General features: G+C 65.5%; 106 protein-coding genes (1 of these 106 only partly in view). 47 read left to right on the forward strand and 59 right to left on the reverse strand.

Annotated features, from left to right (window positions below; translation table 11 throughout):
* Together ruvB and CFE35_RS16065 are read left to right on the forward strand one after the other, a co-directional pair.
* A partial coding sequence (ruvB, locus tag CFE35_RS16060) for a Holliday junction branch migration DNA helicase RuvB (RefSeq protein ID WP_292932035.1) occupies positions 1-1,035 on the forward strand: 1,035 nt, incomplete at its 5' end.
* Between the two features lie 226 nt (positions 1,036-1,261).
* Positions 1,262-2,263 (forward strand): PEP-CTERM sorting domain-containing protein, encoded by a 1,002-nt coding sequence (locus CFE35_RS16065; protein ID WP_292932036.1) that lies wholly within the window; start codon positions 1,262-1,264, stop codon positions 2,261-2,263.
* A gap of 147 nt (positions 2,264-2,410) precedes the next feature.
* On the opposite strand, the gene acnA is transcribed toward CFE35_RS16065, so the two are convergent.
* Positions 2,411-5,080 (reverse strand): aconitate hydratase AcnA, encoded by a 2,670-nt coding sequence (gene acnA / locus CFE35_RS16070; RefSeq protein ID WP_292932037.1) that lies wholly within the window; start codon positions 5,078-5,080, stop codon positions 2,411-2,413.
* A gap of 258 nt (positions 5,081-5,338) precedes the next feature.
* Here acnA and CFE35_RS16075 point away from each other — a divergent pair, with 258 nt between their 5' ends.
* Positions 5,339-5,536 (forward strand): hypothetical protein, encoded by a 198-nt coding sequence (locus tag CFE35_RS16075; RefSeq protein WP_292932038.1) that lies wholly within the window; start codon positions 5,339-5,341, stop codon positions 5,534-5,536.
* Between the two features lie 2 nt (positions 5,537-5,538).
* Here the strand turns inward: CFE35_RS16075 and CFE35_RS16080 are convergent, their stop codons facing one another.
* Positions 5,539-6,444: a DMT family transporter gene (locus CFE35_RS16080; protein ID WP_292932039.1), complete on the reverse strand. Its 906-nt coding sequence runs from the start codon at positions 6,442-6,444 to the stop codon at positions 5,539-5,541.
* Between the two features lie 148 nt (positions 6,445-6,592).
* Between CFE35_RS16080 and CFE35_RS16085 the strand changes: the two genes are divergently transcribed.
* A complete protein-coding gene (locus CFE35_RS16085) occupies positions 6,593-8,002 on the forward strand; it encodes a L,D-transpeptidase family protein (RefSeq protein WP_292932041.1) in 1,410 nt (469 codons plus the stop codon).
* A gap of 242 nt (positions 8,003-8,244) precedes the next feature.
* On the opposite strand, the gene CFE35_RS16095 is transcribed toward CFE35_RS16085, so the two are convergent.
* From CFE35_RS16095 to CFE35_RS16130, 8 genes are all read right to left on the reverse strand, one after another.
* Positions 8,245-8,868 (reverse strand): murein L,D-transpeptidase catalytic domain-containing protein, encoded by a 624-nt coding sequence (locus CFE35_RS16095; protein WP_292932043.1) that lies wholly within the window; start codon positions 8,866-8,868, stop codon positions 8,245-8,247.
* 20 nt (positions 8,869-8,888) lie between these two features.
* A complete protein-coding gene (locus CFE35_RS16100) occupies positions 8,889-9,407 on the reverse strand; it encodes a GNAT family N-acetyltransferase (RefSeq protein ID WP_292932045.1) in 519 nt (172 codons plus the stop codon).
* Between the two features lie 10 nt (positions 9,408-9,417).
* Positions 9,418-9,942 carry a TIGR02281 family clan AA aspartic protease gene (locus CFE35_RS16105; RefSeq protein WP_292932046.1) on the reverse strand — a complete coding sequence of 175 codons (525 nt, stop codon included), beginning with the start codon at positions 9,940-9,942 and terminating at the stop codon, positions 9,418-9,420.
* A gap of 52 nt (positions 9,943-9,994) precedes the next feature.
* On the reverse strand, positions 9,995-11,128 hold the full coding sequence (gene ispG / locus CFE35_RS16110; RefSeq protein WP_292932048.1) for a flavodoxin-dependent (E)-4-hydroxy-3-methylbut-2-enyl-diphosphate synthase: 1,134 nt from the start codon (positions 11,126-11,128) through the stop codon (positions 9,995-9,997).
* 8 nt (positions 11,129-11,136) lie between these two features.
* On the reverse strand, positions 11,137-11,709 hold the full coding sequence (locus CFE35_RS16115; protein WP_292932049.1) for a GNAT family N-acetyltransferase: 573 nt from the start codon (positions 11,707-11,709) through the stop codon (positions 11,137-11,139).
* 32 nt (positions 11,710-11,741) lie between these two features.
* Positions 11,742-12,182: a hypothetical protein gene (locus CFE35_RS16120; RefSeq protein ID WP_292932051.1), complete on the reverse strand. Its 441-nt coding sequence runs from the start codon at positions 12,180-12,182 to the stop codon at positions 11,742-11,744.
* Positions 12,183-12,348: 166 nt separating this feature from the next.
* Entirely contained in the window at positions 12,349-13,776 is a 1,428-nt protein-coding gene (gene tldD, locus CFE35_RS16125) for a metalloprotease TldD (RefSeq protein ID WP_292932052.1), read from the reverse strand.
* Between the two features lie 42 nt (positions 13,777-13,818).
* On the reverse strand, positions 13,819-14,010 hold the full coding sequence (locus CFE35_RS16130) for a zinc-finger domain-containing protein (RefSeq protein ID WP_292932327.1): 192 nt from the start codon (positions 14,008-14,010) through the stop codon (positions 13,819-13,821).
* A gap of 124 nt (positions 14,011-14,134) precedes the next feature.
* Between CFE35_RS16130 and CFE35_RS16135 the strand changes: the two genes are divergently transcribed.
* A complete protein-coding gene (locus CFE35_RS16135) occupies positions 14,135-15,082 on the forward strand; it encodes an ABC transporter ATP-binding protein (RefSeq protein ID WP_292932054.1) in 948 nt (315 codons plus the stop codon).
* 401 nt (positions 15,083-15,483) lie between these two features.
* Positions 15,484-17,103 carry an L-aspartate oxidase gene (gene nadB, locus CFE35_RS16140; RefSeq protein WP_292932056.1) on the forward strand — a complete coding sequence of 540 codons (1,620 nt, stop codon included), beginning with the start codon at positions 15,484-15,486 and terminating at the stop codon, positions 17,101-17,103.
* 137 nt (positions 17,104-17,240) lie between these two features.
* On the opposite strand, the gene CFE35_RS16145 is transcribed toward nadB, so the two are convergent.
* Positions 17,241-17,480, reverse strand: a complete 240-nt coding sequence (locus CFE35_RS16145) for a GlsB/YeaQ/YmgE family stress response membrane protein (protein ID WP_292932058.1) — start codon at positions 17,478-17,480, stop codon at positions 17,241-17,243.
* A gap of 559 nt (positions 17,481-18,039) precedes the next feature.
* Between CFE35_RS16145 and CFE35_RS16150 the strand changes: the two genes are divergently transcribed.
* The 4 genes from CFE35_RS16150 to CFE35_RS16165 all read left to right on the forward strand — a co-directional run bounded on the left by CFE35_RS16150 (position 18,040) and on the right by CFE35_RS16165 (position 22,516).
* Positions 18,040-20,055 carry a ribonucleoside-diphosphate reductase subunit alpha gene (locus CFE35_RS16150; RefSeq protein WP_292932060.1) on the forward strand — a complete coding sequence of 672 codons (2,016 nt, stop codon included), beginning with the start codon at positions 18,040-18,042 and terminating at the stop codon, positions 20,053-20,055.
* 220 nt (positions 20,056-20,275) lie between these two features.
* Positions 20,276-20,662 carry a PepSY domain-containing protein gene (locus CFE35_RS16155; RefSeq protein WP_292932061.1) on the forward strand — a complete coding sequence of 129 codons (387 nt, stop codon included), beginning with the start codon at positions 20,276-20,278 and terminating at the stop codon, positions 20,660-20,662.
* Positions 20,663-20,788: 126 nt separating this feature from the next.
* Positions 20,789-21,847 (forward strand): ribonucleotide-diphosphate reductase subunit beta, encoded by a 1,059-nt coding sequence (locus tag CFE35_RS16160; protein ID WP_292932062.1) that lies wholly within the window; start codon positions 20,789-20,791, stop codon positions 21,845-21,847.
* A gap of 129 nt (positions 21,848-21,976) precedes the next feature.
* The gene (locus CFE35_RS16165; RefSeq protein ID WP_292932063.1) at positions 21,977-22,516 is read left to right on the forward strand and encodes a DUF4145 domain-containing protein; all 540 of its coding nucleotides are present in this window, start codon (positions 21,977-21,979) and stop codon (positions 22,514-22,516) included.
* A 519-nt stretch (positions 22,517-23,035) separates the two neighbouring features.
* Here CFE35_RS16165 and CFE35_RS16170 read toward each other — a convergent pair.
* From CFE35_RS16170 to gyrB, 3 genes are all read right to left on the reverse strand, one after another.
* Entirely contained in the window at positions 23,036-23,425 is a 390-nt protein-coding gene (locus CFE35_RS16170) for a DUF3592 domain-containing protein (RefSeq protein WP_292932065.1), read from the reverse strand.
* Between the two features lie 68 nt (positions 23,426-23,493).
* Positions 23,494-23,748, reverse strand: coding sequence for a hypothetical protein (locus CFE35_RS16175; RefSeq protein WP_292932067.1), 255 nt, complete (start codon positions 23,746-23,748; stop codon positions 23,494-23,496).
* A complete protein-coding gene (gene gyrB, locus CFE35_RS16180) occupies positions 23,748-26,297 on the reverse strand; it encodes a DNA topoisomerase (ATP-hydrolyzing) subunit B (RefSeq protein WP_292932068.1) in 2,550 nt (849 codons plus the stop codon). Before gyrB ends, CFE35_RS16175 begins: the two co-directional genes overlap by 1 nt.
* 162 nt (positions 26,298-26,459) lie before the next feature.
* Here gyrB and CFE35_RS16185 point away from each other — a divergent pair, with 162 nt between their 5' ends.
* The gene (locus CFE35_RS16185; RefSeq protein ID WP_292932069.1) at positions 26,460-27,917 is read left to right on the forward strand and encodes a M20/M25/M40 family metallo-hydrolase; all 1,458 of its coding nucleotides are present in this window, start codon (positions 26,460-26,462) and stop codon (positions 27,915-27,917) included.
* A 236-nt stretch (positions 27,918-28,153) separates the two neighbouring features.
* Positions 28,154-28,792: an HNH endonuclease gene (locus CFE35_RS16190; RefSeq protein WP_292932070.1), complete on the forward strand. Its 639-nt coding sequence runs from the start codon at positions 28,154-28,156 to the stop codon at positions 28,790-28,792.
* Positions 28,793-28,799: 7 nt separating this feature from the next.
* On the opposite strand, the gene CFE35_RS16195 is transcribed toward CFE35_RS16190, so the two are convergent.
* The 3 genes from CFE35_RS16195 to CFE35_RS16205 all read right to left on the reverse strand — a co-directional run bounded on the left by CFE35_RS16195 (position 28,800) and on the right by CFE35_RS16205 (position 32,970).
* A complete protein-coding gene (locus tag CFE35_RS16195) occupies positions 28,800-30,536 on the reverse strand; it encodes a M64 family metallopeptidase (RefSeq protein WP_292932071.1) in 1,737 nt (578 codons plus the stop codon).
* Positions 30,537-30,619: 83 nt separating this feature from the next.
* Complete coding sequence (locus CFE35_RS16200; RefSeq protein WP_292932072.1) at positions 30,620-31,630, reverse strand: nitronate monooxygenase; 1,011 nt, start codon at positions 31,628-31,630, stop codon at positions 30,620-30,622.
* Positions 31,631-31,704: 74 nt separating this feature from the next.
* Positions 31,705-32,970, reverse strand: a complete 1,266-nt coding sequence (locus CFE35_RS16205) for an aspartate kinase (RefSeq protein WP_292932073.1) — start codon at positions 32,968-32,970, stop codon at positions 31,705-31,707.
* 95 nt (positions 32,971-33,065) lie between these two features.
* Here CFE35_RS16205 and ubiG point away from each other — a divergent pair, with 95 nt between their 5' ends.
* Together ubiG and CFE35_RS16215 are read left to right on the forward strand one after the other, a co-directional pair.
* Positions 33,066-33,830, forward strand: a complete 765-nt coding sequence (gene ubiG / locus CFE35_RS16210) for a bifunctional 2-polyprenyl-6-hydroxyphenol methylase/3-demethylubiquinol 3-O-methyltransferase UbiG (RefSeq protein WP_292932074.1) — start codon at positions 33,066-33,068, stop codon at positions 33,828-33,830.
* Positions 33,830-34,015: a hypothetical protein gene (locus CFE35_RS16215; protein ID WP_292932076.1), complete on the forward strand. Its 186-nt coding sequence runs from the start codon at positions 33,830-33,832 to the stop codon at positions 34,013-34,015. The genes ubiG and CFE35_RS16215 overlap by 1 nt, the downstream gene beginning before the upstream one ends.
* Position 34,016: 1 nt before the next feature.
* Here CFE35_RS16215 and CFE35_RS16220 read toward each other — a convergent pair whose 3' ends face one another.
* From CFE35_RS16220 to CFE35_RS16230, 3 genes are read right to left on the reverse strand one after another with little or no spacing between them, the layout of a single operon-like run.
* On the reverse strand, positions 34,017-34,427 hold the full coding sequence (locus CFE35_RS16220; RefSeq protein ID WP_292932078.1) for a thioesterase family protein: 411 nt from the start codon (positions 34,425-34,427) through the stop codon (positions 34,017-34,019).
* 48 nt (positions 34,428-34,475) lie between these two features.
* Positions 34,476-34,823, reverse strand: a complete 348-nt coding sequence (locus CFE35_RS16225) for an arsenate reductase (RefSeq protein ID WP_292932080.1) — start codon at positions 34,821-34,823, stop codon at positions 34,476-34,478.
* A complete protein-coding gene (locus tag CFE35_RS16230) occupies positions 34,820-35,131 on the reverse strand; it encodes an antibiotic biosynthesis monooxygenase (RefSeq protein ID WP_292932081.1) in 312 nt (103 codons plus the stop codon). Before CFE35_RS16230 ends, CFE35_RS16225 begins: the two co-directional genes overlap by 4 nt.
* Before the next feature lie 159 nt (positions 35,132-35,290).
* On the opposite strand from CFE35_RS16230, the gene aroC reads away from it, so the two are divergent.
* On the forward strand, positions 35,291-36,376 hold the full coding sequence (gene aroC / locus CFE35_RS16235) for a chorismate synthase (RefSeq protein ID WP_292932083.1): 1,086 nt from the start codon (positions 35,291-35,293) through the stop codon (positions 36,374-36,376).
* A gap of 76 nt (positions 36,377-36,452) precedes the next feature.
* Positions 36,453-37,763, forward strand: a complete 1,311-nt coding sequence (locus tag CFE35_RS16240) for a dicarboxylate/amino acid:cation symporter (protein WP_292932085.1) — start codon at positions 36,453-36,455, stop codon at positions 37,761-37,763.
* Positions 37,764-37,775: 12 nt separating this feature from the next.
* Here the strand turns inward: CFE35_RS16240 and CFE35_RS16245 are convergent, their stop codons facing one another.
* The 3 genes from CFE35_RS16245 to dapB are packed head-to-tail and all read right to left on the reverse strand — an operon-like array spanning position 37,776 to position 39,636.
* The gene (locus CFE35_RS16245; protein ID WP_292932087.1) at positions 37,776-38,204 is read right to left on the reverse strand and encodes a hypothetical protein; all 429 of its coding nucleotides are present in this window, start codon (positions 38,202-38,204) and stop codon (positions 37,776-37,778) included.
* Complete coding sequence (nth, locus tag CFE35_RS16250) at positions 38,201-38,902, reverse strand: endonuclease III (RefSeq protein ID WP_292932089.1); 702 nt, start codon at positions 38,900-38,902, stop codon at positions 38,201-38,203. Before nth ends, CFE35_RS16245 begins: the two co-directional genes overlap by 4 nt.
* The gene (dapB, locus tag CFE35_RS16255) at positions 38,899-39,636 is read right to left on the reverse strand and encodes a 4-hydroxy-tetrahydrodipicolinate reductase (protein ID WP_292932091.1); all 738 of its coding nucleotides are present in this window, start codon (positions 39,634-39,636) and stop codon (positions 38,899-38,901) included. Before dapB ends, nth begins: the two co-directional genes overlap by 4 nt.
* A 38-nt stretch (positions 39,637-39,674) precedes the next feature.
* Between dapB and CFE35_RS16260 the strand changes: the two genes are divergently transcribed.
* The gene (locus tag CFE35_RS16260; protein WP_292932093.1) at positions 39,675-40,391 is read left to right on the forward strand and encodes an NAD-dependent deacylase; all 717 of its coding nucleotides are present in this window, start codon (positions 39,675-39,677) and stop codon (positions 40,389-40,391) included.
* On the opposite strand, the gene CFE35_RS16265 is transcribed toward CFE35_RS16260, so the two are convergent.
* From CFE35_RS16265 to CFE35_RS16295, 7 genes are all read right to left on the reverse strand, one after another.
* The gene (locus tag CFE35_RS16265) at positions 40,380-41,147 is read right to left on the reverse strand and encodes a HesA/MoeB/ThiF family protein (RefSeq protein ID WP_292932095.1); all 768 of its coding nucleotides are present in this window, start codon (positions 41,145-41,147) and stop codon (positions 40,380-40,382) included. The genes CFE35_RS16260 and CFE35_RS16265 overlap by 12 nt on opposite strands.
* 201 nt (positions 41,148-41,348) lie before the next feature.
* The gene (gene dnaA / locus CFE35_RS16270) at positions 41,349-42,752 is read right to left on the reverse strand and encodes a chromosomal replication initiator protein DnaA (protein WP_292932329.1); all 1,404 of its coding nucleotides are present in this window, start codon (positions 42,750-42,752) and stop codon (positions 41,349-41,351) included.
* A gap of 556 nt (positions 42,753-43,308) precedes the next feature.
* The gene (gene rpsT, locus CFE35_RS16275; RefSeq protein WP_292932097.1) at positions 43,309-43,569 is read right to left on the reverse strand and encodes a 30S ribosomal protein S20; all 261 of its coding nucleotides are present in this window, start codon (positions 43,567-43,569) and stop codon (positions 43,309-43,311) included.
* Between the two features lie 148 nt (positions 43,570-43,717).
* Positions 43,718-45,172, reverse strand: coding sequence for a cytochrome P450 (locus CFE35_RS16280; protein WP_292932099.1), 1,455 nt, complete (start codon positions 45,170-45,172; stop codon positions 43,718-43,720).
* A gap of 80 nt (positions 45,173-45,252) precedes the next feature.
* Positions 45,253-46,266 carry a ferrochelatase gene (gene hemH / locus CFE35_RS16285; protein WP_292932101.1) on the reverse strand — a complete coding sequence of 338 codons (1,014 nt, stop codon included), beginning with the start codon at positions 46,264-46,266 and terminating at the stop codon, positions 45,253-45,255.
* Positions 46,267-46,274: 8 nt separating this feature from the next.
* Positions 46,275-48,563 (reverse strand): molybdopterin cofactor-binding domain-containing protein, encoded by a 2,289-nt coding sequence (locus CFE35_RS16290; RefSeq protein WP_292932103.1) that lies wholly within the window; start codon positions 48,561-48,563, stop codon positions 46,275-46,277.
* Positions 48,560-49,489, reverse strand: a complete 930-nt coding sequence (locus CFE35_RS16295; protein ID WP_292932331.1) for an Mrp/NBP35 family ATP-binding protein — start codon at positions 49,487-49,489, stop codon at positions 48,560-48,562. The genes CFE35_RS16290 and CFE35_RS16295 overlap by 4 nt, the downstream gene beginning before the upstream one ends.
* Before the next feature lie 193 nt (positions 49,490-49,682).
* Here CFE35_RS16295 and CFE35_RS16300 point away from each other — a divergent pair, with 193 nt between their 5' ends.
* The 3 genes from CFE35_RS16300 to CFE35_RS16310 all read left to right on the forward strand — a co-directional run bounded on the left by CFE35_RS16300 (position 49,683) and on the right by CFE35_RS16310 (position 53,345).
* Positions 49,683-50,783, forward strand: coding sequence for a protease modulator HflK (locus CFE35_RS16300; RefSeq protein WP_292932105.1), 1,101 nt, complete (start codon positions 49,683-49,685; stop codon positions 50,781-50,783).
* A gap of 1 nt (position 50,784) precedes the next feature.
* Positions 50,785-51,642 carry a protease modulator HflC gene (locus tag CFE35_RS16305; protein WP_292932106.1) on the forward strand — a complete coding sequence of 286 codons (858 nt, stop codon included), beginning with the start codon at positions 50,785-50,787 and terminating at the stop codon, positions 51,640-51,642.
* Between the two features lie 122 nt (positions 51,643-51,764).
* Positions 51,765-53,345 (forward strand): Do family serine endopeptidase, encoded by a 1,581-nt coding sequence (locus CFE35_RS16310; RefSeq protein WP_292932107.1) that lies wholly within the window; start codon positions 51,765-51,767, stop codon positions 53,343-53,345.
* Positions 53,346-53,426: 81 nt separating this feature from the next.
* Here the strand turns inward: CFE35_RS16310 and CFE35_RS16315 are convergent, their stop codons facing one another.
* The 6 genes from CFE35_RS16315 to CFE35_RS16340 form a co-directional block, all read right to left on the reverse strand.
* Entirely contained in the window at positions 53,427-55,568 is a 2,142-nt protein-coding gene (locus tag CFE35_RS16315; RefSeq protein ID WP_292932108.1) for a transglycosylase domain-containing protein, read from the reverse strand.
* Between the two features lie 170 nt (positions 55,569-55,738).
* Entirely contained in the window at positions 55,739-56,137 is a 399-nt protein-coding gene (gene msrB / locus CFE35_RS16320) for a peptide-methionine (R)-S-oxide reductase MsrB (RefSeq protein ID WP_292932109.1), read from the reverse strand.
* Between the two features lie 83 nt (positions 56,138-56,220).
* A complete protein-coding gene (locus tag CFE35_RS16325; protein WP_292932110.1) occupies positions 56,221-56,670 on the reverse strand; it encodes an NfeD family protein in 450 nt (149 codons plus the stop codon).
* Positions 56,671-56,674: 4 nt separating this feature from the next.
* Entirely contained in the window at positions 56,675-57,673 is a 999-nt protein-coding gene (locus tag CFE35_RS16330) for an SPFH domain-containing protein (protein ID WP_292932111.1), read from the reverse strand.
* A 54-nt stretch (positions 57,674-57,727) separates the two neighbouring features.
* Positions 57,728-58,444: a hypothetical protein gene (locus CFE35_RS16335; RefSeq protein ID WP_292932113.1), complete on the reverse strand. Its 717-nt coding sequence runs from the start codon at positions 58,442-58,444 to the stop codon at positions 57,728-57,730.
* Between the two features lie 165 nt (positions 58,445-58,609).
* Positions 58,610-58,960, reverse strand: coding sequence for a hypothetical protein (locus tag CFE35_RS16340; RefSeq protein WP_292932114.1), 351 nt, complete (start codon positions 58,958-58,960; stop codon positions 58,610-58,612).
* A 205-nt stretch (positions 58,961-59,165) separates the two neighbouring features.
* Between CFE35_RS16340 and CFE35_RS16345 the strand changes: the two genes are divergently transcribed.
* A complete protein-coding gene (locus CFE35_RS16345) occupies positions 59,166-59,666 on the forward strand; it encodes a helix-turn-helix domain-containing protein (protein ID WP_292932116.1) in 501 nt (166 codons plus the stop codon).
* Between the two features lie 156 nt (positions 59,667-59,822).
* Here CFE35_RS16345 and CFE35_RS16350 read toward each other — a convergent pair whose 3' ends face one another.
* Positions 59,823-60,170: a UrcA family protein gene (locus CFE35_RS16350; protein WP_292932118.1), complete on the reverse strand. Its 348-nt coding sequence runs from the start codon at positions 60,168-60,170 to the stop codon at positions 59,823-59,825.
* 301 nt (positions 60,171-60,471) lie between these two features.
* Here CFE35_RS16350 and CFE35_RS16355 point away from each other — a divergent pair, with 301 nt between their 5' ends.
* The 5 genes from CFE35_RS16355 (at position 60,472) to CFE35_RS16375 (ending at position 63,385) form a co-directional block, all read left to right on the forward strand.
* Positions 60,472-60,738: a hypothetical protein gene (locus CFE35_RS16355; protein ID WP_292932120.1), complete on the forward strand. Its 267-nt coding sequence runs from the start codon at positions 60,472-60,474 to the stop codon at positions 60,736-60,738.
* 10 nt (positions 60,739-60,748) lie between these two features.
* Entirely contained in the window at positions 60,749-61,489 is a 741-nt protein-coding gene (locus CFE35_RS16360) for a metallophosphoesterase (protein ID WP_292932122.1), read from the forward strand.
* Positions 61,490-61,887: 398 nt separating this feature from the next.
* Positions 61,888-62,571, forward strand: a complete 684-nt coding sequence (locus CFE35_RS16365; RefSeq protein ID WP_292932124.1) for a helix-turn-helix domain-containing protein — start codon at positions 61,888-61,890, stop codon at positions 62,569-62,571.
* Between the two features lie 241 nt (positions 62,572-62,812).
* Complete coding sequence (gene infA, locus CFE35_RS16370) at positions 62,813-63,073, forward strand: translation initiation factor IF-1 (RefSeq protein WP_067906582.1); 261 nt, start codon at positions 62,813-62,815, stop codon at positions 63,071-63,073.
* Positions 63,074-63,205: 132 nt separating this feature from the next.
* Positions 63,206-63,385, forward strand: a complete 180-nt coding sequence (locus CFE35_RS16375; RefSeq protein ID WP_292932127.1) for a hypothetical protein — start codon at positions 63,206-63,208, stop codon at positions 63,383-63,385.
* An 85-nt stretch (positions 63,386-63,470) separates the two neighbouring features.
* On the opposite strand, the gene CFE35_RS16380 is transcribed toward CFE35_RS16375, so the two are convergent.
* Positions 63,471-64,085 (reverse strand): cytochrome c family protein, encoded by a 615-nt coding sequence (locus CFE35_RS16380; RefSeq protein WP_292932129.1) that lies wholly within the window; start codon positions 64,083-64,085, stop codon positions 63,471-63,473.
* A gap of 189 nt (positions 64,086-64,274) precedes the next feature.
* Between CFE35_RS16380 and CFE35_RS16385 the strand changes: the two genes are divergently transcribed.
* The 7 genes from CFE35_RS16385 (at position 64,275) to CFE35_RS16415 (ending at position 71,466) form a co-directional block, all read left to right on the forward strand.
* Positions 64,275-65,165: a prephenate dehydratase gene (locus tag CFE35_RS16385; RefSeq protein ID WP_292932131.1), complete on the forward strand. Its 891-nt coding sequence runs from the start codon at positions 64,275-64,277 to the stop codon at positions 65,163-65,165.
* 67 nt (positions 65,166-65,232) lie between these two features.
* Positions 65,233-65,886 carry a hypothetical protein gene (locus tag CFE35_RS16390; RefSeq protein WP_292932133.1) on the forward strand — a complete coding sequence of 218 codons (654 nt, stop codon included), beginning with the start codon at positions 65,233-65,235 and terminating at the stop codon, positions 65,884-65,886.
* Positions 65,883-67,199 carry a DUF4350 domain-containing protein gene (locus CFE35_RS16395; RefSeq protein WP_292932135.1) on the forward strand — a complete coding sequence of 439 codons (1,317 nt, stop codon included), beginning with the start codon at positions 65,883-65,885 and terminating at the stop codon, positions 67,197-67,199. The genes CFE35_RS16390 and CFE35_RS16395 overlap by 4 nt, the downstream gene beginning before the upstream one ends.
* Positions 67,196-68,152, forward strand: coding sequence for a MoxR family ATPase (locus CFE35_RS16400; protein WP_292932137.1), 957 nt, complete (start codon positions 67,196-67,198; stop codon positions 68,150-68,152). The genes CFE35_RS16395 and CFE35_RS16400 overlap by 4 nt, the downstream gene beginning before the upstream one ends.
* 4 nt (positions 68,153-68,156) lie before the next feature.
* On the forward strand, positions 68,157-69,494 hold the full coding sequence (locus CFE35_RS16405; RefSeq protein ID WP_292932139.1) for a DUF58 domain-containing protein: 1,338 nt from the start codon (positions 68,157-68,159) through the stop codon (positions 69,492-69,494).
* Positions 69,491-70,570 (forward strand): stage II sporulation protein M, encoded by a 1,080-nt coding sequence (locus CFE35_RS16410; protein WP_292932141.1) that lies wholly within the window; start codon positions 69,491-69,493, stop codon positions 70,568-70,570. The genes CFE35_RS16405 and CFE35_RS16410 overlap by 4 nt, the downstream gene beginning before the upstream one ends.
* Positions 70,570-71,466: an RDD family protein gene (locus CFE35_RS16415; RefSeq protein ID WP_292932142.1), complete on the forward strand. Its 897-nt coding sequence runs from the start codon at positions 70,570-70,572 to the stop codon at positions 71,464-71,466. Before CFE35_RS16410 ends, CFE35_RS16415 begins: the two co-directional genes overlap by 1 nt.
* Positions 71,467-71,514: 48 nt before the next feature.
* Here CFE35_RS16415 and CFE35_RS16420 read toward each other — a convergent pair whose 3' ends face one another.
* Together CFE35_RS16420 and CFE35_RS16425 are read right to left on the reverse strand one after the other, a co-directional pair.
* The gene (locus tag CFE35_RS16420) at positions 71,515-71,961 is read right to left on the reverse strand and encodes a hypothetical protein (RefSeq protein WP_292932143.1); all 447 of its coding nucleotides are present in this window, start codon (positions 71,959-71,961) and stop codon (positions 71,515-71,517) included.
* 117 nt (positions 71,962-72,078) lie between these two features.
* Positions 72,079-73,017, reverse strand: coding sequence for an isoaspartyl peptidase/L-asparaginase family protein (locus tag CFE35_RS16425; protein ID WP_292932144.1), 939 nt, complete (start codon positions 73,015-73,017; stop codon positions 72,079-72,081).
* Between CFE35_RS16425 and CFE35_RS16430 the strand changes: the two genes are divergently transcribed.
* From CFE35_RS16430 to CFE35_RS16445, 4 genes are all read left to right on the forward strand, one after another.
* Positions 73,016-73,540, forward strand: coding sequence for a GNAT family N-acetyltransferase (locus CFE35_RS16430; RefSeq protein WP_292932146.1), 525 nt, complete (start codon positions 73,016-73,018; stop codon positions 73,538-73,540). The genes CFE35_RS16425 and CFE35_RS16430 overlap by 2 nt on opposite strands.
* Positions 73,541-73,683: 143 nt before the next feature.
* Positions 73,684-75,402, forward strand: coding sequence for a M10 family metallopeptidase C-terminal domain-containing protein (locus CFE35_RS16435; protein WP_292932148.1), 1,719 nt, complete (start codon positions 73,684-73,686; stop codon positions 75,400-75,402).
* A gap of 191 nt (positions 75,403-75,593) precedes the next feature.
* Positions 75,594-76,760, forward strand: coding sequence for a M10 family metallopeptidase C-terminal domain-containing protein (locus CFE35_RS16440; RefSeq protein WP_292932149.1), 1,167 nt, complete (start codon positions 75,594-75,596; stop codon positions 76,758-76,760).
* Between the two features lie 214 nt (positions 76,761-76,974).
* Positions 76,975-77,160 carry a hypothetical protein gene (locus CFE35_RS16445; RefSeq protein WP_292932150.1) on the forward strand — a complete coding sequence of 62 codons (186 nt, stop codon included), beginning with the start codon at positions 76,975-76,977 and terminating at the stop codon, positions 77,158-77,160.
* Positions 77,161-77,163: 3 nt separating this feature from the next.
* Here CFE35_RS16445 and CFE35_RS16450 read toward each other — a convergent pair whose 3' ends face one another.
* From CFE35_RS16450 to CFE35_RS16505, 12 genes are all read right to left on the reverse strand, one after another.
* Positions 77,164-78,051 (reverse strand): hypothetical protein, encoded by an 888-nt coding sequence (locus CFE35_RS16450; RefSeq protein ID WP_292932151.1) that lies wholly within the window; start codon positions 78,049-78,051, stop codon positions 77,164-77,166.
* A 92-nt stretch (positions 78,052-78,143) separates the two neighbouring features.
* Positions 78,144-79,076 carry an electron transfer flavoprotein subunit alpha/FixB family protein gene (locus CFE35_RS16455; protein ID WP_292932153.1) on the reverse strand — a complete coding sequence of 311 codons (933 nt, stop codon included), beginning with the start codon at positions 79,074-79,076 and terminating at the stop codon, positions 78,144-78,146.
* Complete coding sequence (locus CFE35_RS16460) at positions 79,076-79,822, reverse strand: electron transfer flavoprotein subunit beta/FixA family protein (protein WP_292932155.1); 747 nt, start codon at positions 79,820-79,822, stop codon at positions 79,076-79,078. Before CFE35_RS16460 ends, CFE35_RS16455 begins: the two co-directional genes overlap by 1 nt.
* A 112-nt stretch (positions 79,823-79,934) precedes the next feature.
* Entirely contained in the window at positions 79,935-81,956 is a 2,022-nt protein-coding gene (locus tag CFE35_RS16465) for an acetyl/propionyl/methylcrotonyl-CoA carboxylase subunit alpha (RefSeq protein WP_292932157.1), read from the reverse strand.
* Positions 81,957-81,961: 5 nt separating this feature from the next.
* Positions 81,962-84,100: a methylmalonyl-CoA mutase gene (gene scpA, locus CFE35_RS16470; protein ID WP_292932159.1), complete on the reverse strand. Its 2,139-nt coding sequence runs from the start codon at positions 84,098-84,100 to the stop codon at positions 81,962-81,964.
* A gap of 151 nt (positions 84,101-84,251) precedes the next feature.
* Complete coding sequence (gene mce, locus CFE35_RS16475) at positions 84,252-84,692, reverse strand: methylmalonyl-CoA epimerase (protein ID WP_292932160.1); 441 nt, start codon at positions 84,690-84,692, stop codon at positions 84,252-84,254.
* A gap of 2 nt (positions 84,693-84,694) precedes the next feature.
* A complete protein-coding gene (locus tag CFE35_RS16480; protein ID WP_292932162.1) occupies positions 84,695-85,873 on the reverse strand; it encodes an acetyl-CoA C-acyltransferase family protein in 1,179 nt (392 codons plus the stop codon).
* 24 nt (positions 85,874-85,897) lie between these two features.
* A complete protein-coding gene (locus CFE35_RS16485) occupies positions 85,898-87,424 on the reverse strand; it encodes an acyl-CoA carboxylase subunit beta (RefSeq protein WP_292932164.1) in 1,527 nt (508 codons plus the stop codon).
* Between the two features lie 85 nt (positions 87,425-87,509).
* Positions 87,510-88,199, reverse strand: coding sequence for an ATP12 family protein (locus CFE35_RS16490; RefSeq protein ID WP_292932166.1), 690 nt, complete (start codon positions 88,197-88,199; stop codon positions 87,510-87,512).
* A gap of 48 nt (positions 88,200-88,247) precedes the next feature.
* Entirely contained in the window at positions 88,248-88,469 is a 222-nt protein-coding gene (locus tag CFE35_RS16495) for a hypothetical protein (protein WP_292932168.1), read from the reverse strand.
* On the reverse strand, positions 88,466-89,125 hold the full coding sequence (locus CFE35_RS16500; protein ID WP_292932169.1) for an HAD-IA family hydrolase: 660 nt from the start codon (positions 89,123-89,125) through the stop codon (positions 88,466-88,468). The genes CFE35_RS16495 and CFE35_RS16500 overlap by 4 nt, the downstream gene beginning before the upstream one ends.
* Positions 89,119-89,712 carry an FMN-binding negative transcriptional regulator gene (locus CFE35_RS16505; protein ID WP_292932171.1) on the reverse strand — a complete coding sequence of 198 codons (594 nt, stop codon included), beginning with the start codon at positions 89,710-89,712 and terminating at the stop codon, positions 89,119-89,121. The genes CFE35_RS16500 and CFE35_RS16505 overlap by 7 nt, the downstream gene beginning before the upstream one ends.
* Before the next feature lie 78 nt (positions 89,713-89,790).
* Here CFE35_RS16505 and CFE35_RS16510 point away from each other — a divergent pair, with 78 nt between their 5' ends.
* Positions 89,791-90,909 (forward strand): MBL fold metallo-hydrolase, encoded by a 1,119-nt coding sequence (locus CFE35_RS16510; protein ID WP_292932173.1) that lies wholly within the window; start codon positions 89,791-89,793, stop codon positions 90,907-90,909.
* A gap of 146 nt (positions 90,910-91,055) precedes the next feature.
* Here the strand turns inward: CFE35_RS16510 and CFE35_RS16515 are convergent, their stop codons facing one another.
* The gene (locus CFE35_RS16515; protein ID WP_292932175.1) at positions 91,056-92,150 is read right to left on the reverse strand and encodes a bifunctional transcriptional activator/DNA repair enzyme AdaA; all 1,095 of its coding nucleotides are present in this window, start codon (positions 92,148-92,150) and stop codon (positions 91,056-91,058) included.
* A 252-nt stretch (positions 92,151-92,402) separates the two neighbouring features.
* Here CFE35_RS16515 and CFE35_RS16520 point away from each other — a divergent pair, with 252 nt between their 5' ends.
* The 4 genes from CFE35_RS16520 to CFE35_RS16535 all read left to right on the forward strand — a co-directional run bounded on the left by CFE35_RS16520 (position 92,403) and on the right by CFE35_RS16535 (position 96,488).
* Positions 92,403-92,723 (forward strand): UrcA family protein, encoded by a 321-nt coding sequence (locus CFE35_RS16520; protein WP_292932177.1) that lies wholly within the window; start codon positions 92,403-92,405, stop codon positions 92,721-92,723.
* A gap of 192 nt (positions 92,724-92,915) precedes the next feature.
* Positions 92,916-93,584 carry a PEP-CTERM sorting domain-containing protein gene (locus CFE35_RS16525; RefSeq protein WP_292932179.1) on the forward strand — a complete coding sequence of 223 codons (669 nt, stop codon included), beginning with the start codon at positions 92,916-92,918 and terminating at the stop codon, positions 93,582-93,584.
* A gap of 47 nt (positions 93,585-93,631) precedes the next feature.
* Positions 93,632-95,644, forward strand: coding sequence for an acetyl/propionyl/methylcrotonyl-CoA carboxylase subunit alpha (locus CFE35_RS16530; protein ID WP_292932181.1), 2,013 nt, complete (start codon positions 93,632-93,634; stop codon positions 95,642-95,644).
* A 157-nt stretch (positions 95,645-95,801) separates the two neighbouring features.
* On the forward strand, positions 95,802-96,488 hold the full coding sequence (locus CFE35_RS16535; RefSeq protein WP_292932183.1) for a PEPxxWA-CTERM sorting domain-containing protein: 687 nt from the start codon (positions 95,802-95,804) through the stop codon (positions 96,486-96,488).
* Positions 96,489-96,567: 79 nt separating this feature from the next.
* Here the strand turns inward: CFE35_RS16535 and CFE35_RS16540 are convergent, their stop codons facing one another.
* Together CFE35_RS16540 and CFE35_RS16545 are read right to left on the reverse strand one after the other, a co-directional pair.
* Entirely contained in the window at positions 96,568-96,774 is a 207-nt protein-coding gene (locus tag CFE35_RS16540; protein ID WP_292932184.1) for a helix-turn-helix transcriptional regulator, read from the reverse strand.
* Between the two features lie 3 nt (positions 96,775-96,777).
* Positions 96,778-97,275 (reverse strand): hypothetical protein, encoded by a 498-nt coding sequence (locus CFE35_RS16545; protein WP_292932185.1) that lies wholly within the window; start codon positions 97,273-97,275, stop codon positions 96,778-96,780.
* A gap of 127 nt (positions 97,276-97,402) precedes the next feature.
* On the opposite strand from CFE35_RS16545, the gene CFE35_RS16550 reads away from it, so the two are divergent.
* Positions 97,403-98,059 (forward strand): Pr6Pr family membrane protein, encoded by a 657-nt coding sequence (locus CFE35_RS16550; RefSeq protein ID WP_292932186.1) that lies wholly within the window; start codon positions 97,403-97,405, stop codon positions 98,057-98,059.
* On the opposite strand, the gene CFE35_RS16555 is transcribed toward CFE35_RS16550, so the two are convergent.
* Positions 98,016-98,630: a TetR/AcrR family transcriptional regulator gene (locus tag CFE35_RS16555; RefSeq protein WP_292932187.1), complete on the reverse strand. Its 615-nt coding sequence runs from the start codon at positions 98,628-98,630 to the stop codon at positions 98,016-98,018. The two genes, CFE35_RS16550 and CFE35_RS16555, sit on opposite strands and share 44 nt — an antisense overlap.
* A 99-nt stretch (positions 98,631-98,729) precedes the next feature.
* Between CFE35_RS16555 and CFE35_RS16560 the strand changes: the two genes are divergently transcribed.
* Genes CFE35_RS16560 through CFE35_RS16570 form a run of 3 tightly spaced genes read left to right on the forward strand, consistent with a single transcriptional unit; the run spans position 98,730 to position 101,999 of the window.
* Positions 98,730-99,572 (forward strand): sterol desaturase family protein, encoded by an 843-nt coding sequence (locus tag CFE35_RS16560; RefSeq protein ID WP_292932188.1) that lies wholly within the window; start codon positions 98,730-98,732, stop codon positions 99,570-99,572.
* Between the two features lie 52 nt (positions 99,573-99,624).
* Entirely contained in the window at positions 99,625-101,145 is a 1,521-nt protein-coding gene (locus CFE35_RS16565) for an acyl-CoA synthetase (protein ID WP_292932189.1), read from the forward strand.
* Between the two features lie 2 nt (positions 101,146-101,147).
* A complete protein-coding gene (locus CFE35_RS16570; protein ID WP_292932190.1) occupies positions 101,148-101,999 on the forward strand; it encodes a TraB/GumN family protein in 852 nt (283 codons plus the stop codon).
* Positions 102,000-102,027: 28 nt separating this feature from the next.
* On the opposite strand, the gene CFE35_RS16575 is transcribed toward CFE35_RS16570, so the two are convergent.
* Together CFE35_RS16575 and CFE35_RS16580 are read right to left on the reverse strand one after the other, a co-directional pair.
* Positions 102,028-102,369 carry a hypothetical protein gene (locus tag CFE35_RS16575; RefSeq protein ID WP_292932192.1) on the reverse strand — a complete coding sequence of 114 codons (342 nt, stop codon included), beginning with the start codon at positions 102,367-102,369 and terminating at the stop codon, positions 102,028-102,030.
* Positions 102,369-103,622 carry an MFS transporter gene (locus CFE35_RS16580; RefSeq protein ID WP_292932194.1) on the reverse strand — a complete coding sequence of 418 codons (1,254 nt, stop codon included), beginning with the start codon at positions 103,620-103,622 and terminating at the stop codon, positions 102,369-102,371. The genes CFE35_RS16575 and CFE35_RS16580 overlap by 1 nt, the downstream gene beginning before the upstream one ends.
* 192 nt (positions 103,623-103,814) lie before the next feature.
* On the opposite strand from CFE35_RS16580, the gene CFE35_RS16585 reads away from it, so the two are divergent.
* Positions 103,815-106,205 carry a TonB-dependent receptor gene (locus CFE35_RS16585; RefSeq protein ID WP_292932196.1) on the forward strand — a complete coding sequence of 797 codons (2,391 nt, stop codon included), beginning with the start codon at positions 103,815-103,817 and terminating at the stop codon, positions 106,203-106,205.
* A 405-nt stretch (positions 106,206-106,610) separates the two neighbouring features.
* On the opposite strand, the gene CFE35_RS16590 is transcribed toward CFE35_RS16585, so the two are convergent.
* Positions 106,611-113,016 carry the 3' portion of an autotransporter-associated beta strand repeat-containing protein gene (locus tag CFE35_RS16590; RefSeq protein WP_292932198.1) on the reverse strand. 137 nt of this gene lie beyond the right edge of the window, so only the last 6,406 of its 6,543 coding nucleotides appear in the window; its start codon lies beyond the right edge, outside the window; it ends in the stop codon at positions 106,611-106,613.

Consider the following 113,016-nt stretch of genomic DNA (forward strand, 5'->3'; position numbering starts at 1 on the left):
ATGACCGACAACCCCATCCTCACCCCCCGCCGCCAGACCGAAGATCCGGACGCGGCGCTGCGTCCCAAGACGCTCGCCGAATTCGTCGGGCAGGAAGCTGCGCGCGAAAACCTCCATGTGTTCATCGAAAGCGCCAAGCAGCGCGCCGAGGCGATGGACCATGTGCTGTTCTATGGCCCGCCCGGTCTCGGCAAGACCACGCTGGCGGCGATCATCGCGCGCGAGATGGGGGTGAACTTTCGCGCCACCTCCGGCCCGGTCATCGCCAAGGCGGGTGATCTGGCCGCGCTGCTCACCAATCTGGAGAACGGCGACGTCCTGTTCATCGACGAGATCCACCGCCTCAATCCCGTGGTGGAAGAAGTGCTCTATCCGGCGATGGAAGACCGCGCGCTCGATCTCATCATCGGCGAAGGGCCTTCGGCGCGCTCGGTGCGGATCGATCTGCCGCCTTTCACCCTGATCGGCGCGACCACGCGCGCAGGCCTGCTGGCCACGCCGCTGCGTGACCGCTTCGGCATCCCGGTGCGCCTCCAGTTCTACACGGTGGCGGAGCTTGAACGCGTCGTCACGCGCGGTGCGGGCCTGCTCGGCATCGGTGTCGACAGCGGGGGCGCGGGCGAGATTGCCCGCCGGTCGCGCGGCACTCCGCGCGTGGCCGGCCGGCTGCTGCGGCGGGTACGCGATTTTGCGCAAGTAGCAGGCGCAGCGGTCATCACCCGCGAGGTCGCGGACAATGCGCTCACCAGGCTCGAAGTCGATTCGCTCGGGCTCGATCTGCAGGACCGGCGCTACCTCTCGATGATCGCCGATATCTACAAGGGCGGGCCGGTCGGCGTGGAAACGCTGGCCGCCGGGCTTTCCGAACCGCGCGACACGATCGAGGACGTGATCGAGCCCTATCTCATCCAGCTCGGTCTGGTGGCCCGCACCGCGCGCGGGCGCTGCCTCAACGATCGCGGGTGGCGCCATCTCGGGCTCACACCCCCCTCGGCAGACCTGCCCGGCCTGTTTGGCGGAGACGACAGCGAATAGTGGTAAACGCTGATGGCGTAACCGCTGCGCGCAATTCGGTTCCAGTTTGGCACAGACTTGGCCAATCGCCCCGGAATGACCCAATTCGGTGCTCCGGGAGGGGGTGAAATGCGGTTAACAGCATTGCCGCAGCGGGTGCGATCTGCGTTGTTCGATCTGTCAGGAGAGGGTTTGTCCACCAATCGGGGATAGACGCGGGCTCCCACGGAAACAGAGAGCAACGATCATGTCGGTTCGGATGGCATTGGCAAAACTGGCGGCCTGCGCAGCGGGCGGTGCGGTGCTGGGCGGCGGTGCAGTGCACGTTTCGGAAGCGCCCTCGGCGGCCGAGATCCACCACGTGAAGCCGATCAAGGTCAAGCAGGTCAAGCGGCACTACGCGAAGGTCGTCGCGCCGCGGCCGGTTCACCGCATGCGCCGCGTGGTCAAGACGACCGTCACCAAGTCCTGCGCCATGCCCCAGCAGCAGATGGCCTATGCGCCGGTGCCCTACATGGCACCGATGCCGCCCCAGCAGGCGGGCGGCGGCGGTGGCGGCGCGGTGCCGGTCGTGGTTGGCGGCGGCGGGATCGGCGGCTTCGGCGGCGGGTTCTTCGGCGGGTTCTTCGGGGGCGGCGGCAGCGGCGGCGGCGGCAGCGTGGTCGTCTCCTCGACCAGCACCGGCTCGACCTCGACGTCGGGCGGCTCCAGCTCGACGTCGGGCGGCTCCAGCTCGACCTCGGGCGGTTCGACGTCGACGTCCAGCGGCAACATCTCGACCTCGACTTCGAGCGGCAACGTCTCGACCAGCTCGGGCGCGGTGACGAGCACGACCTCGACCTCCTCAGGCAACGTGTCCACGTCCTCGGGGAACGTGTCGACTTCGTCGGGCAATGTCTCGACCAGCTCGGGCAACGTCAGCACGTCGTCAGGCAACGTCTCGACCAGTTCGTCTACCTCGACCAGCTCGGGCAACGTTTCCACAAGCTCTTCGACCTCGACCTCGTCTTCCACATCCTCGTCAACGTCGAGCAGCACCAGCAGCTCGACCTCGTCGTCAACCTCGTCTTCGAACGGCGGCACCACCAATGGTGGCACGACCAATGGCGGAACCACGAATGGCGGCACCACCAACGGCGGAACCGAAGTGCCGGAACCATCGATGATGCTTCTGTTCGGCGCCGCAGCGGCGGGCCTCGTCGCACGCCGTCGCCACGGCCTGAAGAACAAGGCCCCTACAGCGGCCTGATCCGCCAAAAGCCCGCAGCGACGGGCAGACAAACGTCAGGCAGGCAAACGAAAAGGGCGGCTCCCGGTGGAGCCGCCCTTTCTGATTCAGGCCTCTGCTTATGGCTTTCTGATTCTGGCCGAGGGCAGCGCCCTCGCTGGCGGCCGATCAGGCCGCCAGGTTGCGCAGAACGTAGTGCAGGATGCCGCCGTTGAGGAAGTATTCCAGCTCGTTGGCGGTATCGATGCGGCACAGCGCCTTGAAGGTGAAGCTGGAACCATCGGCGCGCGTCACTTCGACTTCAACGTCCTGACGCGGCTTGAGGCCGGCCACGCCGCGAATGGTGAAGCTGTCGTCGCCCGTCAGGCCCAGCGTCTCGCGCGATTCGCCTTCGAGGAACTGCAGCGGCAGCACGCCCATGCCGACGAGGTTCGAGCGGTGGATGCGCTCGAAGCTTTCCACGATGACCGCGCGCACGCCGAGCAGGTTGGTGCCCTTGGCCGCCCAGTCGCGGCTGGAGCCGGTGCCGTATTCCTTGCCTGCGATGACGACCAGCGGGGTGCCGTCCGCCTTGTGCTGCATCGCCACGTCGTAGATCGCGCCGACATCGCTGCCATAGCGGCTCATGCCGCCTTCGATCCCCGGCACCATCTCGTTCTTGATGCGGATGTTGGCGAAGGTGCCGCGCATCATCACTTCGTGGTGGCCGCGGCGCGCGCCGTAGGAGTTGAAGTCCGCCTTGGCGACCTGGTGCTCCATCAGCCACTTGCCCGCCGGGCTGTCGGCCTTGATCGAACCGGCCGGCGAGATGTGGTCGGTGGTGATCGAATCGCCGAGGATCGCCAGCGGCTTGGCCTCGACGATATCGCCCACCGGAGCCGGGGTCATCGTCATGCCCTCGAAGTAGGGCGGGTTCGCCACATAGGTGCTGCCCGCGCGCCAGCTGTAGGTTTCCGAACCCGTCACGTCGATCGCCTGCCAGTGCACATCGCCCTTGTAGACGTCGGCATAGCGCGCCTGGAACATCGCGCGGTCCATGCAGCCCATCATCGTCGCGTGGACTTCGGCGTTCGAGGGCCAGATATCCTTGAGGTAGACGTCAACGCCGTCCTTGCTCTGGCCGATCGGGGTCGAGATGAAGTCCTCGATCACCGTGCCCTTGAGCGCATAGGCCACCACCAGCGGCGGGCTGGCGAGGAAGTTCGCGCGCACATCCGGAGAGACGCGGCCTTCGAAGTTGCGGTTGCCCGAGATCACGGCGGCAGCGACGAGGCCGTTCTCGTTGATCGCCTTGCTGATCGGCTCGGCCAGCGGGCCGGAGTTGCCGATGCAGGTGGTGCAGCCATAACCGACAAGGTTGAAGCCGACCGCATCGAGATGCTCCTGCAGCCCGGCGCGGACAAGATAGTCCGTCACGACCTGCGATCCCGGCGCAAGGCTGGTCTTGACCCACGGCTTGGGCTTCAGGCCCAGCTCGTTGGCCTTCTTGGCGACGAGGCCGGCGGCCACCAGCACGCCGGGGTTCGAGGTGTTGGTGCAGCTGGTGATCGCCGCGATGGTCACGTCGCCATCGCCGATATCGAAGTCCTTGCCTTCGACCGGAACGCGCTGCTGCGCCTTCTTGTAGGTGTTGGCGAGGTCGGCGTTGAACACGTCGTCGACGTCGGGCAGCGAAACGCGGTCCTGCGGACGCTTCGGGCCAGCAAGCGACGGCACAACCGTCGAGAGGTCCAGTTCCAGCGTCGAGGTGAACACCGGCTCGACCGAAGGATCGATCCAGAAGCCCTGCGCCTTGGCATAAGCTTCGGTCAGCGCGATCTGGTCTTCTTCGCGGCCGGTCAGGCGCATGTAGTCGAGCGTCTTGTCGTCGATGCCGAAGAAGCCGCACGTCGCGCCATATTCCGGCGCCATGTTGGCCAGCGTCGCGCGGTCCGCCAGCGTGAGCGAGGCAAGGCCGGGGCCGTAGTATTCGACGAAACGGCCGACCACGCCATGCTTGCGCAGCATGTTGGTGCAGGTCAGAACGAGGTCGGTCGCAGTCACGCCTTCCTTGAGTTCGCCCGTAAGCTTGAAGCCGACCACTTCGGGGATCAGCATCGAAACCGGCTGGCCGAGCATCGCGGCCTCGGCCTCGATCCCGCCGACGCCCCAGCCCAGCACGCCGAGGCCGTTGATCATCGTGGTGTGGCTGTCGGTGCCGACGCAGGTGTCGGGATAGGCGACCGTCGCGCCGTCCGGCCCTTCGCTCGTCCACACCGCCTGCGCGATGTGTTCAAGATTGACCTGGTGGCAGATGCCCGTGCCCGGGGGCACCGCCTTGAAGTTCGCGAGGCTCTTCGAACCCCACTTGAGGAAGTCGTAGCGCTCGCCGTTGCGGTAGTATTCGATCTCAACGTTCTGCTCGAACGCCTTGGGGTGGCCGAATTCATCGACCATGACCGAGTGATCGATCACGAGGTGGACGGGCACTTGCGGATTGATTCGCGAGGTATCGCCGCCGAGCTTGGCGATGGCATCGCGCATCGCGGCCAGATCGACCACGCAAGGCACGCCGGTGAAATCCTGGAGCAGCACGCGCGCCGGGCGGTACTGGATCTCGCGGCTGCTGGAGGGATCCTTCTGCCAATCGACCAGCGCCTTGATGTCGTCGGTCGAAACAGTGAAGCCGCCATCTTCAAAGCGCAGCAGGTTTTCAAGCAGGACCTTCATCGAGAAGGGCAGGCGCGAGACATCGCCATACGCAGCTGCGGCCTTGCCGAGCGCGTAATAGGCATAGTCCTTGCCACCGACGGTAAGCGTGCTGCGCGCGCCGAGCGTGTCCTGTCCGACCTGGGTCATGGCGATGCGAAATCCCTTCTTGGATGAGCCGAAATACTGCGCCGGGCCCCCTCGAAACTGGCCCCCGCTAGCTGCTTGCCCGATGCGCCGAGACGGCTTTCGCGTCAAGGCTTGCGCGGCGCGTGAAATGCATAGGCCGCACAGCGCTGCACGGCCGAATGTTACGATAATATGTCAGTTCAATTTAACGCTTCGGCGAAACTGACTTGTGACCTAGCAATCAGGCTTCCGCTTACCCTGCGCAAAGGAGCCGAAGCCATGCCGCACCGCACCACCCTGCACCGGGCCGGCACGCCCACGAAAACGCATCGCCACCATCCGGCCTATGCGCCGCGTCCGGTGCCTTCAGGCGTGCATTCGTCCGACATAGGTGCACAGCTCATCATTGCCGCGCTTTCGTTTGCGGTGATCATCGGCGCTGCGTTCCACGCCTTCGGGACAACGCTGGGAAGTTAAGGTCAGGCGCGCTCGGCAGCCGCTTCCTGTGCAGGCTTGCGCCTGAGCGCGATCAGGCAGCCCGCCACGATCAGCACCACGCCCGCCAAGGTGCGCAGCGTCAGCGGCTCGGAAAACACGACCCAGCCGGTCAGCGCCGCCCAGATGAACGCGGTGTATTCCAGCGGCACCAGCACTTGCGCCTCGGCGCGGGCATAGGCCCAGCTCAGCAGCATGAGCGAACCGGTGGACAGCACCGCCGAAGCCGCCAGCACCAGCCACATCTGCGCGGGCGGCGGCGGGGCAAACCACCATGCGCCAAGGCCGAGCAGGCAGAAGATGAAGAAGGTCTGGAAGAAGGAGGTTTCCTCCGGCCCGGCGAGCAGCGATTGCCGCCGCTGCAGCACGAGGTTCCACGCATAGAGCACCGCCGAAAGCAGGATCGCAATCAGCCCGTGCACGCTTTCGGTGTCATACCGCCCGCCGAACTTGCCCGCCGCGATCACCCCCACGCCCGCCAGCGCCAGCACCGAGCCCGCCACCGCGCGCTTTGAAAGCTCCTCCCCCAGCGTCGCCGCCGCCAGATAGAGCGCCATCAGCGGCGCAATGAACGAAAGCGCCATCGCTTCGGCCACCGGCGTGCGCGCGAGGCCATAGAAAAACATCACCGCCATCACGCCCGAAACGCCCGAGCGCATGAGGTGCAGCTTCATCGCCGCGCGCCCGGGCAGGCCCCGGCTGCCATCCTTGTTTCCGCGCGCCAGCCAGACCGGGAACATGATGAGCGAGCCCACCAGATTGCGCCAGAACAGCGCGGCATAGGCCCCCACGCCAAGCGCCGCGATCTTCATGAACCCGTCCATGACTCCGAAGCAGGCAAGCCCGGTCAAGGCGGCAAGGATGGGGAGAAGGGGGCTGGTGCGCTTCATCGCCTGCCCATAGCGATCCAGCCGCCGCAGCGCAAAGCCTGCCCTGATTCAGCAAACCGTAAGGCAGGCTGCTTGATTGAACGACGGGCTTGGGGCAGGATTCGCACTGCAGGCCAAGGCGGCCACAGGGAATTTACGGGAAATGCGCATGATCCATCGGACGAGCCTCGGCACCCTGCTTGGGGGCGCCGCACTTGGCCTCGCCGTGGCGGGGGTGCCCGCTGCCGCCCAGCAGGGCCCGGTTGATCTGACCACGGCCGCAAAGCCCCCGGCGGCCTCGACAACACCCACCGCGCCGCCGTCCACCGCAGCGACTGGAGCAGCGACTGGAGCTGCGGCAACCGGAGCCGCTGCAACCGCCACGCCCGCCCCGGTGCTCCAGCCCGCCCCGCCGCCGCTGGCGCACTGGACCGTGGCCGATGCGCAGGCCCTGCACACCGCGATCAAGGGCATCGCCGCCGAAGGGCTCACCCCGGCTGACTATGAACCGGCCAAGCTCGCCGCCCAGATCGCCAAGGGCGAAGGCGACGATCTCGATGCCATGGCGAGCCGCCTGTTCGTCTGGCTGGCCGAAGACTTGCGCGATGGCCGCACGCCGATGCCCGCGCGGGTGCAGTGGTTCGCGGTCGATCCCGATCAGGACCTTCATCCCAATTCGCAGCTTCTGGCGCAGGCCACCGAAACGCACGACATTCCCGGCGTGCTCGCCTCGCTCACGCCCACGCATCCCGATTACGCGCTGCTGCGCGATATGCTGCGCGGTGCCAAGGACCCGCGCCAGATCGCGATGATCAAGGCCAACATGGACCGCTGGCGCTGGCTGGCGCGCGATCTTGGCCTGCAATACCTGATCATCAACGTGCCCGAGCAGGAGCTGCGGCTCACGGTCAACAACAAGATCATCCGCACTTATCGCGCGATTGTCGGCAAGCCGGGCAAGACGGCGACGCCGCAGCTGGCCGAGCATGTCAAGAACGTGGTGTTCAACCCGACCTGGACCGTGCCGCAATCGATCGTGGTGGGCGAAGGGCTTGGCAAGAAGCTGATCGCCAGCCCCGCATCAGCCAAGCGGCAGGGCTATGTCGCCACCAAGAACGCCGATGGCACGATCACCGTGGTGCAGCAGCCGGGCGCGACCAATTCGCTGGGCAAGATGAAGCTCGACATGCCCAACGAGCACGCGATCTACATCCACGACACGCCCAACCGCAACTTGTTCGCCCTGCCCTCGCGCGCGCTCAGCCACGGCTGCATCCGCGCCGAACGCGCGACCGAACTGGCGATGACGATGGCGATCCTCGGCGCAGACCTGCCGCCGGAAACCGCGGTCGAGTACAACCTCTCGGGCAAGTATACCAAGGTGCCGATGACCAAGCCCTGGGCGGTCTACGTCACCTACTTCACCGTCGCGCGCGACGTGACCGGCCTGATGCGCAGCTTCACCGACCTTTATGGCCGCGATGCCCCCGTGATCGCCAGCTTCGCCAAACCGCGCGAACTCCACACCGATCAGCGCAAGAGCAACGAGGCGATCATCAAGCTGGACAATCCGCTGTAACCGGACACTGTAGCCCGGCAGGCCGATCTCACGGAATCCATGATGCGAACCCGCTTGAGCATCTGTTTGCGCAAGGCCCGGTTTACGGTGCGCGAGCAAGCCGAAGCCGCCGCCCGCGCCAGCGGTCTCGTTCTCCATCCCTATCGGTGCGACCGTTGCTGGCAATGGCACCTGACCAGCCGGACGAAAGGACGCAGGCGCTTGCCCGCGAGCGCTCCGCACCCGTGCGGCGCACCTTGTCCTCAATAAATCCCCAGCCGATCAGCATAGAGCAGCCGCCCGCCGGAAAGGTGCCACAGCGCCTCGTTGAAATCGGCCTCGGCCATTGCAAAGCAGCCGTCGCTGCGGCCCAGCTTGCCCCATTTTTCCAGCATCGCGGGGTTGGAATACCACGCCGGGTGCAACACGATCGCACGGTCCAGCGTGTTGCTGTTTTCCGGATCGACCCCGCCGAGCCGGATCGAAGTGCCGTACTTGCCCTTGTACCACTCGTACGTGATGAACGCCCCGCGCGAGGTGGCGAGGCTGCCGACTTCGTTGGAAAACGTCTTCAGAAAGCCGTCGTGCTCCGGATCCGAGCCGCGGCCATGCGCGACGAGGAACGAGCGCACTTCGCCCTTTTCCAGATCGGCGAAATGCAGGCGCGGCATGGCCGAGGGCAGCGCGAAATCGGCGATGCCGACGATATCGGTGCGCCACAACACCGAACCCACCCGCGCCACTTGTTCCCGCGCCACGCCTAGGATGCGGCGCTTCTGTTCGGAAATGGAGTAGGGCTGGGCAAACACGCGCGCCGGGACCGCTGCCGCAACCACCGTTGCCGCCGCGCCCATGATGAGCCCGCGCCTGTTCACCCGTCCTGTCATATCAGCATACATACGGTGTTTCAGGCCGATTTTCCACCGTTCGTGTCAGCTTGCCCGCCAAGGTCAACAAGCGCCGCGCCGTCCACCCGCATCACCGTCCACTCGTCCATCAGCCGCGCGCCGAGCTTCTTGTAGAAGCCGATGGCCGGTTCGTTCCAATCGAGCACCGACCATTCGAGCCGCGCGCAGTCCCGTTCCACCGCAATGGCCGCAAGCCGCGCCAGCAGCGCCTTGCCAAGCCCGCTGCCGCGCGCCTCGGGCCGCACGAACAGGTCTTCCAGGTAGACCCCCGGCTTGCCCTCGAAGGTCGAGAAATTATGGAAAAACAGCGCGAAGCCCTGCGCCGCGCCATCAACCTCGCCGATGATCACTTCGGCATAAGGGCCATGACCATTGTTTTGGCCAAACAGCTTGGCCCCCAGCACGGCTTCATCGAAGCGCACTTCATGCGCCAGCTTCTCGTATTCGGCGAGGGCGCGGATGAGATCGGCGATCAGCGGCAGATCGTCAGGCGTGGCGGAGCGAATGTTCAGCGTCATGTGCAGGCCCTTACCCCGCAATGATCAGCCGGTCACCCTTCAGCGTCACACTGCCCAACCGCCGCAGCGCCGATTGCCCGAGCAGGCTGACCGGCAGGTCTGGCACGACCACCGCCTCCACGCCGACAAGCTCGCGCCCGCCGATGGTCATCCGCGCGATCTCCACCGGTGCGGCAAGGCCCGTGCCGGACGCCGTCTGGAGCATCGGGCGATAGGCGCCGGGATCGGGCTTCAGCCCCAGCTGGTCCGCATCGTCCTCGGTCAGCGCGACAACGTCCGCGCCGGTATCGACGAGGAAACGCACCGGTGCGCCGTCGATATCGACATCGAGATGGAACTGCCCGCCCGCATCGCGCGCAATCTCGACCATGTCCGCAGACCCGCCGGACACCGGGGCAGCAGCGCCCTTGCCCCACGGCGAGGCCTGCGCGGACTTGGCCGGGCGCTCCGCCACCGCAGGCTCGACCTTGAGCCGCGGCGCCAGCACGGCGCTGCCGATCAGCACAAGGCCGGCTATGACGATGAAACGGTTCATGGCGAGCAGGACTGTGCCCGCAAAGGGGTTAGCAAATCGCCAAGACGGCAAATCAGGCGGGTACTTCCGCATTCCCCGCGTCGGTCGTCGCGGCTTCCATTTCGGCGGCCTTCTTCTCCACCAGCGCGACGATATGCTCCAGCATTTCCTCGCTCTGCACGGTGTGGTCGGTCACGCCCGAGAGGTAGACCATGTGCTTGCCGTTGCCGCCGCCGGTGAGGCCGACATCGGTCTCGCGCGCTTCGCCGGGGCCGTTGACCACGCAGCCGAGCACCGAGAGCGAAATCGGCGTCTTGATATGGCTGAGGCGGCTTTCCAGTGCCTCCACCGTGCGGATCACATCAAAGCCCTGCCGCGCGCAGCTGGGGCAGGAGACGACGCGCACGCCGCGCGTGCGCAGGCCGAGCGACTTCAGGATCTCGAAGCCGACGCGCACTTCCTCCTCGGGCTCCGCCGAAAGCGAAACGCGCAAGGTATCGCCGATCCCCGCCCAGAGCAGGTTGCCCAGGCCGATCGAGGACTTGACCGTGCCGCCGATCAGACCGCCCGCTTCGGTGATGCCCAGATGCAGCGGGCAATCGACCGCTTCGGCCAGCCCCATATAGGCCGCGACCGCAAGGAACACGTCGGAGGCCTTCACCGCCACCTTGTATTCGTGGAAATCGTGATCCTGCAGCAGCTTGATATGATCAAGCGCGCTCTCGACCAGCGCCTCGGGGCACGGCTCGCCGTACTTTTCGAGGAGATCTTTCTCAAGGCTGCCCGCGTTCACGCCGATGCGGATGGCGCAGCCATTGGCCTTGGCCGCGCGCACCACTTCGGCCACGCGCTCGGAGGAGCCGATGTTGCCGGGATTGATGCGCAAGCAGGCCGCGCCTGCGTCCGCCGCTTCCAGCGCGCGCTTGTAGTGAAAATGGATGTCCGCCACGATGGGAACGCGCGCCGCGCGCACGATCTTGCCCAACGCCGCAGTGCTTTCCACGTCCGGGCAGGAAACGCGGATGATATCGGCCCCCGCATCCTCGCAGCGGCGGATCTGGTTGATCGTCGCGACGGGATCACTGGTCAGCGTGTTGGTCATGGTCTGCACCGTGATCGGCGCATCGCCGCCAACGGGAACGGACCCCACCATGATCTGGCGGCTCTTGCGGCGCGCAATATCGCGCCAGGGACGGATCGAGGACATGCGGCGGCTTATACCTGTTCCGCGCTGGCAAGACCATGGTCTTGCACAGCCATCGGCCGGGCGTAGAGAAATTCCGGATCGCAGTGATTGCCTACCCAGAATTCGATGTCCGCGATCTTGGCAAAGCCATAGCGGTGGTAGAACCGCTGCGCCTCGACGTTCTCGCTATAAACGGTGAGCTGGATCTCGTCCGCGCCCTCGCGCGCGGCTTCGGCCAGCGCCCAATCCATCAGCCGCTTGCCCAGCCCGCCGCCGATGCGCGCCGGATCGGTGTAGAGCTGCTTCAGCTCCAGCGGCCTCTGCGCATCGCTGTATCCGGCGGACAGCGTGCTTGCCAACACCAGCTTGCAGAACGCGACGAGCGCGCCGTGCTCCTCGATCACCGCCACGCGCATGCCGGGATCGGCGATTTCCTTGGCCACTTTGGCGTCGCTATGCGCCGCCTCCATGAAGGTCGCGAAATCTTCCGGCTTGTAGAGATGCTCGAACTTTGCGCTGACAGCGCGGCGCGCCAGATCGGCAAGAGCGGCGGTGTCAGCAGGCGTGGCGAGGCGCAAAAGCGGTTGGGGCGTGGCGTTCATGCCCCGCCCTTACCGCCGGGGGCCCGGCGAAATCAATCGGCCAGCGCAACCTTCGGCGGCTTGGTATAGGGCACGAACGCATCGAGCGCGACCGAACCGCGGAAGAAGAAGCCATTACGATCGCGAAGCTGCACGATATCGATGCTGCACAGCTGCGACATGGTCAGCTGGGTAAACAGGATATCGTTCGAATCGAGCGAAGACGCCCCGGACCGCGGCCGCTGGACATAGAGCGTGCCGCCCGAACCATAGACGATGGCCGTCTTGTCGATCACCCGCGTCGATTGGACATTGGGCAGCGAGATGCAGTTCACCGGCTTTCCGGCAACGCGGCCATCGAGCAGCTTGGCCAGCTGTTCCTCGCCCGACAGACGCGGGCGGGCATCGGCCACCGTGCCAGCCAGCAGCAGCGCGCCAGCTGCGGCAACGCATCCGAGCTTGGAGGCCCCGAACTTGGAGGCAACGCGGTTCATGACAAGCGCCTTTCTCAATGGAACGGGACCAAGGGTGCGCCGGACTGGCTTAACCCTTGCTGACTGTAGTTTCCCTGAGGGCGGTGCAAATCAAACCGCAGCGCCCACGCCAACTACGTAGTTTCCCCTGCGTCGCATTTCGGGACTGGTCATGGTCTCCGGCAGATCAGGCCGTGCCGCCCACCGTCAGCCCGTCGACCAGCAAGGTCGGCTGGCCCACGCCCGCCGGAACGCTCTGCCCGCCCTTGCCGCAGACGCCCACGCCTTCATCGAGCGCCATGTCGTTGCCGATCCCGATCACGCGCGTCAGTACGCTGGGGCCGTCGCCGATCAGCGTCGCGCCCTTGATCGGCGCGCCCAGTTTGCCGTTCTCGACGCGGTAGGCCTCGGTGCAGGAAAACACGAACTTGCCGCTGGTGATATCGACCTGCCCGCCGCCGAACGACTTCGCAAAAATACCGTTCTTAACCCGCGAAAGCAGCTCGGCCGGATCATCGTTCCCGCCGCGCATGAAGGTGTTGGTCATGCGCGGCATCGGCGCATGGGCATAGCTCTCGCGCCGCCCGTTGCCGGTGGCCGCCAGCCCCATCAGCCGCGCGCTCATGCGGTCGTGGATATAGCCCTTGAGGATGCCGTCCTCGATCAGCACGGTTTCCTCGGTCGGTGTGCCCTCATCGTCGATGGTGAGCGATCCGCGCCGTCCGGGGATCGAGCCATCGTCCACCACGGTCACGCCGGGCGCAGCCACGCGCTGCCCGACGCGGCCCGAAAACGCGCTGGTGCCCTTGCGGTTGAAATCGCCTTCGAGCCCGTGGCCCACCGCTTCGTGCAGCAGCACGCCCGGCCAGCCAGGTCCGAGCAGCACGGTCATCTCGCCCGCAGGCGCATCGACCGATTCGAGATTGACCAGCGCCTGCGCCAGCGCGCTGTCGATGGCGCGGTTCCAGGTCTCGGCCTCGAACAGGTCGTCATAGAGCCGCCGCCCGCCGATCCCGAAGCTGCCCGTCTCGCGCCGCCCGTTCTGCTCGGCCACGATGGACACATTCAGCCGCACCAGCGGGCGCACATCGTGCCCGACGAACCCGTCGGCGCGCACGATCTCCACCACCGACCAGCTGGCCGCGAGGCTGGCGGAAACTTGCGCCACACGCGGATCGCGCGCCCGCGCCGCCGCGTCGATGGTCTCCAGCAGCTTGACCTTGGCCGCGAAGGGCACTGCATCGAGCGGCGAAGCGTCGGTATATAAGTGCCGGTTGTTCTGGCGCGGCGGCGCGGCGGGCGCGGACTTGGCCGGATCGAGCAGCTTGAGCGTTTCCCCGGCGCGCGCGATGGCGGCGGCGGAAATCTCGTTCGCATGGGCAAACCCGGTCATCTCGCCCGAAACGCCGCGCAGACCGAACCCGGCATCGCGCGAATAATCGGCCGTTTTCAAGCGGCCGTCGTCGAAGCCGAAGCTCTCGCTGGCGATGAACTGAAGGTAGAGCTCGCCATCCTCGCATGCGCCGAGCGCCGTGGCGGTCAGGCGTTTGGCCTCTTCAGGCGTCAGCAATCCGGGGCGATAAAGCAGCGAGCGAGCATCGGGCGTATGGGTCATGGCCAAGGATATAGGCAGACCCGCGCCATGATGCCACCGGGATTACGCGTGATCGGCAGGCCCGCCCTTGAGGACAAAACGCCGGTCGCAATAGCCGCACTCGGCATAACCGCGCTCGTCGATTTCAATCCACACGCGCGGATGGCCGAGCGCCGCGCCGCCACGAATATCGTCGGCGCCATCGCAGCGCACGCGGTGGCTGGTGGTGATAACGGTCTCGGGATTGGTGCCAATGGCTTTGGACGTGTTCATGGCCGCGCGGGTAGCAAACCGCCGCCCCTCATACAAGCTTGGCCGACAAGCCAGCGCTTGCCCAAACCCCTTTACGCGGCAAGCATCAAGCGGCAGGGAGAAAGCCATGGAAACCACCCCCGCCATCCGCATCCGCGATCTCGTCAAGCGCTACGCCCCCGCTGGCAGCAAATCGGGGGAAGGCAAGCTCGCGCTCGGCGGCGTCAGCTTCGATGTACCGCAAGGCCAGATCTTCGGCCTGCTCGGCCCCAATGGCGCCGGCAAGTCCACGCTGATCAATACGCTCGCTGGCCTTGTCATGAAGTCGTCCGGCACGGTCGAGATCTGGGGCTTCGATATCGACAAGGAACCGCGCAACGCCAAGGCCTCGATCGGCATCGTGCCGCAGGAGATCGTGTTCGATCCCTTCTTCACGCCGATTGAAGTGCTCGACATTCAGGCGGGGCTTTATGGCGTGCCGCCCGCTGCGCGCCGCTCGCTCGAACTGCTCCAGTCGGTCCATCTGGCAGACAAGGCCCATGCCTACGCCCGTTCGCTTTCGGGCGGGATGAAGCGCCGCCTGCTGATCGCCAAGGCCATGGTCCACACCCCGCCGATCCTCGTGCTGGATGAGCCGACCGCAGGCGTCGATGTCGAACTGCGCCGTCTGCTGTGGGAACTGGTGGTCGATCTCAACCAGCAAGGCGTCACGGTCGTGCTCACCACGCACTACCTCGAAGAAGCCGAGCAGCTGTGCGACCGGATCGCGATCATCAACCATGGCCGCCTGATCACCAATCAGCCGACGCGCGAGCTTGTCGGCATGATGCGTGAAAAGATCGTCGTACTCACGCTTGATCGCCCGATCACTGCTGCACCGCAGCATGAAGCCTTTGTGAAGTGCACGATTGCAGGCGAGCGCGAGCTGCGCGTGACCTACAACAAGGACCGGATCAACGCAGGCGAAGTGCTCGCGCTGGTGCAGTCGCTGGGCTACGGAATCGTCGATGTCTCGACCGACGAAGCCGATCTCGAGGACGTCTTCGTCAAGCTCACCAGCGCCCCTGCGCAATAACGCCGCGCGGCCCCGGCGAATGGCATTAAGAACCTGATTTCAGGTCTCGACTTCCTCTATCAGACGCTTCCAATGGCCACGGCCTGACATCCTCACGAGGCGCCGACAATCGCGGCACTGGCCGACATGGCGCAAGCCGTTCCAGTGGACAGTGGGCGGGTCGGCGCGGTGTCGGTTGAACAGGCAGAAAGGCAGACGCCAGAACATGACCGGTAGTCCTTTCAAGAAGGATGGTCCGAAGCGGCTCTACCATTACGCACTTGCACAAACAAACGGTTATGCGGTGCTAGCACCTGCGATTTACCCTTTTGCACGGCCCGCATCAGGCTTCCCAAACCCGGCGCAGACGGGCAAGGGAGAGGGGTGATCGAACCTCTTCCTGTTACGCCGCGGGCCGGGTCATGACCGCCGCTGACCCATCCAGCCCCGATGTGCTGATCATCGGCTCCGGCGCCGCCGGGCTCACCGCCGCGCTGGTGCTGGCCGAACGCTGCCGCGTGCTCGTGCTGGCCAAGGGCGCGCTCGATGGCGGCTCCACCGCCTGGGCGCAAGGCGGCATCGCCGCCGTGCTCGATGAAGGCGATACCTTCGATGACCACATCCGCGATACCATGGTCGCGGGCGCCGGGCTCAACCGGCGCGAGACGGTGGAGTTCGTGGTCGAGAACGCACCGCAAGCGATCCGCCGGCTCGAACAGCTGGGCGTGCCGTTCAACGCCGAATCCGGCGCGCTGCACCTCACGCGCGAAGGCGGGCACTCGCACCGCCGCATCGTGCATGTCGATGATGCCACCGGCTGGGCCGTGCAGCAGGCGCTCATCGCCGCCGCGAAGGCCCACCCCAATATCACCCTGCGCCCGGACATGGTCGCCATCGACCTGGTCACGGACCGGCACCGCGCGGATGGCGGCGGGCGTGGCGCTGGCGGTGAGCGGGTCTGGGGCGCCTACGCCCTCGATGCCTCCACCGGGCGCGTCGAATGCTTCGCCGCGCGCGCCACGATCCTCGCCACCGGCGGCGCGGGCCGCACCTATCTTTTCAGCACCGCCCCGCGCGGCGCCACCGGAGACGGTATCGCCATGGCCTGGCGCGCGGGCTGCCGCGTCTCCAACATGGAATTCATGCAGTTCCATCCGACCTGCCTTTACAACCTCGAGGTCAAGAACTTCCTCATCACCGAGGCGGTGCGCGGCGAGGGCGGGCACCTCAAGCTGCCCCCCGGCGTCCCCGGCGGCGGCGAACGCTTTATGCCGCGCTTCGATCCGCGTGAAGAACTGGCCCCGCGCGATATCGTGGCGCGCGCCATCGATCATGAGATCAAGCGCCTCGGGCTCGACTACGTGCACCTCGATATCAGCCACAAGGACCCGGAGTTCGTCCGCGGCCACTTCCCCAATATCTACGAGCGCCTGATGGGCCTCGGCATCGACATGACGAAGGAGCCGATCCCGGTCGTCCCCGCGCAGCACTATACCTGCGGCGGCGTGCTGATCGATCTGGCGGGCCGCACCGATCTCGAAGGGCTCTATGCGGTCGGCGAATGCTCCGAAAGCGGGCTTCACGGCGCGAACCGCCTCGCCTCCAACAGCCTGCTCGAATGCTTCGTGTTCGGCGATGCCGCCGGCAGCGACATCCTCGCCCGGTGGGACAGCTTCGCCGCGCCCCCCGCGCTCAGGGCATGGGACGAAAGCCGCGTCTCGGATTCCGACGAGGAAGTGGTGATCAAGCAGAACTGGACCGAACTGCGCCGCTTCATGTGGAACTACGTGGGCATCGTGCGCACCAACAAGCGCCTCGAACGCGCGGCGCACCGGATCAAGCTGCTCAAGACCGAGGTCAACGAGTACTACGGCAACTTCCGCGTGACCGCAGACCTGATCGAACTGCGCAACCTGCTGCAAACCGCCGAACTCATCGTAAAAAGCGCCCGCGCCCGCCGTGAGAGCCGCGGCCTGCACTTCACCGAAGACTACCCGCAGACCCAGCCCGCAGCGCGCGATACGGTGCTGGTGCCGAACTGATCCGGCGGGCGTTTTATGCCTCCGGCGAGCAAGGGCCATTGCCCTTGCATCCCAGGGATTGGTTGCGCGCTAGATCGGCCATGTGGTGCTGATAGCGATGCGACGACAAGGCCTGCGGCGCAGCACCCCTGCTTCCCCTACAAATGCCGCCCGATGAAGATCACCACCATCGCGCCGAGGATTGACGCGAGACACCCTGCCCGGCTCACGCCGCCATCCTTGCTGCCCCAGCCCGCCGCCAGCCCGGCCACCAGCGAGCCGGCAATGCCCAGCAGGATCGTCCGCCCCAGCCCCATGGGCACACTGCCGGGATAGAGGTAGCGCGCCGCAAGGCCGACCAACAAACCGCTCACAAGAATCGAGATAAGCTTGAACAACGCGATTGCTCCCACTGCCTGCCTGCCTGCCTGCCTGCCTGCCTGCCCGGGCATATCGCGCGCCATGCCCCACGCGCCAGTGGATAATCGCGGGGCTAAATCACCGCCGGGTCTGGACAGGGTTTTGTCCACAAGATCAGCAGGCGCCGCCAGAATTATTTGCCGCCATGCAGATTGGGGCTTGAAACGCCCGTTTGGCCGCGCGTCGCTGCACTGCAGCATGACTGTCATGACGACGAAACGAATCGTACATGCGACGAGCCGAATCGATAATGCAGTGTTTACCCTCTTGTGTCTGATTCCGGTTGAGGCACTATAGGTAGTGGTCGGGTCCAGGGGGAACCTCTAAACCTAGTTCAGAGCAGCAACGGGCGTTTCGCTCGTGGCAACGGTGGCTGTCTTGCCGCCGCCGCTGGTCTTGACCCTGGGACCTTGGTGCCGGTGCGGGCGATGTGGGGGATTTATATTCTCCTTTTGTTCCGCGCGGCGTATGATGGATTTCGCGTTCCGATTCGGACTTTCCGGGCGGGCGCGACAGATGGAACAGGGGACTGTCCGCGTGGATTTCAGGACTGGTGACAACGTTGCGGAGCATGACGGCCAGAGCGAGCTCAGCCTCGCCGATAGCGCGGCCCCCGCAAGCGGAAACGAAAAGGCGATTGGCATGAGCGCGGATGACAAGGGCAGCGAGGCACTCGTTGCGGCAATGGCCGCAGGCGCAGCCGGTGCGCTGGCCGCAGCGGTCAAGCCTGCGCCCGATTCCAAGACGATCAACGCGCGCCGCTTCACCATCGTCACCGATCATGCGCGCGACGCCCTGCTGACCGATTTCGGCAAGGACACGCTCGACGACCGCTATCTCCTGCCCGGCGAACGCTATCAGGATCTCTTCGCGCGCGTGGCCGATGCCTATGCCGACGATCAGGATCACGCGCAGCGGCTCTATGACTACATCTCGAAGCTGTGGTTCATGCCTGCCACCCCCGTCCTTTCGAACGGCGGCACCGGGCGCGGTCTGCCCATCTCGTGCTACCTGAACTCGGTGTCGGACAGCCTCGAAGGCATCGTCGGCACGTGGAACGAGAACGTCTGGCTCGCCAGCCGGGGCGGCGGCATCGGCACGTATTGGGGCCAGGTACGCGGCATCGGCGAGAGCGTTGGCCTCAACGGCAAGACCAGCGGCATCATCCCCTTCGTCCGCGTGATGGACAGCCTGACCCTCGCGATTTCGCAGGGCTCGCTGCGCCGTGGTTCGGCGGCCTGCTACCTCGATGTGTCGCACCCGGAAATCGAGGAGTTCCTCGAAATCCGCAAGCCCTCGGGCGATTTCAACCGCAAGGCGCTCAACCTCCACCACGGCGTGCTCTTGACGGACGAATTCATGGAAGCGGTGCGCGATGGCACTGAATTCCACTTGCGCAGCCCCAAGGACGGCTCGGTGCGCGGCACCGTCGATGCGCGTTCGCTGTTCCAGAAGCTCGTCGAAACCCGCCTCGCCACGGGTGAGCCCTACATCGTGTTCAACGACACGGTGAACCGCACGATGCCCAAGCATCACCGCGATCTGGGCCTCAAGGTTTCGACCTCGAACCTCTGCTCGGAAATCACGCTGCCCACCGGCCGCGACCACCTCGGCAACGATCGCACCGCCGTGTGCTGCCTGTCCTCGCTCAATCTCGAAACCTGGGACGAATGGCAGGGCGACCGCCTGTTCATCGAAGACGTGCTGCGCTTCCTCGACAACGTGCTGCAGGACTATATCGACCGCGCGCCGGACGAGATGGCCCGTGCCAAGTATTCCGCCATGCGCGAACGCTCGGTTGGCATGGGCGTGATGGGCTTTCACTCGTTCCTGCAATTGAAGGGCATCGGCTTCGAAACCGCGATGGCCAAGGCGTGGAACCTCAAGATGTTCCGCCACATCGCTGCGAAGGCGGACGAAGCCTCGCTGATGCTCGCGCAGGAACGCGGCCCCTGCCCCGATGCCGCAGACATGGGCGTGATGCAGCGCTTCAGCTGCAAGATGGCGATTGCCCCCACCGCGTCGATCTCGATCATCTGCGGCGGCACGTCTGCCTGCATCGAGCCGATCCCGGCGAACATCTACACCCACAAGACGCTCTCGGGCAGCTTCGTGGTGAAGAACCCCTATCTCGAAAAGCTGCTGCAATCGAAATCCAAGGATTCTACCAATGTGTGGAACTCGATCCTCGAACGCGGCGGTTCCGTCCAGCACCTCGATTTCCTCAGCCCTGAGGAAAAGGCCGTCTACAAGACCAGCTTCGAGATCGACCAGCGCTGGCTGCTCGAATTCGCGGCTGACCGCACGCCCTATATCGATCAGGCGCAGTCGCTGAACCTCTACATCCCGGCCGACGTCGACAAGTGGGATCTCATGATGCTGCACTTCCAGGCGTGGGAAAAGGGCATCAAGTCGCTCTACTACCTGCGCTCCAAGTCGGTGCAGCGCGCCGGGTTCGCCGGCGGGGTGGAGGCAGACAACACCGCCGCCGCGCCAGTGATGGAACTGGCCGCCCAGCCCACCGACTACGAGGAATGCCTTGCCTGCCAGTGAGTTTGGCAGTGAGTTTGCCATGAAGCACCGGGGATGCGCCCTGCATCCCCGTTAGAGATCGAAGCCATGTTCGTAGCTGGGCTGCACCGCGTGATACAATCAGCCACACATTGCGGCTTGCCCGGCACGGATACAATCCGCGACAAGGCCCCCGCTTGCCCTGAACGCGTCAGGTCGGCTACGCTTGCGAGTAATTCGCAATTGCAAAAGGGACATCTTCGTGCGCAAGTTTCATCGCTGGATCTCGGTGTTCTTCGGCGTCTTCCTGCTGTGGATCGCCGTCACCGGCACACTCAGCCAGATCGTGCCGCTTCTGGCGGGGGGCGAGGACAAGAAGCCTGCCGCCGCCGCGCAAGCGCAGCCAGCCTTCGTCTGCCCACCGGACTACCTATGCCGTCCGAAACCCAAGCCGGGCGATCCGCGCGCGGTTATTGGGCTGCTGCACCATCTCCATTCGGGCGAGAGCTTCGGACCCGCAGGCGTGGTGATCGGCACGCTCTCGGGCTTCGCGATGATCTTCTTCAGCTTCTCGGGCCTGTGGCTCTACATCCAGATGTGGCGCAATCGGGCGGAGCGCAAGCTCACCCCGCGCTGGTTCTGGAAGTAGCCGCCAGCCCTGTCCTCCGGGGTGGTGGAAAACCCGCCACCGCTCAGCCTTCAACCCGCGCGGACACCTTCCGCGCGGGCCTTCCCGCGCCTATCTTCCCATCATTCTCCCAGCAGGTAACGCCCCATGTCCCTTCTTGAAGCCCGCAGCTCCTACAAGCCCTTCGAATATCCCTGGGCCTACGACTTCTGGAAGCGCCAGCAGCAGATCCACTGGATGCCCGAGGAAGTGCCCTTGGGCGAAGACTGCCGCGATTGGGCGCAGAAGATCTCGGACCACGAGCGCAACCTGCTCACCCAGATCTTCCGCTTCTTCACCCAGGCCGACGTCGAGGTGCAGGATTGCTACCACGACAAGTACGGCCGCGTGTTCAAGCCGACCGAGGTCAAGATGATGCTCGCCGCCTTCTCCAACATGGAGACGGTGCACATCGCCGCCTACTCGCACTTGCTCGACACGATCGGCATGCCCGAAAGCGAATACGCGATGTTCCTCGAATACGAGGAAATGCGCGCCAAGCACGATTACCTGCAGCAGTTCGGCGTCGATTCCGATGAAGACATCGCCCGCACCCTCGCGATGTTCGGCGGCTTCACCGAAGGCCTCCAGCTCTTCGCCAGCTTCGCGATGCTGATGAACTTCCCGCGCTTCAACAAGATGAAGGGCATGGGCCAGATCGTCTCGTGGTCGGTGCGCGACGAATCGCTCCACTGCGAAGGCATCACCAAGCTGTTCCATGCCTTCGTGCAGGAACGCGGCTGCCTGACGAAGGCGGTGAAGGAAGACATCATCGATTGCTGCCAGAAGACCGTCCGCCTCGAGGACGCCTTCATCGACCTGGCGTTCGAACAAGGCCCCGTCCCGGGCATGAGCCCGAAGGAAATCAAGAAGTACATCCGCTACATCGCCGATTGGCGCCTCGGCCAGCTGGGCTTCCAGCCGATCTACATGATCGAGGAACACCCCCTCCCCTGGCTCACCCCGCTGCTCAACGGCGTCGAGCACGCCAACTTCTTCGAAACCCGCGCCACCGAATACTCCAAGGCCGCCACCCGCGGCGATTGGAATACCGTGTGGTCCAGCTTCGACAGCCGCCGCAAGGCAAAGTCAGCCGACCCGGCGAACGAGCTGGTGGAAGAGGCTGAGGCCGACATGTTCTCAGCGGCAGGGATCGCGGCGGAGTGATACCTAAATCTTTTGCTTGGCAATAGGAACTCCGAAACAGTGCGCCTTGAAAGGAATGTGATCTTAGAATTGGAACGCTGCCCTCAGTGTGGCGTTGCCAATCCTCTTATAACGAAGCAGAATTGTGATGTGTTACTTTCTGCAGACGTTAACATCCTTTGGTACACAATACTAGGTCAATGCTCACAATGCAGAAAATGCACTTTGTTTGAAGGCTATACGGCGCGTTCAAAGCTCAACTCGGCAGGCCAGGTGACCTCATTAGAGATCTTTCGGTGCTTTCCAGAAGCGAAACGAGCTTCCGACGACATCCCAGTGCGTGCTCGCAATTATTTACAGCAAGCCCTAGATTCGAGACATGCTCCAGATGGGGCCATTATGTTAGCAGCGTCTGCGATCGACTGGATGCTAAAGGAAAAGGGATACAAGGACGGGTCTTTGTATTCAAGAATTGAAAAAGCCTCGCAAGATGGTTTGTTTACCTCAGAGATGCGCGACTGGGCTCATGAAATACGTTTAAGTGCAAACGATCCGCGTCACGCTGATGAGGATTATTTTGGCTCCACGATTGAGCAGGTTGATCAAATAATACAGTTTGCGGAATCCCTTGGGGAGTATCTTTTTGTTCTGCCTGCGAGGATTCGAAAGTGGAAAGGGCAAGCTAAGTAGGTCTGCGCGTTATTCGGGCAGACTAAATTGGCCATTTAGTTCCTACTGGGATCGCGCTCAATCAGCAAACCAGCGACCTTGACAAAATAAACCATATAGGTTAAACGTCTCCCCGGATCGGGAGCAGGCACGGCCAGCCTTCCCCCCGCTCTTCTGGCCAGCGGCGTCCGCGCCAAAGGCCAACGCGGTCGGTGCGGGCTGCGGGTTGAAGGCGGGACGTCGTCCCAAGGCCTCGCCCGGCAGATGCCGCGCACCGTGGATCACTGCCCACGCTTCGCGCAGGCTTCCGCCCCGCAAAGCAGGTTGCCGGCTGGCACGCGAGCCGCCCCCGGCATCCGGGTCTGGTCCCGATAAGGTCGAGCTGGATCGGACCCTGCCCCTTCCAGCCATTCGCCAGCGATGCAGCACTGCGACGTCCTTCCCGCAGCGCCCTCAAACGGCGCCGCACCGGCCGCGCGATCCACTTGCCTTGTCCACTGCCCGCGCCGCCGTGCCGTCAAATCCAACAGCGCCGCACCCTCAGCCGTCCAGCCACCCCATCATGACCGCGAAGAGCACGGCCTCCAGCCCTGTCAGCAGCGCATAGACCATCAACCACAGCAGCGGCCGGGGCACATGCGCCAGATCGGGTCGGCCCGCAGGATAGTGCAGAGGGACCACGGTCCCCACCGGCGGGGTCTGCGCGCCGCGATAAAGCGCTTCCACCACCTCATGCTCTCCGCCCGCGCTGGTGAATCGGTAAACCGGCGCATAGCTGCGGCTGCCGTCTTCCCAGGTCGAGCGAAAGCCGGTGACCACGGCCTCCACCCGCAGCGAGGGCCGCGTCAGCCGCACAAGATCACGGCGCGCCAGCACCCAGAGGCTGAAAAGGCACAGCGCCTGCCCGGCAATAAGGAAGTAGAGTTCCATCGGCGGGAGACTGGCACACGCAAATTAAAGCCGCGTTTCAAACCCCGCCCAGCGCCCGGGGTGCAGTGCTATTCCTCTTCCTTGAGCAGCGCCGCCAGCACCGCGATTTCCGCAGGCTCCAGCAGCCACGTCCGCGTCGCCCGCCCCTCGCGGTGCACCGGCACCGTCAGCAGCAGGCGGGCATTTTCCCGCGCGTGCGGTTTGTAGAGCGTGAAGTGCAGCGCGCATTCGCGGATCGTGCCGATGATCGGCACGCGGCCTTCGAGGTCGATCATCGTGGCCGCCTGATCCCACGGGATTTCGGCGAGAGTAGCCCCAGCCATCAGACGTCCAGGTTCGCCACGTTGAGCGCGTTTTCCTGAATGAAATCGCGGCGCGGTTCGACCACGTCGCCCATCAGGCGCGTGAAGATCTCGTCGGTCACGTCGGCGTCTTCCACCTTCACCTGCAGCAGCGAGCGCTGCGAGGGATCGAGCGTCGTTTCCCAGAGCTGATCGGCGTTCATTTCGCCAAGGCCCTTGTAGCGCGAGATCGAGAGGCCCTTGCGGCCCGCCGCCAGCACTTGCGCGAGGAGTTCGGACGGGCGGGTGATCCCTGCGCCTTCCTTCGCTGCCGCGCGCACGGGGGCTGCGGGAGCGGCCTCGGCTTCGGCCTCCGGCTCGTCCGCCACCACCGCTTCAGGCTCCGGCTCTGCCGCCGCCGCCCCGCCGCTGCGCACCAGCTTGGCGGGCACGGCATAGACTTCGGCTTGCTCTCCGGCGAGGCGGGCGAGCTTGCGCGCTTCGGCGCTGGCGAGGAAACCGGCTTCGATGGGGTGCTGGTCGGTCACGCCGCGCCACACCCGCTTGATGTCGTAGCCGCCTTCCGGGCTGACTTCGGCCACCCAGCGCGCCTCGCGGTCGCCCCGGTCGAGCCAGCGCACGCTCGCGGCCAGCGCGGCCTCGCGCGCGGCAGGCGTCATGTCTGGCTCGAGCGCTCCAGCCAGCGCCAGCGCCTCGATGATCGCGGGGTCATAGCGCTTCGGCGCGAAGGCCATGAGATTGCGCAGCCGCAGCGCATGCTCGACGAGACCCGCGAGGTCCGCCCCGCTGCGCGCGCCGCCTGCCGTCTCCAGCATGCGGCCCGCGAGTCCGGCGTCGACAAGGTAGCGATCCAGCGCCGGGCCATCCTTGAGATAGACCTCGCTGCGGCCCTTGGCCACTTTGTAGAGCGGCGGCTGGGCGATGAAGAGGTGCCCTTCGCGGATGATTTCGGGCATCTGGCGGTGGAAGAACGTGAGCAGCAGTGTGCGGATATGCGCGCCGTCGACGTCGGCGTCGGTCATGATCACGATCTTGTGATAGCGCAGCTTGCCGAGATTGAACTCGTCGCGGATCCCGGTGCCCATCGCCTGAATGAGGGTGCCGACTTCCTTCGAGCCGATGATCCGGTCGAACCGCGCGCGCTCCACGTTGAGGATCTTGCCCTTGAGCGGCAGGATCGCCTGGAAGTGCCGATCACGCCCCTGCTTGGCCGAACCGCCTGCCGAATCGCCCTCGACGAGGAACAGTTCGCACTTGGCGGGATCGCGCTCCTGGCAATCCGCCAGCTTGCCGGGCAGGCTGGCGATATCCATCGCGCCCTTGCGCCGGGTAAGTTCGCGCGCCTTCTTGGCGGCTTCGCGCGCGGCAGCGGCATCGATCACCTTCTGGATCACGGCGCGGGCGTGTGCAGGGTTTTCCTCCAGCCATTCGCTCATCTTGTCGGCCATCAGGCTTTCGAGCGGCTGGCGCACTTCGGAGCTGACCAGCTTGTCCTTGGTCTGCGAGGAGAACTTGGGGTCGGGCAGCTTCACCGAAACAATCGCGGTCAGCCCCTCGCGCATGTCGTCGCCCGTGAGCGAAACCTTCTCCTTCTTCAGCATCCCCGAACGATCCGCATAGCCGTTCAGCGTGCGCGTCAGCGCCGCGCGGAACGCGGCGAGGTGCGTGCCGCCATCGCGCTGGGGGATGTTGTTGGTGAAGGCGAGGACGTTCTCGTAATAGCTGTCGTTCCATTCGAGCGCGACATCGATGCCCACGCCGTCGCGGCTTGCCGAAATGGCGATCGGCTCGGGCATCAGCGGCTGCTTGTTGCGATCGAGGTACTGCACGAACGCGCCGATCCCGCCGACGTAGTAGAGATCGTGCTCGGCCACTTCCTCGTGGCGCTTGTCGCGCAGCAGGATGCGCACACCCGAATTGAGGAACGCCAGTTCGCGGTAGCGGTGCTGCAGCTTGTCGAAATCGAACTCCAGCACGTTCTTGAAGGTGTCGTGGCTGGCGGCGAAGGTCACGCGGGTGCCCTTCTTGACCCCGCCTTTGCCGTCCGCTGGTGCCGGCCCGGTGACCTTGAGCGGGGCGACCGCATCGCCGTGCTCGAAGCGCATCCAGTGCTCTTGGCCGTCGCGCCAGATCGTGAGTTCGAGCCATTCCGAAAGCGCATTGACCACCGAAACGCCGACGCCGTGGAGCCCGCCGGAAACCTTGTAGGCGTTGTCGTCGCTGGTGTTCTCGAACTTCCCGCCCGCGTGGAGCTGGGTCATGATCACTTCGGCGGCGGAAACGCCTTCCTCGGCGTGGATGCCGGTGGGAATGCCGCGCCCGTTATCCTCGACCGAAACCGAGCCATCGGGGTTCAGTTCGATCAGCACCAGATCGCAATGCCCGGCCAGTGCCTCGTCGATCGCGTTGTCCGAAACCTCGAACACCATGTGGTGCAGGCCCGAGCCATCGTCGGTATCGCCGATGTACATGCCGGGGCGCTTTCGCACGGCATCGAGCCCGCGCAGGACCTTGATGGAATCGGCGCCATATTCGTTGGCGTTGGGGATGTTTTCGTTCGTACTGGCCATCTTGCGGACATAGGCATTCGCGGGGCTTTTCCCAAGCGAATCCGGCCCGTTTTGCACAAGGGAAAGCCCCGTTTCACGCGCCGAACCGAGAGGGGCTGGCGAACCATGCGCAATCGTGCTGAAACGCGTGCATGTTATCCCATGCAAAGGACTTTTCCTGCCATGCGCAAGCTGTTGACCAGTGCGATCTGCGCCGCCGCTCTGAGCACGACGATGCTCACTTCCAGCGCTCTTGCAGCGCCTGCGGCCAAGGGCGATCCTTATGGCGGCGAAGCGGAATTCCGCAGCCTCTACAAGGAACTGGTCGAGACCAACACGACGCTCTCGTCCGGCAGCTGCACGCTGGCGGCCGAGCGCATGGCCGCCCGGCTCAAGACCGCGGGCTTCACCGACGATCAGCTGACGATCTTCGCAACGCCGGAAAAGCCCAAGGAAGGCGGCCTCGTGGCAGTCATGCCGGGAACGAACAGCGCCACCTCGAAAACCGCAAAGCCGATCCTGCTGCTCGCTCACCTCGATGTGGTGGAAGCCAAGCGCGAGGACTGGGTGCGTGATCCCTTCACGCTGATCGAGGAAGACGGCTACCTCTATGCGCGCGGCACGGTGGACGACAAGGCGATGGCGGCCAGCTGGGTCGATACGCTGATCCGCTTTAAGCAGGAGGGCTTCAAGCCGAAGCGCACGCTCAAGCTCGCGCTCACCTGCGGCGAGGAAACGACGTATGCGTTCAACGGCGCCGAATGGCTGGCGAACAACAAGCGCGATCTGATCGACGCGGCTTTCGCGCTCAATGAAGGCGGCGGCGGGCGCACCGATGCGAAGGGCGTTTCAGAAGGCGGCAAGCTGGTCGTCGAGACCATCCAGGTCGGCGAAAAGGGCGTGCAGAACTATCGGCTGGAAACCCGCAACCCCGGCGGCCACAGCTCGATCCCGGTGCGTGATAACGCGATCTATCAACTCGCCGCCGCGCTGGTGAAGCTGCAGAACCACGATTTCAAGATCGAGCTTTCGGACACGACCCGCGCGTTCTTCGCCAAGGCCGGCGCCCAGCGCACCGACGACATGGGCAAGGCAATGCAGGCGATTGCCGCCAATCCTGCAGACAGCACGGCAGAGGCCATGCTCAACACCGACCGCACGTTCCATTCGATGCTGCGCACCACCTGCGTCGCCACGCTGATCGATGGCGGCCATGCCAACAACGCGCTGCCGCAGCGCGCCGGGGCCAACGTCAACTGCCGCATCTTCCCCGGCCATTCGATTGATGAAGTGCAGCAGGAACTGCAGGCCGTCGTCGCCGATGCAGGCGTGACGGTCACCCCGGTGCCGCCGATGCGCCCGCTGGCCAAGACGCCGCCGCTGGACCCGGCGATCATCGGCCCGATGGAAAAGCTGGCGGCAAAATATTTCCCCGAAACGCCGCTGGTGCCGACGATGTCGACCGGCGCGACCGACGGGATCTTCCTCGCCGCCGTGGGCATCCCGACCTACGGTGTGCCCGGCAGCTGGCTCAACCCGGACATGAACGGCATCCACGGCCTCAACGAACGGATCGAAATCAAGTCGCTGATGACTGGCCGCGCCTATCTCTATGAACTGGTGAAGGCCTACACCAAGTAGTCACCCGCCTGTAATCATTGCGTTTATCCCGGGTTACCCCCATCCTGTCCGCAGGTCTGTGCACCTGTGGACAGGACCGCGCGCGGCCTCTTGACGGGTGAGACGCGCCTGTGTTCTTTTCCGTGCATGCGTCACGAAGCGGTCATCCGCATCCCTCACATCGCTCCCGACCGGCGCCTTGCCGTCCTTTCGGGGATGAGGCCGTGCGCGACCATGCGAAAGGGCCGAACGGGAGCATGCTTCACAGGGCGCTGATCGAGCGGGCGGCTGAGGCCAGGCCCCATAGTGGCAGCCCCCACGGGGGTGAAACCACCGTTCTTGGCCATGATCGCCATCTCTCGAATTGCCCGGCGCTGGTGCTCAATGCCGATTACACCCCGCTCAGCTACTATCCGCTAAGCCTCTGGCCCTGGCAGACCGCGATCAAGGCGGTGTTCCTCGAACGCGTCGACATTGTCGCGACCTATGACCGCGAAGTGCACAGCGCCTCGCTCGACATGAAGATTCCTTCAGTCATCGCGCTGCGCCAATATGTGAAGCCGAGCGAGTTTCCCGCCTTCACGCGCTTCAACCTGTTCCTGCGCGACAAGTTCCAGTGCCAGTACTGCGGCTGCCCGGACCAGCTGACGTTCGATCACGTGGTGCCGCGCCGCCTTGGCGGGCGCACGACCTGGGAAAACGTCGTGGCCGCCTGTGCACCGTGCAACATGCGCAAGGGCGGCCGCACCCCGGCGCAGGCCGCCATGCGGCTCATCACCGAACCGATCCGGCCAACCTCTTGGCACTTGCAGGAACGCGGGCGGCTCTTCCCGCCGGGCCACTTGCACGAAAGCTGGCGCGATTGGCTCTACTGGGACGTCGAGCTGGAGTACTGAGCCGAGGTCAGAGGATGAAATCCGCCGCCGTCAGGGTGGGGGTGCCTTCCACCCGGATCATGAAATCGGCGACCCCGTCGCCGTTCTGGTCGCCATAGACGAACACGCCTTTCGCACTCGTCTCATAGCGCAGTTCGCCGATCGTGCTGTCGGCGGTGTTGAAGGCCGCGGTGCCGATGAAGACGAACGCCTGGTTGCCCGCCGCCGCGGCAGCGCTGCGAAAATCCGCGTCGACCCTGGCCAGATCGATGCGGTCCCCCACATCCCAGCCCTGAATGATATCCGCTGCGCCAATTGTTGCGCCGCCGAAAGTGCCATCGCGGAATTCGAAGCGGTCCTTGCCGAAGCCGCCAACAAGGATGTCGCGCCCAAGCCCGCCAATCAGGACATCGCTACCCGCACCGCCCTCGAGCCGATCGGCACCGGCGCCGCCAATCAGCGTATCGGCACCAGCCCCCCCCAGCAGCAAGTCATTGCCCAACAGGCCAGCAAGCCGGTCGCTCCCTGCCCCGCCGTCCAGCACGTCATCTCCGAACCCGCCGACGACTTCATCCCGGCCGTCACCCGCCTCAACCCACGTGAGCGTGCCCGGCGTGCCGCCAGCAAGAAGACTGATGGAATCGGCAAGGCCTGTCCCAGCGACATATTGGTTGCCCGCAAAATCGGAGGAGAATGTAGTGTGTGCTGCATCCAGCGTCGTCTTGGTCAGCACCAGCTCGCCGGTCGCCGTCTCGCGGCTGTTCGCCAGCACATCGGCCTTGCGCACCATCCCGGTCGCATCCCGGATCGTCACGCCGATGTCGAGCGTGACGGGCCCGTCTGCCGCAGCCCTGATGGCATCCCTGAGATCGAGTGCACCCGAACCGCGTCCCGCCGCCTTGCCGTTCAGGGTCCAGGAAAAGGCAAACAGCGCGTTGTTCGGCGTTGCAGCGAGGGCGGTGGTCAGCACCTTCTGGCCGGGCAACGTGACCAATCCGCTGGTCACGGCATAGAACCGGTCGATGAACGCTTCCTTCTCCGGCGCGCTGAACGCGGTGTCGAGAGAGAGCATCTTCGACGTTTCCGTCGCGCGCCACACGCCGGTCGAACGATAATAGCCGCCTTCGTAAGCCCCCACCGTGCCAAGGCCGTCAGTGAAGCCGATCCAGTCCTTCCACGGCACTTTCGCCGGATCACTGGTGGTGGCGACATGCACGCTGTTCAAGCCGCCGAGCGGAAAAGTCTCCACCAGCGCCGGATCGGCATATTCATCCTGCAACCCGGCAAAGCTGTGGCCGATCTCGTGCAGCGCAACTTCATAGGAATAGGGATTGCCTGCCGTCGCCCAGGCAATCGAACCGCCTGCACCGCCGTATTTCGAGGAATTGATCAGCACGACCACGATATCGCGCGCATCGCCCTTCAGCGCGGACAGCGCCGAATAGACCTTGCTTTCGTTGCCATAGACCAGCCGCCCATCGCTGCCATAGGCGCGCGCATCGAACGCGGTGTTCACCGTGGTCGTGTCGGTATCGTAACCAGCCTGACTGGAAGCAACGAACACCGCGCTGGCATTCACCAGCGCACCATACGTCGCGAACGGATCGTTCAGCGTCTTGTTGGCAGTAGACAGCATGTACGTGGTGAAGGCGTTGGCATCGGAGAGGAACTTGCTCCGCTCAGCCGCGGTATATCCCTCGGCCACGATGACGACATCGACGCGCGCCGCGCTGGCCCCGGTTGAACGAATCGATGTCAGGTCCATGGCGCAAGCTCCGTTGACCGTTGTGTCCCTGGACAGGCCTGAGCAAGGCTAACATGCCCTCGCTTGGGTGTCAGCGCAGCAGATCAGCGCGTCGTGAGCGCGGCTTCGCAATCGCCCATCAGTTCAGCCATGATCGCGGCGACTGGTTCTTCCTTCGTCACCATGCCGACCGATTGACCGGCCATGACCGAACCGCGTTCGACATCGCCGTCGATCACCGCGCGGCGCAGTGCGCCCGCCCAGAAGTGCTCGATCTCGAGCTGTGCCTCTCCCATGTCGACCACGCCTTCATCAAGCCGCCGCGCGACTTCGATCTGCTTGGCGTTGAATTCCTCGCTGCCCTTGTTGCGCAGGGCGCGCACCGGGATCACCGGCAGGCGCGGATCGATCTGCACGCTGGTGACGGCATCGCGCGCATTGGCGCGGAAGAACGCCGCCTTGAACGCGGGGTGCGCAATGGATTCGGTGGCGCAGGCAAAGCGGGTGCCCAGCTGCACCCCGCTCGCGCCCATTTCCAGATAGCTCGCGATCATTTCGCCCCGGCCGATCCCGCCCGCCACGAACACCACGTGATCCTTGGCGAGCGCGGGGAGGAACTCCTGCGCCAGCACCGAAGTCGAAACCGGGCCGATATGCCCGCCGGCTTCGGACCCTTCGATCACCAGCGCATCGGCGCCCGAGCGGAACAGCTTCTTCGCCAGCGCCAGCGTCGGCGCGAAGACCAGTACCTTGGCGCCAAACGCCTTGATCGCCTCGACCGCGCCCTTGGGCGGAATGCCGCCCGCGAGCACGACATGGCTGACATTGTGCCGCGCGCAGACTTCGATCAGATCGAACAGACGCGGGTGCATGGTGATGAGGTTGACGCCGAAGGGCTTGGCCGTCAGCGCTGCCGTGGCGGTGATTTCCGCGTCGAGCAGTTCGGGCGTCATCGCCCCGCAGGCGATCACACCAAACCCGCCGGCATTGCTGATCGCCGCCACGAGATTGCGCTCGGACACCCAGCTCATCGCGCCGCATAGCACCGCATGTTCGGTGCCGAGGAATTCCGCGCCGCGTGCCATCAGCGCAGCAGTCTTGGGGTATGCGGTCATCATGTCATCCGGTCAGTTCAGCACCCATTGGGCAGGTACTGCGCCATCAAGGCAGCATAAAGGCAGGAAGCCCGTTACCCCGCATCCAGCCCATAGGCGGTGTGCAGCACGCGCACGGCAAGCTCCACCTCGTCGGAATCGATCAGCACCGAGACCTTGATCTCGCTGGTGGAGATCGCCTGGATGTTGATCCCGCGCTCGGCCAGCGCCTTGAACATCGTGGCAGCAACGCCCGCATGGCTGCGCATACCGACGCCGACGACCGAGACTTTGGCCACCTTGCTGTCGGCGATCATGCGGTAATAGCCGATCGTGTCCTTGCGTTCCTCCAGCAGCGCCTGCGTGCGCGCAAGGTCTGCCTGCGGGCAGGTGAAGGTCACGTCGGTCTCGCCCTTGTCCTTGGCGATGTTCTGGATGATCATGTCGACGTTGATGTTCGCCTCGGCCAACGGGCCGAAGATCGCCGCCACCGCACCGGGGCGGTCCGCCACGCGGGTCAGCGTCACCTTGGCCTCGTTCTTGTCGGCGGCAATGCCGGTGATCAGCTGGCGTTCCATCTCTTGTCCTTCTTCGCTTTCGGCCAGAATGCGGTCCAGTTCTTCGTCGCTCACGATCATCGTGCCGGGGATGCTGTCCGCCGGCGGGGCATTCTCGTCGATGAACGAGGAGAGCACTTGCACGCGCACCCCTTCCTTCATCGCGAGGCTGACCGAGCGGGTCTGCAGCACCTTCGAGCCGACCGAGGCCAGTTCGAGCATTTCCTCGTAGGTCACGTATTTCAGCTTGCGGGCCTTGGCCACGATGCGCGGATCGGTCGTGTAGACCCCGTCGACATCGGTGTAGATATCGCAGCGATCCGCCTGCACCGCCGCCGCCACGGCGACCGCCGACGTATCCGAACCGCCCCGGCCCAGCGTGGTCACGCGGCCCGCGGGGTCGAGGCCCTGAAAGCCCGGAATCACCGCGATCTCGCCCGCCGCCATCGAAGCGAGGAGTTCGGGCGAAGTGATATCCTCGATGCGCGCGGCAGCATGGGCGTCGTCGGTCTTTACCGGCAGCTGCCAGCCCAGCCACGAACGCGCCTTGCAGCCCAGCGCCTGCAGATGCAGCGCCAGCAAGCCCGAAGTGATCTGCTCGCCAGCCGCAACGACCACGTCGTATTCGGCCCGGTCATAAAGCGCATGGGCTTCGCGGCAGAAGTTCACCAGCCGGTCGGTCTCGCCCGCCATGGCGGAGACGACGACGGCCACTTCATGGCCCGCTTCCTGCTGGCGCTTCACGATCCCGGCGACACGGCGGATGCGCTCGGTCCCGGCCATCGAGGTGCCGCCGAATTTCATCACGATCCGGGCCACGCGCAATCCCCCGCACTTCAAAAAGAGGTTTCCTTGCGCGGCCCCTCGACCGCGCGGACGCGGCGCTTTAGAGTCGGCGCATGAGCATTGCAACAACTGGCGCGACGATCCGGCCCGAAGAAGCTGCCCATTTCGGCAAGCTGGCGGCGGAATGGTGGGATCCCAAGGGCAGCTCGGCGATGCTGCACAAGCTGAACCCGGTGCGGCTGGCGTTCCTGCGCGAAGCCATCGATTCGCACTTCGGCGCCGATCCCAGGACCTTGCGCCCGCTGGCCGGACGCGGCGCGCTTGATGTCGGCTGCGGTGCCGGGCTGCTGGCCGAACCGCTGGCGCGGATGGGCGCGGCCGTCACGGCGGTGGACGCGGCGGAAGAGAACATCGCAGCCGCCAAGGCCCATGCGCAAGGCGGCGGGCTCGCCATCGATTATCGCCACGGCGAACTAGCGGCGCTGGGCCTCGGCCAGTTCGATCTCGTCACCTCGATGGAAGTGATCGAACACGTGGCCGACAAGCCCGCCTTCGTCGCCGGGCTGACCCAGCGCGTTGCGGAAGGCGGCCTGCTGGTCCTTTCCACCCCCAACCGCACGACGCCATCGCGCCTGCTGCTGGTCGGCGCGGCGGAAGGCGTGGGCATGGTGCCCAAGGGCACGCACCACTGGGAGGATTTCATCACCCCGCTGGAACTGAGCGACCTGCTGGCAGACGCCGGATTCGCAATGGGCAACCCGCGCGGCATTTCGTGGAGCCCACTGAAAGGCCTTCACCTCTCCGACGATCTGGCGCTCAACTATATCGTCACGGCCCAAAAATCCGATGGCCGCAAATCCGATGGAAGGGACGCCTGATGGCCACCGGCAAAGTCTTCGAACGCCACAAGCAGGCCTGGACGACCGACGAAGTGCAGAAGCTGCACACGCTGGCAAAGAAAGGCATAGCCCTGAAGGGACTCGCCAAGGCGCTGACCCGCAGCGAGGAATCGATCAAGATCCGCGCCAAGGCCGATGGGCTGGCCATCGAAAAGCTGCGCTGATTTACCCTGCGGTGGGCAGGAACTTCTCGACCAGATCGCGCGCCAGCCGCGCCGGGCGCAGGGTGGCGGCATCGAGGCAGCACCAGCTCGATTTCACTTCGGCCAGCACGTCCTCACCGCGCTTGATGATCGTCTCGTAAAACGCGCGCGCGCCCTGCACGCGCTCTAGAATCACGTGCGCGATCACCGGATCATGCAGGAACGTCGGCCGCCGGTAGGTGATGTTGTGATTGGTCGCGACCCAGACATGATCGGCAATCGCCTGCGCCGGCGCAAACGCGCGCCAGTGCCCCACGACGGCGTCCTGCACCCATTTGAGGTATGAGGCGTTGTTGACGTGCCCCATGAAGTCGATGTCAGCGGGATCGACGGTGATCGCGTAGGCGAAAGGTGCGGCGGTATTCACACTCATGTAGATAACACCAAGCCGCCGCACTGAACAGGTCGGATTATCCGCTATTTAGACCAGTTCGGCGGCCCACTCGGCTTCCTTGAAGCCCACCAGCAACCCGCCCGGATGCTCCACGATGGGCCGCTTGATCACAGAAGTATTGGCCGCCAGAACCTCCGGCGCGCCCTCTCCGCCCAGCACCGCCTGATCCTCAGCCGAAAGCTTGCGGAAGGTCGTTCCCGCCCGATTGACCACCTTGCCCAGCCCGGCCGCCGCGATCCAGCCCGCAATCCGCGCCGGGTCCGCGCCCGCCTTCTTGTAGTCATGGAAGGTATAGGCGATCCCCTTGGCATCGAGCCACGCGCGCGCCTTCTTCACCGTGTCGCAATTGGGGATGCCATAAACCGTGATCGTCATGCCTTGGTCCTCGCAAAGCGGTGCACCCGGCTGGGTGTTCCCGCAAACAGCGTGTAGTCCTCGTAATATGCCTCGCGGCCCTTGGCCTGCATCTCGGCATGGTGCGCCACCCGCCGCCACGCCAGCGCCGCCGCTTCATCCGCCCATTCGCTGATCGCCACGACTTCGCCGTCCTCGGCAGTGTAGCTCTTGAACGAGAGATAGCCCGGCTGCGCGGCAGCGAGCGCTTCCATCGCATCGGCATCGGCGCTGTAGGCCGCCGCATCAATATCGGCGCGCTTGCGGTTGCGGAAGACGACGAGGAACATGGGGCCGCTGTAGCGCGTGTTACCACCACCCCCAACCCCCTCCTCTAAAGAGGAAGGGGCTATTCGTTCACTCCCCCTCCTCTTCGCAAGGAGGGGCCGGGGGGGTGGTGCACGCCGCAGAATGGACATTTCCGCCCACTTGCGACAAAGCGACCAGCCATGAGCTTCAACACCTTCGGTCACGCATTCCGCTTCACCACCTGGGGGGAAAGCCACGGACCCGCTCTCGGCGCGGTCGTCGATGGCTGCCCGCCGGGCCTCGCCATCAGCGAAGCGGATATCCAGCCCTTCCTCGATGCGCGCCGCCCCGGCCAATCGCGCTTCACCACGCAGCGGCAGGAACCGGATCAGGTCCGCATCCTCTCCGGCGTGTTCGACGGCAGAACAACTGGCACCCCGATCAGCCTGATGATCGAGAACGTGGATCAGCGCTCCAAGGACTACGGCGATGTCGCCAAGGCCTATCGCCCCGGCCACGCCGACTATGCTTACGACGCGAAGTACGGTTTCCGCGACTATCGCGGCGGCGGGCGCTCCTCGGCGCGCGAGACCGCAGCGCGGGTCGCGGCAGGTGCGGTGGCGCGGCTCGTCATCCCCGAAGTCACCGTGCTCGGCTGGGTCAGTGCGATCGGCGGCGATGCCATCGATCCCGCCAACTTCGATGCCGCCGAAATCGCCCGCAACCCGTTCTTCTGCCCCGATGCCAAGGCCGCCGCGCGCTGGGAAACTTTGGTCGACAATGCCCGCAAGGCCGGTTCCTCGCTCGGCGCGGTGGTCGAATGCACCGCAACGGGCGTCCCCGCGGGCTGGGGCGCGCCGCTCTATGCCAAGCTCGATGCCGAACTGGCCCACGCGATGATGGGCATCAACGCGGTCAAGGGCGTCGAAATCGGCGACGGTTTCGCCGCCGCTGCCAACACCGGCGAGGGCAATGCCGATCCGATGCGGCCCCCAAAAACCGGATTGGGCTCCGATACGCCGGAATTCCTCGCCAACCACGCGGGCGGCATCGCGGGCGGCATTTCCACCGGCCAGCCGGTCCATGTCCGCGTCGCCTTCAAGCCGACCTCCTCGATCCTCACGCCCGTGCCCACGATCACGCGCGAAGGCGCGGCGACCGAGCTGTTCACCAAGGGCCGCCACGATCCTTGCGTCGGCATTCGCGGCGTGCCGGTGGTCGAAGCCATGATGGCGCTCGTGCTGGCGGACCAGAAGCTGATGCACCGGGCGCAGTGCGGGGGCTGAGAAGGCCCGCCCCCCGCTTGCCTAAACCTCAGGCCCCGCTAGTCTCTCGCCCCAAACGACACAGGGAACCGCAACCTTGGGCAAGCGCCTGACACTCTACATCCTGATCGCCCTGTTTGCCGGTATCGGCGTGGGCTATGCGCTCAATGTGTCCTATCCGGCGGGCGACAAGAGCCTTGCCCAGATCGCCGATCTGCTGAAGCTGCTGCCCGAGGTGTTCCTGCATCTCATCAAGATGATCATCGCGCCGCTGATTCTGGCGACGCTGGTGACCGGCATTGCCAGCATGGGTGACAGCAGCGCGCTGGGCCGCATCGGCGGGCGGGCGCTGGCGTGGTTCATCACCGCCAGCCTCATTTCGATCGGGCTCGGGCTGGTGCTGGTCAACTTGTTCCAGCCGGGCGTCGGGCTCAACATCACCGCGACCACCCCGGTAGGCGAACTGGCCACGGCAGACTTTACCTTGCGCCACTTCGTGCTCGAAGTGTTCCCCACCAGCGCGCTCGATGCGATGGCCAAGAACAACGTGCTCCAGATCCTCGTGTTCTCGATCTTCGCAGGGCTGGGGCTTTCGGCGATGGGCGAGGAAGCCGCGCCGCTGGTGCGCGGCTGCGAGGCGCTGGCAACGCTGATGCTCACGATCACCGGCTATGTCATGCGCGCTGCACCGTTCGCGGTGTTCGGCGCGATGGCCTCGGTCATCGCGGTGCGCGGGGTCGGCATCATCCTGACCTACGGGACCTTTGTCGCGGAGTTCTACTTCGGGCTCCTGATCCTCTGGACGATGCTGTTCGGGCTCGGCGGGATCTTCCTCGGCAAGCGCGTGCTCCTGCTGGCGCGCTATATCCGCGAGCCGATCCTGCTCGCCTTCTCCACCGCCAGTTCGGAAAGCGCGCTGCCCAAGCTGTTCGAACAGCTCGACCGGTTCGGCGTGCCGCGCCGCATTTCAGGCTTCATGCTGCCGCTGGGCTACAGCTTCAATCTCGATGGCTCGATGATGTACACCAGCTTTGCGACGCTGTTCATCGCGCAGGCCTACAACATTCCGCTTTCCGCCGGGCAGCAGGTCGCCATGCTTCTGACCTTGATGATCACCTCGAAGGGCATCGCCAGCGTGCCGCGCGCGAGCCTCGTGGTGATCGCCGCCACGCTCACCCAGTTCGGCCTCCCGATCGAAGGCGTCGCGCTGCTGCTGGGCGTCGACACTTTCCTCGACATGGGCCGCACCGCCACCAACGTGGTGGGCAATGCGGTGGCCACCTCGGTCATCACCAAGTGGGAAGGCATGCTGCAAGTGCCGCTGGACCCGGACGCGCCCGAGGCTGTGCCCCCGCACGACACGCCGGAGCATGGACGCCGGGGGCTGCACCTCGATCCGGAGGCCTGACCGGGCGGCTCCCTACTTCGTCTTGTCGAGCGTCACCGGCTGGAACATCCCCAGCCCGCACGATCCGCGCGGGCCGCCGGCCGCACCATTGGCGAACACCGTGATGATATCGACATTGCAAAGCTGCGAAAGCGAGGTCTGGTAGGAGAAGGCCTTCTCGAACCCGAGCGAATAGCAGCGGTTGGGCAGGGTGTTGCGATACCACTTGGTCCCGCTCACCCGGAAGTCGATGGTCCAGTCATCGCGCACGCGGCTTTCCTGGATCTGCGCGATGGAAATGCAGCTGACCGGCTTTCCGGCGAGCGTGGCGGCGGGGACATCCTTCGCATGGCCATCATTTCCCGTGGCATTGCCCGTGGCCGGATGGGGTGCGCACGCCCCCAGTGAAAGCAGGGCGGTCGTGGCGGCAGCAGCTTTGGCGGCGAACGTGAAGTACCTCATGGCAGCTTTTCCTTGGCTCTTCGCGTCCCGGTTGCCCCTTTCCGAGTCGCAGGCTTCGCCCCCTGCTCCAGAATCTTCCCCTTATACCCGCAAAGGTCAACCACCTCGCAGCGCCAGCATTCGGGGATGCGCGCCTTGCACACATAGCGCCCGTGCAGGATCATCCAGTGGTGCGAGCCGACACGGAACGGCTGCGGCACGCGCTTCTCCAGCTGCTTCTCCACCGCCAGCGGAGTCTTGCCCTTGGCGAGGCCGGTGCGATTGCTCAGGCGGAAGATATGCGTATCGACCGCGAAAGTCTCCGCCCCGAATGCGCAATTGAGCACGACATTCGCCGTTTTGCGCCCCACGCCGGGCAGCGCCGTCAGCAAGTCGCGGTCCGCCGGAACCTCGCCGCCATGCTCGCGCACGAGGATTTCGGCCATGGCCATCACGTTCTTCGCCTTGCTGTTGAACAGGCCGATGGTCTTGATGTGCTGCTTCAGGCCTTCCTCGCCAAGGTCCAGCATGTCCTGCGGCGTCTTCACTTTGGCAAACAGAGCGCGCGTCGCCTTGTTCACGCCGACGTCCGTCGCCTGCGCGGAGAGGGTTACCGCGACGAGGAGTTGGTAGACATTGCCGTATTCGAGCTCGGTCTCGGGCGAAGGATTGGTTTCCGCAAGCCGCCGGAAGAACTCGAAAATCTGGTCCTTCTTCAAAGCCCCAGCACCTCGGGCATGCTGTAACGCCCCGGCTCCTTGCCGATCAGCCATTGCGCCGCGCGCACCGCACCGCGCGCAAAGATCGCGCGGTTTTCGGCGAGGTGCGAAAGGGCGATGCGTTCGTTGTCCGCCAGGAAATGCACGGTGTGATCGCCCGCCACGGTGCCGCCGCGCAAGGCCGCGAAGCCGATGGTCCCCGCCAGCCTGGCGCCCGTCACCCCGTCACGCCCCGCGACCCGTTCCTCGGCCAGCCGCACGCCCCGGCCTGCTGCCGCCGCTTCGCCCAGCAGCAGCGCGGTGCCCGATGGCGCATCGACCTTCATGCGGTGGTGCGTCTCGACAATCTCGATATCCCAGTCCTCGCCCAGACGCGTGGCCGCCTCGCGCACCAGATGCGCCAGCAAGGTCACGCCGAGCGAGGTGTTGCCCGTCTGGAGCACCGGCACGGATACCGCCGCCGCATCGACCAGCCAGTGATGCCGCTCCGCGAGGCCCGTCGTGCCCACCACGATGGGAATGCCCGCATGGATCGCCGCATCGAGATTGAATTCCAGCGCTGCCGGGGCCGAAAAATCGACCAGCACATCGCTCGCCTGCGCCAACGCGAGCGGATCGCCGCCCTGATCGATCCCGCCAGAGACGTCATGCCCCGCCGCCGTGATCGCATCGGCCAGCGCCTGCCCCATGCGCCCGGCGCTGCCGATAATGCCCACTCTCGCCCCAACGGTCATGCTTGATCACCTCATGTCTCGCGTGCTTCATGGCCGCGATGCAGACCATTCGCAACATCGTGATCCTGACCGGAGCCGGGGTTTCCGCCGAAAGCGGGATCGATACCTTCCGCAGCGCCGGGGGCCTTTGGGAACAGCACCGGGTAGAAGACGTCGCCACGCCCGAAGGCTTCGCGCGGGATCCCGATCTGGTGCTGCGCTTCTACGACATGCGCCGCGCGGCGATCCAGACGAAGGAGCCCAATCCCGCGCACCACGCACTGGGCCGCCTCGAACGCGAATGGCCCAAGCGCGTGCCCGGCGGCAGCGTCACCCTCGTCACCCAGAATGTCGACGATCTCCACGAACGTGGCGGCTCACTTTCCGTGATCCACATGCACGGCGAGCATCTCACCGTGTGGTGCACCGCCTGCGATGCGCGGGTGGCTTGGCGCGAAGCCCTGCTGCACCGCCCGCCCTGCCCGCAATGCAGCGCGCCCGCGCTGCGCCCCGATGTCGTGTGGTTCGGCGAAGTGCCCTACCGCATGGACGAAATCTTCGCCGCGCTGCGCGAAGCCGACCTTTTCGTCTCGATCGGCACTTCGGGCGCGGTCTATCCCGCCGCAGGCTTCGTGCGCACCGCGCGGGACATCGGCGCGCAGGCGCTCGAACTCAATCTCGAACGCTCGCAGGGTTCGCAGTGGTTCCACGAAACCCGGCTCGGCCCCGCGAGCGAGACCGTGCCCGCGTGGGTGGAGGAACTGCTAGGCGGCTGACCCGCAGGTCCGGCACTCCGGATCCTTGGCAATCCGCATCGAACGCAGCGCAGGCTTCAGCCCGTCGAGCACATGGACCTGCCCCCACTGCGGATCACCCAGCGTGGACACCCCCTCCAGCAGCACCCGCATCGCCGCCATCGCGCCGAACGCGCCCACCATGCCGACCATCGCGCCCAGCACGCCCGTATCGGCGCAGGTATCGCAATCCTCGGCATCGAACGCATCGCCCACAAAGCAGCGATAGCAGGCATGCCCCTCGCGGTGCCCCGCAAAGCTCGCTACCTGCCCCTGAAACCGCCCCAGCGCCGCGCTGGTCAGCGGAATGCCCGCCGCCACGCAGGCATCGGAGACCGCGAGGCGGGTCGCGAAGTTGTCGCTGCCATCGAGCACCACATCCGCCCCCGCAATCAGGTCGGCAGCGTTGTCCCGCGTGATTCGCAAGACATGCGCCTTGCCTTCCAGCGCCGGATCGAACGCCCCCAGCCACGCGGCAGCCGCTTCGGCCTTGGGCCGCCCGATATCGTCCGTGCCGAAAATCGTCTGGCGCTGGAGGTTGGATGCCTCGACCACATCATCATCGATCAGGGTGAGCCGACCGATCCCGGCCCCCGCCAGATATTGCAAGGCCGGACTGCCGATGCCGCCCATGCCGATCAGGACGACATGGCTGGCCACGAGCTTCGCCTGCCCCGCGCCGCCGACTTCGGGGAGAACGATATGGCGGGCGAAGCGGTCGAGGCGGTCGGGAGTCATGGGAGGGAGTTAGGGGGGAAGGGGAGAAAATGCGAGGGCCATCGCCCTCGCGCTCCCGGGAATTGGTGCAGGACAGCTTAGTAGCGCACCCCGGCGACGCCGGAGAGATGAAGCCGCTTCGCGGTTGGTGCGCAACCGATAGGCCACGCGCCAAACTCCCGGGAGCGCGAGGGCAATGGCCCTCGCACCTTCCCTTATCCCTTAATCCTCAAGCTGCCGCAGCAGAGTCCGCACATCGCCGTCCATATCGGCATCGCGCGTGCGCAGTTCCTCGATCAGGCGGACGGCATGGATCACGGTCGAGTGATCGCGCCCGCCGAACTTGCGGCCGATCTCGGGGTACGAACGCGGCGTGAGCACCTTGGCGAGGTACATCGCGACCTGACGCGGGCGCACGACCGCGCGGGCGCGGCGCTTGCTGGCCATTTCAGTGCGGTCGACGCGGTAGAACTGGCAGACCATGCGCTGGATTTCGTCGATGGTGATCCGGCGGCGGTTGGCCGAAAGGATATCGGTTAACTGTTCCTCGGCCAGTTGCAGCGAGACCGGCTGGCCGGTGAGCTGGGCGTAGGCGATCAGCTTGTTGAGCCCGCCGACGAGTTCGCGCACGTTGCGGTTGATCGTGCGGGCGAGGAATTCGATCACGTCCGCCGGGACCTGGCTGGCGGTGAAGCGCGCGAGGCGGTGTTCGAGGATCTTGCGGCGCAGATCGATATCAGCCGGCTGGATATCGGCGACGAGGCCCATCGAGAGGCGCGAGAGCAGGCGCTGCTCGACCCCGTCGAGCGCTTGCGGCGCACGGTCTGCGGCGACGACGAGGCGCTTGCCCGCGCTCATGAGCGCGTCGATCGTGTGGAGGAATTCCTCCTGCGTGGAGGCCTTGCCGATGATGAACTGAATGTCGTCAACGAGCAGCAGGTCGAAACCCCGCAGGCGCGCCTTGAATTCGAGCATCTCGTTCGAGCGCATGGCTTGCACGAACTCGATCATGAAGCGCTCGGCCGAGCAGTAAAAGATGCGCGCACCCGGGCGGGCGGCGGCATAGGCGTGGCCAATGGCGTGGAGCAGGTGCGTCTTGCCCTGCCCGGTCGAGCCTTTGAGGTAGAGCGGCGAGAACTGCGGCGTTTCCAGAGCGGCCATGCGCTGCGCGGCATTGACCGCGAGGACGTTGGCCGTGCCGGAGACGAATTCGGCGAAGGTCAGCGAGGGATCCAGCCCGGTGACCGCTCCATCGGCGCTGAGCGGCACGGCGGCCTGGCGCTGAATCGGCTGGATCGAGCCGGAATCGTTGGCGGCAAGACCGCCCATCCGCAGTTCGGGCATGGCACGGCGGCGCGGGTGAACGGTGATGCGCACCTGGCGAACTTCCGAACGCGCGATCTTCCACGCGAGCGAGAGCCGGTCGGCAAAACGGTCCGCCACCCAGTTCGCGGAGAACTCGGTCGGCAGGAACAAGTCGAGCGTGCCGGTTTCCTTGCAGAACGTGCCGACCTGAATCGGCTTGATCCACTGGCTGTGAAGCTGCGGGCCGAGGTCCTTCTTCAGCCCCTGGCTGATGTCGGACCAATCCGCTGCCAGATCGAGTGCTTCCTGATCCTCGATCATCGCGCTTTCACGTACCTTTCTGCCCGGAGCAGCCTGTGCCGCCTGGGCTGCGGTGCCCCGTCCACCGCCGCCTGCGAATTCATCCATCTTCACGCGTCGCTGCCCTCACCCCGATGGCCTGCTTAAGCACCCCTGCCGCAGGCACAAATCTACCCCGAGCCAGAAAGCACCCCTGCTTCTGGCCATGAAACTTGCGATGTTCGTGACCCCGGGAGCGCCGCCAGACTTGCTGAGGCATGTCTCGCACCGCACCGGGAAGACCTGCTTATTGGCCTTGTGGAGGGATTCGCAAGCGCTGCTTCGCAAAAAAACTGAAATAAAGAATCTTGACGTAGCAAACGTGGCGGAAATCAATCAACACATTGAAAACATTATATTTTGCCTCGTCAGGCTCGCGAATCGGCAGAAATCCGCGACTCGTGCATGACAAGCCTGATCCTGCGCAGGCCAAGGCGCATGTGACACTGCCGAAACAAAACGCGGCCGGCGCCAGAGGCACCAGCCGCATAGTGTCATTGTTCGTAGCGCACCTCCTAGAGGGAGGCGTGCGAGCGAATCAGAGCGAAGCGACTCGCTTCGTCAGGCGCGACATCTTGCGCGCCACGGTGTTCTTGTGGAGCACGCCGCGCGCCACGCCGCGCGCCAGCTCAGGCTGGGCGGCATGAAGCGCTTCAGCCGCAGCGGCCTTGTCACCACCGGCGATCGCGGTTTCGACCTTCTTCACGAAAGTGCGGATGCGCGAAAGGCGGTTGCCGTTGATTTCGGCGCGGTTGGCGTTGCGACGGATGCGCTTACGGGCTTGCGGCGTATTGGCCATGTCTGTCCTGTTTCAAGAGCTTTGGCGGCCCGCTGGAAACGGGCTGCAAACAATCTGGTTCACCCCAGAAAGGCGGCAAGCCATCCGGGAAAGCGCGGCCCATAACTGCGGCATGGCGAATCGTCAACCGTTTGAACGGTTCGTCCGGTCAGACGAGCCTGACGAATTTCACGCTGAGCCCGTCGCGCGGCTTGGGGATCGGCCAGGGCTGCCACGTTGGCGCATAGCCCGGTTCCACTTCCACCCGGTAGCGCGTGAGGATGTGGTGGACGAGCAGCTTGGTCTGCATCGTGGCGAAATGCAGGCCAAGGCACATGTGCGCGCCGCCACCATAGGGGATCCACGCATATTTGTGCCGCGCCGCCACGGCCTCGGGCGTGAAGCGCAAGGGATCGAAGCGGTCGGGATCGGGCCAGAGCACAGGATCGGCATGGACCGCCGAGGCGCTGACATCGACATCGGTGCCGGCCGGAATGCGGAAACCCCGGAAGGTGAAGTCCTTCAGCGCCCGGCGCGGGGTGGACGGCACCGGCGGCATGATCCGCAGCGCTTCCTTCATCGCCATCTCGGCAAGGTCCAGCTTGCCCAGGGCGTCGAACGCCAGCGGCACGCCATCCCCGCCCGCCGCCGCGCGGGCCTCGGCGCGCAGCTTCTCCTGCCAATCGGGGTTTTTCGCGAGGTGCCAGATCAGCGTGGTGAACGAGGATGTGATCGTATCGTGCGCGGCCATCATCAGGAAGATCATGTGATCGACCACGACGTCCTCTGGCAGCAGTTCGCCGTCTTCGTCATCGCCCGAGTTCTCCCTGCGCGCCAACGCGAACTGGCTGAACATGTCCGGCCCGGGATTCGCGCGCCGCTCACGCAGCAGGCCGGTGAAGTATTCCACCATCAGCTGCCGCCCGGCATAGCCCCGGCCCATCGCGGTGAACGGCAGCGGCCGCCGAATCGGGGCGACGGCGGCCTGCACCATGTCGACGAAGGCCTTGTTGAGCCGGTCTGCTTCCGGCCCGAACGGCAGGCCGAGAAAACTGGTTGCCGCGGTCTGCAAGGTGAGCGCCTTGATCGCGGGATAGAACTTGCGCGGCCCTTCGCCCCAGGCTTCGACGCCGCGCGCGATATCGACGTTGAGCTGGTCGCAGTAGTGCCGCATCGGCTCGGGCTTGAAGGCGATGGAGAGCGCCTTGCGGTCCGCCCGGTGCGCCGCGAAATCCATCAGCATCAGCCCGCGCGGGAACAGCAGGTTGAGCACCGGACCCCAGCCCTGTTCGGAACTGAAAATCTTGTCCCGGTCGAACAGCACCAGCTCGTTCGCATCCGGCCCGATCAGGATGATCTGCCGCCGCCCGAACCCGCGCGTGCGGTAGACGTCGCCATGCTTGGCGCGCATGCGCTTGCCGAAACCGATGGGATCGGCGAGCAACTGGAACGTGGTGCCGACCAGCGGCCAGCCATCCTCACCGGGGATCGAATCGAGCTCGCGTTCATCTTCCACGCGGATCCAGTGCGGATTGCCACGTTCGGACTGTGCGTCATGCGGGCGGATGGGCCGCGACGGCGATGCTGCCAGTGATGCTGCCAAAGACGGTGCCTGTGTAGCCATGCCGAAGCTCCTGAATTTAACCGTGCGGTTAATGACACAGGTGTCAGCAATGTCAATCGAGTGGGTTCAGATCGGGGGCTTCAGATCCAGCCCGCAAGCTCCCGCCGCACCAGCGCTTCGAGCATGTCCATGCCCGCATCGCCCGCATTGAGGCAGGTGAGTGCCGCAAAATGCGTGCCGCCCGCCGCTTCGAAATCTTCGCGCCCGCGGATGCCCAGTTCCTCGATGGTTTCAAGGCAATCGGACGAAAAGCCCGGCGCGGCGATGGCCATGCGGCGAATGCCGTTGGCGGCCTGCACCTTGATCACGTCGTCGGTCGCTGGCTCCAGCCATTTGGCGCGGCCGAAGCGCGACTGGAAACTGGTGGCGAGCTTCAGTTCAGGGTGGGTTGCGGCAAACCGCTCACCCAGCAGGCGCGCGGTCTTCTGGCAATGGCAGTGATAGGGATCGCCGAGCCGCAGCGTGCGCTCTGGCATCCCGTGGAAGCTCAGCACCAGCAATTCGGGCGCGAAATCGAGCGCATCGATCTGTCGTGCAAGATCGGTATGCAGCGCGGTGATCATCAGCGGATCATCGAAATAGGGCGGCAGGGTGCGCAGCGCCGAGACGCGGCGGCGATCCTTGATCCAGTCCGCCACGGCATCGAGCGCGCTGGCCGTCGTCGCGCCCGAATATTGCGGATAGAGCGGGGCGACGAGAATGCGCTCGCAGCCATCGGCCAGCAGCCTGTCGAGTTCGGTGGCCATCGCGGGCTTCTGGTAGCGCATGGCGTGGCGCACGATCGCGGCGTCTCCCAGCCGCGCCTGCAGCGCGCGTGCCTGCGCGGCAGTGTGAAACGCGAGCGGCGAGCCTTCCTCGGTCCACACCTGGCTATAGGCATGGGCCGATTTGCGGGGCCGCGTGCGCAGGACGAGCCCGCGCAGGATCGGCTGCCAGAAGATCTGCGGAATCTCCACCACGCGGCGGTCGGAAAGGAACTCGGCGAGATAGCGCCGCACGGCGCCTTCATCGGGCGCGTCGGGCGTGCCGAGGTTGACCAGCAGCACTCCGATCTTGCCGGTGAGTACCCGGGGATGGTCGGCAGGTTGGTCCATGGCGCTGATCAGAGGCCTTCAGAAAGCAGGGGGAGACGGCGGAAGCGCAGTCCTGTGGCAGAAAACAGCGCATTGGCAATGGCAGGTGCGACGGCAGTGGTCGCAAGTTCGCCGGGATCGAACGGATGCTCGTCCGACTCGGCAAACGCAATATCAACCTTCGGGCAATCGGCAAGCAGAGGCAGGCCCAGTTGGGCAAGACGCCCGGCCGTCGGCAGCCCTGCGGCATAGCCGGTGCTGCCGCCAACCGCCTGCGCCAGCGCAAACAGCATCCCGCCCTCAACCTGCTGGCGCGCGATATCCATATTCACGATCCGCCCGAGATCGACCCATGCCGAGAGCTGATCGACCCGGATCGCGCCTTCATCCTGCCGCGCGGTGGCGACGACCGCGATGAAGCCGCTGCGCAGCCCTTCAGGCGCGGCCAGATCCATGCGGTGGCAGGCAATGCCCTGGCCCGAGGCATCCGCCCCGCCGCCCCACATCGCCATGCGCGCCGCGCCGACCAGGCAGGCGGCAAGGCGCGGCTGCCCCGTCAGCATACCGATCCGATAGGACAACGGCTCGGCCCCGCCGAAATGGGCGCATTCATCGATGAAGCTTTCGGTGATGAAAGCGCCATAGGCATGGGCATTGCCGCGATACCGCGCGGTGGGCAGCGGCAGCGCCACTGGCACGTGATCGACCGCGCGTTCGGGGATCGCATAGAGCGGCATCGCGCCTGCGCAGGCCAGCGGATCGGCACGGCCCTGCGCCGTCGCCTGCGCATCGGGCGCGTCCATCCCGTCCAGCAGGCGCGCGCCTGCTTCGATGGCCGTGGCGGGCAGCGCCAGCCGGGTCCGCCAGCCCAGCAGCTGGCGCTTGTCCGGCCCGATCGAGGCGGACAGCAGCGCCGAAAGCGGCGTGCGCGGATAGCCCGCAAGCGATTCTTCCCAGCGCGACCACATCAGTTGCACCGGGCGGCCCAGCGCCTTGGCGATCAGCACTGCCTCCACCGCGATGCGCGCATCGAGCCGGGCATCGAAGCTGCCGCCGGCGTGCATCGCATAGACCACCACATTGCGGCGCGAGAGCCCCGCCGCGCGCGCCGCCTGCCGCCGCACCAGTTCGGGCGCCTGCGTGGCGAGCCACAGCTCCAGCCTGTCCCCCGTCAGCCGCGCGGTGGCGGTCGCGGTTTCGAGCGGGGCATGAAGCGCAGGCTCAATGTCATAGCGCGCGGTAAGGCTGGGCTTCGCGAGCAGAGCATCGGGATCGCCTTCGGCCATGACGCGGGTGCCTGCGCCTTTGCGCAGCGCGGTGTCGATGCGGGCGTCCAGCGCAGAGGAATCGGCAATGCGACCGGCTGCGCGAAAGCGCGGCTCCATCGCCAGCACCGCCTTGTGCGCGGCGTGCCAGGTCTTGGCCGCCACGGCGACCCAGCGCTTTGCGCGAACCACGCCGACCACGCCGGGCACTTTGCTGGCCGCCTTGCCGTCGTAAGTCGAAAGCACGGTATCGCCCTGCGGTCCGTGGACAATGGCCGCGTGGACCATGCCCGGCACACGCACATCGCCCGCAAACACGAAGCTGCCATCGGCCTTGACGGGCAGATCGAGCCGGGGGAAGCGCGCGCGGGCGCCATCGGGGAACTGGCCGGGCCGCTCCTTGGCAGGCTCCGCGCGCAAGGCGGGGGGATCGGGCGGATCGTATGCCACCGCATCCGCGATCAGCGCCGCGAAAGCGATACGCTGCTTGCCGTTCACCACGAAGTGTCCGGCGGTGTCGCATGTCTCCCACGCCACGTTCCATTTCGCCGCCGCTGCCTGCATCAGCATGGCCCTGAGGCCCGCCGCCGCCGCGCGCAGTGGCGCTTCGAACGCGGCCAGCGCCGTGCCCTCGGCGGTGATCATCAGCGGTTCGCGCTCCGCATGCACGCGCGCCAGCCAATCGTCGGGGCTGTCCGCCAGCGCGGGAAGCAGGCGCGGTTGCCACAAGGGAGCCCAGCGCGCGGCCAGCACGGGATCGCCATAGACCGGGCTGGCAGGCGCAGGCTCCACGCCGACGCGCTTCCAATCCGCGCCGAGTTCGACCGCGACGATCTGCGCCATCAGGGTAGTGATCCCCTGCCCCATTTCGCAGACCGGCACGGCCACGCTGATCGCGCCATCGGCGGCAAGCCGGATGAAGCTGTCGAACACATGTTCGCCCGGCCCCGCCACCAGCGCGCTGGCATAGCGGCGCGGCGCAAGCGCGAAGAGAGCAAGCAGCGCGCCCGCGCCGCCCGCGCCAATCAGCAGCCCGCGCCGGCTGAGCCTCATCCCTGCGGTGCGTCCAGCCAGGCGAGCACCTGCCGCGCGATCCCGGCGAAGATGTCTGCCTCAGGCCCATCGCCCGCCGCCGAAGGTTCACCCGCATCGCTCGACTGGCGGATCGCCAGGTTCAGCGGCACGCGGCCAAGGAACGGCAGGCCCATCGTCTTTGCCGCCGCTTCCGCGCCGCCCTGCCCGAACGGATCGCTACTTTCGCCGCAATGCGGGCAGACATAGCCCGCCATGTTCTCGACCATCCCGATCAGCGGCACATCGCCCTGTTCGAACAGCCGGATTGCGCGGGCCGCATCCATCAGCGCCAGATCCTGCGGAGTGGAGACGATCACTGCGCCTGCGGGCTTGTGCTTTTGCAGCATGGTGAGCTGCACGTCGCCGGTGCCGGGCGGCAGATCGACGACGATGATTTCCGCGTCACCCCAATGGGCATCGATCAGCTGGCCCAGCGCATTGCCCGCCATCGGCCCGCGCCACGCGATCGCCTGTCCCGGCTGCACGAGGTGCCCCATCGAGAGCATCGGCACGCCCCACGGGCTTGGCACCGGATACATCTTCTGGCCTTCGGCTTCGGGCTTGCGACCTTCGGTGGCAAGCAGGCGCGGCTGCGAAGGGCCATAGATATCGGCATCGACCAGCCCGACCTTGCGCCCCAGCCGCGCCATCGCCACCGCCAGATTGGCCGAAAGCGTCGATTTGCCCACGCCGCCCTTGCCAGAACCGACCGCGACGCTGCGCCGCGTAACACGGTCCGCCGTCATGCCGACACGCACGTCCGCCGCCCCGGCAGCGCGCGCGGCTTCGCGCACTTTCGCTTCCAGCGCGTCGCGGCCAGCGCGGTCCAGCCCGCTGACTTCAAGGATGATGGAGGCCGTTTCGCCGTCCACTTTCGCTGTCTGCAACCGCGCCCCTGCGGCCATGCGCAAGGCTTGTTCCAGTGTCGTCTGATCGAGGCTCAATGCCGTTATCCCATGCCTGAAGGGCGCTTGCCCCAACGGACGTCCCCCTAGCAGAGGAATTTTGGCAGGGAGACACTGTTTTTAACCGCAGAGCGTACCTATAGTCCTTCTCATGATTTCTTTCGGTGGACGACTGTCGCGGATCGGCCTGGCCATGGCCGGCAAGAAAAGCCCTTGGGGCTCGGGCGAAGCGGGGAGCGGCGAACCTGCCGATGCACCTGCTGGTGAGGGCGGAGACGCTGCACCGGACAGCGCACCGCCGCCGCGCGGCGGCAATGGCCCGCGCAATCCGTGGCTGCCGCCTGCATCGGGCGATGGCCGCCGCACGCAGACGCTGGAAGACCTGTTCAAGCGCCGTGGCGGCGGTGGCGGCGGCGGAGGCAACGGGTTCCGGCTGCCGACACGCCCCGATGGCGGCTCATGGGTGCCGGTTGCCGTTGGTATCGTGGTCCTGCTCTGGCTGGGTGCCACAATGGTTCACCGCGTCTCCCCGCAGGAAAAGGGCGTGGTCACCACATTGGGCGCCTATAGCCACACCATCGATTCCGGCGTTTCGTTCACGCTGCCCTGGCCGATCCAGATGGTCGAAGTGGAAGACGTCACCTCGATCCGCCGCGATTCGATCCCCGAAGGCGATGGCGAACGCCTGATGCTGACCGGCGACCAGAACCTCGTCGATCTCACGTATCTCGTCCGCTGGAACATCAAGGACCTCAAGCTCTATACTTTCCAGTTGGCCCAGCCTGACGAGACGGTGAAGGAAGTGGCTGAAGCCGCGATGCGCCAGTCCATCGCCGAAGTGACGCTGAACGATGCGATGGGCTCTGGCCGCGCCTCGATCGAGGCCAGTGTGCGCGAGCGCATGCAGCGCATTCTCGATGCCTACCGTTCGGGCGTGAAGATCCAGGGCGTGGAAATCAAGAAGGCCGATCCGCCCGCCAAGGTGGTCAATGCCTTCAAGGACGTGGCGGCGGCGCAGCAGGACGCGCGCAGCGAAGTAAACCGCGCCGAAACCTGGGCCCAGCAGCTGACTCAGCGCGCGCAGGGTGAGGCGACCGCGTTCGACAAGGTCTATGCCCAGTACAAGCTGGCCCCCGAGGTGACACGGCGACGCATGTATTACGAAACGATGGAACGCGTGCTCAGCCAGACCGACAAGGTCATCCTCGAAACCACCGGAGTCATGCCGTATCTGCCCCTGCCCGGGATGAAGCAGACGCCGCCTGCCGAACCGGCAACCGGGGAGCGCCGCTAAGATGGAACAGACCCTGATCCGCCTGTGGCAGGAACAGAAGGCCGTGCTGATCGCAGTGGCCGTTGCTCTTGTCGTGCTCCTGAGCTGCGTGACCGTGGTGGGCGAAGAAGAGCAGGCTGTGATCGTGCGGCTGGGCGAGCCCAACCGCGTGGTCAACCGCTTCCGCCCCAACACCGATTTCGGCCAGACCGGCGCAGGCATCGTGCTGCGCGTTCCGTTCATCGAACAAGTGGTGCGGATCGACAAGCGCGTGCTCGATGTGCAGATGGAGCGCCAGCAGGTTACTTCGGCGGACCAGCGCCGGCTCGAGGTCGATGCCTACGCCCGCTTCCGCGTGATCGATCCGGTCAAGATGTACCAGACCGCCGGGACAGTTTCGCGCGTCGCCGAGCAGCTTTCGCCGATCCTTAATTCGGCGCTGCGCCAGGAACTGGGCAAGCGCACTTTCGCCTCGCTGCTCACCGCGGATCGCGGACAGGCTATGGTCAATATCCGCAAGGGGCTTGACCGCGAAGCGCGCGAATATGGCGCGCAAGTGATCGACGTGCGCATCAAGCGGGCCGATCTTCCCGATGGCGCCCCGCTCGACAGCGCCTTTACCCGCATGGAAACCGCGCGCCAGCAGGAAGCCGCCACCATCCGCGCCGGCGGCCAGAAGAACGCGCAGATCATCCGCGCCACAGCCGAGGCGACGGCCGCAAAGACGTATGCCGACAGCTATGGCAAAGACCCGGACTTCTACGATTTTTACCGCGCCATGCAGAGCTATGACACGACATTCTCGCAGAAGGGCAGCAGCACTTCGATCGTGCTTTCGCCCGACAACGCCTATCTGCGCCAGTTCAAGGGCGGCAAGTAAGCGCTCCTGCTGCTGGCCGAACGTGTTATTCAATCCCGGTTCAGGCGCTGAGATGTGAAAGCAATGCGCGGAATTGGAAGCCGGGGACCAGGTGCGCGGGCCTCCCGCGATCCGCCGCTGACATGAAGAGGAATTGCCAAGTGCGATACGCTTACGGAGTGACTACGGCGCTGCTCCTCGCCGGCAGCGCGCTGACCCTGACGACGGGCTTCCCTGCCGGTGCCCAGGTGGCGCAGAATGATTCCGCGCAGATGCAATCGGTCGTCCCGCGCGGCGGGGCTCCGGCCAGCTTTGCCGATCTGACCCAGCAGCTCCAGCCAGCGGTGGTCAACATCTCCACCCGCCAGCGCGTGAAGGTGCAGAACAACAATCCCTTCGCGGGCACCCCGTTCAGCGATCTGTTCGGCGGCGGCCAAGGTGGCGGCGGCGGACAGCCGCAGACGCGCGAGGCGCAGTCGCTCGGTTCGGGCTTCGTCGTCTCGGCGGATGGCTATGTCGTCACCAACAACCACGTGATCACCGCCGAAGGACAGGGCGAGATCGAATCGATCACCGTCACCATGACCGACGGGACCGATTATCCGGCCAAGCTCATCGGGCGCGATGCGGCTTCCGATCTAGCCGTGCTCAAGATCAGCGGCACCAAGCCGTTCCCGTTCGTGAAGTTCGGCGATTCGCGCCACGCCCGCGTGGGGGACTGGATCATCGCCATCGGCAATCCGTTCGGCCTCGGCGGCACGGTGACCAGCGGGATCATCTCGGCAGTCTATCGCAACACCGGCTCGGGCTCGGCCTATGATCGCTATCTCCAGACCGATGCTTCGATCAACCGGGGCAATTCGGGCGGGCCGATGTTCGACATGGCCGGCAACGTGATCGGCATCAACAACGCGATCTTCTCGCCCACCGGCGGCAGCGTCGGCATCGGTTTCGCCATCCCGGCAGAAATCGCCGCCCCCATCGTCGAAAAGCTGCGCAACGGTCAGGCGATCGAGCGCGGCTATCTCGGCGTGCGCATCCAGCAGCTTTCGGATGACCTTGCCGCCAGCCTTGGCCTCGCCAAGAATCGCGGCGAATTCATCCAGTCGGTCGAGCCCAATCAGGGCGCGGCCAAGGCCGGGATGCAACCGGGCGACGTCGTCGTCAGGGTCGACAACAAGGACGTGACGCCGGATCAGACGCTGTCGTTCATCGTGGCCAACACCGCGCCCGGCAAGCGCATCCCGATCGAGCTCATCCGCAATGGCCAGCGCCTGACGGTGCAGGCCATCGTCGGCAAGCGGCCGAGCGAGGAAGAGCTGGCGCAGCAGACCTTCGATCCCGATGCCCAGCAGGGCGACGGTGACAGCTTCGGCGGGCAAGGCCAGAATCAGGGCAAGCCGAGCAAGCCCGCAGGGCCGGTGGTGCAGCAGGCGCTCGGCATCGCCGCAATTCCGCTGACCCCGCAGATCGCCCGCCAGCTCGGCGCGACCGAGGACACCAAGGGCGTGGTCATCACCGCGGTCGACGATTCGGCGGACGCAGCGGCCAAGGGCCTCCAGCGCGGCGACATCGTGCTTTCGGCCAACTACAAGCCGGTGGCGACCGCCGCCGATCTCGAAGCCATCGTGCGCCAGGCCAAGACCGAGAACCGCGAGGCAGTGCTCCTGCGCATCCAGCGCCGCGGCCAGCCGCCGGTCTACATGCCCGTCCGCATCCGCTGATCCGGCACACCACACAAGGGGGGCTGGCGGACACGCGTTCGCCAGCCCCCCTTGTGTGCCCCGGACGGGCCGGAAGAACGCTTAGTTCGGCTTGGGGCTAGGTGAGGGACGCGGGCGGGGGCGCGCGGGATCGGCCTGCCGTCCGGTGGCCCGGTTGAGGAAATCATCCCCCGCCGCCGCTGGTGCGCCATCGGGCACGGGAATGCCCTGCTCGCCGTCCGGCGCGGCCACATCGGCGCCCGGCACGCGGTTCTGCGCTCCACCCTGGGCACCGGGTTCCACGATGTTGCCATTCGGATCGGCATAGAAATAGCCGTCGGGATTGGCCTGCATCACCTCGTCATCCGGCTCAAGCTGCCACTGCGGCAGCTTGAGATCGGTATCGAACTTTTCAGGCGGGCGCTTGGCCGTGGCGACCTTCATGTAGGCGGCAAAGGCGCGCGCGGGCGCGGTGCCGCCCTGCAGGCCGGGCACCGGGTGCGCATCATCGCGGCCCATCCACACGCCCGTGGTGATCCCGCTGGAGAAGCCGAGGAACCACCCGTCCTTGTTCGAACTCGTCGTCCCCGTCTTGCCCGCCACCGGACGGCCGATCTGCGCGGCCCGGCCCGTGCCGATGCTGACGGCCGACTGGAGGAGATCGGTGATCCCCGCCGCGACATACGTGGGCACCAGTTGCTGCGCCGGATCTTGCCGGTGGCTGTAGAGCACTTCGCCTTCGGTCGAGGTGATCTTGCGGATGCCATAAGGCGTCACCGCGCTGCCCTTGGCCTGCACGGCGGCAAACGCGCGGACCATATCGATCACGCGCACATCGGATGAACCCAGCACCATCGAAGGCAGCGTGTTGATCGGCGTGGTGATGCCAAACCGGCGCGCCATCTGCGCCACCGCGCCAAAGCCGACTTCATTGCCCAGCTGCGCGGCCACGGTGTTCTTGGAATAGGCAAACGCGCTGCGCACGTCGATCGGCCCGGCATATGTCCCGCCCGAATTGCGCGGGCTCCAGCCGTCGATGGTCACCGGCTCGTCCACCACTTTGGCATCGGGCGTATACCCGGCCTCCAGCGCGGCGAGATAGACGAACAGCTTCCATGCCGAACCCGGCTGGCGCACCGCATTGACCGCGCGGTTGTAGTTCGAGGTGACGTAATCGGTGCCGCCGATCATCGCCAGCACCGCGCCATCGCGGTCAAGGCTGACCAGCGCCCCCTGCGAGCCCTTGGGCACATTGGCCTGGATCGCCTCGGTCGCGGCGCGCTGGGCCGTGGGATCGAGCGTGGTCCATACCTCGATCGGCTGGTCGTTGTCCGGAAGCAGCAGATCAAGCTGCGGCAGCACCCAATCGGTGAAATAGCGCGCCGAGTTCTGGCCTTGCTCGGCCGCGAGCTTCACGCCCTTGAGATCGACCGCCGCCGCCTGTGCCGGGGTGATCTTGCCCGCTTCCTGCATGGTCTGCACCACCACTTTGGCGCGATCCACGGCAGCCTTGGCGTCGGCCGTGGGCGAATAGTGCGACGGCGCTTTCACCAGCCCGGCAATGATCGCCGCTTCGCCAAGGCTGAGCTGCTCGCCCGAATGGCCGAAGAACTTGCGCGCGGCGGAATCGATGCCATAGGCGCCGCCGCCGAAGTAGACCTTGTTGAGATAGAGTTCGAGCACCTGGTCCTTGGAGAACTTCTGCTCGATCGCCATCGCCAGCAGCGCCTCGCGGATCTTGCGATCGAACGTGCGGCTGTTGTTGAGGAAGATGTTGCGCGCCAGCTGCTGCGTGATCGTCGATCCGCCCTGCCGCCAATGCCCGCTCTGGATGCGCACCATGACCGACCGCACGATGCCGATCGGATCGACGCCCCAGTGTTCGCGGAAACGCCGGTCCTCGACCGAGATCATCGCGTCCTTCAGGGTTTCCGGAATGCGCTCGTAGGGCACCCAGCGGCCATAGCTTGGCCCCAGCGTGACAATCTCGGACCCGTCGCTCGCGCGCACGACAATGGTCTGCCCGCTTTGCGAGGTTTTCATCTTGTCGTAGCTGGGCAGCGAGCGTTCGGTGATGAACACGGCAACCGCCAGCGCCAGCGCGCCCAGCAGCGTGAACGCAGTGCCCCACACGAACAGTCGCCGTAGCCAGCGACGGAGGAACGAAGGCTCCTGCGGGCCTTGTGAACGGCGCGAAGCGCCGCGCTCCGGCTCGGAGCGGCGGGGAAAGTCCCGTCTGGCCATCAGCTTTGCATCAGCTCCCACATGCCGCGGTGCACCTTGGGGTGCAACTCGCGCTCCCGTCCGCAACCCCATGCATAGGCGATTTGGAACACAGGGTTAACCCGGAAGCGACGATTGCCACCGGAGAAACCGAAATGAGCGAAACGGCGAAAGGTCGCCAGCTGCGCGGCTCAATCCTCGGGCGTGAAATCGAGCGAGGCGCTGTTCATGCAATAGCGCAGGCCCGTCGGCCCCGGGCCATCGGGAAAAACGTGGCCAAGGTGGCCATCACAGCGCGCACAGCGCACTTCGGTGCGGACCATGCCGTGGCTCACATCGCGGTGCTCGTCGACCGCTTCGGGTTCGACCGGCGCGGTGAAGCTCGGCCAGCCCGAGCCGCTGTCATACTTGGTGCCTGACGTGAACAACGGCGCGCCGCAGCCCGCGCAGTGATACTGGCCGGTGAGCTTGTTCTTCTCGTACTTGCCGGTGAAGGCCCGTTCGGTGCCGCCCTGGCGCAGCACCTGGTACTGCTCGGGCGAAAGCCGGGCGCGCCATTCGGCATCGGTCAGGTTCATCTTGTCGGGCATGGATCGGATCGTCCTGTCTCGGGGAGGAAAACGGGGTTCGCTTTCGCATATGGGCAGGCACCGCGCGCTCGGCAAGCGGGCGATCAGTGCAAGTGTTCGACCACCAGCACGGTGCCTTCCGCCCCCGTCACGCGCATTCGCGTGCCGGGCTGCGCATCGGGACCGCGCACCAGCCATTCGGTATCGCCGTGGCGCACGCGCCCGCTGCCGCCTTCGATCACATGGGTGACCAGCACGCTCTGGCCGATCAGTTGCCCGCCCCGGTCGTTGAGCATCGGGTCCGCGCTCGTTACCGGATGGCGCAGCACCCAGCGCCGCCCCGCCGCCAGCGCCAGCGCACACAGCACCACGAACAGCACGATCTCGGCCTCCAGGCCGATGGGCATGGCCGCGGAAACCAGCCCGGTCAGTAGCGCCGCGGCCGCCAGCCAGATCAGGAAATAGCCCGGCGCGACAATCTCGGCGATGGCCAGCGCCACGCCCAGCGCCATCCAGCCCCAATGGAGACCAAAAAGCTCGCCCAGCTGCGCCACGGGATCAGCCCTGCACCGGAGGAGGGGGAGCCGGATTCTGGGGCGGGGCCGGCACCACGCGCGGCACGCGGGGGCTGGCGGGCGAAGGCGCGCCGGGCTTCGGGCTCAAGGCATCGCCCAGCAGATCGCCGATCCCGCCCAAGGCGCCGACCAGCTGCGTCGCCTCGATCGGGAACAGGATCGTCTTGGCGTTGGGCGATGTGGCGAACTCCTTCACGGCCTCCACATACTTCTGCGCAATGAAGTAATTCAGCGCCTGCGTGCCGGATGAGGCAATCGCGTCAGACACCACCGTCGTCGCCCGCGCTTCGGCCTCCGCTGCGCGCTCGCGCGCCTCGGCATCGCGGAAAGCGGCTTCGCGGCGCCCTTCGGCTTCGAGGATCTGGGCCTGCTTCTCACCCTCGGCGCGCAGGATTTCCGAAGCGCGCGAACCTTCCGCTTCAAGGATCTGCGCCCGCTTCTCGCGCTCCGCCTTCATCTGGCGGGCCATCGCGTTGGAAATATCGGCAGGCGGACGGATATCCTTGATCTCCACGCGGGTGATCTTGAGGCCCCACGGCGAAGTGGCATGATCGACAACCGCCAGCAGCCGCGCATTGATCTCGTCCCGCTTTGAAAGCGTTTCGTCGAGGTCCATCGAGCCCATGACCGTGCGCAAGTTCGTGGTCGTCAGCTGCATGATCGCGACATAGAGGTTCGAAACCTCGTAGGCCGCCTTGCCTGCATCGAGCACCTGGAAGAACACGATCGCATCGACGCCGACCATCGCGTTGTCGCGCGTGATGATCTCCTGCCCCGGAATATCGAGCACTTGCTCCATCATGTTCACCTTGTGACCGACCCGGTCGATGAACGGCACGATGAAATGGAGCCCCGGCTGCGCAGCAAGCGAATACCGGCCCAGCCGTTCGATGGTATAGACATGGCCTTGGCGCACCACGCGTATCCCGGTGGCCAGATAGACCACCGCCAGCCCCACGATCAGGATCAGCACCGCTTCCACGTCTCGTCCCCCCAAGCCAAAGTGCAGGCCGCAACCTATCGCAGACGCAGCGTTTTAGTAGTGTGATTTCGCATCCGGAGCGGCGAGATCGTAGCACCGCGCAATGTCGTAGTTGCCCACCCCGCCGGGGCGATTGGCGGCCTCCGCGCGCATCACCTCGCGCGCTGTCTGGACAGCGGCATCGGCTGCGTCTCCGCTGCCGCCTGCGGTAATCACCGCAGCACGGGCGCGCGTGGTCAGCACTTGCGCGAGGGTCTGGAGATCACGCGCCGCCGCCGCCTCAGCTCCCTTCGCGCGCTCTTCCTCCCACGCCAGCGTCAGGATCGCCGCGCACTGGGCCAGATCGGGCACTTGCAAGGGCGGTACCACCGCATCGAGCCGGGCGAGGCAAGGCTTCACTGCGGCGGCCAGTTCCCGGTCGGGATCGGCGGCCGCGCGGCGCTGCATGTCGGCGACATCAGCCATCAGCAGATCGCGCACGGCCTCCTGCGTCAATCCGCCTTGCTCCACCGCATGCGCGCCAGCCTCGGCAAAGAAGCGCTTGCCGCGCACAGCGAGGGGCGGCAGCGCCAGCGCAGCGGCACTGCCGCGCGCCTGTTCGGATGCGGCAATGGCAAACGCGGCGGCGCAGTGCAGCTCAGCGCGCAGTGCGGCATCGGGTAGCGGCGCAGCATTCGGCATGGAACCGGGCGCGGCGGCGACCAGCGGCGAAGTGACCAGCGCAAAGATGAGCGCGGCGGCAGACAGGAAACGCAGCATCGCGCGCAGCATAGGCGCGCCGCACCGGGCCGTCAGCTTCAAAACACCCGGCCACAAGAAAACGGCTGCGGACAGTCCCGAAAGACTGGCCGCAGCCGCGTGAAGTGGCGCGCTACAAGGGTATGGGTGGAATGCGCGCGCTGAAGAGCTGGTTGGAAACGGGATCAATGCGGGCGATCAGCCCTTGGGCGTGTTGCAGCGGGCCATGTCTTCGGCCGCGAGTTCACCCTTGGGCGTGGCGAAGCGGTTCACCTGGCCGACTTTGGCGGCCAGCTTGGTGCAGACCACCACCGGGCGGGCGGTGTCCTGGCCGGCCGAGCAGGTATCCCCGGCGCAGTTCCACAGCACATCGCCGAGCATGAGCTTGGCAGGCTTGGCAACCGGCGCGGCCAGCGTGACCGAATAGTAGGCGTTGGCGTCCGCAGCGCGGGCCGGTGCGGCGGTGGCCGCAAACGTGGCGGCCGTGCCGACGAGCGCGAGAACGGCCGGGAACAACTGAGCGAGCATGCTGTTGCGGGTGGCGATCATGAGTATTCCCCTTGGTTTTATCTGACAAATGCTTGCCCGGAAACGGCGGGGTTGGCGGTCTGGTCCGGTGCGCTTTTGCGCTAGCCCAGACCGCCGGGTGGAGAGGATGCGATTTCCGTTGCGAATCGCTACCTAGTTCATTAGGTTTCGAGTTGCAACTAGAAACTTACATTGCCCTGCAGATTGAGGTATGACACAAAGCGTTATGGGAAAACTTCGCGAACCCCTTTCCGATCTTGCCGTCTGTGGCCTTCCCGGCGCGCTTGAGGCGATGGGGGAGCGATGGTCCTTCATGATCCTCAGGGCCTCGTTCAACGGCGTGTGCCACTTCGAGGAATTCCTCGAAGTGCTGGGGATCGCCCGCAACATCCTCTCCAACCGGCTTTCAAGGCTGGTGGAGGCTGGCATCCTGAAACGCGAACATTGCGCCGATGATCGCCGCCGCATCGAATACAGGCTCACTCCCAAGGGCATGGACCTGCTGCCCGCCATGCTGGCGCTGCGCCAGTGGGGCGAAAAGTGGGCGATGAACGTTCCGGCCAATCCCGTGCTGTGCGACAGCCGCGACGGGATGCCGATCCTGCCCATCACCATCCGCGCGCACGATGACCGGGTGCTGGAGGGCGCAGACCTGACCTGGCGCGAATGGTCGGACATCGAAGCCGCCAAGACGGCCGCCGCTGCAAAGCTGCGCGCGGCCAACTAGCCCACAAAAAGCGGGCCGCCGCACTTTTCGAGGCTTCGGGCCATTCCCGGGGGCAGGAACCTTGGCCCATTGCTCGAATACTGCGGCGACCCTGCCACGTCGGCAGCGGCGGGGACTGGTTGCCGGCTGCGTCACATGTTGGTGCAAGTTCTCGGTTCAGCGCGCCGCGATCCGGGCCATGCCCTGGCTGGCCGCGCGGGCCGCGATGGTGCGCTGCGCGGATTGCAGCGCATTGCGGTAGCAGCGGCGCGCTTCCATCGCTTCGCTCAGCGGGTGCGGGCCATAGTTGGCCTCGCACACCGCCGCAGCAGCGCGGCGCAGGCGGGCATCGAACTTCGTCTGGCCGGCGGCGGTCGAGAGATCGAGATCGGCGTAGTGCACCAGGCGCTGCTGCACCGCGATATCGGCACTGGCAGTTGGCGAAGGGGCGCTCTGGGCAAAGGCGGGCTGGGCGGCAAGAGCAAGGCCGGCAAGGCCAGTAGCAATCAGGAGGTTCTTGAACATGGCGATATCCTTGGCTTGGGTTGCACAGATCGCCGGATTGCTGCGGGCCGTCCGGCGGGAGAGCGGTGGTTGGGCTGGCTGGTCCGGGACCGGGTGCCTTGCCACCGCCGCATGCCTATTCTGCTAGGGGTTCGGCGCAGGCCGCGCGCGCCATGCTCGACCGGTTTGTACGCCGCGCCGACAAACGGCCCGCGCGCCCGACGAACCGCCCACGCCGGTCCACGAGCGACAGGTCTACGAGCAAAAGGCAAAACCGCGCTGCGGCGTGACAGCGCGCGTTCAGCCGCCTATCCTTAGCTGCATGGCTATTGCGATCATCTTCCTGCTCGGCATCGGCAATTTTGCGCTGCACCGGGCAATCATGGACAGCGGCCACCCGCTGCTCGATCAGATGCCGTGGTTCTATCACGCGCTTAGCCGCCGCCTGTCGCTGGTGGTCGAATTCCTGATGCTGGTGGGCGGCCTGCTGCTTGTCTCCGAAGGGATCGTGTGGGGCGCGTTCGGCTATCTCGCCTACAGCCTGCTCAATGCGCTTTCGGCCTGGCTTATCCTCTCGGGCCGCGTCTAGGACGCACCACATGATCCGACTGTTCCACATCAGCGACGTTCATTTCGGGCTGGAAGATAGCGCCGCGCTGGACTGGGTTGCCGCGTGTGTCGCGCGGGATCGGCCCGATGCGGTGCTCATCACCGGCGATCTCACCATGCGCGCGCGGCACCGCGAATTTGCCGCAGCCGCCGCGTGGATCCGCGCGCTGGGCGTGCCGGTCACGGTCGAGGTGGGCAACCACGATCTGCCGTATTTCAACCTCGCCGAACGGTTCCTCGATCCCTATCGCCGCTTCCGCGCACTGCAGTCAGCGGTCGGCCACGGCATCGCGCTGCCCGGCCTCACCGTGGTGCCGCTCAAGACCACAGCGCGCGCGCAGATGCGGATCAACTGGTCGAAGGGCCGCGTAGGCGCGCGCGGCCTTGCAGCCTGCCTCGCCGCGATCGACGCCTTGCCGCCCGGCACGCAGACGCTGGTTGCCTGCCATCACCCGCTGGTGGAGACCGGCACGCGCGGCAAGGCGCTGACCCGGGGCGGCACGCGCGCGCTCGAAGCTTTGGCGCGGCGCGGTGTGCTCGCGGTGCTGTCCGGTCACGTCCACGATGCTTTTGATATCATCCAGCCCACCGCAGCGGGCGCTATCCGGATGATCGGTGCCGGTACGCTTTCCCAGCGCCTGCGCGCAAGCCCGGCGGGCTTCAACGAGCTGCGCGTTGCAGACGGCGCCTTGACGGTAAGGGTGCGACATCCGGCCAGCGACGAGGGCTGATGGCAAGACTATAATAAAAGTTATAGTTTAATTGTTCATTTTAGATATAGTCGCAATCGGTATTGTTCATACCAAATCCAGCGAAAATTTACCGGCACTCCATATTTAATATTGAAATTCATACATTTTTTTGCGGACAACAGCACCGCAAAATTAACCGGTCAGACCGCGACACACCCAACCCCACAGCACCTATCTTGGCATGGTCAGAACGTGCCCCCATGCCCCCCGAACCGTCCGGGAAGCCTGCATGGAGATTATGTCCACAATAGACAGATGGTGTATTCTGCAGATCGTTAGGAAGATGCCCAGTGCCAGAAACTGGATTGCCGATTGCCACCGCGCGGCAGCTCGACGCGCCAATGCCTGCCCCCCACCCAGACGAAGGGCAAGACCCCATGCGCAAGCCCGACTTCATCCGCTATCTTTCGATGAACGATCTGCACCGCGAAGCGCGCGATACCTGGCTGCGCAACGCGTTCGGCACTTACGAACACCATACCTTCGTGGATCTCGAAACCCGGTTTCTCTCGATCGCCGAGAGTGACTACGAGACTCTGATCATCGGCGGCAACGATCCGGTCAGGGCCGCGCGGTTCCTGCGGATCAACCGTCCCATCCTGACCCGCAAGGTCAAGATCGCGCTGATGCACGGCAGCCTTGCCAGCAAGCGCGCCAAGCTGCTCAATGCCGGATTCGATGATGTGTTCGACAGCGCACGCATGGGCGGCGAGGAAGCCGCGATGCGCTGCGCCGCTATCGCCGCCCGCTACCGCGCCGCCGCCAATCAGGTGCGTGCCGAACTGGAACTGGCCAGCTCGCTCGAACGTGTCGCCAACGTGCATCTTCTGGGCAAGCGCGAGCGCCAGTTGCTCAAGCTGCTGGCCGAACGGCTGGGCGAACCGGTCTCGCACTACAAACTGCGCACCGAGCTCGGCAACAGCACCGACGAGCTGTCGTACAATTATCTCAAGGTCCTTGCATCGAACCTGCGAGCCAAGCTCAAATCGCCCTATGTCCTCGTTCCGGGCGGCCAGGGATCCTACAAGATCACCAGCATGCAGGGCTCCAAATACCCCTAAACACAGAGCGGTCCTTGACTTTTCAGCACTGATGGCCCATATCGGCACTGCTATCGTCGCCTGCGACGGAATTTTACGCGTCGGAGCCGTGCTCCGGGCCGAAGCTTCCCCTCTCACGCCACCAGCACCGGCTGCAACGTTTGCTGCCGCGTACCCTGCTTTCGTGAAAGGGGCCGTCATGCCCTCGAATACACTCCGCCGCTCCATCGCCACGCCCGCCCTCGATCGGGGGAACTGAGCCATGGCGAAGGAAGACGTAATGACCCTCGACGGTCAGATCGACGAGATTCTGCCCGATGGCCGTTTCGGCGTGATGCTCGAAAACGAGCATCGCATTATCGCCTACACCGCCGGCAAGATGCGCAAGTTTCGCATCCGCTCGATCGTGGGTGACCGCGTGAAAGTGGAAATGACGCCTTACGACCTTACCAAGGGCCGTATCGTCTTCCGCGAAAAGGTGGCCGGTGGCGGTGGCGGCGGGGCCTTCAAGAAGCGGCGCTAAGCCGCTTCCGCGCCCTTTTTCGGCACACCCTCAACACAGAACGGGCCATCATCGGCGCGCAGGTACCGCCTGCCGCGCGTGGAGCCCTGTTATCCAGAAATATCGGCGCGCGCTGCGCGCCAAGGACACTTCATGACCCCCAATACGAACACCTTCTATGCTTTCACGACCAGCCACTGCATTTTGGCCAACAGTTTCCTGCCCAGCCAGCGCTCCGCTGCAACCAGCCGCACGATGGCCGCACCGCGCCGCACGTCTGCCGTGCTTTCAGCGCAGGAACTGCGCCAGCTCGTCTGCGAAATGGTCGACTGACTTCGCCGCGAAGCGTGACCCACAAACACTTCAGGCCGCCCCTCGCGGAGCGGCCTGAACAGTAATCTCGCAAATCCCGCGCCGCTTACTTGGCGGCTTCGCTCGCTTCAGGTGCTGCCGCGCTGGCGTCAGCCGCCGGGGCATCAGCGGCAGGTGCCGCCGCTTCGGCTGCGGGCAGAGGCAGGTTGCTGCCCTGCGAGTTGAGATAGAGAATCACGTCAGCACGCTGCTGCGCATCGCCGATGCCCGCAAACGACATCTTGGTGCCGGTGGCGTACTTGGCAGGCGAGGTCAGCCATTCATCAAGGCTGGCGAAGTCCCACTTGCCGCCCTTGGCCTTCAGCGCATCGGAGAAAGCATAGCCGCCGCGGCCAGCTGCCTGGGCTTCACCCACGACACCCCAGAGATTCGGGCCGATGCCGTTGGCTCCGCCCTGCGCGATGGTGTGGCAGGCCTTGCACTTGGCAAAAGTGGCTTCACCCTTGGCAACATCGCCCTTGGCAAGACGGTTTGCGATCGGTTCAGCCGCAGCCGCGCCTGCGCCGGCTTCAGCCTCGACGCCTTCGATCACATAGCCCATCTTCTCGGGACGGTGCTCCTTGTCGGCCAGGAAATAGTGGCCCGAAAGGCTCGAAAGCCCCAGCGCAACGATGCCGCCGAACAAGGTCCAACCGGCAATGGTATTGAAACGATCGTCCATTCCGAGCCCCATATGGAGTTTGCGCCCGCTTGGCAGGCACGCATTTTCGCCGCCGCTCTAGTCACGCCCCCGCGCCCGCGCAAGAGTGATTGCAAGCACTTGAGCGAGAAGAATCGCTTATGGCCCCGCCAGCGCCCGATGCGAAAGCGCCTTGCCCGCACTTGCGCAGCGGCTTAAGCGCCTCGATCCATGGCCAGTTACCCCGCACCCGCCGCCCGTCTTGTCAGCGAAATGACCGAGGCCGCCGCCGCCGATCCGGCGCGCACGGTTGCGTTTCAGGGTGCGCCGGGCGCCAATTCCCACCGCGCCGCGCTGGAAGCGCTGCCGCATTGCCTGCCGCTGCCGTGCTTCTCGTTCGAGGACGCACTCGAGGCAGTGAAGGATGGCCGCGCGGGGCAGGCGATCATCCCGATCGAAAATTCGCAGCATGGCCGCGTCGCGGATATCCATTTTCTCCTGCCCGAAAGCGGCCTCGCCATCGTGGGCGAGCACTTCATGCCGATTCACGCCTGCCTGATGGGCCTCGGCACCGGGCCGTTCACCAGCGCCTACAGCCACCCGCAGGCGCTGGGCCAATCGCGCCATTACCTCAGGGAACGCGGCATCGTGCCGATGTCCTATGCCGATACGGCAGGCGCGGCCGCCTATGTCGCCGAACTGGGCGATCCCGCTGCGGCCGCCATCGCCCCGCGCATCGCGGCAGAGCTCTACGGCCTCACCCTGGTGGAAGAAAACATCGAGGACGCGCATGACAACATGACCCGATTCGTCATGCTCGCGCGCGAACCGCTCGCGCTGTCGACGATTACCGGTCCTGCCATCACCACGTTCGTGTTCGAAGTGCGCAACATTCCCGCCGCGCTCTACAAGGCGCTGGGCGGCTTCGCCACCAACGGCGTCAACATGACCAAGCTGGAAAGCTACCAGCGCGGCGCGAGCTTTGCCGCCACGGCGTTCTTCGCCGATATCGTCGGCGCGCCGGGTGAACCGGCAGTGGACCGCGCGTTCGAGGAACTCGGCTTTTTCGCCAAGGACTTGCGGATTCTGGGCACTTATCCGCTGGAACGCGCGCGCGGCTGAGCGCTCTCGCCGATCCGGCGCGATAATCGCTTGCTCACGGGCAGGGGTGCGTGTCACCACTGCCGCCGTGGCAGGAGCACCGGGACCGGACAGCGCCGAAGCGGGCGAACGCGCCTGGGAAGCGGCGCGCGCCATGGGCGATATCCAGTATGCGCCCATCCCCCCTTATCAGGCACCCAAAAGCGAGCCGCCCGAATGGCTGGTGGCGATCCTGCGCTTTCTGGCCGAACTGCTCGCGCCGCTGGGCCGCTGGCTGGGCGCGGGATGGAGCGGGGTGGAGATTGTCCTCGCCGTGCTGGCCGTGATCGGCGCGCTGTGGATCGGGTGGACCCTGCTGCAACGCTGGCGGCTGACCCGCGCACTGGCGGTGCCTGCCGCCGATGCGCCGGTAATCGACCGCGCTGCCGCGCTCGCGCTGCTCGAAGATGCCGATGCGCTTGCGGCCGAAGGGCGGTTTGACGAGGCCGTGCACCTCCTGCTTCAGCGCAGTGTCCACCATATCGCCGCCGCCCGGCCCGATTGGCTCAGCCCTTCCAGCACCGCGCGCGAAATCGGACTGATCCCCGGCCTGCCCGCCGCCGCGCGGGCTGCCTTCGCGCTGATCACGCGTGAGGTGGAGCGCAGCCTCTATGCCCTGCGCGCGCTGGCGGCAGACGACTGGCACCGCGCGCGCGAAGCTTATGCCGCCTTTGCGCTGCAAAATCTGGCAGGTGGGCGATGAGTTCCGCCGCCTCCCGGCCAACCTTTGGCCGAAGCACCACGCTCGGCATCGTGCTGATCGGCGCACTGGCGCTCGTGGCCGTGCTCTATTGGCTCGGCACCGGCGGCGGCGCGACCAACAACGGCGGCGGCCATGTCGGGGGGCGCGGGCTGAATGGCTATGCCGCATTGGCCGCCATGCTGGAGGCGGACGGCGTGACGGTGCACCGCGCCCGCAGCAAGGAAGCGCTGAAACAGCCCGGCCTGCTCGTGCTGACCCCGCCCGCCACGGCCAAAGGCAGCGACATTGCCGAGATTGTCGAGGCGCGGCGCGGCATTGGCCCCACGCTGGTGGTCACCCCCAAATGGATGGCATTCCCCGATAGCGCCAATCCCGCCGCCAAACGCGGGTGGACGCGGATCGAAGGCACGATGCCGCCCGAATGGGAAGGCTATCACGATGATCTGGCCGTGGGCTTCGCGAAGGGCGCGGCGCAAGGCTGGTATGGCACGGGGGCCACTTCCGCGTTCCACGGGCCGCTGCCCGACAATCGCAAGGTGCAGGTCGGCAGCGGCCCCGGCCTCGAAGCGCTGATCGAAACGCCCGATGGGGGCATTCTCGCCGGCTATCTCACCGGCGATGGCAGCAATCCCGCGCTCGAGCGCTGGATCGGCATGCAGCGCCATCCGGACGGAGATCCCAACGAGAAAGGCGCCGCCGACGACTTTGCTACCAGCTACCCGGTGGTGCTGGTGTTCGAACCGGACCTGCTCGACAACTGGGGACTGGCCAGGAAGGAAACCGGCCTGATGGCCCGCAGGCTCGTCTATGCCGCAGCAGGGATGAAGCCGGAAACCATCACCTTCGACCTTACGCTCAATGGCCTTGGCGCAAGCCGCAACCTGCTGACACTGGCGTTCGAGCCGCCCTTTCTCGCCGCCACGCTGTGCCTCATGATGGCGCTCTTCGCGGCAGGCTGGCGCAGCTTCAACCGCTTCGGCCCGCCCCGCGTGGCCACGCGCGAGATCCCGCTCGGCAAGACCGTGCTGGTGCGCAACACCGCTGGCCTCATCCGCCGAGCCGGGCGGCTGCGGCTGATCGCGGGGCCTTATGCCGATGCCTCGCGCGAACGGCTGGTCCATGCGCTGGGCCTGCCGCGTGGCCGCCCGCCTGCGGAAACCGAAGCCGCGATCGACCGGCTGCAAGCGCGGCTCGATGGCACCGGCCCGCGCTATTCCGAACTTGCCGATCGCCTGCGCATGGCCCGCCGCTGCGCCGACGTGGTGCAGCGCGCGGCCGCCTTGCAACGCCTTGAAAAGGATCTGACTGCATGAACCTCGATACCGTCCGCGCCATGGCCGGGGCCATCCGCGCCGAAGTGGCCAAGGCCGTGGTGGGGCAGGACAGCGTGGTCGATCACCTGCTGATCGCGCTGCTGGCGGGCGGGCACGTCCTGCTCGAAGGCCCACCGGGCACTGCCAAGACCCTGCTGGCGCAGAGCTTCGCCACCACGCTGGGCCTCGATTTCGGGCGCATCCAGTTCACGCCCGATCTGATGCCGGGCGATATCCTCGGCTCCAACCTGTTCAATTTCCAGACGAGCCAGTTCACCCTCACGCGCGGGCCGATCTTCCACGAGCTGCTGCTGGGCGATGAAATCAACCGCACCCCGCCCAAGACGCAGGCCGCGCTGCTGGAGGCGATGCAGGAACGCCGCGTCACGCTGGATGGGGAAACTTACGCGCTGTCCGACCGCTTCATGGTTGTGGCCACCCAGAACCCCATCGAAAGCCAGGGCGTCTATCCCCTGCCCGAAGCGCAGCTCGATCGGTTCCTGTTCAAGCTGCTGGTCGATTATCCCAGTGCCGAGGAAGAAGCACAGATCGTCACGCGCTATGGTGCAGGGCGCGGCGCGCCAAGTCCGGCGGCGCTGGGTGTCAGCGCGGTCACCACTGGCGATGCCATTGCCCAGGCTCTTGCCGCCGTCACCACGGTCACGCTGTCGGAAACAGTGGTCGATTACATCGTCCGCCTCGTGCGCGCGACGCGGGAAAGCGCCGATCTTGCCGCCGGGGCCAGCCCGCGCGCCGCCGTGGTGCTGGCCGGTGCCGCCCGCGCCCGCGCCGCGCTCGACGGGCGCGATTACGTGATCCCCGACGACGTGAAAGCCCTCGCCATCGCCGTGCTGCGCCACCGCATGCTGCTCAGCCCCGCTGCCGAGATCGAAGGGCGAGCGGCGGAATCCATCGTGGCGGACCTCATCCAGCGCACCGAAGCGCCGAGATAGGGCCTTGGCGCTGCGCTGGCCCTTCCCGGTGTTCTACCCCACGGCGCGCGCCGCCGTGGTGCTGGCGCTGGCCGCGCCGGTGGCGCTGATTGTCGCCGCTGCTGCGCCGCAGGCATGGATCGTGGCTCCAGCGCTGGGCGGCGCGCTGCTCGTGATGGTGCTGCTCGATGCGCTGCTCGCCCCGGCACTGGCGGACCTGCGCGTGATCGTGCCGGAAGACAGCGAAGTGGGCGAGCCGCTCACGCTCACCGTCCTCGCCGATTTCCGCACCGAAGCCCCCCGCGCCGCGCCGGTCGCCGCACTCGCGCTCGATCCGCGCCTCGCCCCCGGCGGCAGGCTGGTCGCGCCGCTGGGCCGCGACAATGGCGCATGGAGCGCAGGCGTTGAGACCATGCCGACACGGCGCGGGACCGGCACGGTAGACGCTGTGTGGCTGCGCTGGGATGGCCCGCTCGGCCTCGCCTGCCGCCAGGGGCGCCGCGATCTTGGTGCCATGATCCGCGTGCGCCCCAATATTGCCCCCGTGCGCAGCCCGGCGCTCCAACTGTTCCTGCGCGATGCCCAGTTCGGCATGGTCGCCCGCCGCATCCGGGGCGAAGGCACCGAGTTCGAGGCGCTGGCAGAATACGAAGCCGGGATGGATCGCCGCCGGATCGACTGGAAATCGTCCGCCCGCCACGCGCGCCTGTTTGCCAAGGAATACGAGACCGAGCGCAACAACCAGATCGTCTTCGCCTTCGATTGCGGGCAGACGATGTGCGAGCCGATCGCGGGCCTTCCGCGCATCGACCGCGCCGTGACCGCCGCGCTCACTACCGCATGGATTGCCCTTGGCGCACAGGACCGCGTCGCGCTCTTTGGCTTTGCCGCGCGGCCGCAAGTGCTCAGCCCCTTCGTCACCGCCCCGCGCGAGTTTGCCCGCCTGCAGGAAGCCGCCGCCGCGCTGGACTACAGCGCGGAGCAACCCAACTTCACCCTTGCGCTCTCCACGCTGGCCGCGCGGCTGCGCCGCCGCTCGCTGGTCGTGGTGTTTTCCGAATTCACCGATCCCACGAGCGCCGAACTGATGATCGAATCGATGCGCCGTCTGGTCGAGCGGCACCGCGTGATCTTCGTCGTCATGGCAGATGCCGAACTGGCGGATTTCGTCAGCGCCCCGATCCGCAGCGAGCAGGATGCCGCCATGGCCGTGACCGCCACCACGCTCCAGCACCAGCGCACGCTCGTGCTCCAGCGCCTGCGCCGCGCAGGCATTCTGGTGGTCGAAGCGCCGCACCAGCACATCGGCAACCGCCTGCTCGATGCCTATCTCGCGGTGAAGCGCGCCGGGAGCTTGGGATGAGCGACGCTGCACCAAACCTGCTCCATCGCATCGGCGGCTGGTTCAGCCCCGCCGCCAGCGCCCAGATCGCCGCTGCCGAAGACGCCGCGCTGCGCTCAGATCGCTTCCGGCTGGAGCGCGAGGGCGATTGGAAGCGGCTGGAGGCCATTGTCGAGCGGATCGAGCGCGGGTGGCTGCGCGGGGTTTCGGATGAAGACCTCCTCGCGTTCCCCGCGCTCTATCGCACAGCCGTGTCCAGCCTTGCCGTGGCGCGCGAGACGTCGCTCGATGCCGAAACGCTTGGCTGGCTGGAAGTGCTCACGCGCCGCGCATGGTTCATCGTCTATGGTCCGCGCGCAGGCCTGGGCGATTGGTTGCTGCGCTTCTTCGGCGGCGGCTGGAGCGCCAGCGTGCGCGCGCTGGGCAGCGATATCCTGATCGCGCTGGCGCTGATGGTGGCGGGCACCGTCGCGGGCTGGCTGCTGGTGGCGAGCGATCCCGATTGGTATTACGCGCTGATCCCCGCAGGCATGGCCGATGCGCGCGTGCCGGGGGCGAGCCGCGCGGTGCTGATGGGCACGCTGTTCGGCCAGCAAAGCCAGTCCGGCCTTGGCATGTTTGCCGCCGCGCTGTTTTCCAACAACGCGCAAGTCTCGATCCTCGCCTTCGCGCTGGGTTTTGCGTTCGGTCTGCCATCGGCGCTGCTGCTGATCCACAACACCACGATGCTCGGCGCGCTGCTCTGGCTCTATCACGGGCAAGGCCTGACCATCGAGATCATCGGCTGGCTGGCCGTCCACGGCACGACCGAGCTTTTCGCGATCCTGCTGGCAGGCGCGGCGGGCCTCCACATCGGCCGCGCGATGGCCTTTCCGGGTGAGCTGGCCGTGCTCGATGCTGCGGCCGCTGCCGGGCGGCGCACCGCGCAAGTCATGGCCGGGGTCGTCCTCATGCTGATCGTGGCGGGGCTGCTCGAAGGTTTTGCCCGCCAGCTGATCGACAACACGGCGGGCCGCCTGATCGTCGGCGGCTTCATGCTGGTGTTCTGGACTGGCTACTTCTTCGTCTGGCGCGGCGGCGAAGGGAAGACCGTTTGATGGCCAGACCTGAACGCAAGAGCCGCAACCGCACGGTCATCACACCCGAAGGCGTGGCGCTGCCCTTCGTCCTCGCCACGCGCGGCGCGCGGGCGGCGGCGCTGCTGATCGATCTGGCGCTGATCGGCGCGGCGATGATCGCCACCACGCTCACGCTGCTGTGGATCGGCGGCGGCATCAAGGGCGCCGATTTCGAAGGCGGCTCGCCCAAGGCCCATGCGGTTCAGGCGCTGGTCGTCATCTGGATCATCGCGATGTTCCTGTTTCGCAACGCGTGGTTCCTGTTCTTCGAACTCGGCCCGCGCGGCGCGACGCCGGGCAAGCGCATCACCGGCATTCGTGTGGCCGCGCGCGGCACCGAGCGGCTGACGACCGAAGCCGTGATCGCCCGCAACATCGTGCGGGATATCGAACTGTTCATGCCCGCCGTGTTCATCGGCGGCGCGATTTCAGCGGGCAGCGATACCGATGCGGCGGGCTGGGCCGGGGCGATCTGGTTCGCGCTCTTCATGGCTTTCCCGTTCCTCAACCGCGATGCCCTGCGCTGCGGTGATGTGATCGCGGGCACCTGGGTGGTCGAAGTGCCGCGCCGCAAGCTCGGGCAGGCGCTCTCCGTCAGCGCGCCCGTGGCCGCCGCCGATCAGGCCTATACGTTCACCCCCGCCGAACTCGCGGTCTATGGCGAGTACGAACTGCAGACGCTGGAGCGCGTGCTGCGCGATGGGCGCGGCACTGCGCTGGACGACGTGGCCGATGCGATCAGCCGCAAGATCGGCCGCGCTTATCCCTATAACGCCGAACGCGTGTTCCTCGAATCCTACTACCTCCAGCTGCGCGCCCAGCTGGAACAGGGCTTGCGCATGGGCAGGCGCAAGCCCGACAAGCACGCGGCCTGATCAGCCGCGCCGGGCAGTCACCACGGCGCGGGTGATCTCAGGCCCTCGTCAGTTGCGCCACTTCCAGCTGCGCAACAGCATCGAACCCATCTGGTGGCGGTACTTGGCGCGATCGGCCGATGCGGCCTGCATCTGCGTGTTGTTCATGGCCATATAGGCGGTGTAGGCCGCTTCCCGCTTGTCCTCCTCGGCCGGGTCGGCAAACTTCGCAAAGCGCGTGATCAGGTAGTAGTCGGGTTCGCCCGGCCGCTTGTACTCGTTGGAGAGAATTTCGTAGAGGGTGATCCAGCCCTGCTTCACCGCGAAGTCCTGCCCCTTGCGCCACATGCCGGCCAGGTGATTGATGTAGTCGAGATCATGGCCATCATCGACGCTGATGGTCGAGACGGACACGTAGTCTCCGGGCACGACAGGCAATTGCTGGGCGCTGGCGACAACCGGCGCTGCGCAAGCGAGCGCAACTGCGGCCACGGCCGCGAAACGAAGCGATTTCATGCATCATCCTCCTGAGACGGCGCACTGGAGCGCGCCATGGTTTGCAGCCGGGCAGTCGGGCGAACCGTTATGTCTCAACGTAAGGCGGATGCAGGCTGCGCTTCGCCTGAGGACAAGTCAATCGCCGCCGAAAATGCCCACTTCGCGCAAGCCCTCGCTGTCTGCCCGCCCCCGGAACATCCCCGGCGTGGTAAAGGCAAACCCGGTCTCGCCCGCAGGCGTGGCGTAGATGATCCCGCCAACGCCCTCCATCGCGCCGATCTCGGCGAGCACCGCCTCGGTCGCCGCCTGCGCCTGCTCTCCGCCCAGCCGGATGCGCGCGCAGATCTCATGCGCCGCGCCCACCCGCATGAACTGTTCGCCGGAGCCGGTGCAACTGATCGCCGCCGCGCGGTCATCGGCATACGTCCCCGCGCCGATCAGCGGCGAATCGCCGATCCGCCCCCAGCGCTTGCCGGTGAGGCCGCCCGTGGATGTCGCCGCCGCGACATGGCCTGCGGCGTCCACCGCCACCGCGCCGACCGTGCCATATTTCAGCCCCGCATCGAACCAGCCGAGCTTCTTCGCCTTCAGCTCCTGCAGCTGCCGCCAGCGCTCTTCGGTGGCAAACCAGTCGGGATCGACCATCACTGCGCCCTGTTCACGCGCGAACTCCTCCGCCCCTGCGCCGCTCAGGAACACGTGCGGGCTGCTTTCCATCACCGCGCGCGCCAGCTGCACCGGGTTGCGCGTGTGCGTAAGCCCGCAGACCGCGCCCGCATCGCGTGCGCGCCCGTCCATCACGGCGGCATCAAGCTCGTTGGTGCCGTGATAGGTGAACACCGCGCCGCGCCCGGCGTTGAAATGCGGATCGTCTTCCAGCTCGGCCACCGCCGCGCAGACCGCATCCAGCGCGCTCCCGCCCGCCATGAGCACCGCGCGCCCCGCATCGAGCGCCACCCCCAGCGCCGCCTCGTGCTCTGCCACACCAGCCGCATCCATCGTCTCAGGGGTCATGGCTCCGGCCCCGCCATGAATGGCAATGGCCCAGCGTGAAGTCTGGCTTGTCTCGGTCATGCCGCTCGCGTTAGCAGATCACGGAGCCAAGGCCAGCAGGGGACACACGGTGGACGGTTTGGAGATTGCGGAAGACGACCTCGCCGCCAACGACGTGCGCGCCCTGATCGCGCTGCACCTCTCCGGCATGCACGCCGAAAGCCCGGCCTGCAAAGTCCACGCGCTGCCCTTGGAAAAGCTACGCCAGCCGGGCGTGACGTTCTACGCCGCGCGGGTGCACGGCCAACTCGCTGCCATCGGTGCGATCAAGCACATCGACGAGACTCACGGCGAACTCAAATCGATGCGCGCCGCCCCCGAATGGCGCGGCAAGGGCGTGGGCGAGGCGATGCTGGTGCACCTGCTGGGGGTGGCGCGGTCACGCGGGTACACCCGCGTAAGCCTTGAAACCGGGCGCACCGAAGCCTTTACCCCGGCCGTCGCGCTCTATCGCAAATACGGCTTCAACGAATGCGCCGGTTTTGGCGACTACATCGTCGATGAATTCAGCCAGTGCCTGACCTGCGAGATCGATAACTCCTGAATCTGTTAATTGTTTGACGTGGTATTGTCTCAATTGGGGAATGCCCCGTAACTGCTTGCGGCGATGTGGTTAATCCCGTTGCTTGGAAGCCGCCCTACAGATAGCCCCGCTGCAATCGCAATATTTGCAACGGGAAAGCAGTCATGGGCGTTTATTATGGTGATGCGAGTGCCAATACGCTCACGGGCGAAGGCGCCGACGTACTGTACGGCCTTGGCGGCGGCGACACCATCGCAGCTGGCGCGGGCGACGACGCGCTGGTTGGCGGCACCGGGAACGACACGCTTACCGGCGGCACCGGCAAGGACATCTTCGTGTTCGATAGCTACCGCTTCGACCGCGATGTCATCACCGATTTCGTCATCGGCACCGATCGGCTCGATCTGTCCGCACTCGGCATCGCAGATATCGATGCGCTCAGGCCCTTTATCGGCCAGATCGGCAATGATGTGGTTCTCAACATCGCCATCGCGGGCGATGTCCAATCGATCACCCTGCAGAACGTGAAGCTCGCCAGCCTTCTCGCCTCACCTGCCTCGTTTGTATTCAACAGCCTCACCGATCAGGTCATCTGGGAAGGCACCGCCGCGCGTGACGTGCTGTTCGGCGGCAAGGGCGCTGATGTGCTGCGCGGCTACAACGGCAACGACGACCTCAGCGGCGGCGCGGGCGATGATATCCTCGATGGCGGCTTTGGCGATGATACCCTGCGCGGCGGCGCCGGCCGCGATCTGTTCGGCTTTACCAGCCGCCAGTTCGGCTCCGACACGATAGGCGATTTCACGCTGGGCAGCGACCGTATCGACTTGCGCGGTCTTGGCATCGGCAATCTGATTTCGCTCAAACCCTATCTCAGCCAGAACGGCAACGATGTGGTGATCGAGACCGCGTTCGGCGGCGAGCGCGAAGCCATCACGATCACCAACATGACCATTTCCAGCCTGTTCGCCCAGCCGAACACGTTCATCTTCAACGCAGAACTCAGCCCGCAGGTGATCAACGGCACGGCGGGAAGCGATGTGCTGTTTGGCGGACGCGGCGCTGATACCCTGTTTGGCGGCAATGGCGGTGATGATCTTGATGGCGGCGCAGGCGATGACATCCTGCGCGGCGGCACCGGCAGCGACAGCCTGCGCGGCGGAGCAGGCAACGACCGGTTCGTGTTCGATGGCCGCCAGTTCGGCAATGACACGATCGGGGACTTCGCGCTGGGCAAGGACAGGATCGATCTGCGCAACTTCGGCGTGGCCGATATCACCGGCTTGCGGCCGTTCATGAGCCAGGTCGGCCGCGATGTCGTCATCAAGACGCTCTACGCCGGTGAAGCGGAAAGCATCACCATCCGCGGTACCACCGTGGCAAAACTGGCCGCAGCGCCGGATTCCTTCGTGTTCAACAATGCGGTCGATCGGTTGCTGGTGAGCGGAACCAACGCGGTCGACACCCTGTTCGGCGGCAAGGCCAACGACACGCTGTTCGGCTATGCCGGGTTTGATACGCTGGTTGGCGGACTGGGGAACGATATCCTGATCGGCGGCGCCGGAGACGACACCCTGCGCGGCGGACTGGGGGCAGATCGCTTCGTGCTAGGCTTCGGCGATGGCTATGACACGGTTGCCGATTTCAGCCACGCGCAGGGCGACCGTATCGATCTGCGCAGCATTGATCCCGATGCGGCCTATGGCGATCAGAAACTCAAGCTGGTGACGGGCGATTTCACCGCCGCCGGGCAGGTGCGTCTGTTCACCCACGGCGGCGTGACCACGATCTTCGTCAACCTCGACGACAACCTCAAGACCGACGAAGTGGCCATAGACGTGCGGGCCGATGCCGGACTGACGGCGGCGGATATTCTGCTCTGAAGACGGCTTCGATTATTGCAAATATTTGGCGGACCACTTTTTCGATGATTCCATCTTGTTGCTAGCCTTTAATTTGCTGACTGCCTTTCAGGCCATAACGGACATATAATAGCCTGATTTAGAAATACTGGAATTCTTGACTCGCGATCACTGGAATTGCACTTTGATAGCGACATCAGGAGGCAACATGCATGGCAGCGTATTCAGGCACCGCAGGCGCAGACCTTTTCGTATATGCAAACAGGCGCTTCGGCACTGATACCATCACTGGGTTCGAGATTGGCAAGGACAAGATCGACTTCTCTGCCTTCCATGTCGCCGATCTTGTCACGTTACGCCCCTATATGTCGCAGGTCGGCTCCTCCACTGTGATCGAGATGGGATTTGGTGCCTACAACGAGAAGATCACGCTGACCGGTACCAATCTCGCAAAGCTGCTCGCTTCACCTTCAAGCTTCATCTTCAACACCCTGCCCGATGCCCTCACTGTCACTGGCACCACTTCGTCGGACGTACTCTTTGGCGGCAAGGGCGCGGACACACTTTCTGGAGGAACGCGGGACGACGAACTCAATGGCGGCGCGGGCAACGACGTGCTGGTCGGAGGCACTGGCAACGATCTGCTGCGCGGAGGGCTCGGGCGAGACACCTTCATCTATGATGACCGCCGCTTCGGGTCCGACACCATCAGCGATTTCGCGATTGGCAAGGACAAGATCGACCTGTCGGCCCTGCACATCGCTGATCTCGCCACGCTGCGCCCCTATATGTCCCAAGTCGGCTCCTCGGTGGTGATCGAGATCGGCTTCGGCGGCTACAACGAGAAGATCACGCTGACTGGCACCAATCTCGCAAAGCTGCTCGCTTCAACTTCAAGCTTCATCTTCAACACCCTGCCCGATGCACTCACAGTCACTGGCACAACTTCAAATGACGGTATCTTCGGTGGGACGGGTGCGGACGGGCTGTTTGGCGGGCGCAACGAGGACGAGCTCAACGGCGACGCAGGCAATGATGAACTCACCGGAGGCACTGGCAACGATCTGCTGCGCGGTGGGCTGGGCGCTGATGTGTTCTTCTTTGCAGCGGGCGACGGGCACGACAAGATCCTCGATTTCCGTCACTTGCAGGGCGATGTGATCAACCTCGCCACGATCGATCCCAGCAGTGATGCAGGGGATCAGGCACTCACCCTGATAAAGGGCAACGTGTTCACCGGCGCTGGGCAGGTCTTGATCAAGACCGATGGCGACCACTACACCGTTCTGGTCAATCTGGACGACAATGTGTCCACGTCCGAATTGGCCATCGACGTCTATGCGCCAAAGCCTCTGGTAGCTGCCGATTTCGTGCTCTGATCCAGGACAAACAGAAAGGCCCCGGTAACTCCGGGGCCTTTCTGAACCTGCAGTCAGCACCTCAGCTCATAGCGTGTCGGTCTGCTCAGGCACCAGCGTGAACAGATCGCCCAAAAGGCCGATGGCCGAGCCCTGAGCAATCAACCAGCTCAATGCTACCCGCAGCGAACTCAATTCGCTCCCCACATGGCGCGGGAAGGCCGGAGGCGAGGCGATGCTGCGGCACTTGCTTGGCGTGGCGCGCGGACGCGGCGATACGGGCGCGAGCCTTGAGACCGGGCGGACGGAAGCGTTTGCGCCAGCGGTCGCGCTCGACCGCAAATACGGCTTCGGGGAATGCTCGGCATTTGCCGACGATGTGGTCGACGATTTCAGCCAGTGCCTGACGCTGGCGCTCTAGGCGCTAGGGCGCCAGCCAGCGCACCGAATTGGTATAGTAGCTCGCCACAGGCTTACCCTCCCGGTCGAGCGCCGGAGAGAACCGCACGCGCTTCATCAGCAGATCACAGGTCAGCTTGGTGAATTCGGGCGAGTTAGTTGCCTGCTGGATAAAGCAGTGCGTGGGAACGCCGTCTGCCCCCACCATCATCCGGAAGCGGATGGCAGCGCTTGCCCCCATGAAGAGAGGACCGGACGGATAGTCTTCGGGTTTCAGCCACATGCTCGGCTTGGTCGTAGCAACGGCGCGTGCGCTTAGCGCTTCCTGCTGCGCCGGATCGAGGCCCCATTCCTTTACAAGATTCGTCATGCAAGTGCGCATGGCACCAAGCGGGGCCTTCATCGAACCGGTCTTGAGCGTGAGCCGCATCGTGCTTGTCGTGAAACGAACTTCGGTGATCGCAGCTTCCTGCTCCGGCGTTACCGTCCGCAATTCGTCAGACAGATCATCAGAAGTCCGCTTGTGCGTCCGGTTGAGGAGATCGCGCGGGCCGGCCATAATGATGGTGGTCTTGTCCGGCCCCAAAGTGCCCAGCAGCGCATAATGGAGCTGGGCCTTTGGCAGGCCCGGCCCGAATGTGGCCGTCAGCCCGGTTCTGCTGAGCGGGCTGCGGCCGAACCGCTTGCCGACCAGCGAGAGGTCCATCTCGCCACCCGGCTGGAACTGGTCGAGAACCAGCACAACCCGGTCGTCGTCCTTGCCAAATGCGCGCGCAAGACGGCAGGAATCTTCGGCGTAACTGAGCACCCACTTGTCCACCGGCTCAAGCACCGTCTCAGCCGCCTGCGAGGCTTGCGGCACCAGCGCCAGAGCGATGACCGAGACTACGCAGGGGCGGCGGATAATCTCCATACCAGAAACCTACCGAGAGGCCGCCAAACCGCCAAACAGAAAAGGCTCCACCGTGGTGGAGCCTTTCCCGTGTTTCCGTCCTGAAGCGAAGCTCAGAGCTTGCCGGTCAGCTCAGGCACCAGCGTGAACAGATCGCCGACGAGGCCGATGTCCGCGACCTGGAAGATCGGGGCGTCTTCGTCCTTGTTGATGGCGATGATGGTCTTGCTGTCCTTCATGCCCGCAAGGTGCTGGATCGCGCCCGAGATGCCGACCGCGATGTAGATTTCCGGGGCCACAATCTTGCCGGTCTGGCCGACCTGATAGTCGTTCGGCACATAGCCCGCATCGACCGCAGCGCGCGAAGCCCCGATGCCTGCGCCGAGCTTGTCGGCCAGCGGGGTGATCACGCTCTGGAAGGTCTCCGCATCCTTCAGCGCGCGGCCGCCCGAGACGATGATCTTCGCCGAGGTCAGTTCCGGGCGCTCGCTCTTGGCGATTTCCGAACCGATGAAGGTCGACGTGCCCGCGTCACCGGCAGCGGCGACGGCTTCCACCGCTGCCGAACCGCCGGTAGCTTCGGCCTTCGCGAAGGCCGTGCCGCGCACGGTGACGACGATCTTGGCGTCGCTCGATTCAACCGTGGCAATCGCGTTGCCCGCGTAGATCGGACGGGTGAAGGTCTTGGGGCCTTCGACCGAGAGAATGTCCGAAACCTGCATCACATCGAGCAGCGCGGCAACGCGCGGCGCGATGTTCTTGCCGGTGGTCGTGGCGGGCGCGACGAACGCATCGTAATCGGCCATCAGCCCGGCGACGAGCGGCGCGACGTTTTCGGCCAGCGCGTTGGCATAGGCAGCGTCATCGGCCTTGAGCACCTTGCTCACACCGGCGATCTGCGCAGCGGCAGCGGCGGCACCGTCGCAGCTCGAACCCGCGACGAGCGCGGTCACTTCACCGATCTGCGCGGCAGCGGTCACGACGGCGAGGGTGGCGTCCTTGACCGAGGCGTTGTCGTGTTCGACCCAAACGAGTGTCTTGGACATCAGGCGACTCCCATTTCCTTGAGCTTGGCAACCAGCGCATCGACATCGGGCACCTTGATGCCCGCGCTGCGCACCGGCGGTTCGGTGACCTTGAGGGTCTTGAGGCGCGGCGCGATATCGACGCCGTAGTCAGCCGGCGTCTTGCTCGCGAGCGGCTTGGACTTCGCCTTCATGATGTTGGGCAGCGATGCATAGCGCGGCTCGTTGAGGCGCAGGTCGGTGGTGACGATGGCGGGCAGCGCCAGCTTCACCGTTTCCAGACCGCCATCGATCTCGCGCTTCACGACCACGCTGTCACCTTCGACCGCGATTTCGTTGGCGAAAGTGCCCTGCGGACGGCCGAGCAGCGCAGCGACCATCTGGCCGACCTGGTTGGCGTCGTCGTCGATCGCCTGCTTGCCGGTGATGATCAGGCCCGGCTGTTCCTCGTCGGCAATCGCCTTGACGATCTTGGCAACCGCGAGCGGCTCGACCTCGTCTTCGCTGACCACGAGGATCGCGCGGTCCGCACCCATGGCGAGCGCGGTGCGCAGCGTTTCCTGCGCCTTGGCCGGGCCGACCGAAACCGCCACGATCTCGGTAACCACGCCCTTTTCCTTGAGGCGAATGGCTTCCTCGACCGCGATTTCGTCGAACGGGTTCATGCTCATTTTGACGTTGGCAAGGTCGACCCCCGTGCCATCCGCCTTCACGCGCGGCTTCACGTTGTAGTCGATCACCCGCTTCACGCAGACCAGGGCTTTCATCGTGTCAGGCCTTTCTCAAATCGATGGCGCGCGCATAAGTGGCGCTTACGTAAACGTCAACCTAGCCGCAGGGACTCATGCAGGAAAGTGAGCCTCTGCATCAGCCGGGCTTCTACTCCATTTCGAGGATGATCGCATCCACTGCAAGACTTTCGCCCTGCGCCGCGTTCACCGCCTTGACCTTGCCCGATTTCTCGGCGCGCAGGATGTTCTCCATCTTCATCGCCTCGACCACCGCCAGCGGCTGCCCGGCCTCCACCGTATCGCCAACGCCGACATGCAGCGCCACGAGCAGCCCTGGCATCGGGCAGACGAGGTACCTCGACATGTCCGGCGCGACCTTGGCGATCATGTGCTGCGTCAGCGGCGCGATTCGCGCGGGCAGCACGCGCACGTCATGGCTCGCGCCGCGCGTCGTCAGCCTGAAGCCGGCGGGGCGCGTGGCAACCTTCACCGTCAGCGGCTTGCCTCCCACTTCGGCCATGACAACGCGGTCGCCGGGGGTGTATTCCAGCTCCAGATCGACTTCCTCGCCGTCGACGGCAATCCCTTCCTCGTCGACCGTGACGGCAAAGTCGCTTTCGCCAATCCGCACTGCCCAGTCGGACGGCGGATCAAGCGTATCGCCGAGTTGGCCATCGACCTGCCGCGCCCGGTCAGACCGCGCCGTGGCGAGGAAGCCCGCCAGCGCCGCAAGCGAACGCTTGGTTTCCTCAGACGTCGCCGCGCCGTGGAAGCCGTCCGGGTATTCCTCGGCGATGAAGCCGGTGGTCAGTTCACCCGAACGGAAGCGCGGGTGCTGCATGATCGCCGAGACGAAATCGATGTTGTGGCCCAGCCCCTCGATCTCGAACGCATCGAGCGCTTCGATCTGGCGGTCCGCTGCCTCGTCGCGCGTCTCGCCCCAGGTCACCAGCTTGGCGATCATCGGGTCGTAGAACATCGAGACTTCGCCGCCTTCGTAGACGCCGTCGTCCACGCGCACGCCGCCCACGCCGCGACGACCATTGGCCTCGCCGTCGTCGGTCCAGCCTTCCACCGGCGGATCATAGCGCACCAGACGCCCGGTCGAGGGCAGGAAGCCGCGATAGGGGTCTTCGGCATAGACGCGGTTCTCGATGGCCCAGCCGTCGATGCCGATATCGTCCTGCGTGAAGGAGAGCTTCTCGCCAGCCGCCACGCGGATCATCTGCTCGACAAGGTCGATGCCGGTGATCGCTTCGGTAACCGGGTGCTCCACCTGCAGGCGGGTGTTCATTTCGAGGAAGTAGAAGCTCTCGCCGCTCGGGTCCGCGCCCGAAACGATCAGCTCCACCGTGCCCGCGGAATAATATCCGACCGCGCGGGAGAGCGCGACGCACTGCTCGCCCATCGCCTTGCGCATCTTGGGCGTCACGAACGGCGAGGGCGCCTCCTCCACCACCTTCTGGTGGCGGCGCTGGATCGAGCATTCGCGCTCGTTGAGGTAAAGAATGTTGCCGTGCTGGTCGCCGAGGATCTGGATCTCGATGTGGCGCGGGTTGAGGATGAACTTCTCGATGAACACGCGGTCGTCGCCGAACGAGTTCAGGCCCTCGCGCTTCACCGCCTCGAAGCCCTCGCGGACGTCCTTCTCGGAATAGGCGAGGCGCATCCCCTTGCCGCCGCCGCCGGCCGAAGCCTTCATCATCACCGGATAGCCGATCTCGTCCGAAATACGCACCGCGTGCTCGGTATCCTCGATCTCACCCACGAAACCGGGGACGACATTGACGCCCGCCGCCTTCGCCAGCTTCTTCGATTCGATCTTGTCGCCCATTGCGGCGATGGCGTTCACGGGCGGCCCGATGAACGCGATGCCGTTCTTGGCCAGCTCTTCCGCAAAGCTCGTGCGCTCCGAAAGGAAGCCATAGCCCGGATGCACCGCCTCGGCGCCCGTCTGCTTGCAGGCCGCGATGATCTTGTCCGCGATGAGATAGGACTGCGCGGCAGGCGAAGGCCCGATATGCACCGCCTCGTCGGCCATCTTCACAAACGGCGCGCGCGCATCGGCATCCGAATAGACCGCAACGGTCTGGATACCCATCCGGCGCGCGGTCTTGATAACGCGGCAGGCAATTTCGCCACGGTTGGCGATGAGGATTTTCTTGAACATTTCGCTTACTCCGCCGCCGCCAGTTCTTCGCCCGCAGGCGGCATGTTGTGTCCCAGCAGGCGCAGCATATCCGCCGCTGCCTCGACCACGTTGGTGCCAGGGCCATAGATGCCCTGCACCCCGGCCTCGCGCAGGAAGTCGTAGTCCTGCGGGGGGATCACCCCGCCCGCGACGACCTTGATATCGCTGCGGCCCGCTTCGCGGAGGTGGCGGATGAGTTCGGGGATCAGCGTCTTGTGGCCTGCCGCCAGCGACGACGCGCCGACCGCGTCGACCTCGTTCTCCAGGGCCAGTTTCGCGGCTTCCTCAGGCGTCTGGAACAACGGGCTGCTGACCACGTCGAAGCCCATGTCGCCAAAGGCAGAGGCGATCACGTTCGCGCCGCGGTCATGCCCGTCCTGGCCCATCTTGGAGACGAGCATCCGCGGCGCGCGGCCCAGACGGCGCGTCACGGCTTCCACGCCGTCGAGCACCTGCTGGTAGCGCGAATCGCCCGCGTAATAAGCGCTGTAGACGCCGCGCACCGGGGTCGGGTGCGTGCCGTGGCGGCCGAAGACGATTTCCATCGCATCCGAAATCTCGCCCAGCGTGGCGCGGTGGCGTGCGGCTTCCACTGCCAGTTCGAGCAGGTTGCCGCCGGTCTTCGCGCCTTCGGTGAGAGCGTTCAAAGCAGCGCGGCACTTCGTCTCGTCGCGGTTCTCGCGCACCCACTTCAGCCGCGCGATCTGCCCTTCGCGCACGGCCATGTTGTCGACTTCCAGCGTATCGAGCTGGTCCTCGCTGGCGAGGCGGTACTTGTTGACGCCGACGATCACGTCATCGCCCTTGTCCACCCGCGCCTGACGGCCCGCAGCGGCCTCCTCGATCATCGCCTTGGGCCAGCCCGCCGCCACGGCCTTCGCCATGCCGCCTTCGCTTTCCACGCGCTCGATGATCTCCCAGGCCTTGTCCACCAGTTCCTGCGTTAGCGCCTCAATGTAGTACGACCCGCCGAGCGGATCGACCACGTTGCACATGCCGGTCTCTTCCTGGATCACGATCTGCGTGTTGCGCGCGATGCGCGCGGAAAAGTCGGTCGGCAGCGCGATGGCTTCATCGAGCGCATTGGTGTGGAGCGACTGCGTGCCGCCCAGCATCGCGGCCATCGCCTCGATCGTGGTGCGGATCACGTTGTTGTAGGGATCCTGCTCCTGCAAGCTCACGCCCGAGGTCTGGCAATGCGTGCGCAGCATCTTGCTCCGCTCATCCTGCGCGCCCAGCTGCGTCATCACCCGGTGCCATAGCACACGCGCGGCGCGCAGCTTGGCCACTTCCATGAAGAAATTCATGCCGATGGCGAAGAAGAAGCTGAGCCGCCCGGCAAACTTGTCGATATCGAGGCCCGAGGCCACGCCGTACTTCACGTATTCCATGCCGTCGGCGATGGTGAAGGCCAGCTCCTGCACCTGCGTCGCACCAGCTTCCTGCATGTGATAGCCGGAAATCGAGATCGAATTGAACTTGGGCATCTCGCGGCTGGTGTAGCCGAAGATGTCCGAGATGATCCGCATCGAAGGCTCGGGCGGGTAGATATAGGTGTTCCGGACCATGAACTCCTTGAGGATGTCGTTCTGGATGGTCCCGTCGAGCGCGGCGCGCGGCACGCCCTGCTCCTCGCCTGCCACGATGAAGAACGCGAGGATCGGGATCACCGCGCCGTTCATGGTCATCGAAACGGACATCTGATCGAGCGGAATCCCGTCGAACAGGATCTTCATATCCTCGACCGAGTCGATGGCCACGCCCGCCTTGCCGACATCGCCGACCACGCGCGGATGGTCGCTGTCATAGCCCCGGTGCGTCGCCAGATCGAACGCGACCGACAAGCCCTTCTGCCCCGCCGCCAGATTGCGGCGATAGAACGCGTTCGATTCCTCGGCGGTGGAGAAGCCCGCATATTGCCGGATCGTCCACGGACGCCCTGCATACATCGAAGCGCGCACCCCGCGCGTGAACGGCGCAAAGCCGGGCAGGCCCGGATCGACGGGCGCATCTTCCGCAGTGTAGAGCGGCTTCACGGCAATGCCTTCCGGCGTCTGCCAGGTGAGGTCCTTGCCCTTCACTTCCTTCGAGGCGGCCTTCTGCCAGTCTTCGATATTTGCCATGCTTCACCTCTTTGCCCTCTCCCCTTGAGGGGAGAGGATACGAAGGCTTGGCGCGAATGCGCCTAGCCGAAGTTGGAGAGGGGCCTCGACGCTCGCTGTGCGCACTCCCCCCTCCCAAACCCTCCCCCCTGAAGGGGAGAGGGCTTCTAGCTCAGTGCCCGCCTTTCGGCGTCTCCATGATCTCGGTCAGCACGCCGCCCATGTCCTTGGGGTGCACGAAGAAGATCAGCGTCCCGTGCGCGCCGATGCGCGGTTCGCCCAGCACGCGCTTGCCCAGCGCCTCGAACGCCGCCTTGGCCGCGTGAATATCGGGCACTTCATAGCACATGTGGTGCTGCCCGCCCGCCGGATTCTTGGCGAGAAAAGCGGCGATCCCGGCATTGCCCGGCAGCGGCTCGATCAACTCGATCTGCGTGCCATTGAGCGCCCCGTCCGCGCCGGGCGTGTCAACGAAGCACACCTTCACGCCCTGCTCGGGCAGCTCGAACGGCTCGTGGATCTTCGTCGCGCCCATCACATCGCGCCAGAACACGATGCTGTCCGCAATCGAAGGCGTCGCTACGCCGATATGGTTCAGCCTGCCCAGCTTCATGATCAAACCCTCTCGATCACCATGGCGATGCCCTGACCGCCGCCGATGCACATCGTGATGAGGCCATACTGGCCCCCGGTGCGCTGCAGCTCGTAAGCCGCCTTGATCGTCAGGATTGCGCCGGTCGCGCCAATCGGATGGCCGAGCGAGATGCCCGAACCGTTGACGTTGGTCTTGGCGGGATCGAAGCCCAGCTCCTTGGCGACGCCGCAAGCCTGCGCCGCGAAGGCCTCGTTGCTCTCGATCACGTCGATCTGGTCGAGCGTCAGCCCCGCACGCTTCAGCGCCACCGGCACGGCCTTCACCGGGCCGAGACCCATCACGCTAGGCTCCACGCCCGCATGGCCCCACGCCAGGATCTTGGCGATCGGCTTCAAGCCATGCTCGGCCACCGCTTCGCCGCTCGCCAGCACAACCGCGCCCGCGCCGTCGTTGATGCCGCTGGCATTGCCGGCAGTGACGGTGCCGTCCTTCTTGAACACAGGACGCAGCCCCGCCATCCCCTCAAGGCTGGCATCGGCGCGGAAATGCTCGTCGGTGTCGAACACGGTCGTGCCCTTGCGTGTCTTGATCTCGACCGGGACGATCTGCTCCTTGAAGTAGCCCGCAGCCGTCGCGGCAGCGGCGCGGCGGTGGCTTTCGACCGCCAGCGCGTCCTGCGCCTCACGCGTGATCTGGTGCTGCTCGGCGATGTTCTCCGCCGTCACGCCCATATGGATGTTCTCGAACGGATCGTGCAGCGCGCCGAGCATGACGTCCATCATGATCTGATCGCCCATCTTCTGCCCGTTGCGCGCCGTCAGCACCATATGCGGCGCGTTCGACATGACCTCGCAGCCGCCGCCGATGGCAATCTGCTGCTCGCCCAGCGCAATGCCCTGCGCCGCCGAGACAATCGCCTGCAGGCCCGAGCCGCACAGCCGGTTCACGTTCATCGCCGGGCTCTCAATGGGAACGCCAGCGTTCACCGCCGCGACGCGGCTGACATAGGCGTCCTTCGGCTGCGTCGGCACAACGGTGCCGATCACCACGTTCTCGATGGCGTCAGGCGTAAGACCCGCGCGGGCAATCGCCTCCTTGATCACGATGGTGCCCAGATCCGCCGGACGGAACGAGGCAAGGCTGCCGCCAAACGTGCCGATGGCCGTGCGCGCGCCGGAAACGATGAAGATGTCAGTCATGCGAATTGTCCTTCAAGCCGCCGCTCAGAGCGGAATATTGTCGTGCTTCTTCCAAGGGTTCTCGAGGCTCTTGTTCCGCAGTTTCCGCAGACCGAGCGCGATGCGCCGCCGCGTCGAGTGCGGGTGGATCACCTCGTCGATGAAGCCCTTGCTCGCCGCCACGAACGGGTTGGCGAAGCGGTCTTCGTATTCCTTGGTCTTCTGCGCCTGCTCTTCGGTGGAAAGCCCGCGGAAGATGATTTCCACCGCGCCCTTCGCGCCCATCACCGCGATTTCGGCGGTCGGCCAGGCGTAGTTCAAATCGCCGCGCAGATGCTTGGACGCCATCACGTCATAGGCGCCGCCATAGGCCTTGCGCGTGATAACGGTGATCTTGGGCACGGTCGCTTCGGCATAAGCGAACAGCAGCTTCGCGCCGTGCTTGATGATGCCGTTATGCTCCTGCGCCACGCCGGGCAGGAAGCCGGGGACATCGACGAAGGTGACGATGGGGATGCTGAACGCATCGCAGAAGCGCACGAAACGCCCGGCCTTTTTCGACGAATTGATGTCGAGGCAGCCGGCCAGCACCATCGGCTGGTTGGCGACGATGCCGACGGTATGGCCCTCGATACGGGCGAAACCGATGATGATGTTGCCGGCATGGCCGGGCTGCAATTCGAAGAATTCGCCTTCGTCGGCGACCTTTCGGATCAGCTCGTGCATGTCATAGGGCTTGTTGGCCGAAGGCGGCACCAGCGTGTCGAGGCTCATCTCGATACGGCCGGGATCATCGGCGCTGGGGCGATATGGCGCGCCGTCGCGGTTGTTGAGCGGCAGGAAGTCGAAGAACAGCCGCGTGCGCAGCAGCGCATCGACATCATCCTCCATCGCCACATCGGCAACGCCTGACTTGGTGGTGTGGGTGATGGCGCCGCCCAGTTCCTCCTGGGTCACCAACTCGTTGGTCACCGTCTTCACCACATCGGGGCCGGTGACGAACATGTAGGACGAATCCTTCACCATGAAGATGAAGTCGGTCATCGCCGGCGAATAGACGGCACCGCCGGCGCAAGGGCCCATGATGAGGCTGATCTGCGGGACGACTCCCGAGGCCAGCACGTTGCGCTGGAACACTTCGGCATAGCCGCCGAGCGAGGCGACGCCCTCCTGGATGCGGGCGCCGCCCGAATCGTTGAGGCCGATGACCGGCGCGCCGACCTTCATCGCCATATCCATGATCTTGCAGATCTTCTGGGCGTGGCGTTCCGACAGCGACCCGCCGAAGACGGTGAAATCCTGGGAGAACACGAAGACCAGCCGGCCGTTGATCGTGCCCGAACCGGTGACGACGCCATCGCCCGGAATCTTCTGTTCGGCCATGCCGAAATCGACGCAATTGTGCTCGACATACATGTCGAGCTCCTCGAACGAACCGGGATCGAGCAAGATGTCGAGCCGCTCGCGCGCCGTCAGCCGGCCCTTGGCGTGCTGGGCGGCGATGCGCTTCTCGCCACCGCCGGCACGGGCGGCGTCACGGCGGCGTTCCAGTTCTTCGAGCGTCTTCAGCATGGTCGTCCCCGGATTTGTCGATTCGTGCTTAGCAGCGACGGCGAAGAGGTAAAGACCGAACTCCCTCCCCGCAGGGGGGAGGGAGTCACAGGAGTTGCAAAAACGTCGCCGCCGTCGCCAGATCGCGCTGCCGCTCGGCATGGCCAGCCTCGGCCAGCGGGTCCTTGCCCCATTGTTCGGCCTGCCACAGCTCGTCGAGATGGCTGACCGTCCAGGCCGTGGCGGCATCGAGCGCGCCTTCGGCCAGCGCCAGGCCCAGGATGGCCGAGCCGGTGATGGTGACGATGGGGTTGAGCGCCGCCAGCCGGAAGGCATCGAGCGCGCGATAGGCAGCGGTGATGCGCGCCAGCGTCGCCGGCGGTTGCGGCTGGTGCATGATGCCGGTGACGAGGGTAAAATCGACATCGTACCGCGACCGCGCCCAGGCCAGCCAGGGGTCCCATTCCGCCTGCTGGCGCGCCACCAGCGCCGGTGGGTAATCGGCGCGATAGGCGAGCAGCTCGCTTTCGGCATAGCGGGCGAGGCCGGTCGCAAAGCTGTCAGGGTCAGCCGCGACGCGTTCGACCGCGGCATTGGCGAGGCCGGTGAGCGGCATGGTGCGCGGGTCGATGCTGTCGGTCTGCGCATTCCATTCGCCGGCGATAGCCTCGGCCAGCGTGCGGGTCGGCAGGTCGAGCGCCAGCCGGCCGGGGGTGCGCAGCGGGCGTCCGTCGAGGGTGATGCCGATCGGCGCGGCGGTGCCGGCGACGGCGGCGGCAGTGTAGAAGCGTTTCATCGCCCACCTCTCCCCGCCGGGGAGAGGTGGCGGGGGCGATCTCGACCCTCATCGTTCCGGCCGCGTCGTCAGGCCGAGATGCTTCGGCCGGACGAACAGGCTAGCGGCGCCGACGATCAGCAGCAGCACGCTGACAACCGTCGCGCCGCCGGCTTCCTTGGCCAGGAACACCCCGCCGAACAGCGCAGCAAGGCCACAGAGCTTCAACCCGAAATAGCCGAGGAAACGGTTGCGCGCCGTGCGCGGCGTCAGGATGGGCGGTTCGGTCATGCGGCCTCCAGCCGGGCGATCAGCGTGGCGAAATCGCTGACCACGGTTTCGGCGCCGGCCTCGCGCAATTCGTCGGGTTCATGATAGCCCCAGTCGACGCCGATGGCGCGCACGCCGGCATTCACGCCCATGCCCATGTCGAACACCGTGTCGCCGATAATGACGGTGGCGCCGGCCTCGGCCCCAGCCTCGGCCATCGCGGCGCGCAGCATCGCGGGGTGGGGTTTCGACGGGTGGCGGTCGGCGGTCTGCAGCGTGACGAAATGATCGGTCAGGCCATGGTGCGCCAGCGCCAGCGCCAGCCCGCGATCGGACTTGCCGGTGGCGACACCGAGCAGCCAGCCCTGCGCCTCCAGCTGCGCCAGCCCGGCGGCGACGCCCGGATACAGCGGTTCGGGATCGAGGCTGCGATCGGCGCGCAGGCGCTGGAAGGCGGTCTTGTAATCCTGGGCGAGGCTCTGTTGCAGGGCCAGTTCGGCATCCGGCAGCAGCACCTGCACGGCTTCGAGCAGGCTGAGGCCGACGATACGGCGGGTGGCATGCTCCGGCGGCGGCACCAGGCCGTGGCGGGTGAAGCTGTCGGCCATGGCGCGCAGGATGTTGACCTGGCTGTCGATCAGCGTGCCGTCGCAATCAAAGACCGCCAGCCTTACCATCCGCGTGTCCTTCTGATTGCTGCAGCGCCCGCCGCGTCGCCGCGCTGTTCCAGCGCCGCCACCACGCCACGGGCGTCGGCCTCGCTGCGGTTCTGGCTGTGCTTGTCGGTGGTGCGGATGACGTCCGGCATCAGTTCGAAGCCGGTGATCGCCCGCATCATCGCGTCGCGGCGTGCGGGGTCCATCTTGGCCATGGTCCAGTCCTCGCCGACGCGCGGCTCGAACGTTGCCGACGACAGCTCGAGCAGGGCGTGCAGCCCGTCCCAGTCCAGCGCCGTCACCGCGCCCTCCACCTCGACCACGCCGTAATTCCAGGTCGGCACATTGCTGGCCGGCGCCGCATACCAATTGGGGCTGATGTAGCTGCCCGGCCCGCCGATGCTGGCGAGCACCCGGCCGCCATGGCAATGATCGTGCAGGGCGTTGCCGCGCGCCAGATGGAAGCGCAGCCGGCCATCGACCAGCAGCAGCGGCGCATGGGCAACGCGCAGGCCGTCCGCCGTCATGGCGAACAGATGCGCAAAGCCGTGCGCGGCGACAAAGGCCAGCGGATCATCCGCGAGGCGAAAGGCGGCATTGGGATGCATGCTGCCCGCCTATCCCTTGAAGCAGGGCAATCGGCAAGGGGAGTCGACGCGTCTCGTCGTGGCACCTAAGGTCGCGGCATGTCCGATGTCTCGATGATCGCGGCGGAACCCGCGCCCCACCGGCCCGGCCGCATCCCGGCCAGCCCGGCGGAACCGCGCGGGCCGGAGGATCTGCGCGGACTGCATTATCCCTTCGGCCGCTGGGTGCCCGAAAGCGGCACGATGTTCGAAGTGGCGCCGGGCGTGCACTGGACGCGGATGCCGCTGCCCTTCGGCCTCGATCACATCAACCTCTGGGTGCTCGATGGCGGCGATGGCTGGACCATCGTCGATACCGGCGTTGCCATGGGTGCCAGCAAAAAGGCCTGGGAAAGCCTGTTTGCGGGGCCAATGGCGGGCAAGCCGGTGACGCGGCTGATCGTCACTCATTACCATCCCGATCACCTCGGCCTCGCCGGCTGGCTGTGCCAGCGCTGGGGCGTCGCGCTCGAAATCGCCCGCACCGAATATCTGCTGGCGCGCACGCTGATGCTGGATGTCCGCGATGCTCCGCCGCCGGAAGCCGTCGACTTCTCGATCCGCGCCGGCTGGCCCAACGAAGCCGTCGACATGATGCGCGCCAAGCCCTGGGGCAGTTTCCACAAGATCATGAGCCCGCTGCCCGCTGGTTTCCGCCGCATCAAGGATGGCGATGTGCTGCGTATCGGCGCGCGGCGCTGGCGCGTTGTCACCGGCCGTGGCCATGCGCCGGAACACAGCTGCCTCGTTTCCGATGACGGCCTGATGATCTCCGGCGACCAGGTGCTGCCGCGCATCACCTCCAACGTCTCGGTCTATCCCAGCGAACCCTTTGCCGATCCGCTGGGCGACTGGCTGGAATCGATCGAGACACTGCGCGCCATCCCCGGCGATGTGCTGGTGCTGCCGGCGCACAATGAACCCTTCACCGGCCTGCACACCCGGCTGGACCAGCTGCGCGACGACCATCACGACAAGCTCGACAAGCTGCTGGCCTTCTGCGTCGTGCCGCGCACCGCCTTTGAAAGCTTCGCCACCCTGTTCCGCAAGCCGGTCGGCGAGGGCGATTATGGCATCGCCACGGGCGAAGCGGTCGCGCATCTGCACTGGCTGGAAGAGCGTGGCAAGCTGCGCCGGCTATCAGATGCGGCCGGGGTGGCACGGTTCGTGGCGGTTTAGCGCCCAGGAAAAATAGCCTCCGGCGGCTGGGGTCGAAGACCCCAGACCCCATTCGATTTTCGCCCATCAGGCCGGAATGGCGTGTTTACGACCGCATCGATGAATGGGGTCTGGGGTCTTCGACCCCAGCCGCCGGAGGCTCCTTTTCAAACCTGCCCCGCCCCCTCATGCGCCAGCAGCCAGCGCTTGCGCTCCACCCCGCCGGCATAGCCGGTCAGCGCGCCCGACGCGCCGATGACGCGGTGGCAGGGGACGACGATGCCGACGGGGTTGCTGCCGTTGGCGAGGCCGACGGCGCGGGCGGCGCCGGGCTTGCCGATGGCGGCGGCGAGGGCGCCATAGCCCTGGGTGGCGCCGGCCGGGATGCGGCGCAGCGCGGCCCAGACGCTGCGCTGGAAGGCGGTGCCGCCAGTGGCGACGGGGATGTTGTCGAGCGCTGACAGGTCGCCGGCGAAATAGGCGGTGAGTGCGGCGGTGATGGCGACGGGGGCGTCACCCGGCACCAGGGTGAACTGGCCATAATGGCGAGCGAGCAGCCGGTGCATGCGCTCCTCATAATCGCTGAAGTCGAGGGCACGGAGGTGGCCTTCGCCATCGGTGACGAGCAGCAGCTCGGCCATGGGAGCAGGGTAGCGGGAAAGGGTCAGGTGCATGGCACTGGCTCCGATTTGGCGCTTGCGGCGCGCGGCGGGGGTTTCGCCATGAACGGCGGCGAAGACTTCGTTGAAGCGGCGGACACTGCCGAAGCCGGCGGCCAGTGCCACTTCGGCCATCGGCAGGGTCGTCTCGTCGATCAGCCGCACCGCCACCGCCAGCCGCTTGGCCTGGGCAACGGCGACCGGCGAGACGCCGAGATCACGGGCGAACAGGCGCCGCACCTGGCGGGCGCCGAGGCCGAGGCGATCGCCCAGCGCCTCCACCGGCACCGGCGCGTCGGTGGCATCGAGGGCGCCGGCATCGATCAGCTTCAGCGCGCGGGCGACGCTGGCGGCGCTGCCGATCCAGGCCGGCGAACCGGGGGCGGTTTCGGGGCGGCAACGCTTGCAGGCGCGAAAGCCGGCGGCGGCTGCCGCGGCGGCGCTGGCGTGGAAGGTGCAATTCTCGAATTTCGGCGTCCGCGCCGGGCAGACCGGCCGGCAGAAGATGCCGGTGGAGGTGACGCCGATGAAAAACACCCCGTCGAAGGCGCGGTCACGGTGCAGCATGGCGGCGTGGCAGGTCTGGGGATCGGGCAGCGTCATGCCCGGGATATAGCGCCGAAAGGGCGGGGAGTCTGGCGGTTTTCGGACCTCGCCATCGGTTGTGTTTCGGCTTCGTGACGCTTGTGTTACGTACAAAAGACAATTTTGTGACGCTTATGTGACAAAACGCTTGCAATGGCTGCCGATACACAGCAATCTGTGGGTCATGGTTCGCAAGAGCCGATAGCCGGGTTTAGCAGCAAACCGGATGAAAGGACGCTGTATCGTATCTTGAATGTCAGGAGATTGTTTGTGATCAAGAAGTTCCTCTCGCCCATTGTCGCAGTCGCGGCGCTGGTATCGGCAGTTCCCGTTGTCGCGGCATCGCCGCTTGATGTGGGTGTTGTCAGCATCAATTACACCAATATGGACCTTTCCACTGCCGCCGGCCGCGCGCAACTGGAAGCCAGGGTCAATATTGCCGTACGTCGCGCTTGCGGTGACGCCCAAATTGGTGATCGGGATGAACAGGCGGAAATCGCTGCGTGCCGCGCCCAGGCACGTGCCGCGGTGGAACCGCAGATCACGGCGGTCGTCGCCCGCGCCAGCAACGCTGTCGCTTTGGCCCGCTGACATCGTAACGAGGCTGCCGACGGGCAGCACCAGACAGGGCCGCGCCGGGACCACCGGCGCGGCCCTTTTTGCGCTCACGCCAGCACGACCTAATTTTAACGTAATTGTCATTCATCTGGCCATTGTTGTCGCCTGCGGACCGGCTTAGCCTTGAGCAGCGCCGGGGCAGGGCGCATGACAGGGGGCTCCAAGATGATGCGTGCGATGATTCCGGCCATGGCCTTGTTGGCGGCGACGCCGGCGCTGTCGGCGCAATTGGCCGTCAGCCGCTACGACATGCGCAATGGCGGCGGGCAGAGCACCGGCGGCAGTTCCAACTATTGGGATCGCAATTACAACGGCGCCGGCTGCAGCATTTGCGACTATGCCGCGCTCAGTGGCGGTGTCGGCGATCTGACCGATGGTGTCGCCGCCGCCGCCATCTGGTTTCCGGTAGAGGACGGCAATGGCTATGGCCCCTATGTCGGCTGGTGGGATTTTTACGCGCCCAGCCCCATCGTCAATTTCGTCTTCGCTGGCGGCGTCACCGTCGACGGCATCGCCATCCATCTCGACAATTCGAACTTCGGTGGCGTCATCGCGCCGACGGACATCAAGGTCGATGGCCAATCCTACAGCTTCACGGCACCCACGCTCGGCACCGCCGGCTGGGTGACGCTGACCGGCCTCAATCTCACCGGCAGCCAGCACAGCATCCAGTTCGTCCAGGCACCGAACACCTATACCTTTGTCAGCGAAGTGCAGTTCAACGGCAGCCTGGTGCCGGAGCCCGGGCAATGGGCCCTGTTCGGCCTCGGCTTTGCCGCGCTGGGTGGTGCCCTGCGACGGCGGCGCGCGGTGCTGATGCATTCCGCCGCTTGACGGCGGCGCGTTCGCCCGCTTGAACGCTGGGCGCTGAGGGAGCGCCAATGTTCAAGAAAATCCTGATCGCCAATCGCGGCGAAATCGCCTGCCGGGTTATTCGCACGGCGCGCGCCATGGGCATCAAGACCGTCGCTGTCTATTCCGACGCCGATGCCAATGCCCTGCACGTGCAGCAGGCGGATGAGGCGGTGCATATCGGCCCGGCGCCCGCAGCCGAATCCTATCTGATCGCCGACAAGATCATCGCCGCCTGCCAGGCCACCGGCGCCGAGGCGGTGCATCCGGGTTATGGCTTCCTCAGCGAGCGCGCCAGCTTCGTCGAGGCGTTGAGCGCCGCCGGCATCGCCTTCATCGGCCCGCCGGCGCCAGCCATCGCCGCCATGGGCGACAAGATCGAATCGAAGCGCCGCGCCAAGGCGGCAGGCGTCTCCGTCGTCCCCGGCTTTGTCGGCGAGATCGATGGCACCGACCATGCCGTGGAGATTGCCGGCGGCATCGGTTACCCGGTGATGATGAAGGCCAGCGCCGGCGGCGGCGGCAAGGGCATGCGGCTGGCGTGGAGCGAGGCCGATGTTCGCGAAGGCTTTGAAAGCGTCAAGCGTGAGGCGCTGGCCAGTTTCGGCGATGACCGCGTCTTCATCGAAAAGTTCGTCGAACAGCCGCGCCATATCGAGATCCAGCTGATCGGCGATGCGCACGGCAACATCATCTATCTGAATGAGCGTGACTGTTCGATCCAGCGCCGCCACCAGAAGGTCGTCGAGGAAGCGCCGTCGCCCTTCGTGACGCCGGACATGCGCCGCGCGATGGGCGAGCAGGCCGTCGCGCTCGCCCGCAACGTCGGCTACACCAGCGCCGGCACGGTCGAGTTCATCGCCGGCGCCGATCGCAGCTTCTACTTCCTCGAAATGAACACCCGGCTCCAGGTCGAGCATCCGGTGACCGAGTGCATCACCGGCCTCGATCTCGTCGAGCTGATGATCCGCGTCGCCGCCGGCGAGGCCCTGCCGTTCACGCAAAGCGAGGTGCGGCTGGACGGCTGGGCCATCGAAACCCGTATCTATGCCGAAGATCCCTATCGCGGCTTCCTGCCCAGCATCGGCCGCCTGTCGGCCTGCCAGCCGCCGGAAGCCGGCCGCGAGATGGTGTCCGGCGGCACTGCGCTGGTGCGCATCGATACCGGCGTCGTCGAAGGCGCCGAAATCAGCATGTTCTATGATCCGATGATCGCCAAGCTGATCACCCATGCCCCGACGCGGGCCCAGGCCATCGCCGCCCAGGCCGATGCGCTCGACCGCTATTTCATCCGCGGCATCAACCACAATATCGATTTCCTGTCGGCGATCATGGCCCACCCGCGCTTCCAGGCCGGCGAGAGCGTCACCACCGGCTTCATCGCCGAGGAATATCCCGACGGTTTCCACGGCGCGCCGGTCGATGCCGACACGCGCGACGCTATCGCCTCCACCGCCGCCGTCATCCAGGCCATCGAGGCGGAACGCGCCCAGCTGATCGACGGTCAGCTGTCGGGCCATGGCGCCGAATATGGCACCGACTGGGTGGTGGAACTGGGCGGCGAACAGATCCCGGTGAGCGTTTCCGACGGCGCCAGCTTCCATGTCGAGATCGGCGACCGCGAGGTCAGCGTCGAAACCGACTGGCGGGTGGGCGAACCCCTGTTCAACGCCGTCATCGCCGGCAAGGCCCGTAGCCTGTCGGTCGAAAAGGCCGGCAGCGGCCTGAAGATCGCCACGCGCGGCGCCAGTCACCGCGTCCGCGTGCTCACCCCGCGCGCCGCCGCGCTCGCCCGCCACATGATTCCGAAGGTGGCGCCGGACATGAGCAAATATCTGCTCTGCCCGATGCCCGGCCTCATCGTCTCCATCGCGGTCAAGGAAGGCGACAAGGTCGAAGCCGGCCAACAGCTGGCCACCGTCGAAGCGATGAAGATGGAAAACATCCTCCGCGCCGAAAAATCGGGCACGATCGGCAAGGTGAACGCCAAGGCCGGGGACAGCCTGGCGGTGGATGCCGTGATCCTGGAGTTTGCGGCCTGAGGTGCCGGATTCCGGCACGGAAACTGTCGGTAGAGTTTACAGTCATGAAAACTTCATCAAGGTCGCTTTGATGTGAATCAATAGGTTAACGCGATTTCATGTGTTGGCACGATTCCTGCAGCAGTGGCAGGGAACGATAAACACAGGGGTCTAACCAGTGATCAAGAAATTCCTGCTTCCGCTGCTCGCCACCGTCGCCTTCGCAGCGCCGGCAACCGCAGCCATCACGATCACCACGCAGACGCGCAGCTTCACGCTGTCGACCCTCGACGATGCAGCGATCACCGCTCGCGCCAGCAACTTTCAGAATTTCAACGCTGCCGGCCTGACCGGCCGTCGTCTCCTCGGCGTCAAGCTGACCGTCGATTACAACATCAACGGTCGCGTCGATGCCACCAACAACGCAACTGGCGGCACCGCCAACAGCCGTCGTCGTAACGTTTCGGCGACCTACGTACTGAATGCTGCGACCAGCGGCGAAGGCTTCTCGGTGTCGGGTTCGAACTCTCAGACGCATGCCGTGAACAATGTCGCTGGCTTGGGCACGGTGCGTACGCTCAACCAGTTGAACCCGCTCTTTTCCGTGACGCAGACGCTGACCAGCAATCTGTCGAACTTCCTGACCGGTACCGTGACTCTTTCAACCGATGCTTCGGCCCTGTTCTCTTCGTTACCGGCAGCCGACGTGGTCTACAGCGCACCGAGCATCACCGGTGGCCAGGCCCTGCTGACGCTCGACTATATCAGCGACATCCCCGAGCCGGCGACCTGGTCGCTGCTGCTCGTCGGCTTCGGCATGGTCGGCTTCGCCGCCCGCCGCCGCCAGGCTGCCCTCGCCGCCTGAGTGATTTCGCTTCACAATCAAGCCGCCAGTGCTGTTGCACTGGCGGCTTTTTTGTTGCGTGCCTTCTAGCCTGCCGGGGCTATTCTTCGGTGTAGTCGAGCAAGTCTCCCGGTTTGCAATCCAGCGCGGCGCAAAGCTTTTCCAGCGTTTCGAAGCGCACGCCCTTGACCTTGCCGGAGCGCAGCAGGGACAGGTTCGTTTCGGAAATGTCGATGCTGGCGGCGAGGTCCTTGGCGCGCATTTTCCGCCGGGCCAGCATGACATCGAGGGTGACGATGATCGGCATGAGTCAGATGATCTGGCGGTTGTCGGCGGCGATGTCGGCGGCCAGGGCATGGATGCGGCCGAGCAGGCGAATGGCGAGGCCGAGCGCTGTCAGCGTGACCAGCGTGCCGAAATAGGCGGTGCCGAGCAGGTCGAACTTGTCACCGAAGGGACCCAGCACCAGGCCGAAGATGGCGCTGACGATCAGCCAGTCGCCGACGCGGCCGAGGGCGGTGCTGCTGGCGGCGGTCAACACCTCTCCGGTGGCGAGCACGCGAAACAGCGTGCGGGCCGACCAGAGCGCAGCGAGCAGGGCCAGGCTGGGCAGCGCGTTCACGGCCGTGCGGCCCAGCGTCTGCCAGGCGGCGTCGACGTCACCCGGCCCGGCCAGCACGACCGCCTTCAGCGGCATATAGGCCATTTCGCTGAACAGCAGGAAGCAGCCGAAGCCGAACAGCCAGCTGAACAGCGACTGGAGGGAACGGCTCTTTTCTTGCAGCTGGGTGAGGGTGGCGATGGGCATGGCGTTTCCTTTCGATTCGCGATTAATTTACGTGATACATAAAGAAATTGCGGATTGAGTCAAGCGTCGTCGCCGCAGCCCTGAAAAATGGCATGACAGGCGCCGCTGGATCGCTAAGCCTTTCGCTATGAATGACCGACAGATCATGCGGGCGCGGCAGGTGGCAGCGCTGGTGGCGCTTTGTGCCGGCGGGGCCGTGCTGGCCCAGGCCGGGCTGAACATCGCGCGCGCTGCCGAAAAGGGCCAGACGGCGCTGGAATCCGTGCTGTCGATGTACGGCTATTTCACCATCTGGACCAACACGCTGGTGGCGCTGGTCGCCGGCCGCTATGCGCTGGCCGGGCCGGGGCAGGGGCTGTTCAACCGCCCAGCGACGCTGGCGGCGACCACGGTCTATATCATCGTCGTGGGCAGCATCTACAATCTGCTGCTGGCCCGCTACAATCCGGTCACCGGCTTCCGCCTGTTCATCGACACCATGCTGCATTCGGTGGTGCCGATCGCCTATACCGGCTGGTGGCTGCTGCTGGTGCCGCGGGTGCGGCTGGAATGGCGGGCACTGCTGATGGCGCTGCCTTTTCCCACCGCCTATGCCGTGGTGGCGCTGGCGCGCGGCGCGCTGACCGGCAAATATGCCTATTTCTTTATCGACATCGGCAAATATGGCCTGCCCCAGGTGCTGGTCAACATCGTGTTGCTGGTGCTGTTCTTTGCCGGGCTGATGGCGCTGGTCATTGCGCTCACGCGCCTGCGGGATCGGCCGCAGCCGTCGGCGCCTCGCTGATCGCAGCCAGGATCGGCGCCAACCCGCGCGCCACCAGCTGTGTCAGTGCGGCCGTATCCAGGCCGGGCATCAGATAGCGCCGCACGGCCAGCCCTTCGACCAGCGCCACCAGCAGCATGGCTGCACCATCCGGTTGCGGCACGCCCTGATGGTCCAGCTTGGCGCGGATCGCCGCCAGCAACAGGCTGTCATTGTGCCGCAACTGGGCGAGCAGGGCCGGATTATGCCCGGCTTCGGCGTGAATTTCGTTGAGCAGTTCGATGGCGCCGGGTGCCGTCACTTCGAGGATGGTGGCAACCAGCAATCGGGTCCAGTCGGCCGCGACGGTGCCATGGTCGGGCAGGGCGGCGACGGCGGCAATCATCGCATCGCGATCGCCCTGTGCCACGGCATCGATGATCGCCGTCTTGCTGGGGAAATAGCGATAGAGCAGGCCCATGCTGAGGCCGGCGGCCGCCGAAATGTCGGCCATGCTGCTCTGGTGAAAGCCATTGGCCGTGAAGCAGCGCGTGGCCCCATCGATGATTTCCTGGCGACGGCGGGATTGCAGGTCGGGATCGGGCTTGCGCATTTTTTTCTCAAGTGAACACTCATTTTATCTTGACGCAGCGCGCTGGCGTTGTAAAGTGAATGAGCGCTCACTTTATGGAGATTCGTCGTGTCTGCGGTTGTGGTGCTGGAAGCCTTGTCGGTCATCCTGTCGTTGGCCATTTTCATTTTCCTGCCGCTGGAGTTGTGGCGCCGCCATCGCGCCGGCGAGCTGACGGCCGCCAGCTGGCGCGAAATGGCGGCGAGTATCAGCCCGTTCATTCCGAGCGTTCTGCTGGGCGGCGTCGTCACGGGCTTCATCATCGCGTTGTTCACGGCGACGGCGCGACTGGCGCCCTGGTCGATCCCGACAACGCCGCTCAGCGCCATTGCCGCGGTTATCGCCTTTGATTTCCTCTATTATTGGGATCATCGTTGCGGTCATCGCATCCGGCTGCTCTGGGCGGTTTCGCATTCGGTGCACCACAGCAGCAGCCAGTTCGACCAGACGACGGCGCTGCGCGTGTCGGCCATCGATGGCTTTATCTCACCGTTTTTCTATCTGCCGATGCTGCTGATCGGCTTTGAACCGTCGCTGGTTGGCGCGGCCTTTGCGTTCAATTTGGGCTATCAGCAATGGCTGCACACTGAAACCATCGGCCGCCTGGGCTGGTTCGATCATGTGTGCAATTCGCCGGCCAATCATCGCGTGCACCACGGTGCGCAGCCCAATTACCATGATTGCAACTATGGCGGCGTGCTGATCATCTGGGATCGGCTGTTCGGCACCTGGCGGCCGGAAACCGAACCCGCCATCTATGGCCTGACCACGCCGCTGGGATCGAGCAATCCCATAACCGTGCATGTGGCGGAGGCGGTGCGGTTGTGGCGCGATCTGGTGGCCGCATCGGGCTGGCGGCTGCGGCTGGCGATGCTGGCGCGGCCGCCCGGCTGGGTGCCGACACCTTCCTCTTCTGCGGGGTGACGCTGCCGGGGGGACGCGGTAGGACCATGGCAAAATCATTGGGGATCTTGCCATGCATCCGTTCGTTCATGCCGCCGCCACGCCCGATACGCCGGCCATCATCATGGCCGGCAGCGGCGCCCAGCTGACCTATGCGGAGCTGGAGGCGCGGTCGAACCGGGTGGCGCAGCTGCTGCGCGCCCATGGCCTGACCCGCGGCGACTGCATTGCCGTGCTGATGCACAATGGTCTCGACTATCTGCCGATCTGCTGGGGCGCCCAGCGTGCCGGGCTGATCTTCGTTGCCATGTCGACGAAGCTGACCGCCGATGAAGCCGGCTATATCGTCAGCGATTCCGGCGCCAAGGCGATCTTCGCCAGCGCGGCATTGGGAGCCGTGGCCGCCGAGGCTAGCGCCGGCCTTTCCGCCCGTTTTGCCAGCGGCGGCGCCATTGCCGGGTTCGCGGATCTGGAGGCCGCGCTCGCTGCCCAACCTGCTACGCGCATCGCCGATGAAAGCTGCGGCCGCGACATGCTTTATTCCAGCGGCACCACCGGCCGGCCCAAGGGTGTCAAGGGCACGCTGCCGGAAGGCGCGATCGAGGCCGGCGACGCGCTGACCGGCCTCGTCGCCATGCTCTACCAGTTCGGCCCCGGCATGATGTATCTGTCGCCGGCGCCGCTCTATCACGCTGCCCCCTTGCGCTATTGCATGGCGGTGCATCGCTTCGGCGGCACCGTGGTGGTGATGGAGCGCTTCGACCCCGAAACCTATCTTGCCATGGTCGAGAAATACCGCATCACCCACAGCCAGCTGGTGCCGACGATGTTCGTGCGCATGCTGAAGCTGCCGGAGGATGTGCGCGCCAAATATGATGTGTCGAGCCTGAAGGTCGCCATCCACGCCGCCGCGCCTTGCCCGGTCGACGTCAAGCACGCCATGATCGGCTGGTGGGGGCCGGTGATCTATGAATATTATTCGGCCACCGAAGGCGCCGGCTTCACCTCGATCACGCCCGAGGAATGGCTGGCACGGCCGGGCTCGGTCGGCAAGTCGATCCTCGGCGAAATCCGCGTGCTCGGCGATGATGACCAGCCGCTGCCGCCGGGGCAGACCGGGCGCATCTATTTCGCCGGTGGCACGCGTTTCGAATATCACAATGACCCGGAAAAGACCGCCAGCGTGATGAGCGAGCATGGCGCCACCTTTGGCGACATCGGCCATGTCGATGGCGAGGGCTATCTGTTCCTCACCGATCGCGCCGCCTTCATGATCATTTCGGGCGGCGTCAACGTCTATCCGCAGGAGGCAGAGAACGCCCTGACCCTGCACCCCGAAGTCGTCGATGTGGCGGTGTTCGGCGTGCCCGATGCGGAAATGGGGGAGGCGGTGAAAGCGGTGGTGCAGCCGCGCGACATGGCCCGCGCCGGCCCGGAGCTGGAGGCCGAGCTGATCGCCTTCGTCCGCGCCCGCCTCAGCCATGTCAAATGCCCGAAGAGCGTGGATTTCATGGCGGAATTGCCACGGCACGACACGGGCAAGCTCTACAAGCGCTTGCTCAAGGACAAATATTGGGCTGAAGCTGCGGCATGAGATTGCTGATCGGCCTGCTTTCCTGCCTGCTGCTGGCGGTTCCCGCCGCGGCGGCGCCCGGCCTGTGGGTGATCCGCGATGCCGATACGGAGGTGACGATCTTCGGCACCGTCCATGCCCTGCCGGCCAATGAAAACTGGCTGACGCCGCGGTTGACCGCCCGGCTGGATGCGGCCGACACGCTCGTCATCGAAACAATTCTGCCGGAAGACCCGCAGGTCATGCAGGCACTGGTGACGCAATTGGGCATGCGGCCGGGGTTGAAGCCGCTGGCCAAACGCCTGCCCAAGGCGGACGCCGCCAAGCTCGCTCCCGCTGTCGCCGCTGCCGGCCTGCCGATGCCGGCGCTGGACGGCATGGCGACCTGGCTGGCAGCGGTGACGATCAGCGAGGCCGTGCTGTCCCGCATCGGCGTGACGGCGGACAGCGGCGTCGAGCCGGCGTTGACCGCGCGCGCCAGGGCGCAGGGCAAGGCGATTGTCGGGCTGGAAACACCGGCAGAACAGTTGCGTTTCCTCGCCAATCTGCCCGAACCCGATCAGGTGGCGATGCTGGCGGCGACGATCACCGATGTCGGGGAGGCCGGGCATGAGGTGGAGGCGCTGCTGTCCGCCTGGCGCGCCGGCGATGTCGACCGCATCGCCAAGGATTTCGATGGCGAATCGCGCGCTTCGCCGCTGTTGAAGAAGGTGCTGCTCACCGATCGCAACCAGCGCTGGGCCGACTGGATCAGCGGCACGATGAAGCGCCCAGGCACGATCTTCGTTGCGGTCGGCAGCGGGCATCTGGGCGGGCCGGACGGCCTGCTCGCGAAACTGGCGGCCAAGGGCTTTCAGCCGCAACCGATACCCTGACCCGGCGCGCCCGTACGCCGGAGGTGGATCACTTCCGCGGCGATTTGAACTGCCAGCCACGATAGTCGCGCCGCCAGCGGGCATGCTCGGCGCGGCGGGCTGCGCTCAGCGGTAGCGGTGCAGGCGGCACATCGGGTTGCGGCGGTGACAGGCTGGCCGGCGGCAGCGGTTCCCGATCGGATGCTGGTGCGAAGGTCCGCGCGCCACGCGATGTGACGAATGCCGCGATCACCAGCAGCCCGACCAGCATGCCGGCCGGCCAGAGCAGCAGCGCGGGATTTTCGGCGATCGAGCCGAAGATGAAGATGGCGCCGAAAACAAGGACCGGTCCCAGCACGAAACCGATGAAGAAGCGGCCGAGGAAGTCCATCAGTCGTCCCAGGCAATCGGCGTCAGCCGCGGCACGCATAGCGCGAAGACCAGTGCGCCGGCCACCACAATGGCGGCGGTGAGCAGGAAGGCCGGAGTATAGCCCGCCGCGTCGACGATGAGGCCGGTGATCACCGGCCCGGTGACGCCGGCGAGATTGCCGATGCCGGCCTGGATGCCCATCCAGCGCCCGGCGCTGCCGGTGCCGGCCAGCGACTGGCCGGCAGTGAACAGCAGCATCGTCGTCGGCCCGGCGCCAAAGGCGGTGACGACCAACCAGAGCGCCAGCATCGCCGTGCCCTCCGCCTGGCCCAGTGCTACCGTGCCGATGGCGACGGCAGCGAGGCAGGCGAGGCCCAAGGCCCGGCGCACCTGCGAGGCATCGCGGCCGCGGTCGATCAGCCGTTCGGCGGTGGCGGCGATGACATAGCCGCTGGCGGCCTGGACGAGGTAGAACAGGCTGGTCAGCAGCGCCATGTCACCGATGCTGTAGCCGCGCACCTTGACCAGCCACAGCGGCAGCCAGGCCAGCACGAAATACAGCGCATAGGTGCCGGTGAAGTGGAAGAAGGTCATCGCCCAGAGCTGGCGGTTGGCGAGCAGGCGCGGATAGGCGACCGGTGGCTCGCTGACTGCTGGCGCCGCGCCCTTGACGCCCCCACTCTTCACGCCATCGACGGCGCTGGCAAAGCGCGCCCAGGGCAGCAGCCAGAGCAGCGTGACGGCGCCGAACACGAGAAACATCGGCCGCCAGCCCCAGTGTTCGAGCAGCACGCCGCCGAGCAGCGTACCGACCAGCGGCCCCAGCGCGATGCCGCCCGACAGCGCCACATTCGCCGAGCCGCGCCGCGCCTCCGGTACCCGCGCCAACAGTTTCGAGCCACAGGGGAAGGCGACGCCTTCGCCCAGCCCCATGAACAGTCGCAGGATGAGCAGCGACACCAGCCCGCCCGCCAGTCCGGTCGCCAGCGTTGCCAGCGCCCAGATGGCGACACCGGCGGCCATCAACCGATGCACCGACACGCGATCGGCGAGCCAGCCGGCAGCGACCAGCACCGGCACATAGGTCCAGTAGAAGGAGGAGACGACGAGGCCATAGCCGGTCGCCGACAGCTTCATCTCATCCTTGATTAGCGGCGCCGCGATGCTGACCGCGCCGCGATCGACATAGTTGAGCAGGATCGCCAACCCGATGATGACAATCAGGCCGAGAGTCGGCGCGGCAGGACGGGCAGCAGCGGGAAGAGTGGCCATGCCGGCGAAGCTGGCACAAGCCCGGGCAAACGCCAAGGGGCGGCCGCAAACGCAATTGCAAAATGGCAACACAGTTACGCAATCGCACAGCCGCGACTGCGAGATAGTTGACCACCATAGCGCCGAAGCGTCAGAATCCGTTCGCAAATCAAGCAATCCGGCCAGAATGGCCGCATTTCGGGGAGTGATATCATGTTCCACACCATCGGCACCCGCCGGAGCCTTGCCGCGTCGCTGGCGCTGACCGCGTCGGTGCTGGCGCTCGCCACGCCGGCCGTTGCGCAGACCGCCGCGGCTGCGGACAGCGACGAAATCGTCGTCACCGCCACCAAGCGCGCCGCCAATCTGCAGGACGTGCCCTTCTCGATCAACGCCCAGACCATGGCCGATATCCAGCGTCAGCACGCCTCGACCATCGAGGATCTGTCGCGCTCGGTCGCCGGCCTCACCATCCAGAACCTCGGCCCCGGCCAGAGTCAGGTCTCGATCCGCGGCGTCTCGGCCGGCCAGATCGTCCGCGACCAGCCGGGTGTGAAGGAACAGGTCGGTTTCTACCTTGATGAATCGGTGATCTCGCTCTCGCTGTTCACGCCCGATATCGACCTGTTCGACTTGAACCGCGTCGAAACGCTGCGCGGCCCGCAGGGCACGCTGTTCGGCTCCGGCTCGGTCGGCGGCACCATCCGCTATATCACCAACAAGCCGACCACCGCCGGCACCGAAGGCATGGTCGAAGGCGATGTGAACCTGATCGATGGCGGCCAGATGGGCGGCAGCCTGAAGGGCGCGGTCAACGTGCCGCTGGGTGACAAGGCCGCCGTGCGCGCCGTTGCCTATTACACCCGTTATGGTGGCTTCATCGATGCGCTGAAGCCGGGCGGTGTCGTCGACGAGAATGTCAATTCCGGGGAACGCTATGGCGGCCGCATCAGCCTGCTGCTGCAGCCGACGGACAGCATCAAGATCACGCCGCGCATCCTCTATCAGGAAGTGCGCACCGATGGCTTCAACCGCCAGGAAATCTACAATCTGTTCGCCAATCCCTATACGACGACCCGGCCCAAGGTGACCTTCGGCCCGCGCCAGCAGTATCTGCTGCTGAACGAGGAATTCGTCGACAAGACTTTTATCGCCGATGGCACGATCGAGGCCGATCTCGGTGCTGTCGCGCTGACATCGGTCACCAGCTACACCAACCGTGACATCCTGGTCAGCCGCGACGCCTCGGCACTCACCGGCTCGGTCTCGGTCGACCTCGGCTATCCGGCCGCGGCGGTGACGCTGCCGTCGAACCTGCGCGATACGACAAAGGTCGACAGCTTCACTCAGGAAGTGCGGCTGGCCTCCACCGGCAATGGTCCGTTCCAGTGGGTGGCCGGCGTCTTCTACGCCAACACCGACCGCAAATATGCCCAGCGCCTGCCGACGCCGGGCTATGACGCCTTCACCGATGCAACGCTGGGAGCCGGCACTTCGGCGGCGACGCGCAATGGCTTCCCGGCCAATTCACCGTTCAATTCCGACCTGCCCTACAATCTCGAGCAGATCTCGGGCTTTGGTGAAGCCAGCTACAAATTCTTCGACCGGCTGACGCTGACCGCCGGCCTGCGCTATTACGATTTCAAGGAAAGCCGCACGATCACCACCGGCGGCCTGTTCGGCAATGGCGACAAGAACAAGCTCGACAAGACCCAGTCGGACGGGTTCAACCCGCGCTTCCTCGCCAGTTTCGAGGTCAATGACGACGTCAACGTCAACCTGCAGGCGGCCAAGGGCTTCCGCCTCGGTGGCGTCAACGATCCGCTCAACGCCAATCTCTGCACCGCGCAGGACCGGGCGATCTTCGGCGGCTACCAGTCGTTCGATGATGAAAGCCTGTGGAACTATGAAGCCGGGGTGAAGGCCAAGAGCGGCGGCATCACCTTCAACGCCGCCTTCTTCTACACCGACATCAAGAACCTCCAGACGACGCTCGACGCCGGCTCCTGTTCGTCGCGCATCGTCTTCAATGTGCCGAAGGCGCACACGGTGGGTGTCGAGTTCGAACTGTCGGCACGGCCGCTGGACGGCCTGCAACTGGCGGTGTCGGGCAGCGTGCTCGAAGCCAAGTTCGATTCGACGGTGCGCGACGGTACCGGCAATGTCATCGGCGGCATCCGCGAGGGCAACCGCCTCCCGACCGTGCCGAACTTCCAGGTTTCGGCGAACGCCAACTACAGCTTCCCGATCGCCGACAAGAAGAATGTCGTGCTCAACGCCTCGTTCCAGCATGTAGGGGATCGCTATACCCAGCCCAGCGACCAGGAACCCAGCGCGGCGTTCTTCACCTCGCGGCTGCCGTTCGGCGGTGCCACCGGCAATGAAATCCGCCCGATCACGCTGAAACTGCCCAGCTATCAGCTGGTCAATCTCAGCGCCGGCGTGGAGTTGGGCGATGCGCTGTCGGTGACAGCCTACATCACCAATCTTTTCGACGAGAATGCGCTGTTGTCGCTGGATCGGGAACGGGGTGGCCGGGCGCGGTTGGGCTATGCGACGAACCAGCCGCGGACGTTCGGGGTCACGGTCAGGAAGGGGTTTTAAGGCGCAGCGCGGCCGGCGAGCGAAAAAGGCTGCCCCTCAGGGCAGCTTTTTTTGACTCGTCCGACGCCGCGGCTCCGCCGCGCCCTTCCTGCCACTTCCCTGAACCACCCCAGCGGACTCGGCGGCTCCGCCGCCGGCCGCTCCACAACGCCCGCGCTCAACCACAACAGGCGCAACCCTCATCCCGCTCCACTGCCCGCGACGGAGGTCACATCCGCTCCGGGCCACCCCTATCATACAATGACCTGGGTGGCCGGGCGGGGGAGCGGGCCGGTGCCGTCCGACTGCAATCGACTCTAGGCCACCGGCGCTGTTCAAAATCTGTTACCAACGACTCCGTGTCAAAGGCCGTCCGTCGCCGCTGCGGTGTCTAAGGCATCAGTCCAGTGGCGTGTCCGCTGTTCCTTACCAGATCTTCGTCAGGCGCAACGATCCGCCATGCGCCGTCATTCCCTGGCCGGTTTCGAGATCATATTGCGCTCGCATGGTGACACCGGGGCCGAGCGGCAGCAGGGCAGCCAAGGCTGCGCCAAGGCTGTCGCGCTGGCGCCCCCGGAAGGCACTGGCAATCGGCACATCGGGTTGCAGAGTGAAGCGACCGGTGACAGCGGGCGCGATATCACCGAACTCGTGATTCCAGACCAGCCGTGGTTCGATCTGCAGGCGCTGTTGGCCCTGGCTGCCGAAATCCTGCCGCGCCAGGATGCCGATGCGGCTGCGCAGACTGTCGATGCGGGATTGATCGGCCGCAAACACGTCGAGTGCAGTTCCGGTCTCCGTATAGCGATCGCGCCAGATTCGCGCGGCATCCAGCCCCAGGGTGAAGGCGAAGCCGGCGCGGTCTGGATTTCCGCGCCAATATTCCCCATCGATGGCGGCCGCGACATAGGGCGCATTGTAACGGGCCGACAGGGTGCCGCCCTCGCCGAGGAGTGAAATGCGGCTGGTGCTGGTGTTGGTAAAGCCGGTTGACACCATGGCGCGACCGCGCACGGGGCCGTCCGCATAGCTGGCCAGCAAAGCGACCAGCCAACCGTTTTCGCTGCCCGTGTTGCCGGTGCCGATGCGATAATTGCTGTCACGATAGGCCAATGCCGTTCCGAACATCAGGGTTTCGCTGGCGCGCTGCATGATGCCACCGGCAAAGAAGCTGGGGCGTGCCCGCCCGGCAAGGCCGACGATATTGTCGCTGGTGTTGATCTGGCCAAATGCTACCGAGCCGAACAGGCAGGTGTTGCCTTCCAGCCGCAGGCTTGCCTCATTGCCCTTGAGGCAGTCGATGCTGAGTTGGGAGACGCCGAGGTTCTGGCTGAGCGTGAGGTTCCGCAAGGCGCGATTCTGTTCGGTGACGGGTGGCGGCGGCGTGTTGGTGATGACAATGGGCGCCGGCGTGCCACGCAACACCAGCTGGACATCGGTGGCGTTGGGATATTCAAGCGTGGCGTTGCTGGCCGCCGTCAGCACGGCAAAACGCGTGCCGCCCAACCCGCCGCTGGCCCGGAGCACATTGTAGCGGATTTCGCCGCGGACATTGCCGGGGGTTGCCAGCGCCGCACTGTAGCTTGCGGCCGAGTCCAACGGTTGCAGCAACACGCTGCCGGCCAGGCGACCGCTTCCCGAAATCAGCAGCAGATCGGCATCCTGACCGCCGCTGCTGAGCCCGGGCGTGTCGATTTCGCTGCGAGCCAGCAGCCGGCCATCGCGGATGTTGCCCAGATCGCGCGGCGCCCGATAGTCGAGCGCATACACACCGGTCTGCGTGTAATTGCCCGTGACGCGCAACGTGCCGATGGGCTGGGCGATGCTGCCGGGCGCGATGGTGCCGGCAACACTGGTCTCCCCAATAATTGTGCCGATGCCGGACAGCCGGGTGCCGACAGCGGTCGTGACGGTGGCAGCGCGGGCTGCACTGGCCGCGTCGCGCAGCAGCAGGCCGCCGCCCAGCAGGGCAAGACTGCCATCGCCAGCATCCAGCGTGGCGCGGACGCCGGCCGTTGTCATTCCGGTCAGCACGAAATCGCCGCTACCGCCGGGGTTGAGCTGGATGATGTCGAAGCCCAAAAAGCGGCTGTCGTCGATGATGCGGGCAGAGGCCGCAGCCACATCGATCGCCAGTCGATCGCGACCGAGGCCACCTTGCGCGGTGCCGTTGATGGTGCCGCTGGCCGAGAGCGTCAGCACATCGTCACCGGCGCCAAGATCGAGACGGGCTATGATCGTGCCGGCATTGCGCACCGTCTGGCTGCCCCCGTCGCCGCTGATGTCGCTGGCAGTGACCTGGCCCCCGGCAGCCACGTCGAACAGCACATCGCTTCCGAGACTGGCTGCGCCGGACAGGACAAGGCTGCCCGTGTTCGCCACGGCGAAATTGCCGGCTTCGACAGCAAGCGTGGTGCCGGCCAGCGCCCCAGTCGCCAGCTGCAAGGTGCCGCCGGCCCCCTTTTCCAGCATTTCGAAGGCCTGAAAACCGCCGCCATCGATGACGCGCGTGGTGCCGCTGGCGATTTCGAAACGCAGTCGGTCGTTGCCGCTGCCGCCATTGGCAGTGCCGGTCAGCACCGCGCCCGACCGCAGCACCAGGCTGTCATCGCCCGTCCCGAGCTCGATGGCGCCAATGAGGCTGCCACTGTTGTCGAGACGATCCTGCCCGGCACCGAGATCGATCCGACCCTGCAGGATCCCGCGGTTGGTCAATACATCGTCACCGCCCGCCAGCGTGACGGTGCCGACGATGCTGCCGCCATTGTCGAGCTGGTCATTGTCATCGCCGGCCTGCACTGCGCCGGTGATCGTGCCGCTATTCGACAACAGGTTGGCGCCGCTGCCCAGCGCGACATCCCCCCTGATCGTGCCGCGCGTTGTCAGCGCATCATTGCCGCCGGCCAGATCGATCGGGCCCATGATATCGCCACCACTGTCGAGCTGATCAACGCCGTCACCGCCGCGCACCGCACCGGTGATCATGCCGCTGTTCGACAAAAGATTGGCGCCGCTGCCCAGGTCGATGTTGCCATTGATGATGCCGCGTGTGGTCAGCGCATCGTCGCCGCCGCCGAGCGCGATGCTGCCATCGATCCGGCCGCTGTTGTCGATCGCATCATTGCCGTCGCCAAGGTTGATGGTCGCTGCAATGCTGCCGATGTTGCGGATCGTCTGCACGCCGGCGCTGCCGAGGACGCTGGTTGCTGTCAGGCCGGCAGCCTGGGCGAGGCCAAGACTGGTGCCGTCGCCAAGCGCCATGTCAGCAGAGAGCAGGAGATTTGCGGTGCCATTCAGCTGCAGCGTGCCCGCTTCGACCTGAACGCTGCCCAGATTGCCGCTGCCGGTCAGCGCCAACGTGCCGCTGCCCGTCTTGCTGAGCTGGCCGGCACCGGCAATGGCGCCCGACATGCCAAATGTGAAGGTCTGGGTATCGATGGTGGCCCGCACGGCCGCACCGCCGGCAAGAGTGATGGCATTGCCAAGCATCAGACCATCGCCGAACGCCTGCAGGGTCGTGGCATCACCCATCGCGAGCGCACCAGTGCCAAGGGCCGTGTTGTTGCCGACCGCGAGCGTGCCGGCCGTCAGGGCCGTGCCGCCGGCATAGGTGTTGGCGCTGGTGAGGATGAGGCGCCCCAGGCCTTGCTTGGCGAGACCGCCGGTCCCGGCGATGCCGGTGGCGATGGTGGCATCGAGGCCGGTGTCAACGAAGATGAAGCCGCCGCTGCCGAGCGTCAGGCCGCCATCGGTTCCGGTGATGATGCGATAATCGCCGGTGACGAACTGCAGGCCTTCAAAGGCCTGGAGGCCGTCGACGGTGACGGTGCCGCTGCTGCCGCCGAACACGGCGACGCCGCTGTCCCACGGCGCATTGGCGTTGCCGCTGGCCGTTGTCCAGTTGCTGCGGATGGCGTTCCAGACGGCCGTGCCGCCGCGGCCGCCAGCGATGTTGCCGGCGGTCAGATTGACGCCATCCCAATAGCCGATATCGACCGGCGTGCTGCTGCCGGTCACCACCAGATTGACCTGGCCGCCGATCGCCGTCTGGATCGTCCCCGACAGGCCGTTGGGCAGCACATCGGCGCCGGTCAATGTACCGGCCGGGTTGGTCTGCACGCCGCCATAGTTGATCAACCGATACACACCGGCAGTGAAATTGCCGCCGGCACTCTGGCTGACGCTCAGCGCGCCATTCAGTGTCAGATTGTTGTTGACGATGATGAGATCGTTGAGCGGCCCGCCAACCACATCGGCCGCACCAAGCTCGAACGACAGCAATGATGTGGCATCCAGCGCGAGATTGCCGGTAAAGCTCAATTGGCCGACGCTGTTGCCCGGTGCGATCCGGCCGGCGACCGTGCTGTTCGCAGCGAAGATGGTACCGTTGCCAGACAGTAACGTGCCGGTGCTGGCCTCAAATTGCGCGGCGCGCAACGAAGAGCCGGTATCGCGCAGGTTCAATTCACCGCCCAGCAGGGCCGCCGTCGTGCCAGGACCATTGCCCGCATCGAGTGTCGCTGTCGTCGCCGGATCGGGCGCCGCGCTCAGCACAAGACGTCCTGTCGCATCCGGGTTCAGACGGATCGTTTCAAAGCCGGTAAACTGTCCCGGCGTCAGTGTCCGTCCGCCGGCGCCTGCAGCGATATCCAGTCTGTCCACCCCGGCGCCGCCATCGATCAAGCCGGACAGCCGGCCGCCTTGGGTCAACACAAATTGGTCATTGCCATCGCCGAGCCGGGCAGTTCCAGTGAAGAGGCCGCTGTTGGAAAAAACATCGGCGCCGCCTTCAAAGGTGATGTCACCTGTGATCGTGCCGAGATTGGTAACCGACGCCGTTTCTGTGCCCGTGTCCGATTCCAGAAAAATGGCCTGAGCGATGTTGGGCGCCTGAGCGGAAATGACGCCGGTCGAGGCAATCCGCAATGCAAGCGGCGCCCTGACGAAAAGACCATAGGCGTCGCCGGCTGATTGCGCCGTCAACGTGCCGCTGAGGATGACCGGGTCGCTGCCGCTTGTCCTAGCAAGTGATGTTGTTTGAACGGCAACGGCGTAATTGCCGGTGTCCGATCTCGCTGAAATCGAGCCGGAAATCGTGCCGGTGCCCGCCGCCCCCAGCAGCAAATTGCCAACGGAGATGCCCGAGGCGGAATCGTTCGTCGAACGCGATGAGATTGTCCCGGTGATGTCCCCACCCACGGTCAGGTCGCGCCGGACGTAAATCCCATAGCTGCTGCGATCACGGCTGGTCGCCGTGATGGTCGACGTAAGGTCGGTGCCGATCGTCGACACGGTCAGATCCAGACCATAGGAAAAGCCGATCAGGCTTTGCGCCGTGAAACTGCCGGCAAGACGTCCCCCGGTGTTGAGCGAGAAGGCCCGCATGGCTTCGGTTGAACCGCAGCAGCCACCGGTGACCGCGGTGCCGGTCGCCGACACGAGACCGGTGAATTCGCCGTTGATGTTGATGCTGCCAGACAGAAAGCCGTAACTGTAACGATAGCCCTCGGCGATGACCTGACCCGCAAAATTGCCGCCGACCGTGATGTCGCCGCTGTCAAAGGCATAGGCATAACCGTTGTTGCCATCACCCGAGGCGCGCGCGGAGAACAGCGCCGACTGTGTGACATTGCCACCGATAATGATATCGCCAGCAAACCAGCCATTGGCGAAATCACGCGCATCTGCCGAGATCAGACCGCTGACATCCCCGTCGATCCGTGAATCGACACTGATGATCCCCCAGGCGGAATCGGCCTTCCCCGTAATGTTTCCAGCCAGGTTGCCGGTGATGACGAAGTTTGTGCCGGCGCCGCTGGGCGGTCGCAGATTGATGGCAACGGCATCGGCCCGTACATTCGCAGCCGTTGATTCAGCGGCGACCAGCCCGGTGAAACTGCCGTTCGTCACCAGATAGCCGGCATCGATGCCGGTGGCACTATTGAAGGCCCCTGCAACATCGATGATCCCGGCATAACCTTCTTTGCCGGCAACGCTGCCAAAGGTGACCGTGGCGCCTGTCGTCGGCGCTTGTGTCACCAGGGAGACGCCAGTGGTATACCATCGAAACTCTTTGGATGTCTGGGATGCGATGCCGACACCCTGGCCAACGGCAACTTCGCCGGCCTGCAAGGCTCTGCTATTGATCCGGATGGTGCCGGCCATGCCGGCGGTGAAGTCCACGTTGCCGGCATTGATCCCGTAACTGTCACCAGCGTTGAGCACCGGCTGCGTCCGGCACGATCCTGCGCACAGCAAAAAGTCCGGCGCCAATCCGCCGCCGGTCACAGCCAGCAAGCCGTCGAAGCTGCTGCCCGGCCCCGCTGGCGCGCCAAATGTCACGTCGCCAAAGCCAATGCGCTCGCGATTCCAGGGCTGACTGCCAATCAGGACATTTTCGAAAACATGGCCGTTGATGGTTTCGATGCCAGCCGCCGAGGCGTTGGCGGATACCGTCAGCGTGCCGGCGAATCCCTTTGCGAAGGTCACGCTGGCGGCTTCGATACCGGTTGCGAAGCGTGGCTCGGCGACGCCGATCTGGACTATGGGCTGCGTGCCCAACAAGGCCTGATTGCCCGTTCGCGCGCTGTTGACACTGATTGATCCCGAGAATCGATCGTCGAAACGCACCGTGCCGGCGATCGGCGCTGGCGGTGTGATGTCACCGGTACGGGCATGATCGTCGATTTGCGAATTGCCAATGCCGATGGTCCGGTCGGCGAGCGCCCCGGCTGTTGTCGATGTGGCCACCGCGATTGACAGACTGCCAGGCAGGACCAACGTTTTTCCGGTCACGATGTCGAGGCCATAGGCGGTGGCTGCGCTTTGCCCG

The organism is Novosphingobium sp. PASSN1, from assembly GCF_002278815.1.

Excerpts from the sequence above, each read along its gene's own strand:
- CFE35_RS16065 (WP_292932036.1), top strand. The coding sequence starts at position 1,262 with ATGTCGGTTCGGATGGCATTGGCAAAACTGGCGGCCTGCGCAGCGGGC.
- acnA (WP_292932037.1), bottom strand. The coding sequence starts at position 5,080 with ATGACCCAGGTCGGACAGGACACGCTCGGCGCGCGCAGCACGCTTACC.
- CFE35_RS16075 (WP_292932038.1), top strand. The coding sequence starts at position 5,339 with ATGCCGCACCGCACCACCCTGCACCGGGCCGGCACGCCCACGAAAACG.
- CFE35_RS16080 (WP_292932039.1), bottom strand. The coding sequence starts at position 6,444 with ATGAAGCGCACCAGCCCCCTTCTCCCCATCCTTGCCGCCTTGACCGGG.
- CFE35_RS16085 (WP_292932041.1), top strand. The coding sequence starts at position 6,593 with ATGATCCATCGGACGAGCCTCGGCACCCTGCTTGGGGGCGCCGCACTT.
- CFE35_RS16095 (WP_292932043.1), bottom strand. The coding sequence starts at position 8,868 with ATGACAGGACGGGTGAACAGGCGCGGGCTCATCATGGGCGCGGCGGCA.
- CFE35_RS16100 (WP_292932045.1), bottom strand. The coding sequence starts at position 9,407 with ATGACGCTGAACATTCGCTCCGCCACGCCTGACGATCTGCCGCTGATC.
- CFE35_RS16105 (WP_292932046.1), bottom strand. The coding sequence starts at position 9,942 with ATGAACCGTTTCATCGTCATAGCCGGCCTTGTGCTGATCGGCAGCGCC.
- ispG (WP_292932048.1), bottom strand. The coding sequence starts at position 11,128 with ATGTCCTCGATCCGTCCCTGGCGCGATATTGCGCGCCGCAAGAGCCGC.
- CFE35_RS16115 (WP_292932049.1), bottom strand. The coding sequence starts at position 11,709 with ATGAACGCCACGCCCCAACCGCTTTTGCGCCTCGCCACGCCTGCTGAC.
- CFE35_RS16120 (WP_292932051.1), bottom strand. The coding sequence starts at position 12,182 with ATGAACCGCGTTGCCTCCAAGTTCGGGGCCTCCAAGCTCGGATGCGTT.
- tldD (WP_292932052.1), bottom strand. The coding sequence starts at position 13,776 with ATGACCCATACGCCCGATGCTCGCTCGCTGCTTTATCGCCCCGGATTG.
- CFE35_RS16135 (WP_292932054.1), top strand. The coding sequence starts at position 14,135 with ATGGAAACCACCCCCGCCATCCGCATCCGCGATCTCGTCAAGCGCTAC.
- nadB (WP_292932056.1), top strand. The coding sequence starts at position 15,484 with ATGACCGCCGCTGACCCATCCAGCCCCGATGTGCTGATCATCGGCTCC.
- CFE35_RS16160 (WP_292932062.1), top strand. The coding sequence starts at position 20,789 with ATGTCCCTTCTTGAAGCCCGCAGCTCCTACAAGCCCTTCGAATATCCC.
- CFE35_RS16170 (WP_292932065.1), bottom strand. The coding sequence starts at position 23,425 with ATGGAACTCTACTTCCTTATTGCCGGGCAGGCGCTGTGCCTTTTCAGC.
- CFE35_RS16175 (WP_292932067.1), bottom strand. The coding sequence starts at position 23,748 with ATGGCTGGGGCTACTCTCGCCGAAATCCCGTGGGATCAGGCGGCCACG.
- gyrB (WP_292932068.1), bottom strand. The coding sequence starts at position 26,297 with ATGGCCAGTACGAACGAAAACATCCCCAACGCCAACGAATATGGCGCC.
- CFE35_RS16185 (WP_292932069.1), top strand. The coding sequence starts at position 26,460 with ATGCGCAAGCTGTTGACCAGTGCGATCTGCGCCGCCGCTCTGAGCACG.
- CFE35_RS16190 (WP_292932070.1), top strand. The coding sequence starts at position 28,154 with ATGCTTCACAGGGCGCTGATCGAGCGGGCGGCTGAGGCCAGGCCCCAT.
- CFE35_RS16195 (WP_292932071.1), bottom strand. The coding sequence starts at position 30,536 with ATGGACCTGACATCGATTCGTTCAACCGGGGCCAGCGCGGCGCGCGTC.
- CFE35_RS16200 (WP_292932072.1), bottom strand. The coding sequence starts at position 31,630 with ATGACCGCATACCCCAAGACTGCTGCGCTGATGGCACGCGGCGCGGAA.
- CFE35_RS16205 (WP_292932073.1), bottom strand. The coding sequence starts at position 32,970 with ATGAAATTCGGCGGCACCTCGATGGCCGGGACCGAGCGCATCCGCCGT.
- ubiG (WP_292932074.1), top strand. The coding sequence starts at position 33,066 with ATGAGCATTGCAACAACTGGCGCGACGATCCGGCCCGAAGAAGCTGCC.
- CFE35_RS16215 (WP_292932076.1), top strand. The coding sequence starts at position 33,830 with ATGGCCACCGGCAAAGTCTTCGAACGCCACAAGCAGGCCTGGACGACC.
- CFE35_RS16220 (WP_292932078.1), bottom strand. The coding sequence starts at position 34,427 with ATGAGTGTGAATACCGCCGCACCTTTCGCCTACGCGATCACCGTCGAT.
- CFE35_RS16225 (WP_292932080.1), bottom strand. The coding sequence starts at position 34,823 with ATGACGATCACGGTTTATGGCATCCCCAATTGCGACACGGTGAAGAAG.
- CFE35_RS16230 (WP_292932081.1), bottom strand. The coding sequence starts at position 35,131 with ATGTTCCTCGTCGTCTTCCGCAACCGCAAGCGCGCCGATATTGATGCG.
- aroC (WP_292932083.1), top strand. The coding sequence starts at position 35,291 with ATGAGCTTCAACACCTTCGGTCACGCATTCCGCTTCACCACCTGGGGG.
- CFE35_RS16245 (WP_292932087.1), bottom strand. The coding sequence starts at position 38,204 with ATGAGGTACTTCACGTTCGCCGCCAAAGCTGCTGCCGCCACGACCGCC.
- dapB (WP_292932091.1), bottom strand. The coding sequence starts at position 39,636 with ATGACCGTTGGGGCGAGAGTGGGCATTATCGGCAGCGCCGGGCGCATG.
- CFE35_RS16260 (WP_292932093.1), top strand. The coding sequence starts at position 39,675 with ATGCAGACCATTCGCAACATCGTGATCCTGACCGGAGCCGGGGTTTCC.
- CFE35_RS16265 (WP_292932095.1), bottom strand. The coding sequence starts at position 41,147 with ATGACTCCCGACCGCCTCGACCGCTTCGCCCGCCATATCGTTCTCCCC.
- dnaA (WP_292932329.1), bottom strand. The coding sequence starts at position 42,752 with ATGATCGAGGATCAGGAAGCACTCGATCTGGCAGCGGATTGGTCCGAC.
- rpsT (WP_292932097.1), bottom strand. The coding sequence starts at position 43,569 with ATGGCCAATACGCCGCAAGCCCGTAAGCGCATCCGTCGCAACGCCAAC.
- CFE35_RS16280 (WP_292932099.1), bottom strand. The coding sequence starts at position 45,172 with ATGGCTACACAGGCACCGTCTTTGGCAGCATCACTGGCAGCATCGCCG.
- hemH (WP_292932101.1), bottom strand. The coding sequence starts at position 46,266 with ATGGACCAACCTGCCGACCATCCCCGGGTACTCACCGGCAAGATCGGA.
- CFE35_RS16290 (WP_292932103.1), bottom strand. The coding sequence starts at position 48,563 with ATGAGGCTCAGCCGGCGCGGGCTGCTGATTGGCGCGGGCGGCGCGGGC.
- CFE35_RS16295 (WP_292932331.1), bottom strand. The coding sequence starts at position 49,489 with ATGGCCGCAGGGGCGCGGTTGCAGACAGCGAAAGTGGACGGCGAAACG.
- CFE35_RS16300 (WP_292932105.1), top strand. The coding sequence starts at position 49,683 with ATGGCCGGCAAGAAAAGCCCTTGGGGCTCGGGCGAAGCGGGGAGCGGC.
- CFE35_RS16305 (WP_292932106.1), top strand. The coding sequence starts at position 50,785 with ATGGAACAGACCCTGATCCGCCTGTGGCAGGAACAGAAGGCCGTGCTG.
- CFE35_RS16310 (WP_292932107.1), top strand. The coding sequence starts at position 51,765 with ATGAAGAGGAATTGCCAAGTGCGATACGCTTACGGAGTGACTACGGCG.
- CFE35_RS16315 (WP_292932108.1), bottom strand. The coding sequence starts at position 55,568 with ATGGCCAGACGGGACTTTCCCCGCCGCTCCGAGCCGGAGCGCGGCGCT.
- msrB (WP_292932109.1), bottom strand. The coding sequence starts at position 56,137 with ATGCCCGACAAGATGAACCTGACCGATGCCGAATGGCGCGCCCGGCTT.
- CFE35_RS16335 (WP_292932113.1), bottom strand. The coding sequence starts at position 58,444 with ATGCTGCGCGCGATGCTGCGTTTCCTGTCTGCCGCCGCGCTCATCTTT.
- CFE35_RS16340 (WP_292932114.1), bottom strand. The coding sequence starts at position 58,960 with ATGATCGCCACCCGCAACAGCATGCTCGCTCAGTTGTTCCCGGCCGTT.
- CFE35_RS16345 (WP_292932116.1), top strand. The coding sequence starts at position 59,166 with ATGGGAAAACTTCGCGAACCCCTTTCCGATCTTGCCGTCTGTGGCCTT.
- CFE35_RS16350 (WP_292932118.1), bottom strand. The coding sequence starts at position 60,170 with ATGTTCAAGAACCTCCTGATTGCTACTGGCCTTGCCGGCCTTGCTCTT.
- CFE35_RS16355 (WP_292932120.1), top strand. The coding sequence starts at position 60,472 with ATGGCTATTGCGATCATCTTCCTGCTCGGCATCGGCAATTTTGCGCTG.
- CFE35_RS16360 (WP_292932122.1), top strand. The coding sequence starts at position 60,749 with ATGATCCGACTGTTCCACATCAGCGACGTTCATTTCGGGCTGGAAGAT.
- CFE35_RS16365 (WP_292932124.1), top strand. The coding sequence starts at position 61,888 with ATGCGCAAGCCCGACTTCATCCGCTATCTTTCGATGAACGATCTGCAC.
- infA (WP_067906582.1), top strand. The coding sequence starts at position 62,813 with ATGGCGAAGGAAGACGTAATGACCCTCGACGGTCAGATCGACGAGATT.
- CFE35_RS16375 (WP_292932127.1), top strand. The coding sequence starts at position 63,206 with ATGACCCCCAATACGAACACCTTCTATGCTTTCACGACCAGCCACTGC.
- CFE35_RS16380 (WP_292932129.1), bottom strand. The coding sequence starts at position 64,085 with ATGGACGATCGTTTCAATACCATTGCCGGTTGGACCTTGTTCGGCGGC.
- CFE35_RS16385 (WP_292932131.1), top strand. The coding sequence starts at position 64,275 with ATGGCCAGTTACCCCGCACCCGCCGCCCGTCTTGTCAGCGAAATGACC.
- CFE35_RS16395 (WP_292932135.1), top strand. The coding sequence starts at position 65,883 with ATGAGTTCCGCCGCCTCCCGGCCAACCTTTGGCCGAAGCACCACGCTC.
- CFE35_RS16400 (WP_292932137.1), top strand. The coding sequence starts at position 67,196 with ATGAACCTCGATACCGTCCGCGCCATGGCCGGGGCCATCCGCGCCGAA.
- CFE35_RS16410 (WP_292932141.1), top strand. The coding sequence starts at position 69,491 with ATGAGCGACGCTGCACCAAACCTGCTCCATCGCATCGGCGGCTGGTTC.
- CFE35_RS16415 (WP_292932142.1), top strand. The coding sequence starts at position 70,570 with ATGGCCAGACCTGAACGCAAGAGCCGCAACCGCACGGTCATCACACCC.
- CFE35_RS16420 (WP_292932143.1), bottom strand. The coding sequence starts at position 71,961 with ATGAAATCGCTTCGTTTCGCGGCCGTGGCCGCAGTTGCGCTCGCTTGC.
- CFE35_RS16430 (WP_292932146.1), top strand. The coding sequence starts at position 73,016 with ATGCCGCTCGCGTTAGCAGATCACGGAGCCAAGGCCAGCAGGGGACAC.
- CFE35_RS16425 (WP_292932144.1), bottom strand. The coding sequence starts at position 73,017 with ATGACCGAGACAAGCCAGACTTCACGCTGGGCCATTGCCATTCATGGC.
- CFE35_RS16435 (WP_292932148.1), top strand. The coding sequence starts at position 73,684 with ATGGGCGTTTATTATGGTGATGCGAGTGCCAATACGCTCACGGGCGAA.
- CFE35_RS16440 (WP_292932149.1), top strand. The coding sequence starts at position 75,594 with ATGGCAGCGTATTCAGGCACCGCAGGCGCAGACCTTTTCGTATATGCA.
- CFE35_RS16445 (WP_292932150.1), top strand. The coding sequence starts at position 76,975 with ATGCTGCGGCACTTGCTTGGCGTGGCGCGCGGACGCGGCGATACGGGC.
- CFE35_RS16450 (WP_292932151.1), bottom strand. The coding sequence starts at position 78,051 with ATGGAGATTATCCGCCGCCCCTGCGTAGTCTCGGTCATCGCTCTGGCG.
- CFE35_RS16455 (WP_292932153.1), bottom strand. The coding sequence starts at position 79,076 with ATGTCCAAGACACTCGTTTGGGTCGAACACGACAACGCCTCGGTCAAG.
- CFE35_RS16460 (WP_292932155.1), bottom strand. The coding sequence starts at position 79,822 with ATGAAAGCCCTGGTCTGCGTGAAGCGGGTGATCGACTACAACGTGAAG.
- CFE35_RS16465 (WP_292932157.1), bottom strand. The coding sequence starts at position 81,956 with ATGTTCAAGAAAATCCTCATCGCCAACCGTGGCGAAATTGCCTGCCGC.
- scpA (WP_292932159.1), bottom strand. The coding sequence starts at position 84,100 with ATGGCAAATATCGAAGACTGGCAGAAGGCCGCCTCGAAGGAAGTGAAG.
- mce (WP_292932160.1), bottom strand. The coding sequence starts at position 84,692 with ATGAAGCTGGGCAGGCTGAACCATATCGGCGTAGCGACGCCTTCGATT.
- CFE35_RS16480 (WP_292932162.1), bottom strand. The coding sequence starts at position 85,873 with ATGACTGACATCTTCATCGTTTCCGGCGCGCGCACGGCCATCGGCACG.
- CFE35_RS16485 (WP_292932164.1), bottom strand. The coding sequence starts at position 87,424 with ATGCTGAAGACGCTCGAAGAACTGGAACGCCGCCGTGACGCCGCCCGT.
- CFE35_RS16490 (WP_292932166.1), bottom strand. The coding sequence starts at position 88,199 with ATGAAACGCTTCTACACTGCCGCCGCCGTCGCCGGCACCGCCGCGCCG.
- CFE35_RS16495 (WP_292932168.1), bottom strand. The coding sequence starts at position 88,469 with ATGACCGAACCGCCCATCCTGACGCCGCGCACGGCGCGCAACCGTTTC.
- CFE35_RS16500 (WP_292932169.1), bottom strand. The coding sequence starts at position 89,125 with ATGGTAAGGCTGGCGGTCTTTGATTGCGACGGCACGCTGATCGACAGC.
- CFE35_RS16505 (WP_292932171.1), bottom strand. The coding sequence starts at position 89,712 with ATGCATCCCAATGCCGCCTTTCGCCTCGCGGATGATCCGCTGGCCTTT.
- CFE35_RS16510 (WP_292932173.1), top strand. The coding sequence starts at position 89,791 with ATGTCCGATGTCTCGATGATCGCGGCGGAACCCGCGCCCCACCGGCCC.
- CFE35_RS16515 (WP_292932175.1), bottom strand. The coding sequence starts at position 92,150 with ATGACGCTGCCCGATCCCCAGACCTGCCACGCCGCCATGCTGCACCGT.
- CFE35_RS16525 (WP_292932179.1), top strand. The coding sequence starts at position 92,916 with ATGATGCGTGCGATGATTCCGGCCATGGCCTTGTTGGCGGCGACGCCG.
- CFE35_RS16530 (WP_292932181.1), top strand. The coding sequence starts at position 93,632 with ATGTTCAAGAAAATCCTGATCGCCAATCGCGGCGAAATCGCCTGCCGG.
- CFE35_RS16540 (WP_292932184.1), bottom strand. The coding sequence starts at position 96,774 with ATGCCGATCATCGTCACCCTCGATGTCATGCTGGCCCGGCGGAAAATG.
- CFE35_RS16545 (WP_292932185.1), bottom strand. The coding sequence starts at position 97,275 with ATGCCCATCGCCACCCTCACCCAGCTGCAAGAAAAGAGCCGTTCCCTC.
- CFE35_RS16550 (WP_292932186.1), top strand. The coding sequence starts at position 97,403 with ATGAATGACCGACAGATCATGCGGGCGCGGCAGGTGGCAGCGCTGGTG.
- CFE35_RS16555 (WP_292932187.1), bottom strand. The coding sequence starts at position 98,630 with ATGCGCAAGCCCGATCCCGACCTGCAATCCCGCCGTCGCCAGGAAATC.
- CFE35_RS16565 (WP_292932189.1), top strand. The coding sequence starts at position 99,625 with ATGCATCCGTTCGTTCATGCCGCCGCCACGCCCGATACGCCGGCCATC.
- CFE35_RS16575 (WP_292932192.1), bottom strand. The coding sequence starts at position 102,369 with ATGGACTTCCTCGGCCGCTTCTTCATCGGTTTCGTGCTGGGACCGGTC.
- CFE35_RS16580 (WP_292932194.1), bottom strand. The coding sequence starts at position 103,622 with ATGGCCACTCTTCCCGCTGCTGCCCGTCCTGCCGCGCCGACTCTCGGC.
- CFE35_RS16585 (WP_292932196.1), top strand. The coding sequence starts at position 103,815 with ATGTTCCACACCATCGGCACCCGCCGGAGCCTTGCCGCGTCGCTGGCG.